Source organism: Variovorax sp. PBS-H4, assembly GCF_901827205.1.
Lineage (GTDB): Bacteria > Pseudomonadota > Gammaproteobacteria > Burkholderiales > Burkholderiaceae_C > Variovorax.
In genome coordinates, this window is record NZ_LR594675.1 from 945,879 (window position 1) to 1,057,803 (window position 111,925).

The window sequence follows — 111,925 nt, forward strand, 5'->3', positions numbered from 1 at the left end:
AGAAGATCCCGCAGGGACCAAAGCCCACGACGACGGGTCGCGGCGCGTCCTGGGGCGCCTGCACGGGCGGGCGGTAGGCCATGTCGGGCGCGGGCTGCACATGCGAGCGTCCGGCGTGCCTGGCCAGCACCGCGGCTTCGGCCTGCGCATCGGGCAACGCGACGTCGACGATGTACACGGTGAGCAGCTCGGCCTTGCGCGCATCGAAGCTGCGCTTGTAGACCGTGTGCGAAGCGATGTCGCCGGGCGCGATGCCCAGCGTGGATGCGACCAGCGCGGGCAGTGCCTCGGGCGCATGGTCGAGGGGGAGCTTGAGTTCGGAGACGCGGATCATGGCGGGCGGCCCGTGGTGATCGGGCAGGTGGCGCTGTGGGGGATTGCCATTGTCGCAGCGGGCGCTCACCTGTTGCGTTGGCAGGGTGACCGCGCGAGCGGCCATTCCGAGCTGCCAGCGGGGCAGCCGTGCCTGCAGGCGACATAATTGCGGCCGTGAAGCGCGCCGGACCGCCGCTGGTGCAAGTCCCGAAAGGGCGCACTGGAGGAAAGTCCGGACTGCACAGGACAGCGCAGGAGTTAACGACTCTCCACCGCGAGGTGAGGATCAGAGCAACAGAGACGAGTCGGCCGGGGCAACCCGGCCGGGTGAAACGGGCAATCTCTGCGCGCAGCAACACCAAGTAGGCCAGCCGGGAGTGGCGCGGTTCGCCGCGACTCTCCACCTTGTGGTTCCGCAGGGAGAGCTGGCGGGTAGGTGGCACCGAGCCGTCTGGCGACAGACGGCCCAGAGTAATGGCGGTTACGTCGGGGGAAACCTCGACGCACAGAATCCGGCTTACAGGCGCGCTTCACACTTTTTTTTGCCGCTCGGCGGCCGCAGTTCCGGCTTCATGGTCCCCACGCGCAGCCGATGGGCGTTCACTGCGATCGCGCGCTTGCCGTGGGGGCCGGAAGTCAGAAGCGCTCGTTCGGCAGCAGGTAGCGCCACTGGCCGGCCAGCAGCCCCGACAGTGCCACGCGGCCGATGCGCAGGCGCCGCATGCCCAGGATCTGAAGGCCGACGGCCTGGCACTCGTGCGCGATCTGGCCCGGCCGAAGGCCCTTCACGGCAAAGCGCAGCCCGGTGTGCCCTTCGGCCTGCTGGCTGACGCTGACGCGTGCCGGCGCCTGGTTCAGCCGCGCCAGCTGCTCGGGCCCCACCGGGCCGGCCACGTCGACGATGACCTCGTGCTCCAGCACTGCCGCGTCTTCCTGCAGCTTGCGCTCGATGCGCCATTCCTGGGTGAAGACGACCAGCCCGTTGGCCCCGGTTTCCAGCGGCGTCATGCAACGCTGCGCCGCCACGTGGCGCGGCAGAAAGCGCAGGCCCGCGCGCTCGGGCGCTTGATGGTTCGCGGGCACGAGCAAGCGGTGCGCCTGCTCCGTCGCGGTGCCGGCGGGCTTGTGCAGCAGCAGCGTGACCGGCACCACCGGCGCCGGCCGCGCGCCGGCCTCGATCTCGACCTGCTGACTCGGCTGCACGCGCGATTGCGGCAGCAGCGCCGGCGCGCCGTCGACGCGCACCGCGCCGTTCTCGATCAAGAGCTCGGCCTCCCGCCGCGAGCAGCCGGCCATCGCGGCCACCCGCTTGGCCAGGCGGATGCCTTCGTCGGTGTCAGTCATCGTGGCGCGCGCTGCCGGATGCGCTCCACGTGGGCGGCCAGCGAGCGCGCGGCGACCGGCCACAGGCGCTGCGGCACGTCGTCGTAGGCGAGCGGCAGCCAGTCCTCGGGCGAGCCTTGCGGCAGGCGCTCCATGGCGGCGGCGATCCTGGCCTCGCGCTTCAGGCGATGCGCCTTCAGGTGGGCGATGGCGGCACGCGCCTCGCCCAGCACGTGGCCGTGCGCCGGCACGATGAAGCGGATGTCGCCCTCCGCACAGAGGGCGTCGAGCCGATCGAGCGAATCGAGGTAGGCATTCATGTCGCCGTCGGGCGGGTCGACCACTGTGGTGCTGCCGTTGAGCACATGGTCCCCGGAGAAGAGCAGGCCGTCTTCCTCCAGCACCAGGCACAGGTGGTTGGCCGCGTGGCCGGGCGTGTGCACGGCGCGCAGCGTGTGCGTCGTGCCCTGGCCGTCCTGCAGCACCAGCCGCTCGCCGTCCTGCAGCACCCGCTCGGGCACGAAGTGCGAGGCCGGGCGCGCGGTCGGCGCCGAAGGCAGGCCGAGGATGGGCGGCTTCGCCGGCGTGCACAGTGCCTGCAGCGGCGCCGCGCCCGGGGCGTGGTCGGCATGCGAATGGGTGCAGACGATCAGGCGGATGTCGCCGCCGGTGGCGCGCCGCAGCCGCCCGAGATGCGCCGGGTCGTTCGGGCCGGGGTCGATCACGATGTAGCCCGTGGCCGCGTCGCCCACGATGTAGCTGTTGGTGCCGGGGCCGGTCATGGCGCCGGGGTTGGGTGCGGTCAGGCGCTGCAGGTTCTTCAGCAGCGCCACCGGCGTCTCGTTCTGCCAGCCGAGCTCATGCACGATCTGGCCGTCAGGACAGACCAGCGCCAGCTCCCCGTAGGGCGACTCGTGCTCCATGTAGCGCGCTTCCTTGCCGCGCAGCAGGCCGGCGCGCGGGCAGCTGGTCCACAGCGGGCCCTCGCCGCCCGGCCGGTTCGCGCAGGCGTCGAGCACCGCGTCGACCGTCGGATAGGACGCAAGCCGCTCCAGCGTGCGCAGCGTCGGAAAGATCATCAAGAAGCCGCCCGCCTGGTGCCGCGCCAGCGCGTCGGCCGGGCGCACCCAGCAGGGCTCGAACTGCTCGGCCTCGTCGGCGACCGGCGTTTGGCCCTCGGGCATGCGCGCGACCAGGAAGGGCACGTCGAAGCGCTTGGGCAGGTCGCGGTCGGTGATCCAGTGGGCCAGCGTATAGACCTGGTCGGTGGCAAGCAGCAGGCCGCGCGCCGCGCATTGTTCCGCCAGCGCCACGGCGGAGGTGGTGCTGCGGTCCATGGCCGTGACAACGCCGGGATCCACGGGGCGGCCATCCGGATGCCGGGCGAGCAGCACGCCGAGCTCCTCGAAGCATTCGCGCACTGCGGCGACGGATTGGGTGAGCTGCAGATCGACCTGTGCACGCCGGCGCGTCGCTATGGCGCCGGCCGCGGCATCGGCTGCCTCGATGCGGCCGCCGGGAAACACATAGGCCCCGGGCGCGAAGCTGGCGCTGGCGGAGCGCCGCGTCATCAGCACCTCGACGCCTTCGGGCGTGTCGCGCAGGAGCAGGACGGTGGCGGCGGGCAGCACGGCGGCCGGCTCGCGCGCGGAATGGAGTTGTTGGGTGGGGCGTGCCATGGGCCGTCATTATCGAGAGGCTGGCCGGGGGCTGCATCGGCATGGTTGCTGCATAAGCTTCGATGCCATCGTGAATGAGTGCCGCCCAGCCGCCCGGCCGCCCGAAGGCGCTCGCACCGCAGTGCGCAGCAGGAAAGTGCTCCGATGATCTGCACGCCACAATGCTCGGTCGCTCCATTCCTGTCTACGAGGACCGCCATGCCCGCTTTCCGCTCCCGTCGCCCGTTCCTTGCCCTTGCCGGCCTCGCGCTGGCGGCGCCCCTTGCCTTTGCCCAGGCCGATTGGCCGCAACAGCCGGTCACGCTGATCATGGGCTTCCCCGCCGGCTCGGGCGTGGACGTGGTGGCGCGCACCATCCAGGAACCGCTGTCGCAGAAGCTCGGCCAGCCCGTGGTGATCGACTACAAGTCCGGCGCCGCCGGCAACATCGCCAGCGAGTACGTGGCGCGCGCGAAGCCCGACGGCTACACGCTGGCCTTCGGCACCGCCGCCACCCACGGCAGCAACGCTGCGCTCTACAAGAAGCTGTCCTTCGATGTCGAGGCCGACTTCGTGCCCGTGGCGCCGGTGCTCGATGTGTCGAACGTGCTCACCATCAATCCCGAGGTGATCGACGTCAAGACGCTCAAGGAGTTCGTCGAGCGGGTCAAGGCCAACCCCGGGAAGTACAACTACGCCTCGACCGGGAACGGGGCGGGCACCCACATGGCCTTTGCCGAGTTCAACGCGCGCCTGGGCCTGGAGATGATTCACGTCCCCTACAAGGGCGGGCCGGAGGCCATCACCTCGGTCGTGCGCGGCGAAACCTGCTGCATCATGAACCAGGTGCAGACCGTGCTGCCGCAGTACAAGGCGGGCAAGGTGCGGCTGCTGGGCGTGACCACCGCCAAGCCGGTCGCGGCAGTCAAGGAGGTGCCGACCATCGCGTCCAGCGGCCTTCCGGGCACCCAGGGTTTCGACAGCTCGATCTGGTTCGGCGTGTTCGCACCCAAGGGCACCGACGCCCGCATCGTCGACAAGCTCAACGCCGCGATCAGCGCCGTGCTGGAGCAGCCGGAGATCCGCGAGAAGTTCGAGGCGCAGGGCAATACGGTGCGCATCGAGACGCCGGCCCAGTTCAAGCAGACGGTTCATGCCAATCGCGTGAAGTGGGCCGAGGTCGCGAAAGCGGCGAGGATCAGTATCGATTGAGCGCGCCACCGCCGGTGGCTGCCAGGGAAAGACGTCGCGACGTTGACCGGCTGCGCCGGCGCCGAAAATTCGCTAGGCTTTGGTTCACGACAACGCGGAGACAACGCGATGAGCCAGGGCGCATCCCCTCTTCGTCTGCACGTGCCCGAGCCGACCGGCCGGCCGGGCCACGAGACCGACTTCTCCTACCTGCATCTCTCGCGTGCCGGCGAAGTGCGGCGGCCGCCGGTGGAGGCCACGCCGGCCGACACCAGCGACCTGGCCTACACATTGGTGCGCGTGCTCGACGACGAAGGCCGCGCCATCGGGCCATGGGCGCCCGATGCGGACCCGGCGTTGCTGCGGCGCGGCCTGCTCGCGATGATGAAGACGCGCACCTTCGACGCGCGCATGCTGATCGCGCAGCGGCAGAAGAAGATCTCCTTCTACATGCAGTGCCTGGGCGAAGAGGCCATCGCCACCGGCCATGCGCTGGTGCTCCAGCAGGGCGACATGTGCTTTCCCACCTACCGCCAACAGGGACTCCTGCTCGCGCGCGACGATGTGCCGATGGTGGACCTGATCTGCGAGCTGATGTCCAACGAGCGCGACCCGCTCAAGGGCCGGCAGTTGCCGGTGTGCTATTCGATGAAGCGTGCCGGCTTCTTCTCGATCTCGGGCAACCTGGCCACGCAGTTCATCCAGGCGGTGGGCTGGGGCATGGCCTCGGCGATCAAGGGCGACACGCGCATCGCCTCGGCCTGGATCGGCGACGGCGCGACGGCCGAGTCCGACTTCCACACTGCGCTGACCTTTGCGCACGTGTACCGCGCGCCGGTGATCCTCAACGTGGTCAACAACCAGTGGGCGATTTCCACCTTCCAGGCCATCGCGGGCGGCGAGGCCACCACTTTTGCAGCGCGCGGCGTCGGCTGCGGCATCGCCTCGCTGCGCGTGGACGGCAACGATTTTCTCGCGGTGATCGCGGCTTCTCGCTGGGCGGCGCAGCGGGCGCGCAGCAATCTCGGGCCGACGCTGATCGAGTGGGTCACCTACCGGGCAGGGGCTCATTCCACCTCGGACGATCCTTCGCGCTACCGGCCTTCCGATGACTGGCAGCACTTCCCGCTGGGGGACCCGATCGCGCGGCTTGCCCAGCATCTGCGCTTGATCGGGGCATGGTCCGAGGAGGAGCACCGGAAGGCGCAGTCGGAACTCGAAAGCGAGGTGAGCGCGGCGGTGAAGGAGGCGGAGCGCTACGGGTCGCTGGTCGACGGACATATGTTCGGGGCGGCGGCGATGTTCGAGGACGTCTACCAGACCATGCCGCCGCATCTGCAGGAACAGCGGAGGCAACTTGCGCGGTTCCAGAAAGGATGATGTCGGTGAGCACGTCTTTGCTTTCTCTTCCTCTCTTGCTACCTCTCCCGCTTGCGGGAGAGGGTTGGGGTGGGGGCACTGGGCGCTTGTTTTGGCGGTGTGGTTGTTGTGAGGCTGGAGCCGGGGCGTCGTCCCGGCAGCCGAGTCACTTTCTTTTGTCTCGCCAAAAGAAAGTAACCAAAGAAAAGGCGACCCCACTGCGCGTGACCCTTCGCTTCGCTACGGGCAACCTGCGGTGCTCGCTTCAGGCGGGGTCCGCGCAAACTCGCTTCGCTCAAACACGCGCGGCCCTTTTCCCGCCTGAAGCTGCGCTCCTCGGCACGCGCAGAGGGGATTGGGACGGGCCATTGCTTCGCTCGGCCGCCAACGGCCTCGCTGCGCGAGGCCTGGGACAGGTGCTTGCGTACATGGACGAGCATGGACATCGTCACGAACACGAACACGAACACGAACACGAACACGAACACGAACACGAGCACGAGCACGAGCACGAGTATGTGCATGTGCATCTGCGTTCGAGCGAGAGTCGGCGTAAGTTGGGGCCCAGGGCTGACGCTCATCTGCAAACCACACAAGGACGCGCCATGGCGCGTTGGATTCCAAGTCCCCTCTGGCCGCGCCGAGGAGCGGAGCTTTTCGCGGATCAGGGCCGCGCGTGTTTGAGCGAAGCGAGTTTGCGCGGACCCCGCGAAAAGCGAGCACCGCAGGTTGCCCGTAGCGAAGCGGAGGGTCGCGGCCAGCGGGGTCGCCTTTTCTTTGGTTACTTTCTTTTGGCGAAGCAAAAGAAAGTGACTCGGCTGCCGGGACGACGCCCCGGCTCCGGCCTCGAACAAAGCGCGCCGTATCGACTCGCCCCGACGCTACCCCTGAAGAACAAAGCCCGGAACAAAGACCAGACCACAGCCCAGAACAAAGCCCAGAACCCGGACACCCCCCCATGCCCACCATGACCATGATCCAGGCCCTGCGCTCCGCCATGGACCTGATGCTCGAACGCGACGACAACGTCGTGATCTACGGCCAGGACGTGGGCTACTTCGGCGGCGTCTTCCGCGTCACCGAGGGCCTGCAAGCCAAATACGGCCGCTCGCGGGTTTTCGATGCGCCGATCTCCGAAGGCGGCATCGTCGGCTCGGCCATCGGCATGGGCGCTTATGGTCTGCGGCCGGTGGTGGAGGTGCAGTTCGCCGACTACTTCTATCCCGCCTACGACCAGATCGTGTCCGAGGCCGCGCGGCTGCGCTATCGCTCGGCGGGCGACTTCTTCGCGCCCATCACCATCCGCATGCCCTGCGGCGGCGGCATCTACGGCGGGCAGACGCACAGCCAGAGCCCCGAGGTACTGTTCACGCACGTGTGCGGGCTGCGCACGGTGATGCCCTCCAACCCGCGGGACGCCAAGGGCCTGCTGATCGCCTCGATCGAGAACGACGACCCGGTCATCTTCCTGGAGCCCAAGCGCCTCTACAACGGCCCCTTCGACGGCCATCACGACCGGCCGCTGGTGCCCTGGTCGCAGCACCCCCTGGGCGAAGTGCCCGAGGGCTACTACACGGTTCCGCTGGAATCGGCCGCGGTGTTCCGGCCCGGCAGTGCGCTCACGGCGCTCACCTACGGCACGATGGTCTTCGTCTGCGAGGCCGCTGCGCGCGAGACCGGCATCGACGCCGAGATCATCGACTTGCGCAGCCTGTGGCCGCTCGACCTGCCCACGCTCGTCGCGTCGGTGAAGAAGACCGGCCGCTGCGTGATCGTGCACGAGGCCACGCGCACCAGCGGCTTCGGCGCCGAGCTCGCGGCACTGGTGCAGGAGCACTGCTTCTACCACCTCGAGGCGCCGATCGAGCGCGTGGCCGGCTGGGACACGCCCTACCCGCACGCGCAGGAATGGGCCTACTTCCCCGGCCCGGCGCGCGTCGGCGCCGCCTTCCAGCGCGTGATGGAGGACTGATCGAATGGGCGAGCTCGCGATCAAGGTACCGGACATCGGCGAAGGCATCGCCGAAGTCGAGCTGGTCGCCTGGTGGGTCCAGCCGGGCGAGACCGTGGCCGAAGACCAGGTGGTGGCCGATGTGATGACCGACAAGGCCACGGTCGAGATTCCGTCGCCCGTGGCAGGCAAGGTGATCGCGCTGGGCGGCACGGTGGGCCAGCTGATCGCGGTGGGTGCGGAGCTGATACGCATCGAGGTGGAGGGCCGAGGCCACGCCGAGGTGGCCGCCACGCAGACGGAAGGCCCCACGCTGGGTCCCCCACCGGTGCCGGCGCCTCCACCTGCCCCCGCGCCTGCGCCTGCACCCGCACCTGCACCTGCACCTGCACCTGCACCTGCACCTGCAGCTACGCGCTCGCCCTCGCCCTCGCCGCCGAAAACACAGGCGCACGCGCCGGCAGGCGAGCGGCCCATTGCCTCGCCCGCAGTGCGCCGCCGGGCCTGGGAACTCGGCGTCGACCTGCGGCAGATCACGGCCAGCGGCACGGCCGGGCGCATCGTGCAGGCCGACCTCGACGCCTGGCGGGCCCGGCACCCCGGTGCGCCGCACGCGCCGCCGCAGCCCGCCGGCGCGCCGCGCGGCGTCGAGCGCCACGACGAGGAAGCCGTGCCCATCACCGGCGTGCGCCGCCGCATCGCGCAGCGCACCCAGGACTCGGCACGACGCATCCCGCACTTCACTTACGTGGAGGAGATCGACGTGGGCGAGATCGAGCGCCTGCGTGCCGCGCTGAACGAAAAGTGGGCCGGCGAGCGCCCGCACCTGACGCTGCTGCCGCTGCTGGTGCGTGCCGTGGTGCTCGCGGTGCAGCGCCACGCGCAGGTCAATGCCCGTTTCGACGACGAGGCCGGCGTGCTCACGCGCCATGGTGCAGTGCATGTGGGCATCGCCACCCAGACCGAGGCCGGCCTGATGGTGCCGGTGCTGCGCCACGCGGAGGCACGCGATCCGTGGTCGAGCGCGGCCGAGATTGCACGCCTTGCGGCCGCCGCGCGCGCCGGCCATGCCACGCGCGACGAACTGACCGGCTCCACCATCACCATCACCAGCCTGGGCGCGCTCGGCGGCATCGCCTCGACGCCGATCATCAACCAGCCCGAGGTGGCGATCGTGGGCGTCAACCGCATCGTGCAGCGGCCCGTCGTGCGCGATGGCACGATGCAGCCGCGCAGCATGATGAACCTGTCCTGCTCCTTCGACCACCGGGTCATCGACGGCCTGCTCGCGGCCGAATTCGTGCAGGCGGTGCGGGCCGCGCTCGAGTCTCCCGCCCTGCTTTTCATCGACGGCTGAGCAGGAGCGCGAGGGTTTGCGAGCGTATGCCACCGCAGCAGCCCCCTCCTAGAATCCGCCGCATGGGGTCCGCCAGAACATGGTTGATGGGACTGGTCCTCCTGGCGCACGGGGCAGCGGCCAGCGCTGAAGCCGTGTCTCCCGCCGTCACGACGCCGCGGCTCGTGGTCCTCATGCAGCTCGAAGGCGCGATCGGGCCTGCCGCCGCCGACTACGTGCACCGTGGTCTCGCGCTTGCAGCCGCCAAGGATGCGAAGCTCGCGGTGCTCCAGATCGACACTCCCGGCGGGCTCGACACCTCGATGCGCAGCATCGTGAAGGACATCCTCGCCTCCCGCGTCCCGGTCGCGACCTTCGTCGCACCCAATGGTGCGCGGGCCGCCAGTGCCGGCACTTACATCCTCTATGCCAGCCACATCGCCGCGATGGCGCCGGCCTCCAATCTCGGCGCCGCGACGCCCGTGGCCATCGGCATGCCGGGGCGCCCGGATACCAAGCCTGCAAACAAGGACGACAAGGACGACAAGGGCGAAAAGGGCGAAAAGGGCGAGAAGGGCGACCAGGGCGCCGGCAGCGAGAAGGCGGCCGATGCCATGACCGCCAAGCGCCTGTCCGACGCCTCGGCCTACATCCGCAGCCTCGCGCAATTGCGCCATCGCAACGCCGAGTGGGCCGAGCAGGCGGTGCGCGCATCGGTCAGCCTGTCCGCACAGGAGGCCCGGGCAAAGCGGGTGGTCGACTACGTCGCGCAGGATGTGGCCGACCTGCTGATGCAGGTCAACGGGCGCGACGTGGAGATGGAGCGCGGCACCGTGCGGCTCGCCACGCAGCGCGCGCAGCTGCTGGTGTTCGAGGCCGACTGGCGCAGCCGCCTGCTGTCGGTGATCACCGAACCCAGCCTGGCGCTGATCCTCCTGATGATCGGCGTGTACGGCCTGCTGTTCGAGTTCTCCAGCCCCGGCTTCGTGCTGCCCGGGGTGGTGGGTGCGATCAGCCTGATGCTGGCGCTCTTCGGCCTGCAGATGCTGCCCGTCAACTACGCCGGGCTCGCACTGATCCTGCTGGGCGTGGCCTTCCTGATCGCGGAGGCCTTCCTGCCCAGCTTCGGCGCGCTCGGGCTGGGCGGTATTGCAGCCTTCGCTTTCGGCGCAGTGCTGCTGATCGACAACGACGTGCCGGGCTTCGGCGTGCCGCTCTGGGTGATCGCGCTGAGCAGCGCCGTCTCGGCGCTCTTCATCATCCTGGTCGCAGGAATGGCGGCGAGGGCGAACCGGCGCCCGGTGGTCAGCGGCGTGACGACGCTGGTGGGCACGACAGGCGAGCTCGTCGAGTTCGCCGACGGCGAGGGCTGGGCGCAGATCCAGGGCGACTACTGGCGCGTCACCGGCGCGGGCGACCTGTACGCGGGCCGGCGGGTGCGGGTCAGCGGCGTGCAGGGCGGCGCGCTGCAGGTGGCGCCGGAGGGCCAGGAGTCCGCCCGGAAGGTCTGAACATGTTCTTCAATCTCGGCGTTGCGCTCGCTCTTCTCGTCGTGGTGTTGGCGGTGCTGCTCGCCGCCGCCTCGCTGCGCATCCTGCGCGAGTACGAGCGCGGGGTGGTGTTCCAGCTCGGCCGCTTCTGGAAGGTCAAGGGACCCGGTCTGGTGATCCTGATCCCCGGCATCCAGCAGATGGTCCGCGTGGGCCTGCGGGTGATGGTGCTGGACATCCCGAGCCAGGACGTGATCACGCGCGACAACGTCTCGGTGAAGGTCAACGCGGTGCTTTACTTCCGGGTGGTCGATGCGGAGAAGGCCATCATCCAGGTCGAGAAGTTTTTCGAGGCGACCAGCCAGTTGGCGCAGACCACGCTGCGGGCGGTGCTGGGCAAGCACGAGCTCGACGACCTGCTGGCCGAGCGCGAGCGCCTCAACCTCGACATCCAGAAGACGCTGGAATCGCAGACCGACGCCTGGGGCATCAAGGTGACCAATGTCGAGATCAAGCACGTGGACCTCAACGAGAACATGGTGCGCGCCATCGCGCGCCAGGCCGAAGCCGAGCGCGAGCGCCGGGCCAAGGTGATCCATGCCGAAGGCGAACTGCAGGCTTCAGTCAAGCTGGCCGAAGCGGCGGAGATCCTGGCGCGGGAGCCGCAGGCGCTGCAGCTGCGCTACCTGGAAACCTTGACGGTGATCGCGGCGGACAAGAACTCGACCATCATCTTTCCGCTGCCGCTGGACATCGTCGGGCCGCTGTTGCAGTCGCTGCGCAAATAGCCAACTCGAGGGGCGTTCCGGGGGCGCCGGGCGTGGCCAGGGCCGGCAGTCCCGTCGCGTGGCAAGATGCCGCGTCCTTCTTTCTCTCTCTCTGCCTGGCCCTCGCATGCTCATCAACTGCGTCGTCTACGAGAACGGCACCAAGCTGGCCGACATTCCCGTTTCCCAGATCAGCGAATATGCCTCGCTGCCCAGCTGCTTCGTCTGGGTCGCGCTGCGCGACGCATCCGCGCAGGAGCTGGCGGAGGTGCAGGAGGAGTTCGGCCTGCATCCGCTGGCGGTCGAGGATGCGCAGCACGGCCACCAGCGGCCCAAGGTCGAGGAGTACGCGGATTCGCTGTTCGTCGTGATGCACCTGCTGGAGTCCGGCGCGGCGGCCGGCACCTCCGAGCTGTCCGTGGGCGAGCTCGATGTCTTCGTCGGCCGCAACTACGTGGTCTCGGTGCGCAACCGCAGCGACCATGGCTTCGTCGAGGTGCGCGAGCGCTGCGAGCGCGAGCCCGAGCTGCTGAAGAACGGGCCGGGCTTCGTGCTCTATGCGCTGATGGATGCCGTGGTCGACCGGTACTTCCCCGTCATCGATGCCTTCGAGGTCGAGCTCGAGGACATCGAGCAGCGCATCTTCACCAAGGGTTCGTCCCGCGAGAACATCAAGCAGCTCTACGAGCTCAAGCAGCGCCTGACGCTGCTCAAGCACGCCGTTGCGCCACTGCTCGAGGGCACCAGCAAGCTGCATGGCGGGCGCGTCCCGCAGATCTGCGCCGGCACTCAGGAGTACTTTCGCGACGTGGTGGACCACCTCGGCCGCATCAACAGCTCCATCGATGCGATTCGAGAGACGATCGGCACCGCGATCCACGTCAACCTTTCGATGGTCACCATCGAGGACAACGAGGTCACCAAGCGCTTTGCCGCGTGGGCGGCGATCTTTGCCGTCTGCACGGCCTTCGCGGGCATCTGGGGCATGAACTTCGAATACATGCCCGAGCTGAAGTGGCGCTATGGCTACTGGGCTGCGCTGGGTCTCATCGCGAGCCTCTGCGGCATCCTCTATTACCGGTTCCGGCGAGCAGGCTGGGTCTAGTCATGCCCCGGGCATTTCCCCCGCTGCTGCTGCGCAATGTTCGTCCGCTCGGCGGCGCCGCCGTCGACGTGCTGGTGCAGGAGGGCCGTGTCGCGGCCCTGCGCCCCGCGCTCGAGGCCGCGCCGGGCTGCGTGGTGGAGGAGGGCGGCGGCGCACTGCTGCTGCCCGGCCTCGTCGAGGGCCATACCCACCTCGACAAGACGATGTGGGGCCTGGACTGGTACCGCAACGAGGTCGGCCCGCGGCTCATCGACCGCATCGACAACGAACGTACCTTTCGCCAAGCCAGCGGCCATGACGCGGCGGCACAGTCGCTGGCCCTGGCCAAGGCTTTCCTGGCGCTGGGCACGACGCGGCTGCGCACTCATGTGGACGTCGACACCGAGGCCGGATTGCGCCATCTCGATGGCGTGCTGCGCACCCGCGACGCGATGAAGGACGTGCAGCAGATCCAGATCGTGGCCTTCCCTCAGTCCGGCCTGCTGGGGCGCCCGGGCACTGCGCAGCTGCTGGACGAGGCGCTGGCGCAGGGCGCCGACGTGCTCGGCGGCCTGGACCCCTGCGCGATCGACGGCGACCCGGTGCGTTCGCTGGACACGCTGTTCGAGTTGGCGCAGCGCCACGGCCGCCCGCTCGACATCCACCTGCACGAGCCTGGCGCAATGGGCGCTTTTTCCCTGGCGCTGATCCTGGACCGCACGGCTGCGCTGGGTCTGCAGGGCCGGGTCGCCATCAGCCACGGCTTCTGCCTGGGGGATCTGCCCGAACGCGAGTGCGAGGCGCTGCTGGCGCGCATGGCGCATCTGGGCGTGGTGCTGATCACCAGCGCGCCGGCCGCGCGCGCCGTGCCGCCGCTGCTGGCCTGCCGGCGCGCCGGCGTGACGGTGCTGGGCGGCAACGACGGCATTCGCGACACCTGGACGCCCTACGGCAGCCCCGACATGCTGGAGCGGGCGATGCTGCTCGGCCTGCGCTACAACCTGCGGCGCGACGAGGAACTGGCGATTGCGCTCGACTGCGTCACCGAGGCGGGCGCGCGCGGCTGCGGGTTCGATGCCTACGGCCTGGCGCCCGGCTGCCGTGCCGACCTGGTGCTGGTCGAGGCGCAGACCGTCGCGCAAGCCGTGGTGGCGCGGCCGCCGCGGCGGCTCGTGGTCTCGGGCGGGCGCGTCGTGGCGCGTGGCGGGGCGCTCCTGGCCGACGCGGTCAGTGCGTGAGGGCTGACGCGCGCCGCGTATCGACAAGCCCTCGCCGCGCTTGCCGAGAGCTCCAAGTGGAAGCACTCGCCGGAGCAAAAGCTCTCCTCCTACATGGCTCAGCTCGGGAGCACGCCCATACTTCGGAGCCCTCAATTCGCGGAAACCATCGATTGAAAGTGAAAGCCTCGCCTGGAGCCAGCAGCTGGATCGTCGCCGGTGTGCGCCACGAATTGCTCACGCGCGCCCTGCCGGCCCTGCGCCACGACATGGCGGCGCCGCTGTCGGTGATACGCATGAGCCTGCTGCTCCTTCGTCATCGGGCCGCCGCCGCGACGGCCGACGACGGCGCTTGGGAGCAGCAGTTCCAATCGATTTCCGAGCAGGTCGACGCGCTGGCCAACGGCGTTCGCTCGCTGCGCGACTGGGAGCTGGCGGCGAGCGACGAGGGCATCACGCGCAGCGCGCTGGTGCAGCGCTGCACGTCGCTCATGCGCGCGGCCTACGAGCTGCATGGCATCCGATTGAACGTGAACGAAGCGCTGGCGTCGGGTAACCCCGACGAGCCACGCTTTCCGGAAGGCGCGGCATTGCGCTACATGGTGCTGGGCGCGCTCGGTTACCTGCATGACAACACGCAGCGGCTCGGCGCGATCAGCGTCGAGCCCGACGGGCCCGAAGGCCTGCGCTTCGTCGCCAGCCCTGGCGATTCCGTCTCGGCCGATCCTGGGCCCATGGCGGGTGAGCTGCGCGCGCCGCGCAAGCTGGCGATCGACGCCGTGGCATTCCAGGCACTGGCCGACGGCCTGGGCTATGAGGTGACGGTCGACGGCGCGACGGTGCGGCTCTCGCTGCGGCCGCGTTAAATACCGGTTCGACCTGGCAGGGAAGGCCGGCAACAGGGCCGGTGAAGCATTTGGTTGTCTTGCGCTGCTGCAAGCGCTCGCGTAACTTCCAGTTACCGACATTTGCAACACTTCCAGGGCTTTCCATGATCAGCAAACGCCGCCTGCTCCAAGGCGTGGCCGCCTCCTTGTGCGTTACCCCCGCCTGGGCCCAGCAGACTCTTTCACCGCCCCGTGCTGCCCGGGCCGGCGCAATGCCAGGCGCCTGGCCGACCCAGCCGGTCCGCGTCCTGGTCGGCTTTCCCGCCGGTGCATCCCCCGACCTGGCGGCACGGGCCATCGCCGAGCCGCTGGCCAGGCAGCTGGGCCAGCCCGTCATCGTCGAGAACAAGCCCGGCGCCAGCGGCAACGTGGCCGCCAGCCTGGTGGCGAAGGCGCAGGACGACCACACCATCGGCGCCCTGATCAATGGCAACCTCACGATCGCCAAGCTGCTCAACCCGGCCACGCCTTTCGACCCCGAGAAAGACTTCGCGCCAGTCGGGCTGATCGGCACCGCCCCGCTGGTGCTGGCGACCTCCGGCGAGGCGGTGGGCAAGACGCCCGCCGAGCTGCTGCTGTGGGCACGCAACCTGGGCGACAGGGGCAGGTACGGCACCCCGGGGATCGGCACCGTGGGCCATCTGGGCATGGAGCTCCTGAAGACCCGCACCAGCATCGCGCCGCAACACGTCCCCTTCAACGGCAACCCGCAGGTGATCGAGGCCATGCTCGCCGGCAGGATCCAATTGGCGCTGTTGCCGCCCGGACTCGCCAGGCCGCATGTGGCCTCGGGCAAGTTCAAGGCCATCGGCGTGACTTCGCCACTGCGCAGCCCGCTCTTCGCGGAGTTGCCCACCCTGCGCGAGGCCGAGGTGCGTGGCGCCGACCTCGAGATCTGGACCGCGCTCGCGGCGCCGGCCGGCATGGCGAAGCCGGCGGTGGCGCGCCTGAATGCCGCTTTGGGCGAGGTCCTGCACGCCCCCGAAATCCAGGGGCAGTTGCTGAAGGCCGGCTGGCAGAGCGAGGCCGGGACGCCGCAGGCGTTGGCCTATCGCATGCGGACCGACACGTCCCAGCTGGGTGGCGTGATCTTGATGCGGGGCATCCGGTCGGAGGGGTAGTCCTGGCGAAGGCCGGGGCGGGCCATAACCGTCGCTTATGCAAAAGCAACGGCGGGGGGCATTCTGCTTGGGCCGGCGTTTGCCCATACTTCCAGGCATACCCACACCCCTGGAGACCCGTCATGCATCCCTCCCGTCGCCAGGCCCTTCTGGCCGGCCTTGCCGCTCTTCTCGCCGCTAGCGGCGCCTCCGCGCAGGGGTGGCCTGCCAAGCCGATCCGCCTGGTCGTGCCCTTCTCGGCCGGCGGAGCCAACGACCTGATGGCGCGAGCCGCGGCCGACGGTGCCTCCAAGGCGCTGGGCCAGCCCATCGTCGTCGACAACAAGCCCGGCGCCGGCGCCACGCTGGGCGCCGATATCGTTGCCAAGAGTCCGCCCGACGGCTACACCTTCCTGGTGAGCGCCGCGGGCGTGATCTCGAACAGCATGATCAAGAAGAACATGCCCTACAAGGACACCGACCTGGTGCCCGTCAGCATGATCGGCCTCGCGCCCTCGGTGATCCTGGTGCCGGCCGATGCGCCCTACAACAACCTGAAGGAGTTCATCGCCGCCTCCAAGGCGGGGCCTGGCTTCCACTGGGCCACGGCGGGAACCGGCAGCACACCGCATTTCGTCGAGGGCATGCTGGAGACGAAGTACGGCGCCAAGCTCGACCTGGTCCCCTACAAGAGCGGATCGGAATCGATCACGGCGGTGCTCGGCAAGCAGGTCGAGGCCACCTCGGAGGCCAGCATCGTCGCGCTGCCCTACCTCAAGAGCGGCAAGCTGAAGGCGCTGGCCAATACCTGGACCACGCGCATCTCGGCCTACCCGCAGCTGAGCACTGCCGCGGAGCAGGGCTTCCCCGACGTTCGCATCGCCCACTGGGCCGGCGTGCATGCGCCTCACGGGACACCCGACGCAGTGCTCGACAAGATGAGCGCAGCCATCGACGCCGCCATGAAGACGCCGGCCATCGCCGAGAAGCTCAAAGGCATGGGCATCGAGCCCGTCGGCGGCACGCGCGCCTCCTTCGTGCAGTTCGTCGATGCCGAGCGTGCCCGCCTCGGCGCGGTGGTCAAGGCCACCGGCATGAAGGACGAATGAGTATGAGCCGCACGGCCGCTCCGAGGGCGAATAGCACCGCAGCCGAAGGCGAGGTACTCCGATGACCGACAACACCATCCACCCGGGCACCCTGCTGCGCCGGAAGGTCGCGGCGAAGCGCGGCCTCGTCGTGCCGGGCGCGGCCAACGCACTGGCCGCGCGCGTGATCGAGGAACTGGGCTTCGAAGCCGTCTACCTCAGCGGCGCAGGGCTCACCAACACCTTCTACGGCATCCCGGACCTGGGCTTCGTCCACTTGGGCGACCTGGCACAGCACACGGCCGCGCTGCGCGACGCGGTGAAGCTGCCGATCGTCGTCGACGCAGACACCGGCTTCGGCAACGCGCTCAACGTGCAGCACACGGTGCGCACGCTGGAGCGCGCGGGCGCCAACGCGATTCAGCTGGAAGACCAGGTCAGTCCCAAGAAGTGCGGACACTTCGAGGGCAAGGCGGTGATCGCGCGCGACGAGATGCTGGGCAAGGTGAAGGCGGCGGTCGACGCACGAGCGCATGCCGATTTCCTGGTGATCGCGCGCACCGACGCCGCTGCGGTCGAGGGGATCGATGCCGCCATCGCGCGCGCCGCCGCCTATGCCGAAGCCGGCGCCGACATCACCTTCGTCGAGGCGCCCGAGTCGCTGGACGCGCTGCGCCGCATCCCGCGCGAATTGGCCTGCCCCCAGGTGGTCAACGTGGTGATCGGCGGCAAGACGCCCACGCTGGACGCGGCGGAGTTCGGTGCCATGGGCTTCGGCCTGGTGCTGTATGCCAACGCCGCGCTGCAGGGCGCCGTGCGCGGCATGACGCAGGCGCTGCAGGCCCTGCGCGACGGCGGCCGGCTCGACGAGGCGAGCGGCCTGGTCGCCACCTTCGCCGAGCGCCAGGCGCTGGTGCGCAAGAACGAGTACGACGCCCTCGACCGGCGCTATGCCTGAGCCGGCCAGCGCACCCCTCGCGATCAGCGCGATCGACAGCCACGCCCACGTGTTCCGGCGCGGCCTGCCGCTGGCCCCGGTGCACCGCCATGCGCCGGACTACGACGCCCTCTTGCCCGACTACCTGGCGTTGCTCGATGCGCATGCGGTCTCGCACGGCGTATTGGTCCAGCCGAGCTTCCTGGGCACCGACAACGGCTTTCTGCTCGATGCGCTGCGTGCGTGCCCGCAGCGGCTGCGCGGCGTCGTGATCATCGAGCCCACGCTGGGCGACGAGGCGCTGGCGGACCTGGACCGGCAGGGCGTCCGCGGCATCCGGCTCAACCTCGTGGGATTGCCCATTCCGGATTTCGCGAGCGCTGAGTGGCGCCGCCTGTTCGAGCGCGTGCGCGCACTCGACTGGCATGTGGAGCTGCATCGCGAATCGCACGACCTTCGGCGGGCCGGCCAGCCGATCGTCGATGCCGGCTGCAAGCTGGTGGTCGACCATTTCGGCCGCCCCGGCAAGGTGCTCGCCGACGACGAAGGTTTTGCATGGTTGCTGGACAGCGCCGCCACGCAGCGCGTGTGGGTCAAGCTGGCCGCGGCCTACCGCAGCTGGCCCGACCCGCGCGGAAGCGCCGCCCGGGCCGCGGCGCAATCGCTGCTGCAGGCGTTCGGCGCCGGGCGCCTGCTCTGGGGCAGCGATTGGCCGCATACACAACACCAGGCACTGGCGGACTTCGGGACCACCTGGCGGGCACTGGCCGACTGGGTGCAGGATGAACACGCGCGCCGTCGCATCCTGGTCGACACGCCCGCGGCGCTGTTCCGCTTCGCCTGATCACACGACGAGAGGCGCCCTGCAGGGCGCGAAGGAGACAAAGATGCCCCATCGGCCACGCTTCACGCGAGTCGTCCCCCGCGCCCTTGCCGGCGCAGTCCTTCTGCTGGCGGCACTCGCCGCACAGGCGCAGTCCTGGCCCGCCAAGCCGATCCGCATGGTCGTGACCTACCCGCCCGGCGGCACTGTCGATGCGGTGGCCCGCATCCTCGCCCCCAAGCTCTCGGCCCGGCTCGGCCAGCCGGTCGTGGTCGACAACCGCGGCGGCGCCGGCGGTGCGATCGGAGGTGAACTGGTGGCCAAGAGCCCGGCCGATGGCTACACCGTGATGCTCGACGCGTCCAACCATGCGCAGAACCCGGCGCTGCGCAGCAAGATGCCCTTCGACACGCTGCGCGACTTCGCGCCCGTGTCGCTCCTGGTCAAGGTCCCGAACATCCTGGTGGTGCATCCCGCGGCGCCGATCCGGAGCGTCAAGGACCTGATCGCGCAGGCCAGGGCGCGTCCGGGCGAGGTCAACTACGCGTCTTCGGGCAACGGCTCGTCGCCGCACCTGGCCGCCGAGCTCTTCGACTCGATGGCGAAAACGCGCATGACGCACGTGGCCTACAAGGGCGGTGGCCCGGCGCTCACGGACGTGATGGCAGGGCAGGTGCCGGTGTTCTTTGCCAGCCTGGGCTCGGGCATGCCCTACATCCAGGCCGGCAAGCTGCGGCCCATTGCCATCGGGGGCAAGACGCGCTCGCCCGCGCTGCCCGAGGTGCCGACCATCGCCGAGTCGGGCCTGCCGGGCTACGAGATGTACGAGTGGAACGCCGTGTTCGTGCCCGCGGGCACGCCGGCGCCGGTGATCGAACGGCTCTCCAGCGAGATCGCCGCGACGCTCAAGGAGGCAGACGTGCGCCAGCGCCTGGAGGCCCTGGGCGCCGAAGTGATCGGCGCCGGCCCGGCCGAGCTCGATGCCTTCCGTCGCGCCGAGCTCGCCAAATGGAGCCGGCTCGCCAAAGAGAACAAGCTTCAGCTCGACTGAACCGGCCCCAGTTTCTGGGCGAACGCGTCGGCGAACGTCGGTCGCGAGCGCGCAAGCCACATCGCCGACAGCTCGAAGGCGGGAAGGCCCGCGCCGTCGCGCACCTCGGCGTAGCGCACGCCCTCGTGGCGCAGCGCGCGGGCCGAGCGCGGCAGCAGCGACCAGCCGAGGCCGGCTGCCACGCAGGCCAGCACCGTCAGCGTGCGGTTCGCGTCCTGCACCACTTGCACCGGGAATCCGGCGCGGCGAATGGCGCCCAGCATCTGGCCGCGCAGGGCGGGGATCTGCTGCTCTGGAAACCAGACGAGACCATGCTCCGCGACCTCGGCCAAGGACACGCAGCCGTCATCCGCCACCTTGAAGTCGGCCGGCAGCGCGGCAATCATCGGGTCCTCGCCCAGGCGCAGTTCGTTCACGCGCGCCTCGATGGAGACCGGCGGGTGCAGCAGCGCGATGTCGATGCGCCCGCCTGCCAGCGCATCGACCTGCTCGGCGTTGCTCATCTCGCGCAGCACCACCTCGAGCCGCGGATGCTCGGCGCGCACCAGGCGCAGGGCACGCGGCAGCACTTCGTAGATGGCGTGGGTCACGAAGCCGACCGTGAGCCGGCCTGCGCGGCCGGAGGCGATCGCGCGTGCGCGCTCGGCCGCCGCGTCGGAATGGGCGAGGCTGGCGCGCACGTCATCCAGCACTGCAAGGCCGGCTTCGGTGAGCGTCGCGCCGCGCCGCGTGCGCGTGAAGAGCGGGGTGCCGATCTCGCGCTCGAGGCGGTTCAGTGTCTGGGTGAGCGCCGGCTGGGCGATGCCCAGCTGCTCGGCCGCGCGCGTGAGGCTGCCCGCCTCGCTGATCGCGAGGATGCAGCGCATCTGGCGGGTGTCCATCAGCGGGTCCTGCGGCGCCTCATTCGGCGCTTCCGCCGGGCACATACCAGCGGGTGGCGATCAGCTCCGGCTCGTCATGCGCCTGCAGCCGCGCCCAGTGGCGGTCGGCGTCTTCCACGAACAGGTCGCGCGCGATCGCCTGGGCCAGCCGGGTGGCGCCGATGGCGAGGCCGGGAATATCGCCGGCGAGTGCGCCGTGGCTCATGGTGGCGCCCCAGTTGAACAGGCGCATGCGCGACAGTGCCGCAGCCGAGTCCGACGAGCCGGGGGCGTGGGCACGCAGCTCGAAGCCCGCGCCGAGATATGGGAAGCGCGCGGGCTCGGGGTGGCGCCGCGCCTCTTCGGGCGGAACGTGGCGCGCCCACGTGTCTATCAGGGGGGTGTAGCGGGCGATCTCGGGCCGGTCGAGCAGGTCGACGTCGAAGCCCGTGCCGAAGATCACCGCATCGAAGCGCTCGCTGCTGCCATCGGGCAGGCCGACGGTCACGCCGTCGATGCCTGGCACCACGTCCAGCCAGGGCGTGCCCAGGCGCAGCGTGAAGCCCGCATGCGCGTCGCAACGGCGAACGCTTTCCCAGGGCGGCGGCACCTGCTCGTCGAAGATGTAGGTGTAGACCCGCCATTTGCGCGCGTCGTCCAGCCCCTCGAAGCCGCGCAGGAAGCCGTGGCTGGAGGCCGCCTTGCTCTTGTTGATCTGCGGCAGCTGCGGCCGGCGTGCGAACAGCTGGACCTCGGCGGCGCCGGCCTCCAGCGCGCTGCCTGCGTTGTCGAAGGCCGACGCGCCGGCGCCCAGCACGGCGATGCGCTGGCCCGCGAGGCTGGGGAAGTCGATCGCATCGGCCGAGTGGAACACCCGGCCGGCAGCCAGCGGATCGTCGCGCCGCAGCGCCGGGAAGTCCGGCCAGCGCGGCGCGCCGCTGCCGTCGCGGCCCAGCGCCAGCACGAGCTGGCGGGCGCGCACGGTCTCGCGCCGGCCGCCGGGGCCTTCCAGCTCGATCGAGAGCACGCGGCCCCCGTCGCCGTGCGAGACCGAGCGCAGGGTGATGCCGTTGTCCACCGGCAGGCCGACGGTGTCGCGTACCCACAGCAGGTAGTCGCGCCAGTCGATGCGGCCGATCTTGTGCAGCGCCTGCCAGCCCTCGCTGCCGTGCTGCGCCTCGTACCAGGCGCGAAAGGAGAGCGAAGGTACGCCCAGCTCCGGCCCTCCCACCTGCTTGGGGCTGCGCAGCGTCAGCATCCGCGCATAGGTGCCCCACGGGCCTTCCTCGCCGCGTGCGGCGCGGTCGATCACGCGGATGTTCGTCAGGCCCTCGCGGCGCAGCGCAAAGGCGGCGGTCTGGCCGCACATGCCGGCGCCGGCGACCAGCACGTCGAGCACCGGCTGCGCATCGCTCGCGGCTTCGGCCGGGAGCATCCAGGCGGCCGGCGGGACGTTGATGCGTTCGAGGTCGGCACGCGCCCGGAGCGCCAGGGCTTCGAGTGCCGCGGCGTCGCGCGGACTCGTGGTGAACTGTGGCGGCACCGGCGGCAGCGTGGGGTGGGAGGCGTCGTGGGGCATGCCGTGAAGATAATCCAGAAGATGATCGCCCTCGACTGCTACTACAGCCTCTCCTCGCCCTGGGCCTACCTCGGCGGCCCGCAACTGCAGGACATCGTGCGCCGCCACCACGTGCGCCTCGTGCTCAAGCCCTACGACTTCCAGGCGGTCGTGCCACAGACCGGCGGCATCCCGCTCAAGACGCGGCCGGAGGCGCGCCGTACCTATCACGCGCTCGAACTCGCCCGCTGGCGCGACTTCCTGGGCATGCCCCTGGTGCTGGAGCCCGCTCACTATCCCAAGGGGAAGCCTGCCGATCCGGACTGGAACAAGTACGCCGGCTGGATGGTGATCGCCGCCCAGCTGCAGGGGCTGGACGCCCAGCCGCTGTCGCATGCGCTGCTGCGCGCGCTGTGGGCCGAGGAGCGCGACACCTCGAAGGCCGAGGTTCGCATTTCGGTGGCCGACGAGAACGGCTACGACGGCGCGGCGCTGCAGGCGCTCGAGCACGCCGCCGAGACGCAGGCCGCCTACCGCGCGTACAGCGCCGAGGCGGTCGAAAAGGGCGTGTTCGGCTCGCCGACCTACGTCCTCGACGGCGAGCGCTTCTGGGGGCAGGACAGGCTGGGCTTTCTGGACCGGGCGCTGGACCGGCTGCGCGGCTGACCGCAGGCACTGCGCGGCGCGGCAGATAATCCGGTGATGCGAATCCGCTTCACCAAGATGCAGGGCGCCGGCAACGACTTCGTCGTGCTGGACGAGACCCGCGGCGCGCTCGGCCTGGATGCGGCGCAGTACCGCTTCCTGGCCGACCGCCACTTCGGCGTGGGTGCCGACCAGATCCTCAGCGTGCGGCCCGCGCCGGCCGAGGGCGTCGACTTCCAGTACGTCATCCACAACGCCGACGGCGGCGAGGTCGAGCAGTGCGGCAACGGGGCGCGCTGCTTCATGCGCTTCGTGCGCGAGCAAGGCCTGACCGACAAGGACCAGGTGCGGGTGCAGACGCTCTCCGGCGTGATCGAGCCGAGGATGGGCGACGACGGCCGCGTGACGGTCGACATGGGCGCCCCCATCTTCGAGCCGCAGCGCGTGCCCTTCGACACCGCCGGCCTCGACCCGCAGCACGACAACGGCTGGCACACCTGGCATCTGACCCTGGGCACGCACGCCGACAGCGCGAAGGTCTCGGTCGCAGTGCTCTCGATGGGCAATCCGCATGCCGTGCAGATCGTGCCCGATGTCGACACCGCGCCGGTGGCAAGGCAGGGCCCTGCGATCGAGCACCATCCGCGCTTTCCCCAGCGCGTGAACGCCGGCTTCATGCAGATCGTCGATCGCAGCCATGTGCGGCTGCGGGTGTTCGAGCGCGGCGCCGGCGAGACCCTGGCCTGCGGCACCGGTGCCTGCGCCGCGGTGGTGGCCGGCATCCGCCTCGGGCGGCTTGACTCCCGCGTTGACGTGCAGACCCACGGCGGCCTACTGACCATCGAGTGGGCCGGCGACGGCGCGCCGGTGCTGATGACGGGCCCCGCCGTCACCGTGTTCGAGGGCGACATCGAGGTCCCCGACGCCCCATGAACCCCATTCACCCAGACGCCATGAATCCCATCACCGAAGACGACATCGCCAACTACCTCTCGAACACGCCCGACTTCTTCGAACGCCATGCGCAACTGCTGGCCCAGGTGCAGCTCACCAGCCCGCATGGCAACCGCGCCGTCAGCCTGCAGGAGCGCCAGGCCGAGATGCTGCGCGAGAAGATCAAGGCCCTGGAGCATCGTGTGATGGACATGGTGCGCCACGGCACCGAGAACGTCGTCACGGCCGACCGCCTGCAGCGCTGGACCCGCGGCCTGCTGACCACGCGCGATCCGCGGGCGCTGCCCACGCGGATCGCGAGCGACCTGGAGACGCTGTTCGTGGTGCCGCAGGTCACGATCAAGATCTGGGATTGCGACAGCAGCTACCTCCACGAGCCCTACGCGCAGCAGGTGAGCGAAGACATGAAGGCGCTGGCCACTTCGTTGACCGCGCCCTACTGCGGCCTCAACGCCGGCTTCGAGGTCGCCGGCTGGCTGGCCGAGCCGCAGGCGGCGGTGTCGATCGCGCTGATTCCGCTGCGGCCCGAGCCCGAGGCGCCGGCCTTCGGCCTGCTGGTGCTCGCATCGCCCGATGCGCATCGCTTCAATGCCGAGATGGGCACCGACTTCCTGGAGCGCATCGCCGAGCTGGCCTCGGCGGCGCTCTCGCGGCTGCGTTCCTGATGGTGCGGCGCGCGCTGGCGGGCGCGCTCGTCGTGTTGCTGCTGGGCTATGCCGCGGTCCACGCCACCGTGTGGATGCATGCGCGCGAGCGGCTTGCGCGTCCGCCGGCGCGTGTGGCCGACGCCGCGCTGGTGCTCGGCAACCGCGCGTACCGCGACGGCCGGCCCAACCCGTGCCTCACCGGGCGTGTCGATGCCGCCGTTGCGCTCGCGCGGGCGGGCCTGGTGCGCCAGCTGGTGTTTTCGGGCGGGGTCGACAAGGAAGACGGCCGCATCGAGGCTGAGGTGATGCAGCAGCATGCGCGCGCCGCAGGCTACGCAGGTGCGCTGCTGCTGGAGCCGGTGTCGCAATCCACGCGGGAGAACCTCTCGTTGTCGCGGCCGCTGCTCGAGTCGGCGGGCGTGAAGCGCGTGATCGTCGTGTCCGAGCCCTACCACCTGTGGCGTGTCGAGCGGCTCGCGCGCGCGGGCGGCTTCGATCAACGCTTCGAGGTGCAGTACGCCGCCGCGTCGACTTCCTGCTGGCAGCGCTGGGGCATGGCCTTCCGGGGTGCGTTGCGCGAGCCGCTGGCCATCGTGAACAATGCCGCCAATGGATACCTCCACTGAATCGCCGCTCGTCGAGCGCTACCTCGAACACGTGCGGGTCGAGCGTCGATTGGCGGACCGCACCGTCGAGCTCTATGCGATCCACCTCGAGACACTGATCGCGAATGCCGCAGCCGCCGGGCTGGCTCTGGAGCAGGTGCAGACCGCGCATGTGCGGCGCTGGATGGCGCAGCTGCACAGCGCGGGCCGGGAGTCGCGCGGCATCGCGCTGGTGCTGTCCTGCTGGCGCGGCTTCTACCGCTGGCTCGGCCACGAGGGGCGGGTCGGCTCGAACCCGGTGCAGGACGTGCATGCGCCCAAGGCGGGGCGGCCGCTGCCGAAGGCGCTCGCGGTCGACGAGGCCGTGCAACTTGCGCAGCTGCATGACGAGGAAGCCGATCCCTGGACCGAGGCGCGCGACCGCGCCATCGTGGAGCTGCTCTACGGCTGCGGCCTGCGGGTGGGCGAGCTCACCGGCCTCGACCTGCGCGCGAGCAGCACCGCGCGCGGCTGGGTCGATCTCGATTCGCAGGAGGCCAGCGTGCTCGGCAAGGGCAGCAAGAGGCGCACCGTGCCGGTGGGCGCCAAGGCCGCCGAGGCGCTGGCGGCCTGGCTGGCGCGGCGCGAAGACTGTACGGCGCTGCCGGCCGCGCGGCTGCGCGACCCAGAGGGCGCCGCGGCGCTCTTCATCGGCCGCACGGGCACGCGCCTCTCGCCGCATGCCATCTGGCGCCAGCTGCGCCAGCGCAGCCTCAAGGCCGGCCTGGCCGCGCCTGTGCATCCGCACATGCTGCGCCACTCCTTCGCGAGCCATGTGCTGCAGTCCAGCAGCGATCTGCGCGCCGTGCAGGAACTGCTGGGGCACGCCAGCATCTCGACCACGCAGGTCTATACACGCCTGGATTTCCAGCACCTCGCCAAGGCCTACGATGCGGCGCATCCGCGGGCCCGGGCGAAAGAAGACGGCGGCAAGAAATGAAAACACTCCGCCTGCGCCCCGGCAAGGAACGCTCGCTGCTGCGCCGCCATCCCTGGATTTTCGAGTCGGCCATCGCCAAGGGCGGCGGCGATGCCGGCGAGACGGTGCGCATCGAAGCCGACGACGGCAGGTTCCTGGCATGGGCGGCCTTCAGCCCGCATTCCAAGATCCGCGCGCGAGCCTGGGGCTTCGACGAGCAGCAGCGCATCGATGCCGCCTTCATGGGCTCGCGGGTGACCCGTGCAGTGGCGGCGCGGGAGCGCTTCGAGCTGCCGAGCGACGGTGTGCGCGTGGTGCACGGCGAAGCCGATGGGCTGCCGGGGTTGATCGTCGACCGCTACGGCGACACGCTGGTGGCGCAGTTCCTGTCGGCCGGGGCCGAGCGGTGGAAGAGCGTGCTGGCCGATGCGCTGCTGGCGGTCACCGGCCTCGAGAAGCTCTACGAGCGTTCCGACGCGAGCGGGCGCGAGCGAGAGGGCTTGGCGCCTGCGGCCGGTTGGTTGCGCGGCAGCGGCCCCACCGAGCGCGTCATCCGCGAACACGCCTGGCAGCTCACGCTGGACATCGCCACCGGCCACAAGACCGGCTTCTACCTCGACCAGCGCGACAGCCGGGGGCGCTTCGCCGAGATGGCGCGGCACCGGCGCTTCCGGCGGGTGCTCAATTGCTTCTGCTACACGGGCGGGTTCACGGTGGCGGCGATGTCCGGGCTCCAGGCTGCGGGCGCGCTCGACCAGGCCGAGCTGCTGTCGATCGACTCGTCGCTGCCGGCCCTGCAGCGTGCGCGTGCGCACGTGGCGCTGAATGGGTTCGAAGGGACCCGCGCCGAGTTCCTGGATGCCGACGTCAATGCCTCCTTGCGCCGCTTTCTCGACGAGGGCCGCAGCTTCGATGCCATCGTGCTGGACCCGCCCAAGTTCGCTCCGACGGTTGCCCATGCCGAACGTGCGGCCAGGGCCTACAAGGACCTCAACCGCCTCGCCCTGAAGCTGCTGGAGCCCGGCGGCGTGCTGCTGACCTTCTCCTGCTCGGGCGGCATCGGTGCCGACCTGTTCCACAAGATCGTGGCCTCGGCCGGCATCGATGCGGGCGTGGACGGCTACATCAGCGAACGCCTGGGCGCGGCGCCGGACCACCCGATGACCATCGAGTTCCCCGAAGGGGAGTACCTGAAAGGCCTGGTCGTGGTGCGCAAATAAGGCATCCGGTCCCTCATGGCCTTAGCCCCTGCCGGGACGCGGCTTGGGGCACGTGGCTAAACTTCCCGCCTTCCTCTTCGTCCCCATTCCGGAGCATCCATGGCCCTGATCCCCGCGACCATCCTCACCGGCTTTCTCGGCTCCGGCAAGACCACGCTGCTCAAGCGCATCCTGACCGAGGCGCACGGCCAGAAGATCGCCGTGATCGAGAACGAGTTCGGCGAGGAAAACATCGACAACGACATCCTGGTCACCGAGTCCAAGGAGCAGATCGTGCAGATGAGCAACGGCTGCATCTGCTGCACCATCCGCGAAGATCTGCGCGAGGCCCTGCAGCTGTTGGCCGCCAAGAAGCGCAAGGGGCTGCTGGACTTCGACCGCGTGGTGATCGAGACCACCGGCCTGGCCGACCCGGGCCCGGTGGCGCAGACCTTCTTCATGGACGACGAGATCGCCGAAAGCTATCTGCTGGACTCGATCCTCACGCTGGTGGACGCCAAGCATGCGCCGCAGCAGCTCGACGATCGCCAGGAAGCGCGCCGGCAGGTAGGCTTTGCCGATCAGATCTTCATCAGCAAGACCGACCTGGTGGCGGCCGAGGAGACCGATGCGCTGATCCACCGCCTCAAGCACATGAACCCGCGCGCTCCGCAGCAGAAGGTGCATTTCGGCGACGTGCCGCTGAAGGACGTGTTCGACCTGCGCGGCTTCAACCTCAACGCCAAGCTGGACATCGACCCGGACTTCCTGAAGGAGGAAGACGAGCACGACCACCACGATCACGAGCACGGCGAGCATTGCGACCATCCCTCGCACAAGCACGAGGGCCACGGCCACCACCATCGCCATGACGACGACGTGAAGAGCTTCGTCTTCCGCGCCGACCGGCCCTTCGACCCGGCCCGGCTGGAAGACTTTCTGGGCGCGATCGTCAACATCTACGGCCCGCGCATGCTGCGCTACAAGGGCGTGCTGAACATGCAGGGCACCGAACGCAAGGTGATCTTCCAGGGCGTGCACCAGCTGATGGGCAGCGATCTCGGCCCGGCCTGGGCACCGGACGAGAAGCGCAACAGCCGCATGGTGTTCATCGGCATCGACCTGCCGCGCGAGATTCTGGAGCAGGGCCTGGAGCAGTGTCTGGTCTGACCGCGATCGGCTGACCTTCTATACAATCGCGCGCCTGTTCCGGAGCTCAGGCACCGTCCTTGCCGGGACGATGTGTGACTTTTGGCATAGAGCGGCACACGTTTTCGGCATGCTTTCGGGGGTATAACCCCTGGGTTCGCCGCTGGCGCCCATGGGCAGCAGTGGCGCCCATGGGATCGATCCCTCCCTTTGAAAGCGCGTACCAGTTCGTCGAAGGAGCCAGTCACCGTGAAGAAACCAGTCGCCCAGGCAAAGCCCGTTTCCAAGCCGGCCGTCAAGAAGACGGCGGTTGCCAAGCAGGCTGTGTCCGTCGCGAAGAAGGTTTCCGCGCCCAAGACCGTCGCGCCTGTCGCGCCGCCGAAGCCTTCTGCCACGAGCAAGGCCAAGGCGGGTGCAGGCGCTTCCTCATCAACCCAGGCGGCCGGTCCACGCGCCGCCGCACCTTCATCGATTCCCGCTAAAAAGGCGGTTGCGGCCGCTGCCGCAGCGACACCTGCTATGACCACTCCGACCACCCCCACCGACACTCCTTCCTCCAACGCACCGGCACCCGCTCGCGGTGGGCGCGTCTCGCGGCTGTCGCAGCTGACGGTGCCCTCGATGCCGCAATCGGTGGCGTCCACTGCGGCCAAGTCCAGCTTCGTCCAGGACTTGAAGACCGCGCTGGTGCCGCCGCCGCCGGTCGCCATCAAGAAAGATCCCAAGCTCGCGAACAACTGGAAGACCAAGTCGGTCGAGGAACTCACCGATGCCGAGGTGATCGCCATGCCGGACTCGGAGTACATGAACGAAAAGCAGATGGCCTTTTTCCGGCTCAAGCTGCAAGCGCTCAAGCGCGGCATTCTCGAGAACGCCGGCGAGACCACCGAGCACCTGCGGGAGGACACCGTGGTGGTGCCCGACCCGGCCGACCGTGCCACCATCGAGGAAGAGCACGCGCTCGAGTTGCGTACCCGCGACCGCGAGCGCAAGCTGCTGAAGAAGATCGAGCAGTCGATCCAGCGCATCGACGCCGGCGACTACGGCTACTGCGACGAGACCGGCGAGCCGATCGGCGTCGGCCGCCTGCTGGCCCGCCCGACCGCCACGCTGTCGCTCGAGGCGCAGCAGCGCCGGGAGCTCAAGCAGAAGATGTTCGGCGACTGAGTCGCCGAGGCATCGAAGGGAGTCGTTGCGCATGGCCAAAGAAGACACCGGCCGGCTGCTGTCAAAGGTGGCCAAGTTCGTTCGCAATCCACTCAAGGATTGGTCCGAACTCGACGCCGAGGAGTCCTCGCAGCTCGAAAACGGCTACAGCCGCGAGATGCTCAAGGAAATGATCGAGCGGCGGCAGCGCAATGACTTCGTGCGCCGCCGCGAGTTCGACATGCTGCGCAAATTGCGCCAGCGGGAGGCTGCCGGCGGGCGCGACCCGGGCGCCACGCCGTCCTCCTTCAACATCAGCAGCACCACCGGCAAGACGGAGGGCCGTGCGCTCACGCTCAAGAAGATCGCCGAGATCGAAGAGCAGATGTCGCAGCAATGGTGGAAGAACCGCGGCCCGGGCGGCGAGCAGGGCTCGGGAGAAGGCAAGGCCAGCGGCGACATGGCTGCCCAGCACGCGCGGGCGTACGCCGACACCGTGCCTGGCGTGTCGCAGCCGCAGGGCGCCGCGGGCTCGTCCGCCGTGCCCTCGGTCTCCGACGGCTGCATCGAGGAGGCGGCGATCCGCTTCGCCCACGGCGACGACGCCGGCACGGAAGCCATTCTTCTGCAAGCGCTGGCGCCCGAGGCGTCTGGCGCCGATCATGACGACACGTGGCGGGCGCTGTTCGACTTCTATCGTGCCGTGGGCGATGCCGAGAAGTTTTCGGCGGCGGCTGCGCGCTACATGCAGCGCACCAGGCGGAATGCGCCCGAATGGATCTCGTTGCGTGCAGTGGGGCGCCATGCCCAGGTCGCGGCGGCATCGGCCATCACCGCACCCCCGCCGGCACCGGCAGGCGGCGCCGACTGGGCCAGCCCGGCGGTGCTCAGGCGCGAAGACCTGCTCGGCCTGACGCGAGCGCTCGGTGCGGCCGGCCCCACCTGGAAGCTGGACTGGAGCGCGCTCGACGCCATCGAGCCCGACGCCGCCGGTCCGCTGCGTGCGCTTTTCAACCATTGGGCCGACTCGGCCGTGCAGTTGCGCTTTGCGGGCGCCGATCGGCTGCAGATCGTGCTCACCGGGGCCACTCCGGTCAACGAACGCCGGGTCGACGCCATCTGGTGGCAACTGCACATGGCTGCGCTGCGTGTCATGCATCGCCCCGACGAGTTCGAGTTGCTGGCCCTCAACTACTGCATCACCTACGAAGTGTCGCCCCCGCCTTGGGAAGACCCGAAAGGCGATTTCGGGGAGCTCGAGGTCTCGTCGATCGCGGAAAGGACCTCCATGCCTTCCCCCGCAACGCCTTCCGTGTCCTCGGGATTCTCGATCTCGGGACACGATGACGAGCTGATCGGGGCCGACGCCGTGCCGACCCACGCCGCTGCCGGCCACGGCTCTCTGGTGGGAGAGATCGCCGGCGAATCGCTCTCGACCTGGGAGCGCCTCGACCAGGAATTGGCCGGTGCGCAGGGCTTGTCCATTTCGTGCTCAGGGCTGGTGCGCCTGGATTTCGTGGCTGCCGGTTCGCTGCTGAACTGGGTCACCGCCCGCGATGCGCGCGGCGAGCGGGTGGCCTTCGTCGACGCGCATCGCCTGATCGCTGCGTTCTTCGGCGTGATCGGGATTGCGGACCACGCCGAAGTCGCGATCAGGGCGAACTGACACCGAGCTTCCACGACGCCAGTGCAGCGGGCGTTGGCCTCTTCACCGAAGAGGTCGCCGCAACGCGTTATTCTGTTTCTCGCCCGCTCCCCCGTCCCAGCTTGCATTCGTGCAGCCCAACGCCATATCTTCTCGATGGAACAATTTCACGGAACCACGATCATCAGCGTGCGCCGCAAGACCCCGAACGGCGACCAGGTCGCGATCGGTGGTGATGGCCAGGTCACACTGGGCAACATCGTCATCAAGGGCAGCGCGCGCAAGGTGCGTCGGCTCTACCAGGGCAAGGTGCTCGCCGGTTTCGCCGGCGCCACGGCCGACGCCTTTACGCTCTTCGAGCGCTTCGAGGGCAAGCTCGAGAAGCACCAGGGCCACCTGGCGCGTGCTGCCATCGAACTGACCAAAGACTGGCGCACCGACCGTGTGCTGCGCCGCCTCGAAGCGATGCTCGCTGTCGCCGACGCCCACAGTTCGCTGATCATCACTGGCAACGGCGACGTGCTGGAGCCCGAAAACGGCATCATCGCGATCGGCTCCGGCGGCGCCTATGCCCAGGCCGCGGCCAAGGCGCTGCTCGACCACACCGAGCTGAGCGCTGCCGACATCGTCAAGAGGTCGCTCGAGATTGCGGGCGAGCTCTGCATCTACACCAACATGCACCACACCATCGAGACCCTGTGAGCCCAGCGAGCGACCCCATGCCCATGACCCCACAGGAAATCGTCTCCGAGCTCGACAACCACATCGTCGGGCAGCCCGATGCCAAGCGAGCCGTCGCCATCGCGCTGCGCAACCGCTGGCGCCGCCAGCAGGTCGATGAAAAGCTGCGCGCCGAGATCACGCCCAAGAACATCCTCATGATCGGCCCCACCGGGGTGGGCAAGACCGAGATCGCGCGCCGGCTTGCGCGCCTGGCCGACGCACCCTTCATCAAGGTCGAGGCCACCAAGTTCACCGAGGTGGGCTACGTAGGCAAGGACGTCGACTCGATCGTGCGCGATCTGGCCGAAATGGCCGTCAAGCAGACGCGCGAGAGCGAGAGCGCCAAGGTGCGCATGCGCGCCGAGGATGGTGCCGAGGAGCGCATCCTCGACGTCTTGCTGCCGCCGGCGCGCACGGCGGACGGCTCCAACGCCGAGAGCAGCAACGCCACCCGCCAGGCTTTCCGCAAGAAGCTGCGCGAGCATCAGCTGGACGACAAGGAGATCGAGATCGAGCTGGCCGAGCAACGCGCCCCGCTCGAGATCATGGGGCCCGCCGGCATGGAAGACATGACGGAGCAGCTGCGCGGCATGTTCGGCCAGCTCGCCCAGGGCCGGCGCAAGACGCGCAAGCTCAAGATCGGCGAGGCCATGCGCCTGCTGATCGACGAGGAGGCGGCCAAGCTGGTCAATGAGGAAGAAATCCGCGCCCAGGCGATTCACAACGCCGAGCAGAACGGCATCGTCTTCATCGACGAGATCGACAAGGTGGCCACCCGCAGCGAGGCGCAGGGCGCCGACGTGTCGCGCCAGGGCGTGCAACGCGACCTGCTGCCGCTGGTCGAGGGCACCGCGGTGAGCACCAAGTACGGCGTGGTGCGCACCGACCACATCCTCTTCATCGCCAGCGGCGCCTTCCACCTGAGCAAGCCCAGCGACCTGATTCCGGAGCTGCAAGGCCGCTTTCCGATTCGCGTTGAACTCCAATCGCTCTCGGTGGCGGATTTCGAGAGCATCCTGACCCAGACGCGCGCCTCGCTGGTCAAGCAGTACCAGGCGCTGCTGGCGACCGAAGGCGTGACGCTGGAGTTCACGGCCGACGGCATTACCCGGCTCGCCAGCATCGCCTACGAAGTCAACGAGCGCACCGAGAACATCGGTGCCCGGCGGCTCTCGACCGTCATGGAACGCCTGCTCGACGAGGTGAGCTTCGACGCGGCCAAGCTCGAAGGCGAGACGGTTCGCATCGACGCCGCCTACGTGGACGCGCGTCTTTCGGCACTAAGTCACGACGAAGACCTCTCCAGATTCATCCTCTGATCGTCCTTTTGCACTCGTACGGTTCGCGCAACACATTCATTGCGCGAGCTAAGTACTTCATCTGCAACGGAAATTCGGTGTTTTCGAGGCTTCAGAAACACCGCTAAGTTGTTGATTCCATTACAAAAAATAGCCGCGACGCCCCGTTGCATGGTAGGTGTTTCCTGCTACAGTGCAAAAAAGTGCAGTTAAGTGGGAAAAAGTGTCCGTTCGTGCCTCGCCGAGGTGCACGGCGCCTTTCCAAGACAGGGGTTCGCGGTCGTGTTTCAAGGGGCTTCATCGCTCAGTCTCGATGCCAAGGGGCGGCTCTCCGTGCCGACCCGGCATCGTGACGTCCTGAGTGCGACGGCCGGCAGCCAGCTCACGATCACCAAGCACCCGCACGGCTGCCTGATGGTGTTCCCGCGTCCGGAGTGGGAGAAATTTCGCGAGCGCATCGCGGCGCTCCCCATGTCGGCACAGTGGTGGAAACGCGTCTTCCTGGGCAACGCAATGGACGTGGACATGGATGGCACCGGCCGCGTGCTGATCTCCCCCGAGCTGCGCGCGGCTGCCGGCATCACGCGCGACGCGCTGCTGCTCGGCATGGGCAACCACTTCGAGCTCTGGGACAAGGCCACCTACGACGCCAAGGAGGCCGAGGCCACCCAGGGAGAGATGCCCGATGTGTTCCAGGACTTCTCTTTCTGAGGCCGGCAGTGCAAACGCCATGGAGCCATACGACCGTGCTGTTGAAGGAGGCGGTGGAAGCACTCCTCCCCGGCACCGCGCCCGGCTCCGGCACCTATGTGGATGCCACCTTCGGTCGAGGCGGCCATTCCCGGGCGATCCTGGAGAGGCTGTCGGAGGCCGGCCGGTTGATCGCGTTCGACAAGGACGCGGAAGCGGTGGCCGAGGCGGCGCGCATCGAGGATGCGCGTTTTTCCATCCGGCACCAGAGCTTCGGCCACCTGGGGGAGCTGCCGCCGCGCAGCCTTGCTGGCGTGCTGATGGACCTCGGCGTGAGCTCCCCCCAGATCGACAACCCCGTTCGGGGTTTTTCTTTTCGTTTCGACGGCCCGCTCGACATGCGCATGGACACCACGCGCGGCCAGAGCGTGGCCGAATGGCTGGCGACGGCCGAAGTGCAGCAGATGGCGGAGGTGATTCGTGACTATGGCGAAGAACGGTTTGCTGTTCAGATTGCAAAGGCGATTGCAGCTCGCCGACAAGAACGGGGCCCAATTTCAACCACCGCCGAGCTGGCCGAGCTCGTGGCTGGCACGGTCAAAACCCGCGAGCCGGGCCAGAACCCTGCAACGCGCACATTTCAGGCTTTTCGGATTTTCATCAACGCCGAGCTTGAAGAGCTGCAACAGGCGCTAGAGGCGAGTCTTTCCGTGCTGCAACCCCAGGGCCGGCTCGCGGTGATCAGCTTCCATTCGCTGGAAGACCGCATCGTGAAGCAGTTCATCGCCAGGCATTCGCGCGAGGTCTACGACCGCCGCGCGCCCTTTGCCGCGCCTCGCGCGATGAAGCTGCGCGCACTCGGCCGCATCAAGGCGACCGAGGCCGAGGTGGACGCCAACCCCCGCGCCCGCAGCGCCATCCTGCGCGTCGCCGAACGCACCGGGGAGCCTTGAGCGTGGTGCGCTTGAACCTCCTCCTGCTCACGGCGGTGATCGCCTCCGCGATCTACCTGGTGCACACGCAGTACCTGTCACGCCAGCTGTTCACCGAGCTGCACCGGGTGCAGAGCGAGGCGCGCCGGCTGGAACTCGAGCGCGACCGGCTGGAAGTCGACAAGCGCGCCCAGGCCACGCCCCTGCGCGTGGAGCGGCTGGCCAAGGAACAGCTGAAGATGCGCACCACCACGCCTGCGATCACGCAGTACGTGCGCGCTGACGGCACGGTGATTCCGGCGGTCGCGGCGCCCGCCATTCCGCCCACGGCGCCTGCAGTGCGCCCGGGAGCCGCCGCCGCGCCGGCCCGCAGGAGCACGCCATGAGCCGCACGGCCGCTCCGAAGGCGAATAGCACCGCAGCCGAAGGCGAAGGTACTCCAGCGAGCCGCACGGCCGCTCCGCAGGCGAATGGCATCCTGGCCCGCAGGTTGGAGGTGATCCAATGAGCCGGCGCAGCGTCCAATACACCACCAGCCCGCTGCTGGCGAGCAAGACGCCGGTCTGGCGCAGCAAGTTCATCGTTGCCACCATCGCCTTCGGCTTCCTGGTACTGGCCGGCCGTGCGGCCTATGTGCAGGTGGTCGGCAATGCCTTTTTCCAGCGCCAGGGCGAGGTGCGTTTTGCCCGCACGCTGGAGCTGCCGGCCAACCGCGGCCGCATCCTCGATCGCAACGGCCTGCTCCTCGCCTCCAGCGTGGTGGCGCCCAGCATCTGGGCCATTCCAGAGGACATCGAGCGCGACGACCCGGAGGTCAAGGCCAAGCTGCGCCAGGTTGCCAAGCTGCTCGGCATGGCGCAGAAGGACTTCGACAAGAAGCTGGAGGACGAGGACAAGACCTTCGTCTGGATCCAGCGCCAGGTCGACGAGCCCATCGCCAAGCAGATCGCCGCGCTCAACATCAAGGGTCTGTACCAGCGCAAGGAATACAAGCGCCAGTACCCCGAGGGCGAAGCCGCGGCGCACGTGGTGGGCTTCACCAACGTCGAGGACCACGGCCAGGAAGGCATCGAGCTGGCCTTCAACAAGGAGCTGGCCGGCCGGCCCGGCTCCCGGCGCGTCATCAAGGACCGGCTCGGCCGCGTGGTCGAGGGCATCGGCGAGCAGGTGCCTCCGCTGGACGGCAAGGACATCCAGCTCTCCGTCGACAGCAAAGTGCAGTTCTTCGCCTACCAGAAGCTGCGCGACGCGGTCACCGCCAACAAGGCCAAGGCCGGCAGCGTGGTGGTGCTGGACGCCAGCACCGGCGAAGTGCTGGCAATGGCCAACTACCCGAGCTACGTTCCGGACAAGCGGCAGAACCTGACCGGCGAGCAGTTGCGCAACCGCGCGCTCACCGACACCTTCGAGCCCGGCTCGACCATGAAGCCCATCACCGTCGCGATGGCGCTGGAGGCCGGGCGCATCAAGCCGCAGACGCCGGTCGATACCTCTCCGGGCCGCTTCAGCATCGGCGGCTTCACCATCAGCGATACCCACAACTACGGCCTGCTGACCGTCGAGGGTGTGATCCAGAAATCCAGCAACGTGGGGGCACTCAAGATCGCCCAGAAGATGACTCCACATGAGATGTGGGACACCTACACCGCCCTCGGCTATGGCCAGAAGCCGCAGCTGCAGTTCCCCGGCGCGGTGACGGGTCGCCTGCGCCCGTGGAAGAGCTGGAAGCCGGTCGAGCAGGCGACCATGGCCTATGGCTACGGCCTCTCGGCGTCGCTCTTCCAGATGGCGCATTCGTACACCGCCTTCGCGCACGATGGCGCCATCATTCCGGCGACCATTCTCAAGAGTCCCGATCCCGCAGTAGGCGTGCAGGTGTTTTCAGCGCAGAACGCGTTGGCGGTGCGCAAGATGCTGCAGATGGCCGCCGGCCCGGGCGGCACCGGCCAGCGCGCCCAGACCATCGGCTACTCGGTGGGGGGCAAGTCGGGCACCGCGCACAAGCAGGTCGGAAAGGGCTACGCCAGCAACAAGTACCGTTCCTGGTTCACCGGCATGGCGCCGATCGAGAAGCCGCGCATCATCGTGGCGGTGATGATCGACGAGCCCAGCGCCGGCCAGTACTTCGGTGGCATGGTGGCGGCGCCCGTGTTCAGCGAGGTCGTGCAGCAGACGCTGCGCATGATGAACGTACCGCCGGACCTTGCAGTCAAACCGTTGGTCGTGACCAATGGCGTGGAGGAGAGCTTCTGATGCTGGCGCTCCACAATCCTCTCGATGCCGCGGGCTGGTTGAAGTCCCGCGTGCGCGGCGCGCTGCACGCCGACAGCCGCCAGGTGGGCCAGGGCGACGGCTTCGTCGCCTGGCCGGGCGCCGCGACCGACGGCCGCCGCCACGTCGTGGCGGCCCTGGTTCAGGGCGCGGTGGCCTGCCTGGTGGAGGCCGAAGGCGTCGAGTCGTTCAACTTCGACGAGCGCGACGAGCGCATCGTGCGCTTTGCCGGCCTGAAGGCCGCGACCGGCCCGATCGCCGCCGCCTTTTACGGCGATCCGTCGTCGCGCCTGGACCTGCTGGCCGTCACCGGCACCAACGGCAAGACCTCGACGGCATGGTGGCTGGCGCAGGCGCTTGCCGCGCACGATGCCACGCGGCCTTGCGCCGTGGTCGGCACGCTCGGCATCGGCGTCCCGCCCGACCTCAGCTACACCGGCCTCACCACGCCAGATCCGGTCATGCTGCAGCGCGAGCTGCGCTCCTTTGCCGATCGCGGTTTCGGCGCCTGCGCGATCGAGGCCTCCTCGATCGGCATCGCCGAGCGCAGGCTCGACGGCACACGCATCGCGGTGGCGGTGTTCACCAATTTCACCCAGGACCACCTGGACTACCACGGCAGCATGGACGCGTACTGGCAGGCCAAGGCCGAGCTGTTCCGCTGGCCGGGCCTGCGCGCCGCGGTGGTCAACATCGACGACGTTCACGGTGCGAGCCTCGTGGCCAACCTCGTCGAGCGCGGCGAAGGTGCACCCGAGGTCTGGACGGTGTCGGCCGCCGGCGCGCCGGCCCGGCTCACGGCGACGAACATCGGCCACGGCGCCCAGGGCCTGCAGTTCACCGTGGTGGAGCAGGGCGCAGCGCCCCAGCGCATGGAAACGCATCTGATCGGCCAGTACAACGTGGCCAACCTGCTGGGCGTGCTCGGCACCCTTCGCGCCCTCGGCCTCACGCTCGCGCAGGCCGTGGCCGCCTGCGCGCGGCTCGACAGCGTGCCGGGCCGCATGGAGCGCGTGAGCGTCCCCGGCCAGGCGCTGGTGGTCGTCGACTACGCCCATACGCCCGATGCACTCGACAAGGCGTTGGCCGGCCTGCGGCCACTGGCGCGCCAGCGCGGCGGGCAGCTCTGGTGCATGTTCGGCTGCGGCGGCGACCGCGACACCGCCAAGCGCCCGATGATGGCCGCAGTGGCCGAGAAGCAGGCCGACCATGTCGTGCTGACCAGCGACAACCCGCGCAGCGAGAAGCCGAGCGCGATCATCAGCCAGATCCTGCTGGGGCTGGCGCGCCCGGAGGCGGCCCAGGTCGAACCCGACCGCGCCGAGGCCATCCGCCAGACCGTGGCCCAGGCTGCGCCGGAAGACGTGGTGCTGCTCGCCGGCCGCGGCCACGAAGCCTGGCAGGAGATCGCGGGCGAGCGCATCGCGTTCTCCGACCGGGCGCACGCCATCGATGCGATGACGCGGGCAAGGAGCGCAAGATGAGCGCGCCGCAGGAAGACGCACCGATGATGACGCTTGCGAAGGCACTTGCCTGGCTCCCCGGCGCGCGCCTGGTCGGCGACGCGGATGTGGCGGTCTCGCGTGTGCACACCGATACCCGCACGCTCGCGGCCGGCGACCTGTTCGTCGCCCTGAAGGGCGAGCGCTTCGATGCCAATGAATTCCTGGCCGATGCGCGCGCGCGCGGCGCGGCTGCGGCCATCGCCCACCACGGGCTGGAGGCGGCCGGGCTGCCCGGGCTGGAAGTGCCCGATACGCTCGCCGCGCTCGGCGCTCTGGCCGCGGGCTGGCGAGCCCAGTTCGATCTGCCGCTGGTCGCGGTCACCGGCAGCAACGGCAAAACGACCGTCACGCAGATGATCGCGTCCGTCCTGCGGGCCGCGGGCGTGGACCGGGCGCTGGCCACCATCGGCAACCTCAACAACGAGATCGGCCTCCCGCTGACGTTGCTGCGCCTGCGCGAGCGGCACCAGCTGGCAGTGGTCGAGCTGGGCATGAACCATCCGGGCGAGATTGCCCGGCTGGCAGCGATCGCGCGTCCCACCATCGGCCTGGTCAACAACGCACAGCGCGAGCACCAGGAGTTCATGGCCACGGTCGAGGCCGTCGCGCGCGAAAACGGCGCGGTGTTCGCCGCGCTGCCGGACAACGGCACCGCCGTGTTCCCCTACGGCGACGCCTTCACGTCGTTGTGGAACGAAATGGCGCACGAGGGCGCCCCGCGGCGCTGCCTGAGCTTCGGCGAGCAGGCCGACGCGGACATCGCGCTCGGACGCGCCGAGTGGAAGCATGGTGCCTGGCAGTTCGAGGCGCGAACGCCGCTCGGCGAGATATCCACCACCCTGGCAATCGCCGGGCGGCACAACGTGGTGAACGCGCTAGCGGCCATTGCTTGCTCGCTGGCCTGCGGGGTATCGATCGACAAGATCGCCGAAGGCCTTGCCGCATTCGAGCCGGTCAAGGGGCGCTCGCGGGCGAGCGAACTGCTGCTGGCGGACGGGCGGGCGATCACCGTGGTCGACGACAGCTATAACGCCAACCCCGATTCCGTGCGCGCAGCGGTCGACGTGCTCAGCGGCCTGCCCGGCCCGCGACTGCTGGTGCTGGGCGACATGGGCGAGGTCGGCGACCGCGGCCCGCAGTTCCATGCCGAGGTCGGCGCCTGGGCGGCCGAGCGCGGCATCGAGTCGCTGTTCGCGCTCGGTGACGCATCGATCCACGCCACCGCGGCGTACACCCGCGGCGGGGGCAGCGAGGCGCGCCACTTCGACGACATCGGCACCCTCAACGCCGCCGTGCTGGCGCAGTTGCCGCGCGTCGCGAGCGTGCTGGTCAAGGGCTCGCGCTTCATGCAGATGGAGCGCGTGGTCCAGGCCCTCGCGCGCGCTACCGGGCAACAAGACAACAACAAGGAGGGCCGGCCGTGATCCATGCGCCGCGCACGTTCGCATCATGCTGATGAGTCTCGCCCAATGGCTGCAGACGATCTCCCCGGATCTCGGCTTCCTGCGCGTCTTCCAATACCTGACCTTCCGCGCGTTGATGGCGGCGCTGAGCGCGCTGCTGCTCGGCCTGGGTGCCGGGCCGTACGTGATCCGCCGGCTGGCCGCGCTCAAGATCGGGCAGCCGGTGCGCGGCTACGCCATGGAAACTCACCTGAGCAAGAGCGGCACGCCCACGATGGGCGGCGTGCTGGTGCTGTTCTCGATCGCCTTCGCCACCTTGCTGTGGTTCGACCTCTCCAACCGCTTCGTCTGGATCGTGCTGTGGGTCACGCTGGGCTTCGGTGCCATCGGCTGGGTCGACGATTGGCGCAAGGTGGTGCGCAAGGACCCGGAAGGCATGCGCTCGCGCGAGAAGTACTTCTGGCAATCGGCAGTCGGCCTGACCGCCGCCTTCTACCTGCTCTTCAGCATTTCGGAGAGCTCCAACTGGCGCGTGCTCGAGCTGTTCTACGCCTGGGTGGGCTCCGGCTTCGACCTGGACTTCCCGCCCAAGATCAACCTGCTGGTGCCTTTCTTCAAGGAAGTGAGTTATCCGCTCGGCGGGATCGGCTTCGTGATCCTCACCTACCTGGTGATCGTGGGCGCCAGCAATGCCGTCAACCTGACCGACGGCCTTGACGGCCTGGCGATCATGCCGGTGGTGATGGTCGGCTCCGCGCTGGGCGTCTTCGCCTACGTGACGGGCAGCGCGGTCTATTCGCGCTACCTGCTGTTCCCGCACATCCCGGGTTCGGGCGAACTGCTGGTGTTCTGCTCCGCAATGGCCGGGGCCGGCCTCGCCTTCCTCTGGTTCAACACCCATCCGGCGCAGGTCTTCATGGGTGACGTCGGGGCGCTCGCGCTGGGCGGCGCGTTGGGCACCATCGCGATCATCGTGCGCCAGGAGATCGTCTTCTTCGTCATGGGTGGCATCTTCGTGGTCGAGGCGATCTCGGTGATGGCGCAGGTGGCCTACTTCAAGTACACCAAGAAGCGCTTCGGCGAAGGGCGCCGCGTGCTCAAGATGGCGCCGCTGCACCACCACTTCGAGAAGAGCGGCTGGCGCGAGACGCAGGTCGTGGTGCGCTTCTGGATCATCACCATGCTGCTGTGCCTGGTGGGCCTGTCGACCTTGAAGCTGAGGTGAGCTCGATGCGCCATCTTCAAGACCAACACGTGCTGATCCTGGGCCTGGGCATCTCGGGCCTGGCCATGGCGCGCTGGTGCGCACGCCACGGAGCAAAGGTCACCGTGGCGGACACCCGCGAGTCGCCGCCGCAGCTCGACGCGCTGCGTGCCGGCGTGCCTGACGCGGTCTTCGTCGGTGGGCCTTTGTCCGCCGCGCTGATCGAAGGCACCGCAGTGCGCGCCGTGTACCGCTCGCCAGGCTTGTCGCCGGCCTCGATTGCGGTGGTGGTCGATGCAGCCAGGGCCGTCGGCTTGCCGGTGGGTGGCGAACTGGACCTGTTCGCGGCCGCACTGGCGGACCTGCGGGTGGCAGAGCAAACGCAGGAGGCGGCGCCGCCGGCCGAGCCGCCGCCGGATGCGGCTCACGAACCGTTGCAGCCCGGCGATGCGCCGGAAACACCTGAGGCGGCGCGGGCGGAGCAAGCTGCGGGCGACGATCCGCAGCTTGGCACCGAACCCGGATCGGAGCCCATGCCCACGCCCGTCGAAGACGACGACGATGCGGAGGCCCCGACGCCCGTGCCCGTGCCCGTCCCGCCGGCGCCCAAAGGCTACGAACCCGCGGTACTGGCCGTGACGGGCACCAATGGCAAGACCACCGTCACGGCGTTGACCGGCCAGCTGGTCGCGCGCGCCGGCAAGACGGTGGCCGTGGCCGGCAACATCGGCCCCACGCTGCTGGACACGCTCGCTGCACACATCGATGCCGGCACGCTGCCCGAGGTGTGGGTGCTCGAGCTCTCCAGCTTCCAGCTCGACGGCGTGCAGGGCTTCGAGCCGACCGCCGCGACCGTGCTCAATGTCACGCAGGATCACCTCGACTGGCATGGCGACATGGCGGCCTATGCCGCCGCCAAGGCGCGCATCTTCGGCAGCAAGAGCATCGTGGTGCTCAACCGCGAGGACGATGCGGTGATGGCCATGAAACCAGCACCCGTCAAGCTGGCGAAGGGCCAGGCGCCTCGTCCGGTCGTGACCTTCGGCGCCGGCATGCCGTTGCGCCCCGGCGACTACGGCATCGAGCGCGTCCACGGCATGGCCTGGCTGGTGCGCGCCCTGGAAGCCGATGAGACGCAGAAGCGCAAACGCGGCGCGGCAGTCGAGGAGGAAGAGATCCACATCCAGCGCCTCATGCCGGCCGATGCACTGCGCATCCGCGGCCGTCACAACGCGCTCAATGCGCTGGCGGCGCTCGCGCTCGCCACCGCGGCCGGTTGCCAGCTCGGGCCCATGCTCTACGGGCTGCGCGAGTACCGTGGCGAGCCGCACCGGGTGGAGCCGGTCACCATCGTGGACGAGGTCGAATTCTTCGACGACAGCAAGGGCACGAATGTCGGTGCGACCGTTGCAGCCCTGAACGGCCTCGGCGAGGAGCGCCGCGTGGTCGTGATCCTCGGCGGCGACGGCAAGGGCCAGGACTTCGCGCCGCTGGCTGCGCCGGTGCGCCAGTATGCTCGCGCGGTGGTGCTGATCGGCCGCGACGCGCCGCTGATCGAGGCAGCGCTCGCCTCCACCGGCGTGCCGTTGCTGCACGCTGCCTCGATGGAAGAAGCAGTGAAGGCAGCGGCCGGCCGCGCTCATCCCGGCGATGCCGTGTTGCTGTCGCCGGCCTGCGCCAGCTTCGACATGTTCAAGGACTATGCGCACCGCGCCGCCGTGTTCTGCGACGCCGTGCAGGACTGGGCCGAGTCGCCGCGCGACGTCGGGTTCGATGCAGGTCTGCCGCAGGGAGAGGGCGCATGAGACGCACCGCCGCTGTGAAGGCGTATGGCACCGCAGCCCGTGGGGCGGAGGTCATCCAATGACGACGACGGCCGCCGCCACCCCCAACAAGAGCCCCCGCTTCTGGGAAGGCTGGTTCAGCCGTGCCAAGGGCAGCGTGGACGCCTTGCCCATGCACCTGCCGGTGCGCCTGGGCAACGCCGGCATGACGCAGACCAAGGCCGCGCCGGTGCGCGTGCTGGGCTTCGACCAGGCGCTGGCCTGGGTCACTGTTGCCCTGCTGGCCTGGGGCCTGGTGATGGTCTATTCGGCCTCGATCGCGCTCCCTGACAACCCGCGCTTTGCGCGTGCCGGCTACAGCCCGGCCTTCTTCCTCACGCGGCATATCGCCTCGATCGTGATCGCCTTCGTGGCGGCGCTGCTGGCCTTCCAGGTGCCGATGCGGACCTGGGAACGCGCCGCGCCTTGGCTCTTCGTGGCCTCGCTGCTGCTGCTGGTCGCGGTGCTGATCCCGCACATCGGCATCAACGTCAACGGCGCGCGCCGTTGGCTGCCGATGGGTTTCATGCGTTTCCAGCCTTCAGAGCTGGCGAAGCTCGCGATGATCCTCTACGCCGCCAGCTACATGGTGCGCAAGATGGAGATCAAGGAACGCTTCTTCCGCGCCGTGCTGCCCATGGGTGTGGCGGTGGTGGTGGTCGGCATGCTGGTCATGGCCGAGCCCGACATGGGCGCCTTCATGGTGATCGCCGTGATCGCCATGGGCATCTTGTTCCTGGGCGGCGTCAACGCGCGCATGTTCTTCCTGATCGCCGCACTGGTGGTGGTGGCGTTCTCGACCATCGTGGCCTCCAGCCCGTGGCGGCGCGAGCGCATCTTCGCCTACCTCGACCCGTGGAGCGAAGAGCATGCGCTGGGCAAGGGCTACCAGCTTTCGCATTCGCTGATCGCCATCGGGCGCGGCGAGATCTTCGGCGTCGGCCTGGGCGGCAGCGTGGAGAAGCTGCATTGGCTGCCCGAGGCGCATACCGACTTCCTGATGGCGGTGATCGGCGAGGAATTCGGGCTGGTCGGCGTGCTGCTGGCCATCGCCCTGTTCCTCTGGCTCACCCGCCGCATCATGCACATCGGCCGGCAGGCCATCGCGCTCGACCGCGTGTTCGCCGGCCTGGTGGCGCAGGGCGTCGGCATCTGGATCGGCTTCCAGACCTTCATCAACATGGGCGTGAACCTGGGCGCGCTGCCGACCAAGGGCCTGACCCTGCCCTTGATGAGCTTCGGCGGCTCGGCCATCCTGATGAACGTGGTGGCGCTGGCGATCGTGCTGCGCATCGACTACGAGAACCGGGTTCTCATGCGCGGAGGCCGCATATGAGCGCTCGACCTGTGAGCAGGACGGCGCTCGTGATGGCCGGAGGCACCGGCGGCCACATCTTTCCCGGCCTGGCCGTCGCCGAGGCCCTGCGCGACCGCGGCTGGCGCGTGCACTGGCTGGGCGTGCCCGGCAGCATGGAAGAAAAGCTGGTGCCTCCGCGCGGCTTCGCTTTCGAGCCGGTGCAGTTCGGCGGTGTGCGCGGCAAGGGCCCCGTCACCCTGGCCCTGCTGCCGATGCGCCTGCTGCGCGCCTTCTGGCAGAGCCTGGCGGTGGTGCGCCGCGTGCGGCCCGACGTCGTGCTGGGCCTGGGCGGCTACATCACTTTTCCCGGCGGCATGATGAGCGTGCTGCTCAACAAGCCGCTCGTGCTGCACGAGCAGAACTCGGTGGCCGGGCTCGCCAACAAGATCCTGGCCGGCGTGGCCGACCGCGTCTTCACTGCCTTCCCGAACGTGATGAAGAAGGCGCAATGGATCGGCAATCCGCTGCGCGCAGCCTTTCTGTCGCAGCCCGAGCCGGCCACGCGCTTCGCGGGCCGCAGCGGCCCGCTCAGGCTGCTGGTGGTGGGTGGCAGCCTGGGCGCCAAGGCGCTCAACGCCGTGGTGCCCAAGGCGCTGGCCCGCATCGCCCCCGAGCAGCGTCCGACCGTCACGCACCAGAGCGGCGCCAAGCAGATCGACGAGCTGCGCGCCAACTACGCCGCTGCCGGCGTCGCGGGCGAGCTCACCCCCTTCATCGAAGACACCGCACGCGCCTACGCCGATGCCGATCTGATCGTCGCGCGCGCCGGGGCGAGCACCGTCACCGAGATCGCGGCCGTCGGCGCAGCTGCGCTGTTCGTGCCTTTCCCTTCCGCCGTGGACGACCACCAGACCACCAACGCCCGCTTCCTGGTCGACGCGGGCGGGGGCTGGCTCGTCCAACAGACCGAACTGACTCCCGAATTGCTGGCCGACCTGCTACAGAAGACCGGGCGCCCCGCGCTCATGGAACGCGCCATCAAGGCCAAGACGATGCAGAAGACCGAGGCCGTCGAGGTCATGGTGCGCGCTTGCGAGGAGTTGGCCAAATGAAGCACGCCATCCATCACATCCACTTTGTAGGCGTGGGCGGCTCCGGCATGAGCGGCATCGCGGAGGTGCTGTTCAACCTGGGCTACAAGATCACGGGTTCGGACCTCGCCGACAGCGCCACGCTCAAGCGGCTCGGGGGCCTGGGCATCGGCACCTTCGTGGGCCACGATGCGGCGAACATCGCGGGCGCCGACGCGGTGGTCACCTCCACCGCCGTGCAAGCCGGCAACCCCGAGGTGGTAGCGGCACGCGAGAAGCGAATCCCGGTGGTGCCGCGCGCGCTGATGCTGGCCGAGCTGATGCGCCTCAAGCAGGGCATTGCCATCGCCGGCACGCATGGCAAGACCACCACCACCAGCCTGGTGGCCAGCGTGCTCGCCGCCGCCGGTCTGGACCCGACCTTCGTCATCGGCGGCCGGCTCAACAGCGCCGGGGCCAATGCGCAGCTGGGCAGCGGCGACTACATCGTGGTGGAGGCCGACGAGTCGGACGCGTCCTTCCTCAACCTGCTTCCGGTCATGGCCGTGGTGACGAACATCGACGCCGACCACATGGAGACCTACGGTCACGACTTCGCGAAGCTGAAGAAGGCCTTTGTCGACTTCCTGCACCGCATGCCCTTCTACGGCGTGGCGATCCTGTGCACCGACGACGCGGCAGTGCGCGAGATCGTGACCGAGGTCTCCTGCCCGGTCACCAGCTACGGCTTCGGCGAAGAGGCTCAGGTGCGCGCCATCGACGTGCGCGCGGTGGGCCAGCAGATGCATTTCACCGCGCAGCGCCGCAACGGCGTCACGCTGCCCGACCTGGACATCGTGCTCAACCTGCCGGGCGAGCACAACGTGCGCAACGCGCTGGCTGTGATCGCGGTGGCGGTCGAGCTCGGCGTTCCGGACGAGGCGGTGCAGCGCGGCCTGGCCGATTTCAAGGGCGTGGGCCGGCGGTTCCAGCGCTATGGGGATGTCAGCGTGCCCGGCATCCAGGGCCTGGGCAGCTTCACGCTGATCGACGACTACGGCCATCATCCCGTCGAGATGGCGGCCACCATCGCCGCCGCGCGGGGCGCTTTCCCGGGCCGCCGCCTGGTGCTGGCCTTCCAGCCGCACCGCTACACCCGCACCCGCGACTGCTTCGAGGATTTCGTCAAGGTCATCGGTGCTGCCGATGCGGTGCTGCTGGGCGAGGTCTATGCCGCCGGCGAGCCGCCCATCGTGGCAGCCGATGGCCGCTCGCTGGCGCGTGCCTTGCGCGTGGCGGGCAAGGTCGAGCCGGTGTTCGTCGACGACATCTCGGCCATGCCGCAAGCCATCCTGGACAACGCACGCGACGGCGATGTCGTCATCTGCATGGGCGCAGGCTCCATCGGCGCCGTGCCCGCCAGGGTGGTCGAGCAGGGCGGCGCAGCGCCGTCTTCCATCACATCCGAGCGCAGGCCCGAGCAGGACACGCGCGAAGGGAGGTCCCTGTGAACCCGCAAGACTTCGGCAAGGTCGCGGTGCTGTTCGGCGGCACTTCGGCGGAGCGTGAGATTTCCATCATGTCGGGCACCGGCGTGCTCGAGGCCCTGCGCGCGCGCGGCGTCGATGCGCACGCCTTCGATCCCGCCGCGCGCGAGCTGGTCGAACTCAAGCACGAGGCCTTCGCCCGCTGCTTCGTGGTGCTGCACGGCCGGCATGGCGAAGACGGCACGGTGCAAGGCGCCCTGGAGCTGCTGGGCATTCCCTACACCGGCTCCGGCGTCATGGCCTCGGCCGTGGCCATGGACAAGGTCATGACCAAGCGCATCTGGCAGGCCGACGGGCTGCCCACGCCCCGGTATGCGCGCCTGGCCTTCGACCAGCAAAGCCGCGAGCAGGTCTTGGCAATCCCCGGCGTGCTGGGCCTGCCGCTGATCGTGAAGCCGCCGCGCGAGGGCTCCTCCATCGGCGTGACGAAGGTGCAGGGCCCGAATGATGTGGACAGGCAGATGCAGGACGCCGTCGCCCTGGCGGTGCGCTACGACTCCGACGTGCTGTGCGAAGAGTTCATCGAGGGCGAGGAGGTCACGTGTGCCGTGCTGGGCAGCGGCCTCGACGCGCAAGCGCTGCCAGTGGTGCGCATCGCCGCGCCCGAGGGCGCCTACGACTACCAGAACAAGTACTTCACCGACGACGTCAAGTACCACTGCCCGAGCGGCCTGCCGGAGGCCGAGGAGCAGGAGATCCGCCGCATCTCGCTGGCTGCCTACCACCAGCTCGGCTGCCGGGGCTGGGGCCGCGCCGACCTGATGATCCGCGCCAGCGACCGCAAGCCCTTCCTGCTGGAGATGAACACGTCCCCGGGCATGACCAGCCATTCGCTGGTGCCGATGTCGGCACGCGCGGCGGGCATCTCGTACGAGGACCTGTGCCTGCGGGTGCTCGCCTCTGCCACGCTGGACTCGAAGGCGGAGGTCTGATGGCCGACAGCATCCCCGTGCCCTTCGACGTCAAGCTCATGAACGTGACCGCGACCCTGGTGTACGCGTTGTTCGCGCTCGTGCTGCTGGCGGCGGGTGCGTGGTGGGTGCTGCGCCAGCCCTTCTTTCCCCTCGCCGCCATCAAGGTCGACGGCGATGTCACGCACAACAACGCGGTCACGCTGCGCGCCAATGTGACGCCGCAGCTGGCCGGCAACTTCTTCACCGTGGACCTGGCGAAGGCCCGCGCCGCCTTCGAGACCGTCCCCTGGGTGCGCAAGGCGGTGGTGAGGCGCGAGTTCCCCGACAAGCTGCGCGCGACGCTGACCGAGCATGTGCCGGTGGCGCACTGGGGCGACGAGGCGGATTCGCGCCTCATCAACGGCTTCGGCGAAGTCTTCGACGCCAATGTCGCCGAGGTCGACGACCAGCTCCCGCGCCTTGACGGTCCACCCGAGCAGGCCAGCCAGGTCCTGGGCATGTACCGCGTGCTCCAACCGCTGTTCGCGCCCCACGAGCTGGTGATCGATGAATTGAAGCTGTCGCGCCGCGGCAGCTGGAGCGTGGTGCTGGACAGTGGCGCGGTGCTCGAACTCGGGCGCGGTCGCGCCGAGGAAGTGGCCGCGCGCACGCAGCGCTTCCTGACCACGGTGACGCCGGTCGCCCGGCAGTACGGGCGCACCTTCGCCTCTGTCGAGGGCGCCGACCTGCGGCACAACGAGGGCTATGCGCTCCGGCTGCGCGGCGTCACCACGGTCACGACAGAGCCGCCCACCCCCAGGAAGAAATAGAGAGCAGAGGAATTCATGTCCAAGGAATACAAAGACCTGGTTGTCGGACTCGACATCGGCACCGCCAAGGTGATGGCGGTGGTGGCCGAGGTGCTGCCGACCGGCGAGCTCAAGCTGGCCGGGCTGGGTATCGCGCCCAGCAACGGGCTCAAGCGCGGCGTGGTGGTGAACATCGATGCCACGGTGCAGAGCATCCAGCAGGCGCTCAAGGAAGCGGAGCTGATGGCCGACTGCAAGATCAGCCGCGTCTACACCGGCATCACCGGCAGCCACATCCGCGGCATCAATTCGAGCGGCATGGTGGCGGTCAAGGACAAGGAGGTCACGCAGGCCGACGTGGCGCGCGTGGTCGAGACTGCGCGTGCGATCAACATCTCCAGCGACCAGCGCCTGCTGCTGGTGGAGCCGCAGGAATTCGTCATCGACGGCCAGGACGTGAAGGAGCCGATCGGCATGAGCGGCATGCGCCTCGAAGCCAAGGTCCACATCGTCACCGGCGCGCAGAGTGCGGCCGAGAACATCATCAAGTGCGTGCGCCGCTGCGGCCTGGAGGTCGACCAGCTGATGCTCAACCCGCTGGCCTCCAGCCAGGCGGTGCTGACCGAGGACGAGCGCGAGCTCGGCGTGGTGCTGGTGGACATCGGCGCGGGTACTACCGACGTGGCCATCTTCACCAACGGCGCGATCCGCCACACCGCGGTGATCCCGATCGCCGGCGACCTCATCACCAGCGACATCGCGATGGCGCTGCGCACGCCCACCAAGGACGCCGAGGACATCAAGGTCGAGAACGGTTATGCCAAGCAGCTGCTGGCCGACCCGGAGACGCAGGTCGAGGTGCCCGGGCTCGGCGACCGCGGGCCGCGGATGCTCAGCAAGCAGGCGCTGGCGGGCGTGATCGAGCCGCGGGTGGAAGAGATCTTCTCCCTGGTGCAGCAGGTCGTGCGCGAGTCGGGCTACGAGGAGGTGCTGTCTTCCGGCGTGGTGCTGACCGGCGGCAGCGCGGTGATGCCCGGCATGGTCGAGCTCGGCGAGGACATCTTCCTGAAGCCGGTGCGGCGCGGCATTCCGAAGTATTCGAGCGCGTTGTCGGACATGGTCGCGCAGCCGCGCGCCGCGACCGTGATGGGCCTGCTCGAGGAGGCCCGCTATGCGCGGCTGCGCGGCTTCAAGGTCGCGCAGAAGAACGGCTCCGTGAAGACTGCATTCGGCCGGTTCAAGGACTTCATCGTGGGGAACTTCTGACGATGAACAGCACACCACTTTGGCTCGCACGGGGCAGTCCCCCTCGGCATTTCAACGAACGATGGCGGCGCACCGGACCGCCCAAGGAGCGCAGACGGTGACCCTCAAAACAACCCATTCGTACAAACAAGGCAACTGCAATATCAAGGAGTCAGAAATGGCCATCGAAATGATCGAGATCGAAGAGTTCAACCAAGGCACGCAGATCAAGGTGATCGGCGTGGGAGGCGGCGGCGGCAATGCGGTCGCCCACATGATCGAGCGCCGCGTGCAGGGCGTCGAGTTCATCTGCGCCAACACCGACGCGCAGGCGCTCCAGCGCAGCAACGCGCACAAGACCATCCAGCTCGGCACCAATGGACTGGGCGCGGGCAGCAAGCCCGAGAAGGGGCGCGACGCGGCCGAGGCGGCGGTGGACGACATCCGTGGCGCGATCAACGGCGCGCACATGCTGTTCATCACCGCCGGCATGGGCGGCGGCACCGGCACCGGCGCCGCGCCGGTGATCGCGCGCGTGGCCAAGGAGATGGGCATCCTCACCGTCGGCGTCGTGACCAAGCCCTTCGACTGGGAAGGCGGGCGCCGCATGACCAATGCCGACAGCGGCCTGACCGAGCTGGAGGCAAACGTCGACTCGCTGATCGTGGTGCTCAACGAGAAGCTGCTCGACGTGCTCGGCGAGGACGTCACGCAGGACGAGGCCTTCGCGCACGCGAACGACGTGCTGAAGAACGCCGTCGGCGGCATCTCGGAAATCATCAACGAGTACGGCGGCGTGAACGTCGACTTCGAAGACGTGCGCACCGTGATGGGCGAGCCCGGCAAGGCCATGATGGGCACGGCCGCGGCTTCGGGACCGGACCGCGCGCGTATCGCGGCCGAGCAGGCCGTGGCCTGCCCGCTGCTCGAGGGCATCGACCTGTCGGGTGCCAAGGGCGTGCTGGTGCTGGTGACGGCATCGAAGAACTCGCTCAAGCTGAGCGAATCGAAGCTGGCGATGACCACCATCCGCGCCTTCGCTGCGGAAGACGCGCACGTGATCTATGGCGCCGCTTACGACGAGAGCCTGGGTGACGAGATGCGCGTCACCGTGGTTGCCACCGGCCTGTCGCGCCAGGACGCGCGCCGCCAGGCGCCGACGCTGGAAGTGATCCGCACCGGCACGGACAACATCCCTTTCGGGGTGCCGACGCTCGGCGGCACGATGCAGGGGCAGCCCGGCCAGCCCAACTACGACGGCATGGCCGTGCCCAGCGTGTGGCGCACCAACCGCACGATGGCTGCGGCCAAGGTGGATGCGCTGTCGACGGGTGGCATGGATGACATCGAGATCCCCGCGTTCCTGCGTCGCCAGGCAGACTGAGCGAAATGGCAGCTATCGTGGACATAGCGAGGCGCACGGCGCGCCGGATGCCTCGCGCTCCTAAAATTGCTGCCGTGCTCCAGCAACGAACCCTCAAATCGATCACCCGCGCCGTTGGCATGGGCCTGCACAGCGGCCAGCGGGTCGAGCTGACGCTCAGGCCGGCGCCGGCCGATGCCGGCATCGTGTTCCGCCGCGTCGACCTGCCCGAACCGGTCGAGATCCCGATGCGGGCCGAGTCCGTGACCGATACGCGGCTGGCGTCGACCGTGTCCGCCAAGGGTGCCAAGGTGCAGACGGTCGAACACCTGATGTCGGCTTGCGCGGGACTGGGCATCGACAACCTGCTGATCGACATCACGGCCGACGAGGTGCCGATCCTCGACGGTTCCGCCTCGTCTTTCGTCTTCCTGCTGCAGAGCGCCGGCATCGAGCTGCAGAACGCGCCGCGCCGCTTCATTCGCGTGACCCGGCCTGTCGAGGTGCGCGAGGGCGAGGGGCATGAGCTCAAGTGGGCGCGCCTCGTTCCCTACCACGGCTACAAGCTGAGCTTCGAGATCGACTTCGACCACCGCGTCGTCAACGCGAGCGGGCAGCGCTTCGAGTTCGACCTGGGGTCGGGCTCCTACAGCCGCGACATCGCGCGCGCCCGCACCTTCGGCTTCACGAAGGAGGTCGAATACATGCGCTCCAGGGGCTTGGCGCTGGGCGGCGGGCTCGACAACGCGATCGTGATGGACGACACCAAGGTGCTCAATTCCGGCGGGCTGCGCTACGACGACGAGTTCGTCAAGCACAAGATCCTGGACGCCATGGGCGACCTCTACGTCATCGGCCGCCCACTGCTGGCCGCCTACAGCGCGTTCCGCTCCGGCCATGCGCTCAACAACAGGCTGTTGCGCGAACTGCTTGCCCAGCCGGACGCCTACGAAATCGTCAGCTTCGACGACCAGCGGCAGGCGCCAGCCGGCTTCGCCGAAGTGGCGCGGGCCTGGTAGGCCCCCGCCAGACACGATGCTGCTGTTCCGCTGGGCCATCCTGCTGCTGCTGCTGGTGGCCGGCGCTTCCTTCGCCTTCTATGCCGGCACCGGCCAACCCAAGTACAGGCGGTTCGGCTGGATCGTGCTCAAGTGGACGCTGCTGGCGGCCCTGGGCTTCTTCGCGGTCCTGATCGCCGAGCGCGTGGCCTAGCCGCCGGCCCGGAAGCTCAGCCTGTAGAGCCCGACGTCGACCCGTCCCGCGCGGAATCCGGCTTCGCAGTAGCAGAGGTAGTACTCCCAGAGCCTGCGAAAGGACGCGTCGAAACCCAGCTTCTCGATGGCAGGCCAGGCACGCAGGAAGCGCTCCCGCCAGTCGACCAGCGTGGCCGCGTAGCTCTCGCCGAAGGACAGCGCCTTTTCGATCACCATGCCCGCGCGCCGTGCATGCGCGTGCAGCGCAGCCTCCGGCGGCAGCATTCCGCCAGGAAAAATGAAGCGCTGGATGAAGTCCGCAGCTTCTCGGTAGCGATCGAAGTGCGCGTCCGCGATGGTGATGACCTGCAGCACCGCAACGCCGCCGGGCTTCAACCGGCGGCGGAGGGTGTCGAAGTACAGCGGCCAATAGCCTTCGCCGACGGCTTCGAGCATCTCGATGGAGACGATGCGGTCGAACTGCCCGCCGACGTCGCGGTAGTCCTGCAGGCGCAGATCCAGGCGGCTCGACAGGCCCTCCTCGACAGCGCGTTGACGCGCGTGCGCCAGCTGCTGCGAGGACAGCGTCAAACCCGTCACGCGCGCGCGATGGCGCTTTGCCATCGCCACGGCCAGCGCGCCCCAGCCGCAGCCGATCTCCAGCACGGTGGCATCGGCTTCGAGCGCGAGCAGATCCAGGATGCGGTCGAGCTTGGCCGCCTGTGCGGCTTCGAGCGACTCGTCCCCGCGGGCATAGAGGCCGCTCGAGTAAACCAGTTCCGGGTCGAGCCACTGCGCGTAGAAGTCGTTGCCGAGGTCGTAGTGAAAGGCGATGTTCTCGCGGCTGCCCCGGCGCGTGTTGCGCCTTGCGAGATGACGCAACCGGTGCAGCCGGCGTGCCGGCAGGGCCGCCTCGAACGAACCTGCCCAACTCGGCTCGTTGCACAGGCCCGAAGCCAGCAGCGCGGCCAGGTCCGGGCTCGACCAGTCGCCATCCCGGTAGGAGCACGCCAGGCCGATGTCGCCCTGCAGCAGCAGGCGCAGCAGCGGGCGCCAGCGGTGCAGCACGACCGAGGCGTGCGGGCCGGCCTCGGCACCGCGGCCCTCGAGGCGTTCGCCGTCGGGCAGCTCGATGGAAAGCGTGCCGTATTGCAGGCCGCCCAGCAGGCGGGCCACCAGGTGGCGCAATGGACGGGTGGCCAGGGCTGACAGGGGCGCGACGCAGGGCTTGGCCGCCGCCATCGCGTCGAGCAGGCCAGAAGGGTCTTGCGGCGTGGGAGATGAAGTGCTCATGGATGCTTGTCGTTGACGACGGTCACCGCCCGTTCGGGCGCGGCTGGACGTCGGTGCAGCCGAAGGCCCTTGGTCCAGAGGCGCAAGGCCTCCCAATGGATGGCTGTGATCACCTTCAGCGTGAGCAGCGGACAGGCGACGAAGGCGCGCAGCAATTGCCGGTCGTCGAGCGTGCGCCGCCGTGCGTCGAAGCAAGCCGTGAGCACCGGCCCCTCGCCGTCGCTGGCGGTGATGGCGATGCGCAGCCGTTCGTCGTCCTCCTGCGGCGCCGCGATGCCGAAGCGGTAGTGCATGTCCAGCGCGAGGAAGGGCGAGACGTGGAAGCGCTTCGCGCAGTGCTGGGTGAGCTCGCCTGCCGGGCGCTGCGCCTCGTCGACCGCGATGAGATAGCTGTGCCGTTCGCCGAAGGTGCTGTTGACCTCGTAGAGGATGGCCTGAAGGCCGCCGTCCGGGTGGTGGCAAAAGTAGACGCTCAAGGGGTTGAAGGCGTAGCCCAGGATGCGAGGCATGGCCAGCAGGCGGATGGCGCCGCCGGCAACGAGTCCCGCGGCCTGGAGCTGATGTTCGACGTAGGGGCGCAAGCCCTGATCGCCGCCGGCGCCGTGGTCGCGCTGGTGGAGGCTGAAGAGGTTGAAGCGGTCGAGAGAAAAGAACCGCAGCCGGTGCGCCAGCTGAGGCAGCTCGTCGAGATCCAGCAGCAGCGAGAACACCCGATAGCGCAGGCGATGCACCACCGGCCGCAGCCGCCGGTGCACGACGCTGCCGCTGTAGAGGGCGGAGTGCTCGCTCATGAAGCACGGGCCAGCGCGGCATGCCGGTGGATGCGGCCCGACTCGTCGGCGACCCTCCAGGGCCGGCGCACGTCGCCCAGTGCCTCGGCGACGGCGAGTCCGGCCTGCAGCCCGTCTTCGTGGAAGCCCGCGCCGAAGTAGGCACCGCAGAACCACACGCCGCGCCGGCCCTGGAGCGACCAGAGCTCGCGCTGGGCCCGAATCGCGGCGGCGTCGAAGAGAGGGTGCTCGTAGACCTCGGTGTGGAAGACCTGTTCCGGCTCGTCCCTGGGATTCAGCGTGAGGAACAAGGCAGAGGCGCCTGGCAGCTGCTGCAGGCGGTTCATCCAGTAGCTCACGCGAGGTGCTTCCTCGACCCCTCGCGCACCGGTGTAGTTCCAGCTCGACCAGAGCTTCCGTCGCAGCGGCATGACCGAGGAGTCGCCATGGAGCACGGCGTGATTGCGCGTGTACCTGAAGGCGCCGAGCAGCCTGCGCTCCTTGGCGTCGGCGTCGGCGAGCAGGCGCAGGGCCTGGTCGGCATGGGTCGCGATCACGACCTGGTCGAAGCGCTCGGGCGTCGGCCGGTCCGCCGTGTGCACGAGCACGCCGCCCGCGCCGGCCTGCACCTGGACCGCCGCGCTGCCCAGCCGCAAGCGCCGCCCCAGCCCCTTGGTCAAGCGCTCGACATAGCGCCGGCTGCCGCCGCGCACGGTGCGCCACGCGGGGCGCTGGCCCAGCGCCAGCAGTTGGTGGTTTTCGCAGAAGCGCACGAAGGCCTCGGTGGGGTACTCGCCGATGCGCGCTGGCGAGGTGGACCAGATGGCGGCCGCCATCGGATAGAGATGGTCCTCGCGAAAGGCGCGCCCGTAACCGTGCAGGTCGAGGTAGGCGTCCAGGGGCATCAGGCCGACCGACCCTGCATCCGCCGGCGCTTGCCGATAGAAGCGCACCACCTCGCGCAGCATCGACCAGAAGCGCGGGCTGAGCAGGTTCCGGCGTTGTGCGAACAGGCTGCGCAAGTTCGTGCCGGCGTATTCCAGGGCGCCGCCATCCAGGCTCACCGCGAACGACATGTCGGTGGGATCGGTCTCCACGCCGAGATGCGCGAACAGCGCGCTCAAGTTCGGGTAGGCCGGCTCGTTGTAGACGATGAAGCCGGTATCGACCGCGACGGCGCCTTGGCCGGGAAGCTCGACCGTGTTGCTGTGGCCGCCCGGCCGCCCATCGGCCTCGAACACCGTCACCTGGTGCCGCTTCCCCAGCAGCCACGCGGCCGAAAGGCCGGAGATGCCGCTGCCGATGACGGCGATGTCGAGCACGGGGCCGTCCGGCCCCATGGGCGGTGGCGCATGCCGTTCGGTGCCGTTCGCGGGGCGCATGGCGTGGGGGGTCGGGGGGTGGTTTCGGTTTTTCACGCTCAGGTTGTACGTGCCCACGGCGCTTTTGGATCTGATTGGCACGAAACGCTGTGATCTAATGCCGCGCGCAACGCGTAAGACCCGCATGCGCATCGCCCCACAGCCAGAGACAACCGCTTCCGGACCCGCCGGGCTGCGAGCACCCTGGCTGTCGATCGTGACCAAGGAAGAGCGGCGAGGATCCGTGCCGACCCCCGAGGAACTCAACGCACTGTTCAGAGCTGTGGCGCTCGCCGGCGACCGGCAGGCGTTCGCGGCCCTGTTCAAGCACTTCGCGCCGCGCGTCAAGGCCTACCTGATGCTGTGCGGCACCGGCGAAGCCGTGGCCGAAGAGTTGACGCAGGAGACCATGGTCAGCCTTTGGCGCAAGGCAGCCCTGTTCGACCCGGACAGGGCGGGGCTGTCTACCTGGATCTTCGCCATCGCCCGCAACCTGCGGGTGGACCACCTCCGCCGCGCGGGGAACCGCACGGTCGCTGATGAGGACGACCAGGCCAGCCAGATTCCCGATCCCTTGCCAGCGCTCGACGAGCAGGTGCTCGCCAGGCAGCGCGAGTCGCGCGTTCGCGCGGCGATGTCCCGCCTGTCGCAAGACCAGGCCCACATCCTGCGGTTGTCCTTCTTCGAGGAGCATCCCCATGCCCGTATCGCGGAGGAACTCGGGCTCCCGCTGGGCACGGTCAAGTCGCGCGTGCGCCTTGCGGTGAGCCACCTGCGCCGTCTGCTCGAGGGGCTCGAACCATGATCCGCCATCATCTGCCCGACGATCTGCTGCTGTCGATGGCGGCCGGCACCTTGTCCGCGGGCCCCGCCCTGGTCGTGGCCAGCCACCTCGAGACGTGCGCCGAATGCCGCGGCCGGCTGCACTCGCTCGAGATCGCCGGCGGCGTGATGCTGGAGGCGTTGGTGCCCGAGACGCTTTCTTCCCAGGCGCTGGCGAAGACCCTGGCGGCCATCGACGCCCCGCCGCGTCCTGTGCGCGCGCGGGTCATTGCGCCGCGCCCGCGACCTCCGCTGCCGGCCGGCATGGCCTGGCCGCGCGCGTTGGAAACCTGCAGCGCGACGCCCTGGCGCTGGCTCGGCCCGGGCATGCGCTGGAGCCGGTTGATGCTGCCGGCCGATCCGAAGGCCAAGCTGTTCCTGCTGCGCATCGGCGCGGGCATGAGCCTGGCACCGCACACGCACAGCGATTGCGAGCTCACGCAAGTGCTGCATGGCGCTTTCCATGATGGCCGCGACCTGTTCGGTGCGGGGGACTTCGATGCTGCCGACGACACCGTGCACCATCAGCCGATGGTGCAGAGCGACGGCGACTGCATCTGCCTGGCCTCGGTCGAGGGTCGCATGCGCTTCGACAGCCGGCTGGCGCGAACGCTGGCCGCGCTGATCGGCATGTAGAGGCCTCCTGGCTCAGCGGCCCGGGCCGCCGAAAGCCAGCACCGCCCGGCATCCCGCCGCTGCAGCCGCTGCCGTGACGAAGGCACCCCAAGCCAGATCGATCAAGGTGAGTCGCCAAGGCCAGTCCTTCAGCGTGGCCTGGTTGGTGAAGTCGTAGGTGGCATAGGCGAACAGGCCGAGCAGGGCGCCTCGGCCGAGCGCCGATGTCCACGATCGGGCCTCCACCGCCGGTACGATGGCAAAGATCACGATGCCGGCGACATACAGCGCGTAGAAGGTCACGGCTGCCTTGATGTCCATGTCCGCCCGCATGAGATGGCCGATCGCAGGCCGGTACAGGCGGTTGGCCATGGTGGCCAGCCAGGAGGCGTCGATCGCCAGGAACACGAGGGCCGAGGCGGCATAGGCGGTGAGGAACTGGCGAATGGACATGAAGACTCCTGGACCGAGGGGCCGACGCGGCCCCACGGCTTTCTACGCGCGGGAGGCGGCCGCAGATCACGCAGGGCGCCGACTCGGTCGTGCGCGTGCGGGTTTCACGGACGCCTCCTGCGGGGCGGCGCCGGTATGAAGGCACTCGTGCGCGCCATGTAGTCGCGGTAGGCGGGCCTGCGTTCCCCAATGTCCTTTTCGAGCAGGCGCACGCCGGAGACCTTGAGCAGCAGCCCTGTCATCAACAGCGGCGAGACCGCGCTCCACAGGCCTTGGAGTCCCGAGGCGCCAAGGGCCACCAGCCAGAGACCCCACCACACGCAGGCTTCGCCGAAGTAGTTGGGATGCCGGGTGTAGCGCCACAGCCCCCGGTCCATGACTTCGCCGCGGTGTGCGGGATCAGCCTTGAAGCGCGCGAGCTGTGCGTCGCCGATGGCTTCGAACGCAATGCCGAAAGCGGCCAGGGAAGCGCCCACGGCGTCGATCCAGCCGAGCGGGCGCGTGGAGCCGGCTGCGGCCAGGAAAGGGGCCGACACGACCCAGGCGAGAAGGGCCTGCAGTCCGAACACCAGGTACAGGCTCTTCCAGCCGAAGCCCGGCTCGTTGCGATGCCGCATTTCGCGGTAGCGCCGGTCTTCTCCCTGCCCCCAGTTGCGCCAGCCAAGGTAGATGCCGAGCCGCAGGGCCCATGCCAACCCGAGGGTCGCCATGAGCCACGCCCGCGGGTCTCTGTCTGGAGCGACTCCGAGGTAGAGCAGCGCCGGGCCCACGATCAGGAAGGGCCAGGCCCGGTCGGCCAGGCTCGCATCGCAACGCACGAGGCTGGCGAGCCATGTGAGGAGGGACAGGCCCGATGCGAGCGCCAAGCCGGCGAGTGCGAGCAGCAGCGGCGCAGTCATTGCAGGGATATACGCCGTGGCGCGCAGTTCGGATTGCTCGTCGAACGTTGCTGCAAGGAGCGCCGTGGCCTCAGCGCGTTCGGCCTCCCCGGTACGCGCTGAGGGTGCCGCGCGTCAGCACGGCGGCGTGGCCGATACGTGCCATCGAGCTGCCGACGTGCGCATGGGTGATCGCGATGCCCAGTGCGTCGGCGGCATCGCTGCCCGGCACGCCAGGCAGTTGCAGCAGCCGCCGCACCATCTCCTGCACCTGCGGCTTGGCGGCGCGCCCATGGCCGGCAACCGCCTGCTTCATCTGCAGCGCCGTGTACTCCGCGACGGGCAGGGCGTTCGTCACCAGTGCGGTGATGCAGGCGCCCCGCGCCTGGCCGAGCAGCAGGGTCGATTGCGGATTGACGTTGACGAACACGATCTCCACCGCTGCCGCATCGGGCCGGTAGGTCGCCACGATCTCGCCGATGCCGTCGTACAGGATCTTGAGCCGCGCCGGCAGTTCGCCCTTGAGCACGCTGCGGGTGCTGATGGTGCCGCTGGCCACGTAGCGCAGCGCATGGCCGTCCATGTCCACCACGCCGAAGCCGGTGGTCTGCAGTCCGGGGTCGATGCCGAGAATGCGCATGCCAGCCCTAGGCGTCGAAGTACCAGCGCACCGAATGGAAGAACACCGGCGCTGCGAAGCACAGCGCATCGACGCGGTCCAGCAGGCCATTGGCGCCGGTCACGCCGATGCCGCGCCCGCCCCAGCTGGGAATGCCGCGGTCGCGCTTGAGTGCCTTCATCACCAGGTGGCCCATCGACCCGGCCACGCAGGCGAGCAGCGACACGGCGAGCGCCTGGCCGAAGCGGAAGGGCGTGATGAAGGAGAACATCGCGCCGACCAGGCTCGCGATCGCCATGCCGATGGCCCAGCTGCGCCAGTTGAAACTGCTGCTCACGTGCGGCGCGACCGGCGCGTCCCTGAAAAGCCAGTCGCTGGCCCGCCTCAGGATGCCTCGGGGCGCCTCGTCGACGTCCGTGCTGCCCGGCACGCTGCTGCGACGCGCGATCAGGTGCTGCACAACCACGCAGGTCTGCACCACGAAGACCAGGAAGAAAACCAGGAAGGCGCTCTTGCCCTCGTAGCCCGGGAAGGAGAGCAGCAGCAGCGCCGGCACGTGGCTCATGCCGTAGACGCACACCATGATGCCCCACTGCAGCTTCGCGTTGCGCTCGAGGAATTGATTCGGATCGTCCGCCAGCGCGCTGACCACGGGGATGGCGAGGAAGACGTAGACCGGGATGAACACGGTGAACAGGTCGAAGCGCGCAGTCGCGACCAGCCAGAACTGGATCGGCAGCACCACGAAGAAGGCGAGGATCAGGCTGCGGTGGTCGCCGCGCCGCGTAGGCGACAGCGTGATGAACTCGCGCAGCGCCAGGAAGGAGATCAGGGCGAACAGCACCGTGGCCACCGTTTCGCCCAGCGCCCAGCCGATCCAGAAGATCACCGCCATGAACCAGGTGGTTCCCAGCAGCCGTCGGAAGTGCGCCAGCTCGCGCTGCCAGCGCTCGTCGCGCCTGGGATTGCGCCGCTCGCGGAAGGTCAGCAGGAAGGCGGCGATGCTCACGACGACGAGCAGGCCGAAGACGATGAAGAACAGCGCCGCGACCTGGTGGGTGGGCGAGAGCTGGCGGAGGTATTCGTTCATGCGGTCGGCTGGCCTACACGTACCGCAATGCAATCACGGCTTCGCGCGCACGGTCGAGAAAGGGGCGGCGCTCTTCGCTCTGCTCGAGGCGGATCGGCTCGCCGAAGGTGACCGAGCAGAGGATCGGCACCGGCACCACCTCGCCCTTGGGCATCACGCGCTGCACGTTGTCGATCCAGGCCGGGATGAGCACCGCATCGGGAAACATCTGCGCCAGCGTGTAGAGGCCCGATTTGAACTTCTGCGGCTCGCCGGTGTGGCCGCGGGTGCCCTCGGGAAAGATGATGATCGAGTCGCCGCTTCGCAGTGCGTCGATCAGCGGCTGCAGCGGCACCAGGGCTTCGGCGCTGTCCGGCTGCGGCGTGGGCGCCAGTTCAGCTGGCGCCGATTCCAGCGGCAGTTGTCGCTGCATTCCTTCGGCCGGCCCGGCGGCGATCGGCATCGCCTCTTCGAACACGGGCTCGATGCGCTCGCGGGGCACCGCGACAGGCGCGGGCGGCGGCACCGGCGCGCTGCCGCCGCGTTCCACGTAGATGGCGTTGAACACCTCCGTGGTGATCCAGCGCTTGAAGGGTGTCGTGGCCCAGTAGTCGCGCGCCGCGATCGGCCGCGTGATGCTGCGCAGCTCCTCAGGCAGCGCGGCCCAGATCATCACCAGGTCGAGATGGCTCTGGTGATTGGCGAAGTAGATGCGCTGCTCGGCCTTGGGCGGACAGCCCCACCAGCGCGCCTGGGCACCGGTGAGGAGCCGGATCAAGACCAGCAGCACCCACCCCGTGAACTTTGCAAGCATGGCGGCGATGATACGGGCGGCGGATGCACGTTTTTCTCCGCTATGATTCGCATCCTTCAAACGCGGGAATAGCTCAGTTGGTAGAGCGCAACCTTGCCAAGGTTGAGGTCGAGAGTTCGAGACTCTTTTCCCGCTCCAAAATTCGATCCATGGGATTCCAGAGAATTCCATGACTCGTTGAAAGCAGGGCCTTATGGCCCTGTTTTGCCGCACTGGCCAGCTGCGGCGAGCGCGGTGCCAGCGGGCGCATAGCGCTGTCACCCCGAAGGTGAGCGTGACCGAAGCTGCCAGGCGCAGTGCTCATGCGGCTGTCCCGAAGGCCGCAAGCGTCAACTGCCGAATCTAGGTTCAATCAACCGTCGCACCAGCTGATCGCACAACCACGGCGAGCTTGTCGATCTCGCTGCGGATGAAAGCCTCGAATTCCTTGGGCGAACTGCCCACAGGCAGCATCACGTTGTCCAGCAGCTTCTGGCGAAGGTCGGGGTCGGCGAGCGCCTTTGCGGCCTCTCGGTGCAGTTTGTCGATGATGGGCTGCGGCGTTCCCGCGGGCGCGAGCAATCCCAGCCATCCCTCGAACCCGTAGCCCGGGACCGTTTCAGCCACTGTGGGAACGTCGGGCATGACCGGCGATCGCTTGTTGCTGGTGACGGCGATCGCTCGGAGCTTGCCGGCCTTCACCTGGGGGAGTGCGACAGGGATGCTTTCGAAGCTGACATCGATGTCGCCTCCGACGAGCGCTGCCACGGCCGGTGCGCTGCCCTTGTACGGGACATGCACGGTCTTGATCGCGGCGGCGGTGTCGAACAGCTCGCCTGCGAGGTGCATGGACGTTCCATTACCCGCGGAACCGCGGCTCAGGCCCTTGCCGGGCTTCTTGGCGTACGCCACCAGCTCCGGGACGTTTCGGACCGGAACCGCCGGGTTGACCACGACCACCATCGGATAGGACACCACCTCGGAGATCGGCGTGAAGTCCTTGATGGCGTCGTAGTTCAGCTTCTTGTAGAGAGACGGGTTGATGCCGTGGGTGCTGATCGAGCCCATCAGGATCGTGTAGCCGTCGGCGGGCGCGCGGGCGACCGTCTCCGACGCGATCACGCCGCCGCCGCCGCCGCGGTTCTCGACGACGAAAGTCGTGCCCATGCTCTTGCCCATGCGCTCGCCCAGCAGCCGAGCGACGATGTCCGTGGGACCACCGGCGGCCGCTCCGACGACAAGGCGCACGGGTTTGTTGGGGTAGGCGTCCTGCGCCGGGGCGGGCAGCGTTGCGGCACATGACGCCAGAGCGGCGACCTTGAGGATGTTGCGGATGGCTTGCAAGATGGGTCTCCTTCGATATTTGAGATCACTCGACTGCGGTGGCCGAGCCATCGGGGCGCTTCAGGCGGCGATGCCTTCAGGTCTCGGGCTGCACTGCGCCATGCAGGATGTGCCGGTTGAAGATCCAGGCGTCGTACTGCTTGCGGGTCTCGCCCAATTTGGAGTGCTTCAGATGCCAGTCGAGCGCGGCCTGGTCCTTCCATTCCTCGAAGAGGAAGACACGATCGTCCATGGGTGCGGACGGCGTGATGATCTTGAACTGCAGGCAGCCCTCTTCCTTGCGCGACTCGCGCGCGTGGTTCTGCATCACCGCGAGGAAGTCTTCGCGGTGGTGGGTCTTGATCGAGAACTCGACGATGAGGGAGATGGTCATGTGGTAGCTCCTGGGTTTCAATGCGCAAGCGCGGCGGATGCCGTCACTTGCCGGTAGCGGTCGATGCATGTCGCGACGACCTGCGCGGGATCGACGGCCCACCAGTCTTCCGAGAAGATCTCGATCTCGTAGGGGCCCGTGTACCCGTTCGCTTCGAACTGCCGCACCATCGCGGCGATATCGGCGACCCCGTCGCCGACCATGGCGCGGTCGGTCACCGGATGGCGCGTGGGAACGCGCCAGTCGCACAGCTGGACGGTCGCCGTTTCCTGCGTGTACGGCGCCGCGGTGTACGTCATCACGTCGGGGTCCCACCAGCAGTGGAAGACGTCGAACACGACCTTGGCCGAGGGTCCGACCTGCTGGCGCAGCGCATGCGCCTGCCGCAGGGTGTTGATGCAGCCGCGTTCCGCCGCGTGCATGGGATGGAACGGCTCGATCCCCAGCGTCACCCCCGCCTTCGCCGCGTATTCGGCAGCTTGCAGAAGAAGTTCTGCAACCTGCGTTCGTGCGTCAGCCAGGGAGGACGCACCGCCGATGCCACCGCAGACGAAGACGACGGTCGGAGCACCGATCTCGGCCGCCTCGTCGCAGGCGCGTCGGCAGTCGTCCAGGGCCGCCGATGCGCCATGCGCCCGCATCGCGGCGAGGTCGCCAGCCTTGCAGAGCGAAGGTACCCAGGCCTGCGCATCGCGCAGCAGCGACCGTGCGCGGCCGATGCCGCATTGCTGCAGCTTGTCGCGCCAGACGCCGATCCCATGCACGCCCGCCCGGGCATATCCGACGATGGCTTGCTCCAGCGACCACGACTTGGTGGTGATCTGGTTGATCGCGAGACGTGAGGGCGTCATGTCAGCGCGGGCGCAGCGCGTCGATGTTGCGGACTTCCGCAACGCGCTGCACGTATTCTTCGGCGGGCGCCTGGTAGAGCAGCTTTCGGCTGACATGGATGCCCGTCATCTGCTTCATGGCCACCGCCAACTCGGCGGCCTTGACGAGCAGTCGGTAGCAATCGAGCAGCGGCACGCCGTCGACCTCGAAGATCCCGCGCTGCGCGAGCAGGGTGGAAGTGGGCCCGGCCGGGATCACGACTTCGGCGCCCTTGTCGATGGAGCGGCGTGCGGCGGCAAAGATCTGCGCGACGCAATCGTCGCCCAACTTCTCGTCCGTGAACACCTGGTCGAAGCCGCGGATGTTGGAGAACTCGACCGCCTCGACCGAAGCGAGCCGGTCGCGCAGGCCGTAGCCGATCGGGATCTCACGATAGCGCGGCATCATCTTTTCATTGGGCACCACCAGGCCGAACTTCTCCCCCATGGTGCAGGCGTGGAAGCAGCACACCTCCATGTGCGACACGACAGGAATGTCCATGACCTCGCGCAGTTCGACCAGCGCGGGGTCGAGCGAGTTGGCGAGAACGAAGGCGTCGTAGCCGCCCTCCTTGCGGATCTCGAGGGCGTTGTCGATGATCTCGCGCACGTCGTAGTTCCAGAACAGGCGGAACTGGTCGCCCAGCGCACCCTGCTGCGTGCCGCGCACTTCGACAACCGTGCCGGGTGCTGCGGCTCCGTCGCAAAGGTCCTGCGTGGCCTTGAGGAAGTTCTTCATCCCCGAGTTCGAGGAGACGAGTTGGTACCAGAGTTTCATGGTTGGAGTCCTAGGGTTGTGTTGAGGTGTTTCGAAGGACGAAGCGGGTGCTGTCGAGAGCGAGCGCGGCGCCCAGTTCCGTGCTGAGCCGCTGGATTTTTCGAAGCAGTGCGATCCCGTCTTCGTTGTGCGCGAGACGCGGCAAGCCATCGGGCTCGGCGGCGTCGGCATTCCACAGCACGATGGGGGAGACCTCGAACTGGGGCGCGGCATCGCGTGTGAATTCGAGCTGCACGAGCATGGCTTCCCAGTAGTGCCGCTTGGCGAAGAAGCCCGCGCGCTCCTTGCGTACGCGGTAGGCTTCGCGCAGCGAGGCGTCCCCCATCGCATAAGCCTCGTAGAAGTCCGAAGGCTGCGAAGGAAAGAGGTAAGGCTGGAAGACGAAGGCGCCGACGCCGTAGAAGATGGGCCGGCCTCGGTGGATCTGGATGCCGCGCACGCCGTGGGCGCCGTGGCCGATGACCGCGTCGGCGCCGGCCTCGATCGCCTGCGTGCATGCCTGCACTGCGAACGCGGCCGGCCGGTCGGGGCGCTCGTCGTACTCGTGTGAATGCAGGCTTGCCACCACCCAGTCGGCTTCCCGCTTGGCAGCGCGTACGCTCTCCACCAGATCGGACAAGTCGTCCGGTGCCGCCCACGACTCGACGCCGAAGGTTTCGCCGCACGAGAATTCGCTGCCGAAGAATTCAAGCCCCTGGCCGCGTTCGGCGTCGTAACGCCGTGCCAGCGGCCGTTCCCGGTGGCCGGCAAGATGCTCGAGCGGCAACTGTTCGGTGATGCGTTGCAGCGCTGCATACGACTCGGCGTCGATCCGGTACCGCGTGCCGAAGCGCAGCGGCGCCAGGCCCCGGCGGCCGGGCGCTTCGCCCCTGGCCTTGCCCGCCCGGGCGTGCGCGACGTAGCTGGACGACACGGCCACGAATGCAACCCGCCCTTTGGGGGTGTCGACGAATGCGGGAGCCTGCGCGGCAGCCAGGTCGGGCCCCGTCCCGCACCAGGCGATCCGGCGCACCTGCAGTGCTTCCTCGGTGCTGGCCTGCCCGGCCTCGCCATAGTCCCCGGCGTGGTTGTTCGCCGTGCTGACCGCGTCCAGACCCAGCCAGACGACCTGATCGGCCGCAGCCTGCGGCGCGCCGGCCCAGGCGCCCGGTGCTGCATGTGCGCCCGCCATTCCTTGCCGCAGCAGCTGGAATTCCAGGTTGCCGAAACGCGCGTCCGCCGATCGGAGCGTGTTCACCGCAGCCAGGAACGCAGTGTCCGCCTCGCTTTCAAGCGGCTTGCCGATGTAGAGGTCCCCGACCGCGCGCAGCGTGAGCGTGTCTGCCAAGGCTTCACTCCGCCTTGATGTTGGCCACGCTCACCAGCCGCTCGATCCGTGCCCGTTCCGACGCGATGAAGCGCGTGAACTCGTCCGCCGAGCCACCCGCGGGCACTGCGCCCAAGTCGGTGAGCCGCTGCTTCGTCACCGGATCCTTCAGTGCCTGGTTCACCGCCGCGTTCATGCGATCGACGATCTCCACGGGAGTGCCGGCAGGATAGGCGAAGCCGAACCAGACGGACTCGACGTAGCCCGGGAGCCCGGCCTCGGCGGAGGTCGGCACATCAGGCAACTGCGGAAAGCGCTGCGCTGCGGCGATCGCGAGCACACGGACGCGCTTGCCCCTGATGTGGCCCATCGCCTCGGCAGTGTTCATGGGCATGTAGCTGATCCGGCCGCCGATCATGTCGGTGAGCGCGGGTGCCGCTCCCTTGTACGGTATGTGGCGCACGTCGATGCCCGCAAGCTGCCGGAGCGCCTCGCCCGCGAGGTGGGCTGAACTGCCGGACCCGGGGCTGCCGTACGTGAGTTCACCTGGGGCAGCTTTCGCCTTGCCCAGCAAGGCCGTCAACGAAGCGATGGGGGAATCGGCTGCGACGGCGACGAGCTGAGGTGCGGACGCGATGAGGACGATCGGCGCGAAGTCCTTCCGGCCGTCGAACGGCAAACCCGCGAAGAGCGCGTTGTTGGTGGCCAGGGAGTTGGCGACCAGGCCCAGCGTGTAGCCGTCGGGCTCGGCCCTGGCCACGTGCTGCATCCCGATATTGGAGTTGCCGCCTGGCCGGTTGTCGACGATCACGCTCTGGCCGAGGATGTCGCCCAGGCGCTGCCCCACGAGCCGTGCGACCGCATCGGTTGCGCCGCCGGGCGAGTACGGCACGACGATGCGCAGCGGCTGCTTGGCCGGCCATGTCTGGGCCCATGCGGCCATGGGAGCCACTGCCAGGCAGGCCAAGGAAAGAAGAGAGCGGCGAGTGATGGACATAATCATTTATTCAATCCAACGTTTGAATAAATGTAGGTCACTTTGGCCGCGCTGATATTGGCGTTTCTACGGATGCTTGGCGAACGCGGCGCGGAGGAGGGACGCGCCTACCCCGCGGCTGCGGCGAAGCCGCTTTGCATGAAGCGGACGATGCGGCGGATGCCTGCTTCCACGTCAGGCTCCTCCTCGGGGGTCATGGACGCGTAGGCGGCCGGCAGCCGCTGCATGCGCTCGATGCCGCCCATGGCGTAGATGATTCCGCCCACCATGAGGTTGTAGCGCCACACGATCTCGAGCAGGGGAATGCCAGGCAACTGGTGCTGCAGCGCCAGGATGAAGCGGCTTCGGACCGGCTCGTAGTAGCGGCCGAGGAATTCGGTCTCGCCAGGCATCGAGAACACGCGCGACAGGAACTGCATCACCACCAGGCCGGAATTCCCCTTTGCACTGGTGCCGGTCAGCCGCATCGGCGGCTCGACGAAGGCGCGCACGACGTGCTCCAGCGTCACAGGTGGCTGGGCCAGGGCGGCATCGAGCAACGCCAGCCGCTGTTCGTTCAAGGGGACGACACGCCGTTTGAACATCTCCTCGAAAAGCTGGGCCTTGCCGCCGAAGTGGTAGGTGATGGCCGCGATGTTGACTTGCGCCGCATCGCTGATCGCGCGGATCGAAAGGCTTTCGAACCCTCCTTCGGCACAGAGGCGTTCTGCCACGTCCAGGATCTGTATGCGCGTCTGCTCACCAGATGTATTGGGGCCGCGCTTAGTGGGTGCCGGGGTGGGCTGGGGTGTTGGCATGGGTCGCGTTCCGAGGGTTGGGACATTCTAGGCACCCCCATTGCACGCCTCCGCTTGATCAGCTATATTAAAACGATCGTTTGGATAAAACAGGATGAAAAAACCTACCATCATCACGTGCGCCGTCACGGGCGGCGACGACACGGCTGGGCGCTTCGCGGCGATTCCCGTGACGCCGGGGCAGATCGCGGATTCCGCCGTCCAGGCCTGCAACGCAGGCGCAGCCATCGTCCACATCCACGTGCGCGACCCTGAGACTGGCAAGCCATCGCTCGATGTGGCGCTCTACCGCGAAGTCGTCGAACGCATCCGCGACAGTGGTTCGCAGGTCATCGTGAACCTGACGACCGGGGCGGGCGCCCGGTTGCTGCCGGACAACCACAAGCCGAACACCGCTGCGGCGGGATCGAACCTGCGCACGCCCGAGGAGCGCTGCGCGCACATCCTGGCCCTCAAACCCGAGGTCTGCACGCTCGACATGGGTTCGCTCAACTTCGGCAAGGGAGTCCTGGTCAATGTGCCGGCGCACATCGAAACGATCGCGGCCGTCATCCGGGAGGCGGGCTCCAAGCCGGAGCTCGAGGTCTTCGACACGGGCCATGTGGAGCTCGCAAAGCACATGATCGACCGTGGCCTCATCCCGCAGGATCCGCTGTGGCAGGTGGTGCTCGGGGTTCCCTGGGGCGCGCCGGCGAATCCCGAAACCATGATGCATTTCAGGAGCCAGTTGCCGTCCGGTGCGAAGTGGGCAGCGTTCGGTATCGGCAGGCACGAGTTTCCGATGGTGGCGCAGGCTGCATTGCTCGGCGGCCATGTGCGGGTCGGCCTCGAAGACAACCTGTACCTGTCGCGCGGCGTGGAAGCCACCAGCAATGCGCAGCTCGTCGAGAAGGCGGTCCGCGTGCTGGAATCGCTCGACATCGAGGTCGCCACGCCATCGCAGGCCCGCGCGCAGCTGGGGCTGCGCCCTGCCTCCTGAGACGCGATATGGCGCGCGTGGCCCTGGCCCAGCTCGAACCGGGCCCCGATCTCGATGCGAATCTTGCGGAGGTGGCCAGGCTGGCTCGCAAGGCTGCGGACCAGGGCGCCAGCTGGATTCTGCTTCCGGAATATGCGACGTTCCTGCATGGCTCGCGTACGGAGATGCGGCACGCAGCAGAGCGCGCAGAGTCCGTGCTGGACGCGATCCGCGCGCTTGCCGCGAGGCATTCCATCTGGGTGCTGCTCGGATCGATGGTCGTGCCCAACGGCGACAAGATGTCGAACCGGTCGCTGCTGCTGGACAGCAACGGAGACATTGCCGCGAGTTACGACAAGCTGCATATGTTCGATGTCGAACTGGCCGGAGGTCGCAGGATTCTCGAGTCCTCCGCCTATGCGCCCGGCAACGAAGCAGTCGTCGTGGCAACGCCTTTTGGCAAGGTGGGCCTCTCGATCTGCTACGACCTTCGGTTCCCGGGCCTGTACCGCCGCCTGGCGCAGGCCGGCGCTGAAGTCATCGTGGTGCCTTCGGCATTTGCGACGGCAACGGGCCCTGCCCATTGGCGTCCTCTGCTGACCGCCAGGGCGATCGAGAACACGGCCTTCGTTCTGGCGCCCGCGACATGCGGCAGCAGCCCGGGCGGCCGCAGTACGCACGGCCGCACACTTGCACTCGATCCGTGGGGCAACGCGATGGGCGAACTCGAAACGGAACCCTCCGCGCTGCTGTTCGTGGACCTGGACCTCGGTCTCGTGGAAGAAGTGCGCCGGCAAATTCCCAGTCTCCGCGCCGACCGCGCATTCAACGTCCGCGAGATTTCTCCCTCATCCCAGACAACGAAGGCTCCGCCCATGTCCTCCAGTTCCGAAGTACCGATGCCAGACGTCGCCGAGCAAGCACCTGCGCTGCGGTCGCACTATCTCGACGTCCCGCAGATGCCATGGCAGCCGACGCAGTTCGACGGCATCGAGATGAAGATGCTCTACTCGGACAAGGTCACCGGTATGTCGACGATCCTGTTCAAGATGGCGCCGGGGGCCGTTGTGCCGCTGCACGAGCACACGGCGATCGAGCAGACGTACGTGCTCGAGGGGCAACTCGTCGATGCCGAAGGCAGTGCCGGCCCCGGGGAGTTCGTGTGGCGTCCGGGTGGGAACATCCACGTGGCACATGCGCCGGAAGGTGCCGTTTTCCTGTCCGTGTTCATGAAGCCTAACCGGTTTGCGGCTGGGACAAAGTTCTTCACGGAGTAGGCATGTTTCCCCTTCCACAGGCTTTCAGGGAGACCGAGATGTCAAGGGCCGACGGACATCGACTTGGACGACCTCTTGCCCTCGCGCCCCAGGGACACGCCACCGGCGCGCCATGGCTTTGACCGGTGGACCCAGGTACGGGCCCACGATGTCGCGCCTTGTCGATGAACATCGGGTCGGTGGACAGTTTGAAAGTCTCTTGCCGGTGCGGTGCAGACCGAAGGCATGCCAGATGCGCAGCGCAGTGTTCCGCCTCATGACACTCGCCAGCGCTGCCCTGCAGATCAGGGCAACTCGGCCGACGGCATGCGCGCCGCAATGGTGGCTGCGCGGCCGGCAAGATAGGCCGATTGGGACCGCCGCTCGAAGAACTTCGGGCTCGGCAGCATCACCGCCAGTCGCGCGGCCTCCTGCGCGCCGAGCCGCGACGCCGGTTTCCTGAAGTAGTGCTGCGCAGCAGCTTCGGCGCCGAAGATGCCCTCTCCCCACTCCACGTTATTGAGGTAGATCTCGAGGATGCGCTGCTTGTCCAGCAGCAGTTCCAGTGCGATGGCGAGCAGCAGTTCCTGGCCTTTGCGCAGCAGCGTGCGCTCGCCCGACAGCAGCAGGTTCTTCGCGAGCTGCTGCGTGATGGTCGAACCGCCACGCAACTGCACAGGGCGCGGCTCCTTGCCGCGCGCGCGCATCTGTGCGGCGCGCCGGGCGGCGATCTGCTCGGCCTTGGCGTTGCGCTGGCGCGCACGCTCGATCGCCTCCCACTCGACGCCGTTGTGATAGATGAACTCGCTGTCCTCGCTCGCGATGACGGCGCGCTTCAGGTTGTCCGCGATCTGGGCATACGGCACCCATTGCTGTCTCCAGTCCCGTCTGCCATTGCTGCGCCCCTCGGTCGCGAGCTGCCAGGCCTCGGAACGCTGGAAGGCGGTGGACTGTGGATCGATCATCGCCATCACGGCGATGCGCCCGATGAAGAAGACCTCGAGTGCCAGCGCCGCGAACAGCAGGCACAGCACCCAGCGCAGCAGGGCCTTCACTTGCCGTCGACCACCGCGCGCAGTTCGGCGAGCACCTGCGCCGAGGGAGGGCGCACGCCACGCCAGAAGGCGAAGGACTCGGCCGCCTGTTCGACCAGCATGCCCAGCCCATCGCGCGCCACGGCGCCATGTTCGCGGGCCCAATCCAGGAAGGCGGCGGCCGCGGGCCCGTACATCATGTCGACGGCCAGGGCGCCGCTGCGCAGCACGCGGACCGCCACCGGCACTTCGCCCCCAGCGAGACTGGAGGCAGTGCCGTTCACCATGATGTCGAACTCGCCGGGCACGGACTGCAGTTCGTGGGCCTCGAGCGTGATGCCATGCTGCAGCGCAAGCGCCGCATGGTGCCGCACCAGCGCGATCGCCTTGGCCAGCGTGCGATTGGCCACCACCACGCGGCGCGGACCGGCTTCCAGCAGCGGCCCCAGCACCCCGGCGGCGGCCCCGCCGGCGCCCAGCAGCAGCAGCTCGCGGCCCGCCACTGCGACGCCTGCGTGCTGCGTGATGTCGGCCACGAGCCCGGCGCCGTCGGTGTTGTCGCCGTGGATGCCGTCTTCGTCGAAGCGCAGCGTGTTGACGGCGCGGGCCAGCATGGCGCGCGGGCTCAGGTGCTGGGCGAGCGCTGCCGCCTCGAACTTGAAAGGCACGGTGATGTTGCAGCCGCGCGCCCGGCCGGCCGTCTCGGCACGAAAGGCCGCAACAGCCGCCTCGAAGCCGTCGAGCGGCACCAGTCGCCGGCCATAGTCCAGCGCCTGCCCGGTCAGCTCGGCGAAGCGCGCGTGAATCCATGGCGAGCGGCTGTGCTCGACCGGGTTGCCCATCACGCAGTAGAGATCCATGGTGCCTCGCTCGCTCACTGCTTGGACGACGAGGAGACCTGCGCTTCGAGCGTCTCGTCGCGCGTGAACTTGAAGCGCGAGGGCAGCACGATCTGGTCGGTCTGCCGCCGCATCGCATCCGTGAACTTGCCGAAGCTGCCGATGCTGCGCACGATGGCCTGTGCGCGCCGGTCGAGCGTGGCATTGCCCGAGCCTTCGATGACCTCGGTGCCGAGGATCGCGCCGTCGAAGTTGACGGTCACCATCATCGTGAGCTCGCCGTAGAGCTTCTTGCCTGCCAGCTCCGGGAAGTTCGCGGTGCCGCGCGCCTCGATCTTGCGGCGCAGTGCGTCGACGTACACGGCATAAGTGGCTTCGCGCGTGGCAGGGCTGAGGTAGCGCTTCTTGGGGCGTGCGTTCTCCTCGTTCACCCGGCGCTCGATCTCGGCCAGGATCTTGACCAGCTGGCGCCGCTTTTCCTCGCGCGCCGCGTTTTCGCTGGGATTGCCCTGGTGGCGCGGGTCGGGCAGCGGCATTGCGGCGAGCTGCTCCTTGATCTGCGCCAGCAGCAGCATTTGCTGGGCCTGCATGGCCTCGACCTGGCGCTGCGCGTCTTCCATCGAATCGCCGATGGTGGTGAAGGTGGAGGGCGGCAGCGGGCTGGTGGCGCGGCCGCGATCGAGGTCGCCGCCGCCGGCCAGCGAGCTCTGGGCAATGGCCATGGCTTTCTCGGGACGCTCGTTGGTCTTGGCGTTGACCAGTATCACCTCCAGCGGCGTCTCGGTGAAGACGCGGTTGAAGGACTCGGGATCGGCGAAGCGAAACGCGAGCAGCAGGGCGTGCGCGGCAACCGAGATGCCGAGCGCAAGTTGCAGGCTGCTCAGGTCGCGCAGGTTCATGCAGGCGCCTTCTCGGGCGAAGGCGCCTCGTCGCTGTCGGCGAGGTCCACCGCAATGGCGATCGGCCCGGCGACTTCTTCTTCGTCGCCTTCTTCTTCGGCTACTGCTTCGGCCGGTGCGGTATCGAGGCGTTCGATGACGGTGCCGTGCACGTCGAGCGCGATCTCGTCGACTTCGCCGAGTTTCACGCGCACCCGGGCGCCGCGCGCGAGCCCCTGGGTGCCGGTGACCTGGAACACCAGTGGCAGTGCGTCGGCACGGGCCAGGGCGCCGTTGGGAACGTCCTTGATCAGCGTGGCGTCGAGCTCTGCGATGCCCTCCTGCTCCAGGTACTTGAGCGTCCAGAAGCGTTCCATGGCCCCCTGGTGTGCGTTGTAGGCGGCATAGGCGGCATCGAAGCCCGAGAGGATTGAGAACAGATCGGCATCCTTGGGCTTGAAGGGCGCTGCCAGCGCGGCGGTCTTGCCGTGGCGCGCGGCCGCGATGATCTGCCATTGGTTCACCAGGTCGGTGTAGCGGCGCAGCGGAGAGGTGCTCCAGGCGTAGCTCTTCACGCCCAGCCCGGCATGCGGAAGCGCCTTGGTGCCCATGCGCACCTTGATGCCGGGTGCCAGGCTGGCCTGGCTGCGGTAGAGCGCCGGCACACCGAGTTCGCCGAGCCAGCTGCCCCAGCTGCTGTTGGCCAGGATCATGGCCTCGGACACGATCAGGTCCAGCGGCGCGCCGCGCTGCCGCGTCGTGATCTGTACCTGCTCGTCACCGGCGGGCTCGCCCTGCACCTCGGGCAAGCGGAAGTTGTAATCCGGCCGGTTGAAGCTCTCGGGCTTGCCGCGCACGACCTCGCGCTGCGCCTTCAGCTGCCTGGCAAGCCGGAAAAGAAAGGACAGCGGCTCGCGCAGCCGGGTGGCCACCTCGGGTGTGCCCGCGGTCGTGACCGAAGCGTCTTCGAGCCACGCCTGGGTGATGAAGCCGTCGAGCTGGTCGTGCCGCAGGTTGGCCACGACGGGCACGCGCTCGAGGCGGGTCTCAGTGGTCTTGAGCGCCAGCGTGGCTTCGTCGAACTCGGCATAGAGCGAGACGGCCGGGCAGTCGCGGCCCTCCTGCAGGGTGTAGGTTTCGACCACATCGTCGGGCAGCATGGTGATCTTGTGGCCCGGCATGTAGACGGTGGACATGCGCGCGCGTGCCACCTGGTCGATCGGGCTGCCCGGTGCCAGCGCGAGGGCCGGCGCCGCGATGTGGATGCCGACCCGGACCGTGCCGCTGCCGAGGCCGGTGACCGAAAGCGCATCGTCGATCTCGGTGGTGTGCGAATCGTCGACCGAGAAGGCCTGCACTTCGGCGCGCTGCAGCTCGTCGGCAATGGCGGGTGCCTTGAGCGCGGGAAAGCCGGTGCCCTTGGGAAAGTTCTCGAATAGAAAGCGGCGCCAGTGGAACTGGTAAGGCGAGTCGATGGCACCGGCGCGCTGCAGCAGTTCGAGGGGCGGGCGCTGCGTGGCGCGCGAGGCCTCCACCACGGCCTTGTACTCGGGCGCGTTCTTGTCGGGCTTGAAGAGGATCTTGTAGAGCTGCTCGCGTACCGGCGGCGGGCACTCGCCAGCGCCGAGTTGCGCGGCCCACTCGGCGATCTGGGCCTGTACCTGCTTCTTCTTCTCGATGGCGGCGAGTGCCTGCTGCACGATTTCGGCCGGCGCTTTCTTGAAGCGGCCCTTGCCGGCGCGGCGGAAGTAGTGCGGCGCCTCGAACAGCGCCAGGAGCGAAGCGGCCTGCTGCGCCAGAGCGGGGGGGTCCTGAAAATAGTCGCAGGCCAGCTCGGCAAAGCTGAATTCCCCTTCGGGCGCGAATTCCCAGGCCAGGTCGAGGTCCATGCCGGCGGCGAGCTCGCGGGCTTCATCCAGCAGTTGGGTCGGCGCCGGCTTTTCGAAGCGCAGCACGACGTTGGCAGCCTTCACCTTGACGCGCTTGCCGGAATCGAGCTCCACCTGCGCGGAGGACTCCGCCTCCGACAGGACACGGCCGCCCAGGTATTTGCCGGCTTCCTCGAACAATACAAACATGGGGCGGATTGTCCCATGCGTGGGAGGGCGTTGGGCCTCGCTGGAGTGCCTTCGCCTTGGGCGGGCGAATGGCCGCGGGCGGCCGGGCGGCGCTCAGGCCGGGTCGACGAAGTCGATGACGTCGTCCAGGTGGCAACGCTCGAAATCGGAAAGGGCGTGGTCCCCGCCCTCCAGCAGCTTGATGCGGCTGCCTGGATAACGGGCCGACATCTCCCGCCAGTCCAGCAGCTCGTCGCCTTTGGCGATGACGGCGAAGACCTGTTCCGGCCGGGGCAGCGGGCCGACGTCCAGCACACGCAGCTCGTCGATGTACTCGGGGCGGAAATAGAAATGCTCGGCCGGATCGTGCCACGCCGTCTGATCGCCGATGTAGTTCGCCAGGTTGCGCGCCGGGTCGACGGCCGGGTTCAGCAGCACCGCGCGGCAGCGCGTCTTGCCGGTCACGTAGGTGGCGTAGTAACCACCCAGCGAGGAGCCGACCACCGCCATGCTGTCGCGTGGCCATTGCGCGATGCCCCGCATGATCAGGTCGATGGCCTGGCGCGGCGAAGGTGGCAGCTGCGGGCACCACCAGTGCATCTGCGGGTGCCGCTCGCGGACGCGCTGCGCCATCTGGCGCGCCTTGGTCGACTGGGGCGAGGAGCGGAAGCCGTGGAGGTACAGCAAGTGGGTGGTGCGCGCGGAGTTCATGCCTTTGTCGCAATTGAGCACAGTCGGTGCGCCGGCGATTGTCCGTCAAGCTCGCGCAGGGCAGCACTGCGCGGATAATCCGCGCCCATGTCCGCCGTGTTCCACCAGCCGTCCCTCGCGCGACGCATCGCGCCCGTGTTCCAGGGCTTCGACGGCTTTCTCGCCTTCGCGGTGCTGCTGCTGGCCTGTGCCGGACTGCTGACCATGTACTCGTCCGGCTACGACCACGGCACGCGCTTCATGGATCATGGCCGCAACATGCTGCTGGCCGGCTTCATCATGTTCGTGGTCGCACAGGTGCCGCCGCAGCGGCTGATGTTCTTCGCCGTGCCGATCTACGTGGTGGGTGTTGGGCTGCTGGTTGCGGTGGCGCTGTTCGGCATCACGAAAAAGGGAGCGACCCGCTGGATCAATGTCGGGATGGTGATCCAGCCCAGCGAAATCCTGAAGATCGCCATGCCGCTGATGCTGGCCTGGTGGTTCCAGCGCCGCGAGGGGCAGCTTCGGCCGCTGGACTTCGTGGTGGCGACGGTGCTGCTGGCGGTGCCGGTAGGCCTCATCATGAAGCAGCCCGACCTGGGCACCGCGTTGCTGGTGCTGGCAGCCGGCCTGTCGGTGATCTTCTTTGCCGGCCTTCCATGGAAGCTGATCGTTCCGCCGGTGATCCTCGGAGCGATCGCGGTGTCCTTGATCGTGGGCTTTGAATCGCAGCTGTGCGCCGACGGCGTGGACTGGCGCGTCCTGCACGACTACCAGAAGCAGCGCATCTGCACGCTGCTCGATCCGACCAAGGACCCGCTGGGCAAGGGCTTCCACATCATCCAGGGCATGATCGCCATCGGCTCCGGCGGGGTGGGTGGCAAGGGCTTCATGCAGGGCACGCAGACGCACCTGGAGTTCATTCCGGAGCGCACCACCGACTTCATCTTCGCGGCCTACTCCGAGGAGTTCGGCCTTGCAGGCAACCTGGCGCTGATCGCGGCGTTCATCTTCCTGATCTTTCGCGGGCTGGCCATCGCGATGGACGCGCCCACGCTGTTCTCGCGCCTCCTGGCCGGAGCGGTGACAATGATCTTCTTCACCTATGCGTTCGTGAACATGGGCATGGTGAGCGGCATTCTCCCGGTGGTGGGCGTGCCCTTGCCCTTCATCAGCTATGGCGGCACTGCGATGGTCACGCTGGGGTCGGGGCTGGGCATCCTGATGGCCATCGCGCGGGCCAAGCGGCTGATGCAGAGCTGAGAAGCGCATTCAGGTCTTCCGAGCATCATCAGGGGTGCGAGCCTAGAATCCCTCGATGATCTCCCGCGAACCCACCCTCGAGCGCCTCGCCACGGCGCAGCAGCTCCTGCTCACGCCCTTCGGCCTGGACGAATCGCACCTGCTGCGCGCCCTGTCCGAGATCACCGCCCACAAGGTGGACGACGCCGACCTCTATTTCCAGTACACCCGCAGCGAAGGCTGGAGCCTGGAAGAGGGAATCGTGAAGACCGGCAGCTTCAGCATCGACCAGGGCGTGGGCGTGCGCGCCGTGAGCGGCGAGAAGACGGCCTTCGCCTACTCCGACGACATTTCCGAGGCCTCGCTGCTCGATGCGGCACGTACCGTGCGCACCATTTCCGCCGCCGGGCGCAACGGGCGCGTGAAGGCGCCGACACGCAAGATCGCGACCAGCCGCTCGCTGTATCACGGCGTGGATCCGATCTCCACACTCGACAGCGCCGCCAAGGTCGAGCTGCTGGGCAAGGTCGAGAAGCTCGCGCGCTCGCGGGATCCGCGCGTGGCACAGGTGATGGCAGGCCTGGCGAGCGAGTACGACGTGGTGCTCGTGGCGCGGGCCGACGGAACCCTGGCTGCCGACGTGCGGCCGCTGGTGCGCCTCTCTGTCACGGTGATCGCCGAGCAGAACGGCCGCCGCGAGGTGGGTTCGGGCGGCGGGGGCGGACGCTTTGGCCTCGCCTACTTCGACGAGGCGCACATTGCCGAGTACGTCGACCAGGCGGTCCAGCAGGCGCTGACCAACCTGGATTCGCGTCCGGCGCCGGCAGGCGAGATGACCGTGGTGCTCGGCCCGGGCTGGCCCGGCATCCTGCTGCACGAGGCGATCGGCCATGGGCTGGAGGGCGACTTCAACCGCAAGGGGTCGAGTGCCTTCTCCGGCCGCATCGGCGAACGCGTGGCCGCCAAGGGCGTGACCGTGCTGGACGACGGCACCATCGCCGACCGCCGCGGCTCGCTCAACGTGGACGACGAGGGCAACGCCACGCAACGCAACGTGCTGATCGAGGACGGCATCCTCAAGGGCTACATCCAGGACTCTCTCAACGCGCGCCTGATGAAGGTCAAACCCACCGGCAACGGCCGCCGCGAGAGCTATGCCCATGTGCCGATGCCGCGCATGACCAACACCTACATGCTCGGCGGCGACAAGGTGCCCGAGGAGATCGTCGCCAGCATCAAGAAGGGACTCTACGCCACCAACTTCGGCGGCGGGCAGGTCGACATCACCAGCGGCAAGTTCGTGTTCTCGGCCAGCGAAGCCTACTGGGTGGAAAATGGCAAGATCCAATACCCCGTGAAAGGCGCGACCCTGGTCGGCAATGGTCCGGACGCACTGACGCGCGTCACGATGATCGGCAACGACATGGCGCTCGACTCCGGCGTGGGCACCTGCGGCAAGGAAGGCCAGAGCGTGCCGGTCGGGGTGGGACAGCCCACCCTGCGCATCGACGGCCTGACCGTGGGCGGCACCGCCTGAGGCCTTTGCGCAACAGGTCTTTTCATCTTCCTGTGCTACATTGCGCCCCTATGTCTTCGCGCGTTGCGTTCTTCTTTTCGTACTTTTGGTTCCCGGACTCCGGCGGACGAGAGGCGAGCGCGTAAAGCACACTGAACACCCCTCCCAGAACCGCCGGCGCCTCGAGCCCCGGCGGTTTTTTTATGCCCCGATGATTTTCATCTTTCGAAGGAACGAACCATGAGCACGAGCAACGTCCCCGCCACCGAGAACTGGTATGCGAGCGTCGAGAAAACCAGCCGAACCGACGACGAACGCATCAAGGACATCACCGTGCTACCCCCTCCCGAACACCTGATCCGCTTCTTCCCGATCCGCGGCACGCCGGTGGAGACGCTGATCACCGGCACCCGCCGTGCCATCCACAACATCATGAGCGGCAAGGACGACCGGCTGCTGGTGGTGATGGGGCCGTGTTCGATCCACGACCCGGACGCCGCGCTCGAATACGCCCGGCGCCTGAAGGCCGAGCGCGAGAAGTACGCCGGCACGCTGGAGATCGTGATGCGGGTCTACTTCGAGAAGCCGCGCACGACGTTGGGCTGGAAGGGGCTGATCAACGACCCCTACCTCGACGAAAGCTTCCGCATCGACGAAGGGCTTCGCATCGCGCGCCAACTGCTGATAGAAATCAACCGGCTCGGCCTGCCGGCCGGCAGCGAGTTCCTCGACGTGATCTCGCCGCAGTACATCGGCGACCTGATTTCCTGGGGCGCGATCGGCGCGCGGACCACCGAGAGCCAGGTGCACCGCGAGTTGGCCTCGGGACTGTCGGCCCCCATCGGCTTCAAGAACGGCACCGACGGCAACATCCGAATCGCCACGGACGCGATCCAGGCAGCGGCGCGCGGACATCACTTTCTGTCGGTGCACAAGAACGGCCAGGTCGCGATCGTGCAGACCAACGGCAACAAGGACTGCCACGTCATCCTGCGCGGCGGGAAGGCGCCCAACTACGATGCGGCCAGTGTGGCTGCCGCCTGCAAGGACCTGGAGGCCGCCAGGCTTGCGCCGATCCTGATGGTGGACTGCAGTCACGCCAACAGCAGCAAGCAACACCAGAAGCAGATCGAGGTGGCCCAGGACATCGCGGGGCAGATTGCCCACGGGGGGCGCAGCATCTTCGGCCTGATGGTCGAGAGCCATCTGAGCGCCGGTGCCCAGAAATTCAGCGCCGGCAAGGACAGTGTCGCGAACCTCGAATACGGCAAGAGCATCACCGATGCCTGCCTGGGCTGGGACGACTCGGCGCAGGTGCTGGCGCTCCTGTCGGAGGCTGTCAAGGCACGCCGCGGCTGAAAGCGCCTGCCGGGCGCTTCAGATCAGCTCGGCCAATGCGGGCCAGTGGTGGCGCAGCAGCGCCGCCTCGTCGCCGTCGGGCTGCATGAAAGAAAAGTCGTTGAAGTCGAAGCCAGGGCCCACGGTGCAATTGACCAGCGTGTAGTCGGCGCTTGCCGGCGTCACCAGCGGCTTTGCCGCCTGCCAGCGGCCGGCCGTCACCGTGTGTTGCGGATGGGTTCCGTGCACGTCGACCGGACCGAGCCGGACATGCGCCGGCGGCGTTCGCAAGGCCGCATCGGTGGTCCACAACGCCAGCGGCGCACCCTCGAGGTGGACCCAGACCTCGTCGGAGAGCACGCGGTGCCAGCGTGAATGCTGCTGTGCCTCGAGCAGGAAGTAGATGGTGGTGAGCGCCTGGCGCGGCGTGCGCCCGTCGGCCGGCGAGACCTGCGTGGCAGAGCGAAACACCTCGCGGTACCAGCCGCCTTCGGGATGCGGTGCCAGCTTCAGCGTGTCGATCAGTTCGTGTGCGCGCATCCGCTCATTCTGCCGCGCGCAGGGCCGAAAGGAGCTTTTCGTGCACGCCACCGAAGCCGCCGTTGCTCATGCAGACGATATGGTCGCCAGGTTGTGCAGCAGCCACGATCTGTGCGACCAGAGGCTCGATGGAGCCTGCCACGCGAGCGCGTGCGCCCATTGGCAGCAGCGCGGCCACTGCGTCCCATTCGAGACCGCCGCTGTGGCAAAAGGCCAGGTCGGCCTGCTCCAGGCTCCACGGCAATTGAGCGGCCATGGTGCCCAGCTTCATGGTGTTGCTGCGCGGCTCGAACGCAGCCAGGATGCGCTCGCCGCGATGACCGCCGGCGTCGAGCTTGTTGCGAAGGCCTTCCAGCGTGGTGCGGATGGCCGTCGGGTGGTGGGCAAAATCGTCGTACACCGTGATCGGGCCACCCGGCCGATCGACCGTTCCGCACACTTCCATGCGTCGGCGCACGTTGCGAAAGCTCGCCAGCGCAGCAGCTGCTTCGGCCGGCGCCACGCCCACATGTTCCGCGGCGGCAATGGCGCCTAGGGCGTTCATCTGGTTATGCAACCCCGAGAGCGCCCACTCGACGCGGCCGACCCGTTCGCCTCGCCGAAGGATGTCGAAGGCGTCGTGCGTTCCGCGCGCTTGCCATTCGCCGCCGCCGCCGAAGCGTGCCAGCTCGCTCCAGCAGCCTTGGGCGAGCACGCGCTGCAGGCTGTCCTCTGTCGCGTTGACCACCACGCGGCCGCTGGCCGGTACCGTGCGCACCAGGTGGTGGAACTGCCGCTCGATCGCAGGCAGGTCGTCGAAGATGTCGGCGTGGTCGAACTCCAGGTTGTTCAGGATCGCCGTGCGCGGCCGGTAGTGGACGAACTTGCTGCGCTTGTCGAAGAATGCGGTGTCGTATTCGTCGGCCTCGATCACGAATGTGGCGCCCGCGTTTGCCCATCCGTGTGCCGCATTGCCGACCTTGGAAGCGCTTGTTGGCTCGAGGCGGCGCGGCGCTGCGCTCGTGCTTCGGATGCTGCCTCCCAGCCGGGCGGAGACGCCGAAATCCAGCGGCACTCCGCCCACCAGGAAGCCCGGCGAGTGGCCTGCACGCTCGAGGATCCATGCCAGCATGGAGGTCGTCGTGGTCTTGCCATGCGTGCCGGCCACGGCCAGCACATGCCGGCCCTGCAGCACTTCTTCGGCCAACCACTGCGGTCCGCTGGTGTAGCGCGCGCCGGCGTCGAGGATCGCTTCCATCAGCGGGAACTTGGGCGTCCCGTCAGCAAGTCGGATGCGCGACACCACGTTGCCGATCACGAAGACATCCGGCGCCAGCGCCATCTGGTCGGCGCCATAGCCTTCGATCAGCTCGATGCCGAGGGCGCGCAACTGGTCGCTCATCGGCGGATAGACGCCGGCGTCGCAGCCGGTCACCCGATGGCCGGCCTCGCGCGCCAGCGCTGCCAGACCCCCCATGAAGGTGCCGCAGATGCCGAGGATGTGAATGTGCATCGGCCGATTCTAGGGATCACCCGAAGGCGGCTCTTCTGCACGCGCCCGCCTTTGTGCAAAATGGGTCGATGGACGTGCCCAAGCAGGAAATCGCCGCCGCCGCAGCCCGCCTCATCGTCGAGGAGGGGCTGGAGTACGGCCCGGCCAAGCGCCGCGCGCTGCGCGACCTGGGCCTTCCTGCGCGCACCCCGCTGCCTCACAACGACGAGGTCGAGAGCGAGGTGCGCGACTACATCCGGCTCTATTGCGCCGACACGCAGCCCAAGGAGCTGCATGCCCTTCGCATGCTCGCGCTCGAATGGATGGAGCACATGGCGCAGTACAGGCCCCACATCGGCGGCGCCGTTTGGCACGGCACGGCAACGCGGCTGTCAGACATCTATATCCAGCTCTTCTGCGACGACTCGAAGTCGGCGGAAATCACGCTGATCGACCACCATGTCGACTACGAGCCGCGCATGGTGACGGGCTTCCACGGCGAGCAGGTCGAGGCGCTGAGCATCCATGTGGCGAGCCGCGCCTTGGGCGAAGAGATCGGCGTTCATCTGCTGATCTACGACCTCGACGATCTGCGAGGCGCCCTCAAACCCGATGCCCAGGGGCGTGTGCCCAGGGGCAACATGGCTGCGCTGCGGCGGCTGATCGAAAAGGAAAACGGATGAATCCGAGGCCTACGCGCCGCAGCTGGCTCTACGGAGGCGTTGCCGCCGCGGCGGCCATCGCCGGCATCGGAGGTGCGGTGTGGCACCGGCGCGCCGATGGTGGCGCGGAGCGGCTGGACGGCGCTTTCTGGAGTCAGCGTTTCGAACGGCCCGAAGGTGGAGAGCTTGTCTTCGAGACAATGAAAGGCAGGCCCCTTCTCATCAATTTCTGGGCCACCTGGTGTCCGCCTTGCATCGAAGAAATGCCGATGATTGACGCCTTCTTTCGCGAAAATGCGTCGAATGGGTGGCAAGTCGTGGGATTGGCAATCGACCAGCCGAGCGCGGTGCGCAAGTTTCTTGGCAAAACTCCGGTGAGCTACCCCATCGGATTGGCCGGCCTGCAAGGGACCGAACTCGTCAAGGGCCTAGGGAATACGGCAGGCGGCTTGCCCTTTAGCGTGGTGGCGGACGCCGCAGGTACTATTGCGGCTCGTAAAATGGGCAAGATCGAGCCTGCCGACCTCCAGACGTGGCGGCGGGCATAGTTCACAGCTAGAATCGGTCTCCCCAATCGGCCACTTGGCGACTGAACGCCGAAGTAGGCCGATTTTCTCGTGAGTTAAGTCCTCATGGCCGGCAATGCCGGCGCTGGAGTTCCATGGATCTGCGCAAGCTCAAGACACTGATCGACCTGGTGTCCGAATCGAATATTTCCGAGCTGGAAATCACTGAAGCCGAAGGCAAGGTCCGGATTGTGAAGGCTGGGGCAGCGGCACCCATCCAGTACGTGCAAACCGTCCCTGCTCCTGCGGCAGGGCCTGTCACCGGCGCCGCTCCGGCGGGTGCTGTTGCTGCGCCCCCTGCTGCAGCCCCTGCGGCGGAGGCAGGGCCGACCGGTCATGTGGTCAAGTCACCCATGGTCGGTACCTTCTATCGCTCCTCGAGCCCGGGCGCACCGGCCTTCGTCGAAGTCGGCAGCCAGGTGAAGGAAGGCGACACCGTCTGCATCATCGAGGCGATGAAGATCCTCAACGAAATCGAAGCCGACAAATCCGGCACCGTCACACAGATCCTCGGCGAAAACGGTCAGGCGGTCGAATATGGCCAGCCGCTGTTCGTCATCGAGTGACCATGTTCAAGAAGATTCTGGTCGCTAACCGCGGAGAGATTGCCCTGCGCGTTCAGCGCGCTTGCAGTGAATTGGGCATCAAGGCGGTCATGGTCTATTCCGAGGCCGACCGCGAAGCCAAGTATGTAAAGCTGGCGGAAGAAGCGGTCTGCATCGGCCCGGCGCCGTCCTCCCAGAGCTACCTGAACATGCCCGCCATCATCTCGGCTGCCGAGGTGACGGATTCCGAAGCCATCCACCCCGGCTACGGCTTCCTGAGCGAGAACGCCAACTTCGCCGAGCGCGTCGAGCAGAGCGGCTTCCAGTTCATAGGTCCCACGCCCGAGTCGATCCGCATCATGGGCGACAAGGTATCGGCCAAGCAGACCATGCTCAAGGCCGGCGTGCCGTGCGTGCCGGGCTCGGAGGGCGAGCTGTCCGATGACGCCGCGATCAACAAGCGGATTGCGCGCGCCATCGGCTATCCCGTCATCATCAAGGCGGCGGGTGGCGGGGGCGGTCGCGGCATGCGTGTGGTTCACACCGAGGCAGCGCTGGTCAACGCGATCCAGATGACCAAGGCGGAGGCCGCTGCGGCCTTCAACAATCCCTCGGTCTACATGGAGAAGTTCCTCCAGAACCCGCGCCACATCGAGATCCAGGTGCTGGCCGACAAGCACAAGAATGCGGTCTACCTGGGCGAGCGCGACTGCTCGATGCAGCGGCGCCACCAGAAGGTCATCGAAGAATCGCCCGCGCCCGGCATTCCGCGCAAGCTGCTCGAGAAAATTGGCGAGCGCTGCGCCCTGGCCTGCAAGAAGATCGGCTACCGGGGCGCCGGCACCTTCGAATTCCTTTACGAGAACGGCGAGTTCTATTTCATCGAGATGAACACGCGCGTGCAGGTCGAGCACCCGGTCACCGAGTTCACCACCGGCATCGACATCGTGAAGACGCAGATCATGGTCGCGGCCGGCGAGCGGCTGCCGTTCACGCAGCGGCAGATCGAGATGCGCGGCCACGCCATCGAGTGCCGCATCAACGCCGAGGACCCCTACAAGTTCACGCCGTCGCCCGGCCGCATCACGATGTGGCATCCACCGGGCGGCCCGGGGGTGCGGGTGGATTCCCACGTCTACACCAACTACTTTGTACCGCCCAACTATGACTCGATGATCGGCAAGATCATCGTGCACGGCGACACCCGCGAACAGGCGCTCGCGCGCATGCGCACGGCGCTGAACGAGACCGTGGTGGAAGGCATCCAAACCAACATTCCGCTGCACCGCGAGCTGATGGTGGATGCCAAGTTCATGAGCGGCGGCACCAACATCCACTACCTCGAAGAGTGGCTCGCAGCCCACAAGCGCTGAGCGGGGCCGTCCCATGTTCGAACTTCGCCTGCTCGTTCCGGAGGACCGTGTCGAGACGCTGAGCGAAGCTCTCGAGGCGCTCGACGCGCTGAGCGTCTCGGTCGAGGACGCGGACGCCCAGACCGATGCCGAGCAGGCGCTGTTCGGCGAACCGGGCATGCCGCCGCCGAAGGAGGGCTGGCAGCGTTCCCGGGTGATCGCTCTCTTCGCTGACGAGGCGCAGGCGCGCGAGGCGGCCGCCGTGCTGGCCGCGCAGGATTTCTTCGACGGTTGCCAGCTGCTGGGCCTGGCCGACGTGCCCGAGCAGGACTGGGTGCGGCTCACGCAATCGCAGTTCGCTCCGGTCGAGATCACGCCCGAGTTCTGGATCGTGCCCACCTGGCACGAGCCGCCGGCGGGGGCGCGGCAGGTGATCCGGTTGGACCCGGGCCTGGCCTTCGGCACCGGCACGCATCCGACCACGCGCATGTGCCTGCGCTGGATCGCGTCCGGCGCAGCCATGGGCGGCAAGCGCGTGCTGGACTACGGCTGCGGTTCCGGCATTCTCGCGATCGGCGCGGCAAAGTTCGGCGCTGCCGAGATCGATGCGGTGGACATCGACGAGGCCGCGGTCGAAGCGACCCGCCTCAATGCCGAGGCCAACGGCGTGCAATTGAAGGCCGGCCTGAGCGAACTCGCCCGTGGTCGCTACGACGTCGTGCTCGCGAACATCCTCGCCACGCCGCTCAAGGTGCTGGCGCCTCTCCTGTGCGAGCATGTGGCGGCGGGCGGCGCGCTGGTGCTGGCCGGCATCCTCGAGCGCCAGGCCGACGAGCTCAAGCTGGCTTATGCGCCCTATGCCGCGCTCGAGGTGAGCGACACCGAGGACGGCTGGATCCTCATGACCGCAACGCTCTGAGTCCGCCCGCCGCCTTCGGACCCAGCGCCAATACAATCGGCGCCTCATGAGCCTGGTCACCCGCTGCCCTGCCTGCGGCACCACCTTCAAGGTGGTGAGGGACCAGCTTCGCATCTCAGAGGGCTGGGTCCGCTGCGGCCGCTGCAGCGAAGTCTTCGATGCGACGCTCGACCTGCATGAGTCCCCGACCGTTGCACCCAAGGTGGTCGCGCCGCTCGAAGCAGCGGCAGGCACGCCCACTCCAGCAGTGCCCCCGGTCCAGGCCTTGCCCGCGCAGGAGCAGGCCGAGGCGCCCGCGGAGCCGCCGGCATCTCAAGCGCCGTGGGAGCCCGAGGGGCCGGTGCGTAAATTCGATCTTCCTTCCTTCACCGGTGTCGCCGCGGACGAATCTTGGCCCGAGAGCGCGGCGCCAATCGCCGAAGCAGCTGCCGATAAGGTGCCGCCATACCCTTCCCTTTCGCCATTTCCGAGCATCGACTTGAACTTGGCGGCCGCGCCGCGCATCAGCAGCGAGGTGCGTCCAGAGAAGCCGGCGCCGCTCGAGGCGACGCCGGTACCTGCAAGAACCGCGGAGGAGGACGCAGCGAACGTGCAACTGCAGAAAGCCCTGCGCCGCGCGCGCGCCAAGTCCGCCAAGATCGCTCGCGCGAAGGCGCGGGGAGAAGAGCGGGCCGCGCGCGAATCGGCGCCGGTGGTACTGGCAGCTAGCGAGCCGGACTCCGTGCTCGACTCCCCGCGTGGGCTGCCCCGCTTCGCAGCGGCCGCGGCCGGGGGCGCAGCCTTCTGGCAACGCACGGGTGTGCGCCGCGCCTCGGTGGGCATGGCTGTGTTCGCCGCGGTCCTCCTTGTCGTTCAGGTGCTGCATCAGGAGCGCGACGCGATTGCTGCGCGGCAGCCTTCGCTGCGCCCGGCGCTCGCGGCCTTGTGCGGACTGACGGGCTGCGAGCTTTCGGCGCCGAAGCAGATTGCCGACATCACGATCGATGGCGCCTCCTTCGCGCGCGAGAAGGGCGGCGACGCCTACAGGCTGAACTTCACCTTGCGCAATGGCGCGCCGCTCCCGCTCGCGATGCCCGCCATCGAGCTGTCCCTGCTCGACACCCAGGAGCGTGCGGTGGTGCGGCGCGTCCTCATGCCCGCGGAATTCGGCGCGCCCTCCGTGCTACCGGCGCGCGCCGAGCGGACGGCCTCGCTGCCGCTCGCGCTCACCGGCTCCGAGGCGGCGGCCCTGCCGCCGGTGGCAGGCTTTCATCTGCTGGCCTTCTATCCCTGAAGCGGCGCTTTTATCTTTTTTCTTCTCTCAATTCAACCGGCGGTTCATCCATGGCAGCAGTGATTTGCGGTTCTCTCGCGTTCGACACGATCATGACCTTCGAGGGCCGGTTCGCCGATCAGATCCTTCCTGATCAGTTGCACATCCTCAACGTGTCCTTCCTGGTTCCCGGCTTGCGGCGCGACTTCGGCGGCTGCGCCGGCAATATCGCCTACAGCCTCAACGCGCTGGGCGGCAGGGCATTGCCGATGGCGACCGTCGGAAGCGATGGCGGCGACTATCTGGAGCGGCTGCGCTCGCTCGGCATCAGCACGGAGTTCGTGCGGCAGGTGGACGACAGTTTCACCGCTCAGGCCATGATCATGAACGACCGGGACAACAACCAGATCACCGCCTTTCATCCCGGGGCCATGCAGCAGGCGCACATCACGACGGTGACAGCGCGCGACGATATCCGGCTGGGCATCGTGGCGCCCGACGGACGCGAGGCGATGCTGCAACACGCGGAGCAGTTCAAGTCGGCCAACATTCCCTTCGTTTTCGATCCGGGCCAAGGCCTCCCGATGTTCGACGGCGAAGCGCTGCGGCATTTCGTGGAGTTGGCGAACTGGGTGGTGGTCAACGACTACGAGGGAAAGATGCTCTCGCAGCGCACCGGCTGGAGCATTGCCGAGATCTCCGAGCGCGTGCAGGGCCTGGTCGTCACTCTGGCGGCCGAGGGCTGCGAGGTGTGGACCCGAGGCGAGCGCGAGCACGTGCTGGCCGTCAAGCCGACCGCAGTGGTCGAGCCCACGGGCTGCGGCGATGCCTGGCGCGGCGCGCTGCTGTACGGGCTGGAGCAGGGTTGGCCGCTCTCGCGCTGTGCCGCTCTCGGCAATCGTCTTGGCGCACTCAAGATCGCGCAGCGCGGGCCGCAGAACTATCAGGTGGATCGCCAGTCGCTCGGACTCTGAGCCTTGATCTGAAATAAAAAAAGCCCGGCACCGAAGTGCCGGGCTTTTGCCTTCAAGGCTGCTGAGCGACTCAGGGCTTGCTGGCCGTGGGGAACGGCCAGGCTGCCTGGGGGTTCAGCGTCGTTTGCGCTGCAGGTGCAGGCGTTACGGCGGCCTTGGCGGGCGCTTTCGCGGCCTTCTTGGCAGCAGGCTTTTTCGCTGCTTTCTTGGCGGCGGGCTTCTTGGCTGCGGCCTTTTTCGCGGGGGCCTTCTTGGCAGGAGCCTTCTTCGCTGCGGCCTTTTTCGCCGGCGCCTTCTTGGCTGCCGCCTTCTTGGCAGGAGCCTTCTTCGCTGCGGCCTTCTTTGCCGGTGCCTTCTTGGCCGCTACCTTCTTGGCAGGAGCCTTCTTCGCTGCGGCCTTCTTCGCCGGTGCCTTCTTGGCCGCTACCTTCTTGGCAGGAGCCTTCTTCGCTGCGACCTTCTTGGCCGGTGCCTTCTTGGCAGCAGCGACCTTCTTGGCCGGAGCCTTCTTTGCAGCGGCTTTCTTAGCCGGCGCTTTCTTTGCAGTTGCCATTTCTCTTTTCTCCTTGATCAAGTTGAAAAAATCAACCTTTGAAGCACTCCACGCATGTTGGTCATCGCGAAGCGATTCATGGCGTTGGATCGAGCTCCAGCGCCATGAACACCTGTGCCATCACCGCCGCCGCACTCTCCGGTGCATGTCGACGGTGATGGCTATTCTTGAATCCATTTTTCTTGTCGGAACTATTCAATCCCAGGAAAGCGCACCACCCGATTGATACTCGATCACCCGGGTCTCGAAGAAGTTGCGCTCCTTCTTCAGGTCAATCATTTCGCTCATCCAGGGGAAAGGGTTTTCCTCATTCGGGAAGAGCGTTTCCAGGCCAATCTGCTGTGCCCGCCGGTTGGCGATGTAGCGCAGGTAGCCCTTGAACATGGAGGCATTCATGCCGAGGACGCCGCGGGGCATGGTGTCTTCGGCGTAGCGGTACTCGAGTTCAACGGCCTTCAGGAAGAGGGCCTTGATCTCCGCCTTGAACTCCGCGGTCCAGAGGTGGGGGTTCTCGAGCTTGAGCTGGTTGATCAGGTCGATGCCGAAATTGCAGTGCATCGACTCGTCGCGCAGGATGTACTGGTACTGCTCGGCGGCACCGGTCATCTTGTTCTGGCGGCCCAGCGCGAGGATCTGCGTGAAGCCGACGTAGAAGAACAAGCCTTCCATCAGGCAGGCGAAGACGATCAGCGACTTGAGCAGCGTCTGGTCGTTCTCGTGCGTGCCGGTGTGGAAGTTCGGGTCGCTGATGGCGTCGATGAAGGGGATGAGGAACTGGTCCTTCTCGCGGATCGACGGCACCTCGTTGTAGGCGTTGAAGATTTCGCTCTCGTCCAGGCCCAGCGACTCGACGATGTACTGGTAAGCGTGCGTGTGAATCGCCTCCTCGAAGGCCTGGCGCAGCAGGAACTGGCGGCATTCGGGGGCCGTGATGTGGCGGTAGGTGCCCAGCACGATGTTGTTGGCAGCCAGCGAGTCGGCCGTCACGAAGAAGCCGAGGTTGCGCTTGACGATTCGGCGCTCGTCCTCGCTCAGGCCGTTCGGGTCTTTCCAGAGCGCGATGTCGCGCGTCATGTTCACTTCCTGCGGCATCCAGTGGTTGGCACAGGTGGCGAGGTACTTCTCCCATGCCCACTTGTACTTGAACGGCACCAACTGGTTGACGTCCGTCTGGCCATTGATGATGCGCTTGTCGGCCGCCTTGACGCGGCGTGCGGCAGGCATGGCGGGCGCCGGCTGCTGCGTGCGGGCGACAGCGCCATCATCGAGCTTGCGCGGAAGGGAAGCGAGGGCGGGCGCTGTTTGCGAAGTCGGATGCTCCATCGAGCGGCTGGCTTGCGCGTCGCTGCTCGATGGTTGCCGCATGCCTTGTTGCAGATCCTTTGGCAAGGAGGGCTTGACTTCTTCGTCCCAGGTCAACATAGAAAAATCCAATGCTCAAATTATGTGAGCAACGATGTGAGTTGCAAAGTGCTCTTCACATCGCGCTCTATTTATGTTGCCGTTATGTTGTTCGCTTGCATCGTCATTTGTCGGGCGATGCCGCGAATCGCTGCGTCTTCACGCCGACATCACTGGCATGCTTCGCACGTCGGATCGTCGACGCCGCAGAAGGCGATGTCGGTGGCCGGCATCGCACTGAGCTGTGCCTGCGCAGCCGCCGCAGCCGCTTCGAGCGCGCTCATGCTCGATGAAGGCGCATCCATCGAGCCGCCCGAGGACACCGCGTTGAGCCGGCCCGATTGAACTGTCGACTTCTCGGCGTGCGTGGCGCTCTGCGTACGCAGGTAGTAGGTGGTCTTCAGGCCACGCAGCCACGCGAGCTTGTAGGTGTCGTCGAGCTTCTTGCCCGAGGCGCCGGCCATGTAGATGTTCAGCGACTGCGCCTGGTCGATCCACTTCTGGCGGCGCGCGGCCGCCTCGACCAGCCAGGTGGTCTCGATCTCGAACGCAGTTGCATAGAGCGCCTTCACGTCTTGCGGCACGCGATCGATCGGGCGCAACGAGCCGTCGAAGTGCTTGAGGTCCATCACCATCACGTCGTCCCACAGGCCCAGGCGCTTCAGATCGCGCACCAGGTAGTGGTTGATCACGGTGAACTCGCCGGAGAGGTTGGACTTCACCGAGAGATTGCCGAAGCAGGGCTCGATCGAGGCGTCCACGCCGATGATGTTGGAGATAGTGGCAGTCGGCGCGATGGCGACGCAGTTGGAATTGCGCATGCCGTCGGCCTTGATCTTCTGGCGCAGCGCGTCCCAGTCGAGCGTGGACGAGCGGTCGACCTCGACGTAGCCGCCGCGCGCCTTTTCGAGCAGGTCCAGCGTGTCGGGCGGGAGCACGCCCTTGTCCCACAGCGAGCCCTTGTAGCTGGAATAGCGGCCGCGCTCGCGGGCCAGTTCGGTCGACGCCCAATAGGCGTGGTAGCAGATCGCTTCCATCGACTCGTCGGCGAACTGCACTGCTTCCTGCGAAGCGTAGGGGATGCGCAGCTCGTACAGCGCGTCCTGGAAGCCCATCAGGCCCAGGCCGACCGGACGATGGCGCAGGTTGGAATCGCGCGCCTTCTTCACCGCGTAGTAGTTGATGTCGATCACGTTGTCGAGCATGCGCATCGCCGTCGCGACCGTGCGTTGCAGCTTTTCCTGGTCGACCTTGCCATCCTTCAGGTGCTGCAGCAGGTTGACCGAGCCCAGGTTGCAGACGGCCGTTTCGGTGTCGCTGGTGTTGAGCGTGATCTCGGTGCAGAGATTGGACGAGTGGACCACGCCGGCGTGCTGCTGAGGCGAACGCACGTTGCAGGCGTCCTTGAAGGTGATCCAGGGATGGCCGGTCTCGAACAGCATCGTGAGCATCTTGCGCCAGAGGTCGGTGGCCTGCACTGTGCGGCTGGGCTTGATCTCGCCGCGCGCGGCCTTGTCTTCATACGCCACGTAGGCGGCCTCGAAGTCGGCGCCGAACTTGTCGTGCAGGTCGGGCACGCTGGACGGTGAAAACAGCGTCCAGTTGCCCTTTTCCATGACGCGGCGCATGAACAGGTCGGGAATCCAGTTCGCCGTGTTCATGTCGTGCGTGCGGCGGCGGTCGTCGCCTGTGTTCTTGCGCAGCTCCAGGAACTCCTCGATGTCGAGGTGCCACGTTTCGAGGTAGGTGCAGACCGCGCCCTTGCGCTTGCCGCCCTGGTTGACCGCGACCGCCGTGTCGTTCACGACCTTGAGGAAGGGAACCACGCCTTGCGATTCGCCGTTGGTGCCCTTGATGTGGCTGCCGAGCGCGCGCACGCGGGTCCAGTCATTGCCCAGGCCGCCCGCGAACTTGGAGAGCAGGGCGTTTTCCTTGATGGACTCGTAGATGCCGTCGAGGTCGTCGGGCACCGTGGTCAGGTAGCAGCTGGAGAGCTGCGAGCGCAGCGTGCCGCTGTTGAACAGCGTGGGCGTGCTGGACATGAAGTCGAAGGAGGACAGCACTTCGTAGAACTCGATCGCGCGTGCCTCGCGGTCGATCTCGTTCAGCGCCAGCCCCATGGCCACGCGCATGAAGAAGGCCTGCGGCAGCTCGATGCGGGTCTTGCGCACGTGCAGGAAGTAGCGGTCGTACAGCGTCTGCAGGCCGAGATAGTCGAACTGCAGGTCGCGTTCGGGCTTGAGCGCAGCGCCCAGGCGGGCCAGGTCGTACTGCTGCAGCTTTTCGTCGAGCAGCTCGTTGTCCACGCCCTTCTTGATGAACAGCGGGAAGTTGTCTGCGTAGGCCTGGGCGCGCTCGGCGGGGGGCACTTCGCGGCCGACCACTTCCTTGAAGATCGTGTGCAGCAGCAGGCGCGCGGTGGCGAAGGTGTAGTCGGGGTCCTTCTCGATCAGGGTGCGGGCAGCGAGGATGGAGGCCTTGTACACCTCGTCGAGCGGCACGCCGTCGTAGAGGTTGCGCATGGTCTCGGCCACGATCGGTCCATCGGTGATGCTCTCGCCCAGGCCGGCGCAGGCGGACGCGATCAGCCCCTTGAGCTCGTTGAGGTCGAGCGCCACGCGCTCGCCGCGGTCGAGCACGTGCAGCGTGGAGACCGCGATCGGCGCATCCTGCTCGCCCTGCTTGGAACGCTCCTGGGCGCGGCGCTCGCGGTACAGCACATAGGCGCGGGCGATCTCGTGATGGCCACCGCGCATCAGGCCCAGCTCGACCTGGTCTTGCACATCCTCGATATGGAAGGTACCGCCGCCGGGGCGCGAGCGCAGCATGGCGCGCACCACGCCCTGGGTCAGCGTATCGACTGTTTCGCGCACGCTGGCGGAGGCGGCACCCTGCGTGCCGTGCACCGCAAGAAACGCCTTCATCATCGCGATCGCGATCTTGTTCGGCTCGAAAGGAACGACCGCGCCATTGCGGCGAATGATCTGGTAGTTGGCGAGCGCATTGCCGGCGGGTGAGCCGGCCTTGTCACGGGCTTGTTGCGGCGTCGAGGGAACGGCGCGGAGCGTGGCGGGATGGTTCTGGGCAGTTTGCATTCGGTCCTCTGTTGGGGAATTCTTGTTGGGGCTGCCGTGCCGGTTTGACCGGGGGTCGGTGCGGAGCACGGGGCAGGGCACACTATATCTGGGGTCTGTGAGGGCCACAACCCACTAGATGTAGTGTTTTCCTTGTAGTTCAATGGCATGCATCCGGCTGGGAAATGGCCCGGATGACGAGTTATGCCGCATCGTTGCTGAAAGACCTTAGCGCGCGCCGCTCTCCATGCGCCTTGCGCACGCATTTGGGCCTGGAAGGCGCATGGTTGCTGAGGGGCTGCAAGCGACGGCCGCGGACCGCGACGTGGCGCCGCCGCATCGGGCCTGAGGTGAAGATTGAAAAAATTCAGCGTGCCCTGACCGCGTCGGGGAACATGGTGCGCTGCCAGCCCAGATGCTGTTGCAGAAGCAGCCAGTCGAAGCCGCTGCCCGGGTCCGCCTTCCGGCCTGGCGCGATGTGCTCGTGACCCGCGACGAAGGCGATGGCGTAGCGCTGCGCGATGGCGGGACAGAGACTGGTCAGGGTTTCGTATTGCGCCGACTCGAAGCCCTCGCCCTCCAGGCCCTCGAGCTCGATGCCGATCGAATCGTCGTTGCAGTTGGGGCGGCCACGCCAGAACGAAGGCCCGGCATGCCAGGCGCGGTCGTCGCAGCTCACGAACTGCCAGAGCTCGCCATTGCGGCGCACATAGAAATGGGCCGAGACCTCGAGGCCGCGAATGCGGTCGAAGTAGGGGTGCGCATCCCAGTCCAACATGTTCGTGAAGAGCCGCTGCACCTCGTCGCCGCCATAGCGCCCGGGCGGGAGGCTGATGGAGTGCAGCACGATCAGGTCGATCTGCGCGCCCGCCGGACGCGGTCCGAAGTTGGGCGAGCGCAGCGATCGCGCGAATCGGTACCAGCCGTCTTGCCAGAGCTCCGCGCTGCGGGCATCAGTCGTCGGCGCCGCTGCCATTGTTCTCTTCGCCGCCGGGGGTCGCAATGCCCAGGCGCGCAATGCGGTAGCGGATCTGCCGAAGGCTCAGGCCCAGGCGCGCCGCGGCCGCGGTGCGGTTGAAGCCGCTTTCCTGCAGCGCGCGCACGAGGATCTCGCGTTCCTGCTGATCCAGATAACTTTGCAGGTCGTTCGGGACCGCAGCGGGTTTCGCCGCACTCGGTGCCGCCTGCGGTTGTTCGGCCGGTGCCTGCACCGCACTGACGGGCGACGGGCTCGCCGGGTCCGGCGGCGCCGCGGCGCTCGAGACATCGATGTGCAGCACATCGCCGTCGCTCAGGGCAACGGCGCGGTGCAGCAGGTTCTCCAGCTCGCGCACGTTGCCGTTGAGCGGATGCTGCGACAGCCGCTGCAGCACCTCGGGAGACAGCGCCGGAATCGGCATCCCGGCGTCGCGCGCAATCCGGGCGAGCAGCGCCTCACAGAGCGCCGGCAGGTCCTCACGGCGCTCGCGCAGCGCGGGCACCGCAATCTCGATCACGTTGAGCCGGTAGAACAGATCCTGGCGGAAGCGGCCGGCTTGCACCTCGGCCTGAAGGTCCTTGTGGGTGGCGCTCACGATGCGCACGTCGACGGTGTCTTCCTGGGTCGACCCGATCGGCCGCACGCTGCGTTCCTGGATGGCGCGCAGCAGCTTGGACTGCATGGCCAGCGGCAGGTCGCCGATCTCATCGAGGAAGAGCGTGCCGCCGCGAGCGGCCTGGAAATAGCCGTCGCGGTCCTGGGAGGAACCGGTGTAGGAGCCTTTCCTGGCGCCGAAGAATTCAGCCTCGAGCAGGTTCTCGGGAATGGCGCCGCAGTTGACCGCAACGAAGGGGCCATCGCTGCGCTGGCTGCACGCATGCACCGCCCGCGCTGCCAACTCCTTGCCGGTGCCGGACTCGCCGCGCACCAGCACCGGCGCCATGCCACGCGCGACCTTCGCGATGCGCGACTTGACCTGGCGCATCGGCTCCGAGGTGCCCACCAGCCTTTCGAGCGCCGCTGTGCCAGCGTTGCCGACAGCCGCTGCCAGCTTGGTGCCGTGACCCTCCGCGGTGCGCACCGGCCGCGCGGGCGCACGCTGCGCCTGCACCGCCGAAGCCACGACCGTACGGAACTGCTTCAGGTCGACCGGCTTGGTCAGGTAATCGAAAGCGCCCGCCTTCAGGGCCTCTACCGCGTTCTCGGCCGAACCGTAAGCCGTCATCACGACGCAGCGCTCGCTGCGCTGCTCCTGCTGGATGCGCTGCAGGATCTCCATGCCGAGCCCGTCGGGCAGGCGCATGTCGGTAATGACGGCATCGAAGCGGCCCGCGTCCAGATGTTCACGTGCCTCCGCCACGCTGCCGGCCGCCTCGACGCGGTAGCCTTCGCGCAGCAGCGTGAGCTCGTAGAGCGTGCGCAGGTCGGGCTCGTCGTCGACGACCAGGATCTGTGCGGGGCGCGGTCCGGGCGGGTTGAGGCTGCTCACGGCGCTATTGTGTCAGCCCTGCTTCCCCCGGCATGAAGACGACAGCGAATTCGTTGCCCTCCGGCCCGCCTGCCGGCAGGGCGCGGCGCTCGTAGCCGATGGTGGCGCCGTGGCGCTCGCACAGCTCGCGGCACAGGTAGAGGCCGAGGCCGCTGGAGCGGCTCTCGGACGAAAAGAAGGGCTCGAACAGATGGCGCTGCACCGCGGGCTCCAGCGGCGCGCCGTCGCTCCACACCTGGAGGCTGGCACGGCCGGCCGCGTTCAGCCGCGTCGTCACCTGGATCGAGCCGTCGCGCGCGCCCGCGTAGCGCGCCGCGTTGTCGAGCAGGTTGACAAGGATGCGCCGCAAGTGCTCGATGTCGAAGCGCACCACGCTGCCGGGCGCCTCCAGCACCAGCAGCACGCCCTGGCGCTGCGTTTGCTGCACCCACTCCTCGGCCAGCGTGCGTACCGTCGGATCGAGCACCAGCTGCTCGCCGAGCGGCAGCACCCGCTGTTGGCGGGCCCGCGCGACGTCGAGCACGTCGTCGACGATGCGCGACAGCCGCTGTGCATTCTGCTGGACCATGGTCGTCAGCTGCCGGTGGCCCGGATCGACCAGGTCCTCGCCCAGCAGCGCGCTGGCTTGCGTGATCGCGGCAAGCGGGTTGCGGATCTCGTGCGCGACCGCTGCCGACATGCGCCCCATGGCCGCGAGCTTCTCCGTGCGAATGCGCGCCTCGAGTTCGCGCAGATCCTGCAGGAACATGACGCACAGGCTCTCGATGCCACGCTCTGCCGCGCGGGTGAGCCGCGTGCGCACCCGCACCTCGCGCGGTGCGCCCTGGGCCTGCGCGATCGGGATCTCGCGCGACTGCGACGTGCGCCGCGAGAAGGTATTGCGCGCGATCGCGGCCAGCGGCATCCAGGCCGGGTGCGCGCCCAGCACGAAAGGCAGTTCGAGCTGGGCCAGTCCCTGTCCGAGGATCGCGTCGGCGGCGGGGTTGGCTGCGTGCACCTGGCCTTTGGCGTCGATCACGAGCACGCCTTCGCTAAGCGTTTCGATCACCAGGTCGTTCACCAGGGCATGCATCTGGGCCGTCCCCTGGTTGCGTTGCGCCAATGCCTCCTCGCGCATCAGGCGCCGCGCCAGCTCGTGCGCGAGCAGCGCCACCACGAACAGGCCTGTGCCGGTCAGCGCGGCCTGCACGAAGCGCGCCGAAGGTTCTGCTTGCTGTTGCAGCCAATACCAGCCGGCATGCGCCAGCAGCAACAGCGTGACCATCGCCGTGGTGCCGAGGCCGACGGCTCCGTTGCCCAAAACGGCGCCCATCAGCACCGGCAGGGCGAACAGCGGCGTGTAGTTGATGCTGCCCACCTGCAGCAACTGCAGCGCGCTGAAGACCACCAGGTCGACGCCGATGGTCGACAGCCAGGCCGTGCCGAAGCGCCGCACCGGCGGCTGGAAGTGCGCATAGCGCGCGACCAGGAGAGTGGCGACCAGGTAGCCACCCGTGAGCGCGACGACCATCGGCTGCACGGCCTGCCCGAGCGCGATGACCACGGCCTGGAGCAACAACAGCACGACGGCGACGAAGCTGCGCGCAGTCATGAAGCCGCGCCACAGGCGCAGCAGGGCCGAGCTATTGCGGCTGGCCGCGTGGTCGAGCGGTGTCCAGTCGGTCCCGGGCTCTGCGCGCGACCAGAGGAAGGTGCTCATCGGGCCCCTTCCGTGCTGCGGCCTGCAGTGCTGTTCGCCTTGGAAACGGCCCGGCGACGCATCGATCGGCCTTGGTCAGTGCGTTGCGGCCCGGCGGTGCGCCGCGCTGCAGTAAGCCGTACCGTTCGCATCGCGCAGCGCGTCAGCGGCCGGCAGGTGCAGCCCGCAGTGCGCGCAGCGCAGCATGGCTTGCGGCGGCGCAATGCTGCCTGGTGCGGGTGCAGGCGGGGGCGGTCGCGTGCGCGATTGCAGCTCTTCGCGCCGGCCCTTGCGCCAAAGCCATATCGCCACCAGGACGACCGCGAGGACAAGCAGGTATTTCATGCCGCTGCGCGCCCCAGCACTATCTCAAGGACGAAGCGCGAGCCCACATAGGCCAGCAGCAGCAGGGCCGCGCCGGCATAGAGCACACGCCGCGCGGTGCGGCCGCGCCAGCCGAAGCGTGCCCGGCCGACCAGCAGCACCGCGAAGCTGATCCAGGCGAGCACCGAGAACACCGTCTTGTGGTCCCATTTCCAGCCCCGCGCATTGGCGCCGTACAGCTGCTCGCTGAACAGCAGGCCGGCGAGCAGGGTGGCCGACAGCAGCACGAAGCCGGCGGTTACGAAGCGAAAGGTCAGCCGCTCCATGGTGAGCAGGGGCACGCCGGCCTTCGGTTCGGTCGCCAACCGCATCTGCTTCTCGGCCCGCGTCATGAGCCAGGCGTGGATGACTGCCGCGCCGAACAGGCCGTAGGACGCGATGCCCAGCGCCAGGTGCAGCGGCAGCCAGGGCGAGGCCGAGACGTGCAGCGGCGTGCCCGGAAATACCAGCGCGAGCAGCACGGCGGCCGCACCTAACACCGCGAGCAAACGCCGCACCTTGAGCTGCGGATAGAGGCGGCTCTCGATGCCGTAGACGGTCATCACCAGCCAGGCAGTGACCGAGAGTGCCGGCGCGAAGCCGAAGCGCGGATCGCCGCCGGCCAGCGACCAGGCGAGCACGCAGGCGTGCAGCGCCCAGGCCAGGCCCAGCATCCATTGCGTGGACGGCCGACCGAGCCATGAAGAGGCTGCGGCGGTCGCGCCGTAGGCAGCGGCGGTGGCGATGCCCAGCGCCACGCCGAGTGGGGAGGGGATCGCTAAAATCATCGGCCGGAGTTTAGCGTCTCGCCTCTGCGCGATTTCCGAGAAGACGCCCCCGCTCCCCACCTACCGAACCCGCCCGCGGGGAAACACCATGGCCAGCGCCCTCACCGAAAAATTCACACGCCTCGTCAAGCAGGTCAGCGGGCAGGCCCGCATCACCGAAAGCAATGTGCAGGACATGTTGCGCGAAGTGCGCATGGCGCTGCTGGAGGCCGACGTCGCGCTGCCGGTGGTGCGCGACTTCGTGGCGCGCGTCAAGGACAAGGCCATGGGCCAGGAAGTGCTGGGCTCGCTCAAGCCAGGCCAGGCGCTCGTGGGTATCGTCAACCGCGAGCTCGCCGCGACCATGGGCGAGGGGGTGGCTGACATCAACCTGGTGGCGCAGCCGCCTGCCGTGATCCTGATGGCCGGCTTGCAGGGCTCCGGCAAGACCACCACCACCGCCAAGCTGGCCAAGCATCTGATCGAGAAGCGCAAGAAGAAAGTGCTGACCGTGTCGGGCGACGTGTATCGGCCGGCCGCCATCGAGCAGCTCAAGACCGTCACGAAGCAGGCGGGTGCCGAGTGGTTCCCGAGCACGCCGGAGCAGAAGCCGCTCGACATCGCCCGCGCCGCTCTCGATCACGCCAAGCGCCACTTCTTCGATGTGCTGCTGGTCGACACGGCCGGCCGTCTTGCGATCGACGAGGTGCTGATGAACGAGATCCAGCAACTGCACGCGGCACTGAACCCGGTCGAGACGCTGTTCGTGGTCGATGCCATGCAGGGGCAGGACGCGATCAACACCGCCAAGGCCTTCAAGGAAGCGCTGCCGCTGACGGGCATCGTCCTCACCAAGACCGACGGCGACTCGCGTGGCGGCGCCGCGCTGTCGGTGCGGCAGGTGACAGGGGTACCGATCAAGTTCGCCGGTGTCAGCGAGAAGATCGACGGCCTGGAGGTATTCGATGCCGAGCGCCATGCGGGCCGCATCCTCGGCATGGGCGACATCGTGGCGCTGGTCGAACAGGTCACTGCCGGCGTCGACGTGGCGGCGGCACAGAAGCTGGCGGCCAAGGTCAAGAGCGGCGCGGGCTTCGACCTGAACGACTTCCTCGGCCAGCTGCAGCAGATGAAGCAGATGGGTGGACTGTCCAGCATCATGGACAAGCTGCCGCAGCAGCTCGCCGCCAAGGCCACCGATGCCGACATGACCCGCGCGGAACGCGACATCCGGCGCAAGGAAGGCATCATCAACAGCATGACGCCGCTGGAGCGGCGCAAGCCGGAGCTGCTCAAGGCGACGCGCAAGCGCCGCATCGCGGCCGGGGCTGGGGTGCAGGTTCAGGAGGTGAACCGGCTGCTCAACGAGTTCGAGCAAATGCAGCAGATGATGAAGAAGATGAAGGGCGGCGGTTTGATGAAGATGATGAAGCGCATGGGCGGCATGAAGGGCCTGCCCGGCATGGGCGGAGGCGGGGGCGGCATGCCGCGCTTCTGATTTCGCTACCAGCGCTTTCGCGCGAGGCGCAAAGAAAAAGCCCGCTCTTGAGCGGGCTTTTTCGTGGGTGGCGAACCCTCAGGCGCGCGCCAGCCGAACAGCGTGCATCCAAGCCCTGCGCAGCACCGCCGGCGAACGCGATTCTTCCGGAATCACCAGGAAGCCCCGGTCGCGCATGGCGTTGCCGAGCGCGATCTGGCTCGTCAGCACCGTCAGCGGGACGGCGAGCAGCAGCGGCAGGCCCACGGGCATCAGCCAGACCAGCGCACTGGCGTCGATCAGCGCAATGCCTACCGCCAGCGCAGCGATGACCAGCGACATCGGCGCGAGCTGGCTGAAAGCGATGCGCCACGGCACGGCGGCGGCTTCCCGCGGCGGCGACTTCCAGTCGAGCTTGATGCCGGTCAGCGCCACCACCACGAACAGCGAATGCGCCAGCATCCGCACCGGCGCCTGCACGATGGCCAGCGCGCTTTCCAGGGCCGCGCTCTTGAGCAGGCCGCCGACGCCGCCGTACTGGCGTTGCTCGCGGCGCATCACTACCGCTGCAATGCCCAGCATGCGCGGCAGGAACAGCAGGCACAAGGTCCACAGCCAAAGGCCGGCCAGTTCCATCGGCATTGCAAGCCAATGCGTGACCACGCTCGAGCCGGTCAGCCACAAGGCGGTGCCCAGCGTGAGGAATGCGAGCCACATCGGCGCCGAGGCATAAGCCATGGTGCCGGTCACGAACATCGCACGGTGCACCGGGTGCAGCCCGGGCTCCGCCATCAGGCGGGCGTTCTGCAGGTTGCCCTGGCACCAGCGGCGGTCACGCTGCAGCTCTGCCAGCAAGTCCGGCGGCTGCTGCTCGTAACTGCCGACCAGGTCGGCGACCAGCCACACGTGGTAGCCGGCGCGGCGCATCAGCGCGGCCTCGACGAAGTCGTGCGACATGATGCCGCCCGCCATGCCGCCGGTGCCCTTGATCGGCGCCAGCGCGCAATGCTGCATGAAGGGCTCGACGCGGATGATGGCGTTGTGGCCCCAGTAATGCGACTCGCCGAGCTGCCAGAACTGCATGCCCAGTGTGAACAGGCGACCCGTCACGCGGGAGGCGAATTGCTGGGCGCGGGCATGCAGGGTGACGTGGCCGATGGCCTGCGTCGCGGTCTGGATGATGCCGGCGGACGGATTGGCCTCCATCAGCTTGACCATTGAAGTCAGGCAGTCGCCACTCATCACGCTGTCGGCATCGAGCACCACCATGTAGCGGTAGTCCTTGCCCCAGCGGCGGCAAAAGTCGGCCACGTTGCCGGCCTTGCGGTGGGTGCGGCGCTTGCGCAGGCGGTAATACACCTCGACTTGTGGCTGGTTCGGGTTGTCGGCCAGCGCGGCGCGCAGATCTTCCCAGGCGGCGCGCTCGGCGGCTGCGACCTCGGGCGTGTAGCTGTCGGACAGCACGAAGACGTCGAACTGCGGCGCATGACCCGTTGCCGCCACGGATTCGCAGGTGGCGCGCAGGCCGGCGAAGACCGTGGCCACGTCCTCGTTGCAGATCGGCATGATGATCGCGGTACGCGCTTCCGGGTTCATCGGATGGTCGGCCACCTGGCTGGCTGACAGCGCATGCTTGTCTCCGCGCACCGAGACATAGAAGCCCATGAGCGCAGTCACGAAACCGGTCACCACCCATCCCGAGAGCAGGCCGTAGAGGGCGATCTGGCTGTACTCGAGCCAGAGATTGCCGTAGTCCGGCTGCACGCGGGCGAACAGCGTCGACGCGACGACCGTACTGAACACGGTCAACGCCATGAAGGCCATGCGGCGCTGCTGGGCCGCGCGTTGCCATGCCTGGGAACGTTGCGGCGCGCGCGATGCGACGGCTGCGGCCTTGCCACCGGCGCCGAGCTTGACCAGCAGCGCCGTGCCGATGCTGTTCCAGAAGCCGCGCCAGGGACGGGGGGTCATCGAGCCGCGGTTGATCGGGGGCGCTGTCACCGAGTTGGGATGGCGTTCTTCGCGCAGCAGGCTGCGGGGGGAGAAATCCGCCTCGGTGAGAACATTGAGCTGGGAGAAATCGTTGGGCTTCATGTGCAACTCATCAACGTTGTTTGCCGACGGAAGGCGTGTCGCCGATTGCCGGAAGACGCTTGAAGACACAGTCCGGTGCCGCACCGCCGCCGTTGGCCAGGCCGGCCGGCGAATGACCCGCGGCGCGGGGCCGGGGGAGGGAAAACTGCTTTTGACGCAGGCCGTCGCGCTGCGGACGCAGTGCGAAAGATGGGCTGGTGAGTGCTGTCATGCCCTTCTAAGGGCAAACCCCGTGCCAGCGTCGAAAAACCTAATCAGATCAACGGGTTGGGTCGGGCGGGCGCTGTCTCAGGCCGTTTTTGAAACCAAAAGGCCACCAAAAACCCCTAATCTGTCGCCGGATCCCGACAGCCTTGGTAAACCGTCGGTTAATCTCCAACGAAATCAACGACTTAGGGCCGTCGCTCGTCAGCGACAGCATCGCCGCCGGGCGACGCGGCATCGGATTTGAAGTGCCCGGGGGTGAGTCCGTGCTTCTGGAGGAGCCGGTAGAACTCCGTGCGGTTGCGGTCGGCCAGACGGGCCGCGTCCGCCACGTTGCCGTCGGTCAATTTGAGCAGGCCCACAAGGTACTCGCGCTCGAAGCGCTGCTTGGCTTCGGCATAGGTCTGGACTTCGACGCTGGGCGAGCGCAGCGCCCGCTGCACCAGGGCCAGCGGAATCAGCGGCGAACTCGACAGTGCACACACCTGCTCGACCACGTTGAACAACTGGCGCACGTTGCCCGGCCACGGCGCCATGGTCAGTGCCTTGAGCGCTTCCGGCGCAAAACCTGAAAGGCGTTTGCCGTACTTGGTCGAGAGCCGGTTCAGAAAATGGTTGGCCAGCAGCGGGATGTCCTCGCGCCGCGCCGACAGCGGCGGCAGGTGGAGCGTCACCACGTTGAGGCGGTAGTACAGGTCTTCCCTGAACTGCCCGGCCTCCATGGCGGCATCGAGGTCGCGATGGGTGGCGGAGATGATCCGCACATCGACTTCGATGGACTGGGTCGAGCCCACCGGCCGCACCGCGTGCTCCTGCAGCACGCGCAGCAGCTTGACCTGCAGCGCCGGCGGCATGTCGCCGATCTCGTCGAGCAGCAGGGTGCCGCCGTCTGCCTGCTGGAACAGCCCCTTGTGATTGGCGACCGCGTCGGTGAAGGCGCCTTTCACATGGCCAAAGAGCTCCGATTCCAGCAGCGCCTCCGGAATGGCGCCGCAGTTGACCGCCACGAAGGGCTTTTCGGCGCGCGCACTGGCCCGGTGGATGGCGCGGGCCAGCAACTCCTTGCCGGCGCCGCTATCGCCGCGCAGCAGCACGCTGGCGTCGGACTTGGCCACCATCCGGGCCTCGGCCAGCAGCTCGGCCATGCGGTTGCTGCGGCTCACGATCTCCGAACGCCAGCCTTCGTCGACGCCCTTCCCGCCACTGGGGGCGGGCGCGCCGAGCGCCAGCGCCTGCGCAATCTTGTCGAGCAGCTCGCGAGCGTCGTAGGGTTTGGTCAGGTAGGTGAAGACGCCGCGGGCCGTGGCTTCGACCGCATCGGGAATGGTGCCGTGGGCCGTCAGCAGGATCACCGGCAGCGTGGGGTGGCGCTTGCGAATTTCATCGAAAAGCTGCAGGCCGTCGCGGCCCGGCAGCCGCACGTCGCTCAGCACCAGCTGGGGATGCTCGATCTCGAGCTGCGTCAATGCCGATTCGGCCGAGGTCACCGCAGTCACCTGGTAGCCGGCGCCCATCAGCCGCATCGACAGCAGGCGCAGCATGTCCGCGTCGTCGTCCACGACCAGCAGGCGCGCGCCGGGCGGGCTGGAGGATGCCTTGGTAGAACCGGTGTTGTTCATGGTGCGGGCTTGGGAGCCGCCGGCGCGACCGGGGGCGGGCTGTTGGGGCGCGAGAAGCTGCGCTCGATGGCACGCAGCGCCTCGATGCGATCGCTCAGCTGGTCGATGCGGCGCTGGCTGTCGCGCACCTGCTGGGCCTGGCGGTCGCGCTCGTCCTCGACGCGGCGCTGCTCCTGGTAGCGCGCGGCCAGCAGCCGGGCGAGCGAGTGCAGCGGCTGGGCCTCGGTTGCCGAATTGGCGATCACGCGCTGCACCAGCCCGAGCGCCCGCGCGAGATCGGCCGGAACGCGCGTCTGTGCGAGCAGCAGCGCCAGCTGCATCTGGACCAGGGGCTGCTCGCCGGGCTCGCCCAGGCGTGAGATCTCGTTGGCGAGCTCGTTGCCTGCTAGCGGACGCACCTTGTCGGCGTAGCCGAGCAGGGCCGCCACGGGGCCTTGCGTGAGCTGCGCGAAGACCAGCGCTGGCTGCGTGGCCGGCGCCATCGGCTCGGCCTCGACGGGCTGCACGGGCGGCGGCGGGGGAGGGGGTGGCGGCGGCTGCACGGCGACCGGTTCGGGCGGCGGTGCGGGCGGCGCCGCGCATGCAGCGAACAGCAACGGCATGACCAGCACGGTCATGGCAAATGCGGATCTGCGAGCGATCGGACTGAAGGGCATGGGTCGGAGAAAACGCTTGAGGCGGGGGCGGTGGTCAGGTGGAGCGCGGCAGCTCGATGCGGAAGCGCGCCCCGGGTCCCTCCGGCAGCAGCGCGATGCGACCGCCATGAGCTGCAATGTACTCCTGCACGATCGACAGCCCGATGCCAGTGCCCTTGACGGCATGCTGGGGTTGGCGCTCGCCGCGGTAGAAAGGCTCGAAGATGCGGTCGCGATCGCCCTCGGCGATGCCGGGGCCGGCGTCCTGGATCTCGATGGAGACGATGTCGGGCGTGCTCGATACGGTGATTGCAATGGTGCCGCCGCGCGCCGAGTAGCGGATGGCATTCGACAGCAGGTTGGCCACCGCGGTGCCCAGCTTGGCCGGGTCGACCACCACCGAGATCGGCTCGCCCTCGGCCCTTACCGTCAGCCCGTTCGCCTGCCATTGGAGGCGCTGGGCCTCGATCTGCTCCTCGATCAGCGGCAGCAGCGGCGTGCGCTGGCGACGCAGCTCGCGCGCCTCGAAGGCCGCCGCGTTGAAGCGCAGCAGGGCCTCGATCTGCCCCTGTAGCGCGACGGTGTTCTGCTGCAGGATCTGCGCCACCTCGCGCTGTGCAGGATTCAGCGCGCCCGTCACGCCATCCTCCAGCAGCGAGACGCCTTCGCGCAGTGCAGCCAGCGGGGTCTTGAGCTCATGCGATACGTGGCGCAGGAAGCGTGCCTTGTCGGCGTCCAGCTCGGTCAACCGCAGCCGCAGCCATTCGAGCTGTTGCGCAATGCGCCGCACGTCGGCGGGGCCGCGGATGTCGATCGGCTCATCGAGCCGGTTCTCGCCGAGTCCGACGATCGCGCGCTGCAGCCGCTTCAAAGGCCTCGCCAGCCACACGCCGAAGGCCAGCGCGAGCGCCACGGCCAACGTACTGGCGGCGAGCACCTCGCGCATCAGGCGCTGGCGCGCGTTCTCGATGCGCTGCGCCAGCGCGTTGTTCTGCGCCTCGATCAGGATCTGGGCCTGCTGGGCGATGTTGGTGTTGAGCGCATCGAGGTCGCGGAACTGCATCGCCATCGAGCTCTCGCGCGCGAGCGCGGTCTCGGGTGCGCCTTTCATCAATCCCTCGATCACGGCCAGCTGGGCGCGCCAGAGATCGAGACCGGTGGCGGGCAGGCCGTTCGCGCCCAGCCGATCGAGCGCGTGTTGGGCATCGCGCGCCGCGTCGTCGAAGCGGCGGCGCAGCACCGCATCGTTGAGCACCAGCGACTGGCGCCCGGCGCGCTCCATTGCGGCACTGCGCTCGGCCAGGGACTGCGCCGCGCCCGAGAGCGTGAGCGCGCGGCCCGCGGCGTTGCGGCTTTGGATCATCAGCGCGTCGTACTGGAACACCGAGCGCAAGGCCACGCCCACCAGCAGCGCGGTGATCAGCAGAAACGCGAACAGCAGCAACTGCTGGAACGAGCCGCGTGCCGACTTCAGGCTCGCCATCAGGCGGTCGGCGCGGCAACAGCTGCGGATGACGCTGCCGACGACGCGGTCGATTCCGCCGTGGGAACCTCGCCGCGGAGCGTATAGGCCAGCGAGCGGGTGATGCGCACGTCGATCATGCAGCCGGCGAGCCGCGGGTCGCCCTGGAAGTTGACCACCCGATTGCATTCGGTGCGGCCCATCAGCTCCTGCGCATCCTTGCGCGAGCGGCCTTCGACCAGCACGCGCTGGACCGTGCCCACGCGGGCCTGGCCAAACCGCTTGACGTTGCCGTCGATCACCGCCTGCAGCCGCTGCAGCCGTGCCAGCTTGATGTCGTGCGGGGTGTCGTCATGCAGCTGCGCCGCGGGCGTGCCAGGGCGCGGGCTGAAGATGAAGCTGAAGCTGTTGTCGAACTCGAGTTCGTCGATCAGCTTCATCATTTTTTCGAAATCGGCGTCGGTCTCACCGGGAAAACCGACGATGAAGTCGCTGCTCAGCGAAAGGTCGGGGCGGATGGCGCGCAGCTTGCGCACCGTGCTCTTGTATTCCATCGCCGTGTAGCCGCGCTTCATCGCCATCAGGATGCGGTCGCTGCCGTGCTGCACCGGCAGGTGCAGGTGGCTCACCAGCTTGGGCACGCGGGCATAGGCCTCGATCAGGCGCGGCGTGAACTCGTTGGGGTGGCTGGTGGTGTAGCGGATGCGCTCGATGCCGGGGATCTCGGCGATGTACTCGATCAGCAGCGCGAAGTCGGCGATCTCGCTTGTGCTGCCCATGCTGCCGCGGTACGCATTGACGTTCTGGCCCAGCAGCGTGACTTCGCGCACTCCCTGGTCGGCCAGGCCGGCGACCTCCACCAGGACGTCGTCCAGCGGCCGGTTCACCTCCTCGCCGCGCGTATAGGGCACCACGCAGTAGCTGCAGTACTTGGAGCAGCCTTCCATGATCGAGACGAAGGCAGTCGCGCCCTCGACCCTTGCCGGCGGCAGGTGGTCGAACTTCTCGATTTCCGGAAAGCTGATGTCCACCTGCGGCTGGCCGGCGCGATCGCGCTGCTGCAGCAGCTCCGGCAGGCGGTGCAGCGTCTGCGGGCCGAAGACCACGTCGACGTAGGGCGCGCGGGCAATGATGTCCGCGCCTTCCTGGCTGGCCACGCAGCCGCCGACGCCGATCTTCACGCCGCGCGCCTTCAGGTGCTTGACGCGCCCGAGGTCGGAGAACACCTTCTCCTGCGCCTTTTCGCGCACCGAGCAGGTGTTGAAGAGGATGAGGTCGGCCTCTTCGACGTTCGTGGTGGGTTCGTAGCCTTCGGCAGCGCGCAGCACGTCGGCCATCTTGTCCGAGTCGTACTCGTTCATCTGGCAGCCGAAGGTCTTGATGAAAACTTTGGGGGTCATGGGAAGGCTCCGTGAAGGTGCCGTCGGGAAGCGGTGTCCGGAAGGATCCGCGAAGGACGCATGGAGAGAGCAGAAAAAGGCTTTCGGATGTCCTCGCGCGTTCTCGCGTCCGGCACCCGGATTCGACGGCTACTGGCCGTAGCGGGGCAACTGGTCGAACGGCGTCTTGCCGTCGTCGCGCGGGCCGGTATCGGCCACGAACGGCCAGAAGTTCAGCAGCGGCTTGTCGGCGGTTTCGCGCTTGGCCTGGGCCTCCTCGGGCGTGAGGATCCAGACTTCGCTCACCATCCCGGCAGCATCGCGCCTGTAGTTGACCAGCACGTTCTGCCCGGTGAGGGCCGCGGGCATGACCAGCATCTGCTGCCCGCTGCGGATGCGTGCGCCCGGCGCCAGCCGCTCGGCCTGGCCGTCCAGCTGGATCTCGGGCGCATTCACGACCATGAAGCGGCCACGCAGCGTGCCGATGGGAAAGTTGCGGCCGCCGAGCGCGGCCTCGTTCTGGGTCTGGACCGGCTCCTGTGCGGCAGCAGGTACCGTCAGAGCGCACAGAGCTACCAAAATGAGAGCGATCGAGGGGGTGTTGCAGCGGTTCATGGTGTTCATCCAGAGGCTGTGGGGCAGCGGCGATTCTAGCGGCCGCCTCCCCAGCGGCCCGGCGCACGGAGCTGTCTTCGTGCGGTGCTTCATGGTCGCTTTACTTATCTTTACGGCACCGATGGACGGCAGTCCCCGACCCCTGCTCCAATAGTGTCAGGCAAAAGTGCGCGCCGAATACGCGGCCGGCTTTCTACCCAATACAGAAGTGCTCATGAACAAGAAACTCGTCCTCGCCCTGGCGGGCGTGCTGATCCTGACCGCAGCCGGCGCATGGCGCTGGGCAGGAAACAGGGCCCAGGACGTGGCGCAGACCGGCGCGCCGCCTGCCGGAAGCGCGGCGCCCGGCAAGGTCGCCGGACAGGGCGCCGCGGCGCCGGCCCTGGTCACGCTGGCGGCAGCGCAGAAGCAGGATGTGCCGGTCACCGTGCAGGTCAACGGCAGCGTGGTCTCGCTCAACAGCGTCGACCTGCGGCCGCAGGTCACGAACACGGTGCGCGAAGTGCATGTGAAGGAGGGCCAGTTCGTCAAGCAAGGGCAACTGCTCTTCACGCTCGACGACCGCCCCGACCAGGCCAACCTCGCCAAGGCCCGCGCCCAGCAGCAGAAGGACGAGGCCACGCTGGCCGACCTGCAGCGCCAGTACCAGCGCAGCCAGGAACTGGTGGCGCAGAACTTCATCGCCAAGGCCGCCGCCGATGCCACGCTCTCGCAGCTCGAGGCGCAGCGCGCCGCGGTCGCGGCCGACAAGGCGGCCGTGCAGTCGGCGCAGGTGGCGCTGAGCTACGCCACGCTGCGCGCCCCCATCGCCGGGCGTATCGGCGCGGTCAACATCTATCCGGGCACGCTGGTGCAGCCCAGCCTGTCGCTGGTGACCATCACCCAGCTCGACCCGATCGCGGTCAGCTTCCCGGTGCCCGAAGGCAGGCTGCAGGACCTGCTGGCCGCGGCGCGGTCTCACACGCCGGTCGAGGCGCTGGTGAGCGGGCGCAAGACGCCGATGAAGGGCACCCTGAACTTCGTCGACAACACGGTCGACCCGCTGATCGGCACCGTGCGCGCCAAGGCGGTCTTCGACAACGCCGACCAGGGCCTGTGGCCGGGCCAGTTCGTGGAGACCCGCGTGACGGTCCGCACGCTCGAGGGTGCCACGGTGATCCCCTCGGCCGCCATCATGATGCTGGCCGAGGGCAGCTCGGTCTATGTGGTCGACGCCGAGCGCACGGCCACGCGCCGCAAGGTCCAGGCGCTGTACACCTTCGGCACGCAGGTCGCGGTGCGCGGCGTCGAGCCCGGCGACCAGGTGGTGATCGAGGGCAAGCAGAACGTGCGCCCGGGCGGCAAGGTGCGGCTCGACAGCGCCGCCAAGCCGCAGCAGCGCCCCAACGGCAATGCGCCCGAGGCGACGCCCGGCAGCGCGGCCGCTGCCACGCCCGGCAACGCCAGCGTGGTCGCGGAGCGGGAGCGCTCATGAACATTTCGGAGCTCTGCATCCGTCGTCCCGCGATGACGGTGCTGCTCTCGGCCGCCGCGGTGGTGGCCGGCATCTTCGCGTACTTCCAGATCCCGGTCGCGGCCCTGCCCAGCTACAACACGCCGGTCATCAACGTCAATGCACAGTTGCCGGGCGCCAGCCCGGACACCATGGCGTCCTCGGTGGCGCTGCCGCTGGAGAAGCAGTTCTCGACCATCCCCGGCCTTTCGACGATCAGCTCGGTCAACACGCAGGGCGTGAGCTCGATCACGCTGGAATTCGTCAGCAGCCGCGACATCGATGCCGCGGCCGTCGACGTTCAGGCGGCGCTGTTGCGCGCCCAGCGGCAACTGCCCGTCGAGCTGACGCAGATGCCTTCGTACCGCAAGGTCAACCCCGCCGACGCCCCGGTGTTGTTCATCTCGCTGGTCTCGCCTTCGATGAATCCGGCGGAACTGAACGACTATGCCGAGAACCTGATCTCGCCCACGCTGTCGACCATCGACGGCGTGGCCCAGGTCGCGGTGTACGGGCGCAAGGCTTTCGCCGTGCGCATCAAGGCCGATGCCGACCTGCTGAATGCCCGCAGCATCACGCTCGACGAGCTGGCCAACGCGGTGCGCCTGGCCAATGCCAATACGCCCGTGGGCGTGCTCGACGGTCCGCGACAGACCCTCACCATCCAGGCCAACGAGCAGATGCTCAAGGCCGCCGACTTCGCCAAGGTGATCGTCGGCCAGCGCAACGGCGCGCCGGTGCGGCTGGACGAGGTGGCCACCATCGAGGACAGCTTCGAGTCGGTCAAGACCGCCAGCAGCTTCAACGGCGAGAGCTCGATCTCGCTCGCCGTGCTGCGCCAGCCGAATGCCAACACGGTGCAGGTGGTCGACGCCGTGCGCGCGCTGATGCCGCGCTTCCGCGACGAGCTGCCGCAATCGGTCGAGATCAACATGGTCAACGACCGCTCGATCTCCATCCGCGAGGCGGTGCACGACGTGCAGCTCACCCTGCTGGGCACCGTGCTGCTGGTGGTGCTGGTGATCTTCCTGTTCCTGCACCGCGTGGTCGCCACGCTCATTCCCGCGGCCACCATCCCGATCTCGCTGATCGGCGCCGTGGCGCTGCTCTACGCCTTCGGGTACAGCCTGGACAACGTGTCGCTGCTCGGCATCACGCTGGCGGTCGGGCTGGTGGTCGACGACGCCATCGTGGTGCTGGAAAACATCATGCGCTACGTCGAAAAGGGCATGGAGCCGATGGCCGCCGCACTGCGCGGCTCGCGCGAGGTGGGCTTCACCATCATCTCGATCTCCATTTCGCTCGTGGCGGTGTTCATCCCCGTCTTCTTCATGCCGGGCGTGATCGGCCTGCTCTTCCACGAATTCGCGGTGGTGGTGGGACTCGCGGTGATGGTCTCGGCCATCGTCTCACTGACGCTGGTGCCGATGCTCGCGAGCCGGCTCTTGCGCCACCATCCGCGCGAGGGAGGGGTGGCGGAGGATCACGAGGAAACGCATCCCGAACCCGGCACCGCCATCGGCCGCGCATTCGAGCGCGGCTACCGCTGGGTGCACGGCAGCTATATGCGCACGCTCGACTGGACGCTGCACCGCCGCCCTCTCATGCTGGCCCTGGCGGCTGCGACCTTCGCGCTGACGGCGTGGATGTTCATCACCATTCCCAAGGGCTTCTTCCCCGAGGAAGACATCGGCCAGATCCAGATCACGACCGAGGCCGCCGAAGACATCTCCTTTCCGGCGATGAAAGCCCTGCAAGACCGGGTGGCCGACGCGCTGATGGCCGACCCGAGCGTGGCCTACGTCAACTCCTTCATCGGCGTCGGTGGACCGACCGCCACGCAGAATGCCGGCCGGCTGTTTGCGGTCCTCAAGCCGCGCAGCGAGCGGCCGCGGATGCCCCAGGTGCTCGAGCAGCTGCGCAAGCGCTTCCGCGAGATCCCGGGCGTCGCGGTCTACATGCAGCCGGTGCAGAACCTGCGCCTGGGCGGCCGCGCGAGCAAGGCGCGCTTCCAGTACACGCTGCAGAGCGTGAACGCCGGCGCGATCGTCGGCTGGGCCGACAAGCTGATGGAGCGCATGCGCGCCGACCCGGACTTCCGCGACGTGACCAGCGATTCGCAGAACCGCGGCCTGCAGGCCACCCTCCAGATCGACCGCGACAAGGCCGGCGTGCTGGGTGTGGCCGTGGGCGACCTGCGCACCGCGCTCTACAACGCCTACGGCGACCGCCAGATCGGCAGCATCTATGCGCCCAGCAACACCTATCAGGTGATCCTCTCGGCGGCCGACGACGACCGCCAGTTCGAGGAAGACATGTCTCGCCTGTCGGTGCGCAACAAGGCCGGGCAGCTGGTGCCGCTGTCGGCCTTCTCGACCGTCAAGCGCACCGTCGGGCCGACCTCCATCAACCACCAGGGCCAGCTGCAGGCGGTGACGGTGTCCTTCAACCTTGCACCCGACGTGCCGCTGGGCAACGCGACGGCCAAGATCGACCGGCTCAAGGCCGAGCTCAAGATCCCGCCGTCGATCATCACCAGCTACGGCGGCGACGCCGCCGTGTTCCAGAGCTCGCAGTCCAGCCAGGCGGTGCTGCTGGTGCTGGCCGTGCTGGTCATCTACGTGCTGCTGGGCGTGCTCTACGAAAGCTACATCCACCCGCTCACCATCCTCGCCGGGCTGCCCTCGGCGGCGGTCGGGGCGCTGCTGTCGCTCAAGCTCTTCGGCTTCGACCTGACGCTGATCGCGACCATCGGCATCCTGCTGCTTATCGGCATCGTCAAGAAGAACGCGATCATGATGATCGACTTCGCGCTCGACGCGCAGCGCACCCAGGGCATGCGGCCGGTCGATGCCATTCGCGAGGCCTGCCGGCTGCGCTTCCGCCCGATCCTGATGACGACCCTGGCCGCGCTGATGGGCGCGCTGCCGCTCGCGCTGGGCCTGGGTGCCGGCGCCGAGCTGCGTCAGCCGCTGGGCGTGGCGGTGGTCGGCGGCCTGCTGTTTTCGCAGGTGATCACGCTCTACATCACGCCGGCCATTTACCTGGCGCTGGACCGCTACAGCGGCAGCGGGCCGATGCAGGAGCTGCCGGGGGAGAAGATCGCGCACGCGGCGCACAGGTTGACCGGCTGACGGGTCGCCAAGGCGCGCCTTCCTACCAGTTAAGACTTTTGATCTTCTGCAGCACTTGCCGTTGATCCGGAGTTA

Annotated in this window: 103 protein-coding genes, 1 tRNA gene and 1 other RNA gene (2 of these 105 only partly in view); 62 read left to right on the plus strand and 43 right to left on the minus strand. The window is 68.0% G+C overall.

Annotated features, from left to right (window positions below; genetic code table 11):
- Nucleotides 1-334: the start of an NAD(P)/FAD-dependent oxidoreductase gene (locus E5CHR_RS04510; RefSeq protein WP_162583565.1), read on the minus strand. It extends 1,301 nt beyond the left edge of the window; the window shows 334 of its 1,635 coding nt (coding positions 1-334); its start codon is at nt 332-334; the stop codon falls past the left edge of the window.
- Nucleotides 335-491: 157 nt separating this feature from the next.
- On the opposite strand from E5CHR_RS04510, the gene rnpB reads away from it, so the two are divergent.
- Nucleotides 492-851: RNase P RNA component class A (gene rnpB / locus E5CHR_RS04515), an RNA gene on the plus strand.
- 100 nt (nt 852-951) lie between these two features.
- On the opposite strand, the gene E5CHR_RS04520 is transcribed toward rnpB, so the two are convergent.
- Entirely contained in the window at nt 952-1,659 is a 708-nt protein-coding gene (locus E5CHR_RS04520; RefSeq protein WP_162578572.1) for an RNA pseudouridine synthase, read from the minus strand.
- The gene (locus E5CHR_RS04525) at nt 1,656-3,317 is read right to left on the minus strand and encodes an MBL fold metallo-hydrolase (protein WP_162578573.1); all 1,662 of its coding nucleotides are present in this window, start codon (nt 3,315-3,317) and stop codon (nt 1,656-1,658) included. Before E5CHR_RS04525 ends, E5CHR_RS04520 begins: the two co-directional genes overlap by 4 nt.
- Nucleotides 3,318-3,515: 198 nt before the next feature.
- Between E5CHR_RS04525 and E5CHR_RS04530 the strand changes: the two genes are divergently transcribed.
- Together E5CHR_RS04530 and E5CHR_RS04535 are read left to right on the plus strand one after the other, a co-directional pair.
- On the plus strand, nt 3,516-4,508 hold the full coding sequence (locus E5CHR_RS04530; RefSeq protein ID WP_162578574.1) for a Bug family tripartite tricarboxylate transporter substrate binding protein: 993 nt from the start codon (nt 3,516-3,518) through the stop codon (nt 4,506-4,508).
- A gap of 108 nt (nt 4,509-4,616) precedes the next feature.
- The gene (locus tag E5CHR_RS04535) at nt 4,617-5,867 is read left to right on the plus strand and encodes a 3-methyl-2-oxobutanoate dehydrogenase (2-methylpropanoyl-transferring) subunit alpha (protein WP_162578575.1); all 1,251 of its coding nucleotides are present in this window, start codon (nt 4,617-4,619) and stop codon (nt 5,865-5,867) included.
- Nucleotides 5,868-5,905: 38 nt separating this feature from the next.
- Here the strand turns inward: E5CHR_RS04535 and E5CHR_RS04540 are convergent, their stop codons facing one another.
- The gene (locus E5CHR_RS04540; protein WP_162578576.1) at nt 5,906-6,370 is read right to left on the minus strand and encodes a hypothetical protein; all 465 of its coding nucleotides are present in this window, start codon (nt 6,368-6,370) and stop codon (nt 5,906-5,908) included.
- A gap of 434 nt (nt 6,371-6,804) precedes the next feature.
- Between E5CHR_RS04540 and E5CHR_RS04545 the strand changes: the two genes are divergently transcribed.
- From E5CHR_RS04545 to E5CHR_RS04600, 12 genes are all read left to right on the plus strand, one after another.
- A complete protein-coding gene (locus E5CHR_RS04545; RefSeq protein WP_162578577.1) occupies nt 6,805-7,818 on the plus strand; it encodes an alpha-ketoacid dehydrogenase subunit beta in 1,014 nt (337 codons plus the stop codon).
- A gap of 4 nt (nt 7,819-7,822) precedes the next feature.
- Nucleotides 7,823-9,154 (plus strand): dihydrolipoamide acetyltransferase family protein, encoded by a 1,332-nt coding sequence (locus tag E5CHR_RS04550; RefSeq protein ID WP_162578578.1) that lies wholly within the window; start codon nt 7,823-7,825, stop codon nt 9,152-9,154.
- Nucleotides 9,155-9,180: 26 nt separating this feature from the next.
- Nucleotides 9,181-10,644, plus strand: coding sequence for an NfeD family protein (locus tag E5CHR_RS04555; protein WP_162578579.1), 1,464 nt, complete (start codon nt 9,181-9,183; stop codon nt 10,642-10,644).
- A gap of 2 nt (nt 10,645-10,646) precedes the next feature.
- Nucleotides 10,647-11,411: a slipin family protein gene (locus E5CHR_RS04560; protein WP_162578580.1), complete on the plus strand. Its 765-nt coding sequence runs from the start codon at nt 10,647-10,649 to the stop codon at nt 11,409-11,411.
- Nucleotides 11,412-11,517: 106 nt separating this feature from the next.
- Nucleotides 11,518-12,495: a magnesium/cobalt transporter CorA gene (gene corA, locus E5CHR_RS04565; RefSeq protein WP_162578581.1), complete on the plus strand. Its 978-nt coding sequence runs from the start codon at nt 11,518-11,520 to the stop codon at nt 12,493-12,495.
- 2 nt (nt 12,496-12,497) lie between these two features.
- Nucleotides 12,498-13,712, plus strand: a complete 1,215-nt coding sequence (locus E5CHR_RS04570) for an amidohydrolase family protein (protein ID WP_162578582.1) — start codon at nt 12,498-12,500, stop codon at nt 13,710-13,712.
- Between the two features lie 158 nt (nt 13,713-13,870).
- Nucleotides 13,871-14,557 (plus strand): hypothetical protein, encoded by a 687-nt coding sequence (locus E5CHR_RS04575; RefSeq protein ID WP_162583566.1) that lies wholly within the window; start codon nt 13,871-13,873, stop codon nt 14,555-14,557.
- Between the two features lie 125 nt (nt 14,558-14,682).
- The gene (locus tag E5CHR_RS04580; RefSeq protein ID WP_162578583.1) at nt 14,683-15,699 is read left to right on the plus strand and encodes a Bug family tripartite tricarboxylate transporter substrate binding protein; all 1,017 of its coding nucleotides are present in this window, start codon (nt 14,683-14,685) and stop codon (nt 15,697-15,699) included.
- Nucleotides 15,700-15,821: 122 nt separating this feature from the next.
- On the plus strand, nt 15,822-16,787 hold the full coding sequence (locus tag E5CHR_RS04585; protein WP_162578584.1) for a tripartite tricarboxylate transporter substrate binding protein: 966 nt from the start codon (nt 15,822-15,824) through the stop codon (nt 16,785-16,787).
- A gap of 61 nt (nt 16,788-16,848) precedes the next feature.
- A complete protein-coding gene (locus E5CHR_RS04590; RefSeq protein ID WP_162578585.1) occupies nt 16,849-17,724 on the plus strand; it encodes an isocitrate lyase/PEP mutase family protein in 876 nt (291 codons plus the stop codon).
- Complete coding sequence (locus E5CHR_RS04595; protein ID WP_162578586.1) at nt 17,717-18,547, plus strand: amidohydrolase family protein; 831 nt, start codon at nt 17,717-17,719, stop codon at nt 18,545-18,547. Before E5CHR_RS04590 ends, E5CHR_RS04595 begins: the two co-directional genes overlap by 8 nt.
- 43 nt (nt 18,548-18,590) lie before the next feature.
- Entirely contained in the window at nt 18,591-19,577 is a 987-nt protein-coding gene (locus tag E5CHR_RS04600) for a tripartite tricarboxylate transporter substrate binding protein (RefSeq protein ID WP_162578587.1), read from the plus strand.
- Here the strand turns inward: E5CHR_RS04600 and E5CHR_RS04605 are convergent.
- Complete coding sequence (locus E5CHR_RS04605) at nt 19,565-20,458, minus strand: LysR family transcriptional regulator (protein WP_162578588.1); 894 nt, start codon at nt 20,456-20,458, stop codon at nt 19,565-19,567. The two genes, E5CHR_RS04600 and E5CHR_RS04605, sit on opposite strands and share 13 nt — an antisense overlap.
- A 19-nt stretch (nt 20,459-20,477) precedes the next feature.
- The gene (locus tag E5CHR_RS04610) at nt 20,478-22,016 is read right to left on the minus strand and encodes an FAD-dependent oxidoreductase (protein WP_162578589.1); all 1,539 of its coding nucleotides are present in this window, start codon (nt 22,014-22,016) and stop codon (nt 20,478-20,480) included.
- Nucleotides 22,017-22,019: 3 nt separating this feature from the next.
- Here E5CHR_RS04610 and E5CHR_RS04615 point away from each other — a divergent pair, with 3 nt between their 5' ends.
- From E5CHR_RS04615 to E5CHR_RS04750, 29 genes are all read left to right on the plus strand, one after another.
- Nucleotides 22,020-22,661 carry a 2-hydroxychromene-2-carboxylate isomerase gene (locus E5CHR_RS04615; RefSeq protein ID WP_232061953.1) on the plus strand — a complete coding sequence of 214 codons (642 nt, stop codon included), beginning with the start codon at nt 22,020-22,022 and terminating at the stop codon, nt 22,659-22,661.
- Between the two features lie 36 nt (nt 22,662-22,697).
- Nucleotides 22,698-23,573, plus strand: a complete 876-nt coding sequence (gene dapF / locus E5CHR_RS04620; protein WP_162578590.1) for a diaminopimelate epimerase — start codon at nt 22,698-22,700, stop codon at nt 23,571-23,573.
- A 20-nt stretch (nt 23,574-23,593) separates the two neighbouring features.
- Nucleotides 23,594-24,259: a DUF484 family protein gene (locus tag E5CHR_RS04625; protein ID WP_232061954.1), complete on the plus strand. Its 666-nt coding sequence runs from the start codon at nt 23,594-23,596 to the stop codon at nt 24,257-24,259.
- The gene (locus E5CHR_RS04630) at nt 24,259-24,867 is read left to right on the plus strand and encodes a YdcF family protein (protein ID WP_162578592.1); all 609 of its coding nucleotides are present in this window, start codon (nt 24,259-24,261) and stop codon (nt 24,865-24,867) included. The genes E5CHR_RS04625 and E5CHR_RS04630 overlap by 1 nt, the downstream gene beginning before the upstream one ends.
- On the plus strand, nt 24,851-25,825 hold the full coding sequence (locus E5CHR_RS04635; protein WP_162578593.1) for a tyrosine recombinase XerC: 975 nt from the start codon (nt 24,851-24,853) through the stop codon (nt 25,823-25,825). Before E5CHR_RS04630 ends, E5CHR_RS04635 begins: the two co-directional genes overlap by 17 nt.
- Nucleotides 25,822-27,024, plus strand: a complete 1,203-nt coding sequence (locus E5CHR_RS04640; RefSeq protein ID WP_162578594.1) for a class I SAM-dependent rRNA methyltransferase — start codon at nt 25,822-25,824, stop codon at nt 27,022-27,024. Before E5CHR_RS04635 ends, E5CHR_RS04640 begins: the two co-directional genes overlap by 4 nt.
- Nucleotides 27,025-27,123: 99 nt before the next feature.
- Nucleotides 27,124-28,173: a CobW family GTP-binding protein gene (locus E5CHR_RS04645; protein WP_162578595.1), complete on the plus strand. Its 1,050-nt coding sequence runs from the start codon at nt 27,124-27,126 to the stop codon at nt 28,171-28,173.
- A gap of 228 nt (nt 28,174-28,401) precedes the next feature.
- Nucleotides 28,402-29,319 (plus strand): RNA polymerase-binding protein DksA, encoded by a 918-nt coding sequence (dksA, locus tag E5CHR_RS04650; protein WP_232061955.1) that lies wholly within the window; start codon nt 28,402-28,404, stop codon nt 29,317-29,319.
- A gap of 31 nt (nt 29,320-29,350) precedes the next feature.
- Nucleotides 29,351-30,964, plus strand: a complete 1,614-nt coding sequence (locus E5CHR_RS04655) for an STAS domain-containing protein (RefSeq protein WP_162578596.1) — start codon at nt 29,351-29,353, stop codon at nt 30,962-30,964.
- 135 nt (nt 30,965-31,099) lie between these two features.
- Nucleotides 31,100-31,645, plus strand: a complete 546-nt coding sequence (gene hslV, locus E5CHR_RS04660) for an ATP-dependent protease subunit HslV (RefSeq protein WP_162578597.1) — start codon at nt 31,100-31,102, stop codon at nt 31,643-31,645.
- Nucleotides 31,646-31,662: 17 nt separating this feature from the next.
- Entirely contained in the window at nt 31,663-32,985 is a 1,323-nt protein-coding gene (hslU, locus tag E5CHR_RS04665) for an ATP-dependent protease ATPase subunit HslU (protein ID WP_162578598.1), read from the plus strand.
- Nucleotides 32,986-33,246: 261 nt separating this feature from the next.
- Nucleotides 33,247-33,675, plus strand: coding sequence for a division/cell wall cluster transcriptional repressor MraZ (mraZ, locus tag E5CHR_RS04670; RefSeq protein WP_162578599.1), 429 nt, complete (start codon nt 33,247-33,249; stop codon nt 33,673-33,675).
- Nucleotides 33,676-33,683: 8 nt separating this feature from the next.
- On the plus strand, nt 33,684-34,607 hold the full coding sequence (gene rsmH, locus E5CHR_RS04675) for a 16S rRNA (cytosine(1402)-N(4))-methyltransferase RsmH (protein ID WP_162578600.1): 924 nt from the start codon (nt 33,684-33,686) through the stop codon (nt 34,605-34,607).
- A 2-nt stretch (nt 34,608-34,609) separates the two neighbouring features.
- Complete coding sequence (gene ftsL / locus E5CHR_RS04680; protein ID WP_162578601.1) at nt 34,610-34,972, plus strand: cell division protein FtsL; 363 nt, start codon at nt 34,610-34,612, stop codon at nt 34,970-34,972.
- A complete protein-coding gene (locus tag E5CHR_RS31955) occupies nt 34,969-35,094 on the plus strand; it encodes a hypothetical protein (RefSeq protein ID WP_269474041.1) in 126 nt (41 codons plus the stop codon). The genes ftsL and E5CHR_RS31955 overlap by 4 nt, the downstream gene beginning before the upstream one ends.
- Nucleotides 35,091-36,839: a peptidoglycan D,D-transpeptidase FtsI family protein gene (locus E5CHR_RS04685; protein ID WP_162578602.1), complete on the plus strand. Its 1,749-nt coding sequence runs from the start codon at nt 35,091-35,093 to the stop codon at nt 36,837-36,839. The genes E5CHR_RS31955 and E5CHR_RS04685 overlap by 4 nt, the downstream gene beginning before the upstream one ends.
- Entirely contained in the window at nt 36,839-38,341 is a 1,503-nt protein-coding gene (locus tag E5CHR_RS04690) for a UDP-N-acetylmuramoyl-L-alanyl-D-glutamate--2,6-diaminopimelate ligase (RefSeq protein ID WP_162578603.1), read from the plus strand. Before E5CHR_RS04685 ends, E5CHR_RS04690 begins: the two co-directional genes overlap by 1 nt.
- Nucleotides 38,338-39,786, plus strand: coding sequence for a UDP-N-acetylmuramoyl-tripeptide--D-alanyl-D-alanine ligase (locus E5CHR_RS04695; protein WP_162578604.1), 1,449 nt, complete (start codon nt 38,338-38,340; stop codon nt 39,784-39,786). The genes E5CHR_RS04690 and E5CHR_RS04695 overlap by 4 nt, the downstream gene beginning before the upstream one ends.
- Nucleotides 39,787-39,811: 25 nt before the next feature.
- A complete protein-coding gene (mraY, locus tag E5CHR_RS04700; RefSeq protein ID WP_162578605.1) occupies nt 39,812-40,990 on the plus strand; it encodes a phospho-N-acetylmuramoyl-pentapeptide-transferase in 1,179 nt (392 codons plus the stop codon).
- A gap of 5 nt (nt 40,991-40,995) precedes the next feature.
- Nucleotides 40,996-42,774 carry a UDP-N-acetylmuramoyl-L-alanine--D-glutamate ligase gene (gene murD / locus E5CHR_RS04705; protein WP_162578606.1) on the plus strand — a complete coding sequence of 593 codons (1,779 nt, stop codon included), beginning with the start codon at nt 40,996-40,998 and terminating at the stop codon, nt 42,772-42,774.
- A 58-nt stretch (nt 42,775-42,832) separates the two neighbouring features.
- The gene (ftsW, locus tag E5CHR_RS04710) at nt 42,833-44,128 is read left to right on the plus strand and encodes a putative lipid II flippase FtsW (protein WP_162578607.1); all 1,296 of its coding nucleotides are present in this window, start codon (nt 42,833-42,835) and stop codon (nt 44,126-44,128) included.
- Nucleotides 44,125-45,201 (plus strand): undecaprenyldiphospho-muramoylpentapeptide beta-N-acetylglucosaminyltransferase, encoded by a 1,077-nt coding sequence (gene murG / locus E5CHR_RS04715; RefSeq protein WP_162578608.1) that lies wholly within the window; start codon nt 44,125-44,127, stop codon nt 45,199-45,201. The genes ftsW and murG overlap by 4 nt, the downstream gene beginning before the upstream one ends.
- Entirely contained in the window at nt 45,198-46,670 is a 1,473-nt protein-coding gene (murC, locus tag E5CHR_RS04720) for a UDP-N-acetylmuramate--L-alanine ligase (RefSeq protein WP_162578609.1), read from the plus strand. Before murG ends, murC begins: the two co-directional genes overlap by 4 nt.
- Entirely contained in the window at nt 46,667-47,638 is a 972-nt protein-coding gene (locus E5CHR_RS04725) for a D-alanine--D-alanine ligase (RefSeq protein WP_162578610.1), read from the plus strand. Before murC ends, E5CHR_RS04725 begins: the two co-directional genes overlap by 4 nt.
- On the plus strand, nt 47,638-48,429 hold the full coding sequence (locus E5CHR_RS04730; RefSeq protein ID WP_162578611.1) for a cell division protein FtsQ/DivIB: 792 nt from the start codon (nt 47,638-47,640) through the stop codon (nt 48,427-48,429). The genes E5CHR_RS04725 and E5CHR_RS04730 overlap by 1 nt, the downstream gene beginning before the upstream one ends.
- A 15-nt stretch (nt 48,430-48,444) precedes the next feature.
- Nucleotides 48,445-49,674: a cell division protein FtsA gene (gene ftsA, locus E5CHR_RS04735; protein WP_162578612.1), complete on the plus strand. Its 1,230-nt coding sequence runs from the start codon at nt 48,445-48,447 to the stop codon at nt 49,672-49,674.
- Nucleotides 49,675-49,831: 157 nt separating this feature from the next.
- Nucleotides 49,832-51,037, plus strand: a complete 1,206-nt coding sequence (gene ftsZ / locus E5CHR_RS04740) for a cell division protein FtsZ (RefSeq protein ID WP_068681329.1) — start codon at nt 49,832-49,834, stop codon at nt 51,035-51,037.
- A 74-nt stretch (nt 51,038-51,111) separates the two neighbouring features.
- Complete coding sequence (gene lpxC, locus E5CHR_RS04745; RefSeq protein ID WP_174255691.1) at nt 51,112-52,035, plus strand: UDP-3-O-acyl-N-acetylglucosamine deacetylase; 924 nt, start codon at nt 51,112-51,114, stop codon at nt 52,033-52,035.
- Nucleotides 52,036-52,051: 16 nt separating this feature from the next.
- A complete protein-coding gene (locus tag E5CHR_RS04750) occupies nt 52,052-52,228 on the plus strand; it encodes a hypothetical protein (protein WP_174255692.1) in 177 nt (58 codons plus the stop codon).
- Here E5CHR_RS04750 and E5CHR_RS04755 read toward each other — a convergent pair.
- From E5CHR_RS04755 to E5CHR_RS04765, 3 genes are read right to left on the minus strand one after another with little or no spacing between them, the layout of a single operon-like run.
- Nucleotides 52,225-53,502: an SAM-dependent methyltransferase gene (locus tag E5CHR_RS04755; protein ID WP_162578614.1), complete on the minus strand. Its 1,278-nt coding sequence runs from the start codon at nt 53,500-53,502 to the stop codon at nt 52,225-52,227. The two genes, E5CHR_RS04750 and E5CHR_RS04755, sit on opposite strands and share 4 nt — an antisense overlap.
- Nucleotides 53,499-54,293: a DUF1365 domain-containing protein gene (locus tag E5CHR_RS04760; RefSeq protein ID WP_162578615.1), complete on the minus strand. Its 795-nt coding sequence runs from the start codon at nt 54,291-54,293 to the stop codon at nt 53,499-53,501. The genes E5CHR_RS04755 and E5CHR_RS04760 overlap by 4 nt, the downstream gene beginning before the upstream one ends.
- Entirely contained in the window at nt 54,290-55,654 is a 1,365-nt protein-coding gene (locus E5CHR_RS04765) for an FAD-dependent oxidoreductase (protein WP_162578616.1), read from the minus strand. Before E5CHR_RS04765 ends, E5CHR_RS04760 begins: the two co-directional genes overlap by 4 nt.
- Nucleotides 55,655-55,778: 124 nt before the next feature.
- On the opposite strand from E5CHR_RS04765, the gene E5CHR_RS04770 reads away from it, so the two are divergent.
- Nucleotides 55,779-56,438, plus strand: a complete 660-nt coding sequence (locus E5CHR_RS04770) for a sigma-70 family RNA polymerase sigma factor (RefSeq protein WP_162578617.1) — start codon at nt 55,779-55,781, stop codon at nt 56,436-56,438.
- The gene (locus E5CHR_RS04775) at nt 56,435-57,091 is read left to right on the plus strand and encodes a ChrR family anti-sigma-E factor (protein WP_162578618.1); all 657 of its coding nucleotides are present in this window, start codon (nt 56,435-56,437) and stop codon (nt 57,089-57,091) included. The genes E5CHR_RS04770 and E5CHR_RS04775 overlap by 4 nt, the downstream gene beginning before the upstream one ends.
- 12 nt (nt 57,092-57,103) lie before the next feature.
- Here E5CHR_RS04775 and E5CHR_RS04780 read toward each other — a convergent pair whose 3' ends face one another.
- The 5 genes from E5CHR_RS04780 to E5CHR_RS04800 all read right to left on the minus strand — a co-directional run bounded on the left by E5CHR_RS04780 (nt 57,104) and on the right by E5CHR_RS04800 (nt 60,903).
- Complete coding sequence (locus E5CHR_RS04780) at nt 57,104-57,523, minus strand: DUF2177 family protein (protein WP_162578619.1); 420 nt, start codon at nt 57,521-57,523, stop codon at nt 57,104-57,106.
- A 104-nt stretch (nt 57,524-57,627) separates the two neighbouring features.
- Complete coding sequence (locus E5CHR_RS04785; RefSeq protein ID WP_162578620.1) at nt 57,628-58,422, minus strand: DUF1295 domain-containing protein; 795 nt, start codon at nt 58,420-58,422, stop codon at nt 57,628-57,630.
- A gap of 70 nt (nt 58,423-58,492) precedes the next feature.
- Nucleotides 58,493-59,041, minus strand: coding sequence for a crossover junction endodeoxyribonuclease RuvC (gene ruvC / locus E5CHR_RS04790; protein ID WP_162578621.1), 549 nt, complete (start codon nt 59,039-59,041; stop codon nt 58,493-58,495).
- Nucleotides 59,042-59,048: 7 nt separating this feature from the next.
- Nucleotides 59,049-60,110, minus strand: a complete 1,062-nt coding sequence (locus E5CHR_RS04795) for a phosphatidate cytidylyltransferase (RefSeq protein WP_162578622.1) — start codon at nt 60,108-60,110, stop codon at nt 59,049-59,051.
- Between the two features lie 13 nt (nt 60,111-60,123).
- Nucleotides 60,124-60,903, minus strand: coding sequence for a lysophospholipid acyltransferase family protein (locus tag E5CHR_RS04800; RefSeq protein ID WP_162578623.1), 780 nt, complete (start codon nt 60,901-60,903; stop codon nt 60,124-60,126).
- Nucleotides 60,904-60,965: 62 nt separating this feature from the next.
- On the opposite strand from E5CHR_RS04800, the gene E5CHR_RS04805 reads away from it, so the two are divergent.
- Nucleotides 60,966-61,041 (plus strand) — tRNA-Gly (locus tag E5CHR_RS04805).
- Between the two features lie 210 nt (nt 61,042-61,251).
- Here the strand turns inward: E5CHR_RS04805 and E5CHR_RS04810 are convergent.
- The 7 genes from E5CHR_RS04810 to E5CHR_RS04840 all read right to left on the minus strand — a co-directional run bounded on the left by E5CHR_RS04810 (nt 61,252) and on the right by E5CHR_RS04840 (nt 67,262).
- Nucleotides 61,252-62,226 (minus strand): Bug family tripartite tricarboxylate transporter substrate binding protein, encoded by a 975-nt coding sequence (locus E5CHR_RS04810; RefSeq protein WP_232061956.1) that lies wholly within the window; start codon nt 62,224-62,226, stop codon nt 61,252-61,254.
- A gap of 76 nt (nt 62,227-62,302) precedes the next feature.
- Nucleotides 62,303-62,599, minus strand: a complete 297-nt coding sequence (locus E5CHR_RS04815; protein WP_162578625.1) for a putative quinol monooxygenase — start codon at nt 62,597-62,599, stop codon at nt 62,303-62,305.
- A gap of 17 nt (nt 62,600-62,616) precedes the next feature.
- Complete coding sequence (locus E5CHR_RS04820; RefSeq protein WP_162578626.1) at nt 62,617-63,450, minus strand: sugar phosphate isomerase/epimerase family protein; 834 nt, start codon at nt 63,448-63,450, stop codon at nt 62,617-62,619.
- A gap of 1 nt (nt 63,451) precedes the next feature.
- The gene (locus tag E5CHR_RS04825) at nt 63,452-64,246 is read right to left on the minus strand and encodes an aspartate/glutamate racemase family protein (protein WP_162578627.1); all 795 of its coding nucleotides are present in this window, start codon (nt 64,244-64,246) and stop codon (nt 63,452-63,454) included.
- Between the two features lie 10 nt (nt 64,247-64,256).
- Nucleotides 64,257-65,573 (minus strand): CapA family protein, encoded by a 1,317-nt coding sequence (locus tag E5CHR_RS04830; protein ID WP_162578628.1) that lies wholly within the window; start codon nt 65,571-65,573, stop codon nt 64,257-64,259.
- 4 nt (nt 65,574-65,577) lie between these two features.
- Nucleotides 65,578-66,495, minus strand: coding sequence for a tripartite tricarboxylate transporter substrate binding protein (locus E5CHR_RS04835; RefSeq protein ID WP_232061957.1), 918 nt, complete (start codon nt 66,493-66,495; stop codon nt 65,578-65,580).
- Between the two features lie 161 nt (nt 66,496-66,656).
- Nucleotides 66,657-67,262, minus strand: a complete 606-nt coding sequence (locus tag E5CHR_RS04840; RefSeq protein ID WP_232061958.1) for a TetR/AcrR family transcriptional regulator — start codon at nt 67,260-67,262, stop codon at nt 66,657-66,659.
- 178 nt (nt 67,263-67,440) lie between these two features.
- Here E5CHR_RS04840 and E5CHR_RS04845 point away from each other — a divergent pair, with 178 nt between their 5' ends.
- Together E5CHR_RS04845 and E5CHR_RS04850 are read left to right on the plus strand one after the other, a co-directional pair.
- Nucleotides 67,441-68,325, plus strand: coding sequence for a 3-keto-5-aminohexanoate cleavage protein (locus E5CHR_RS04845; protein WP_162578630.1), 885 nt, complete (start codon nt 67,441-67,443; stop codon nt 68,323-68,325).
- A gap of 8 nt (nt 68,326-68,333) precedes the next feature.
- Nucleotides 68,334-69,581, plus strand: coding sequence for a nitrilase-related carbon-nitrogen hydrolase (locus E5CHR_RS04850; RefSeq protein ID WP_162578631.1), 1,248 nt, complete (start codon nt 68,334-68,336; stop codon nt 69,579-69,581).
- 284 nt (nt 69,582-69,865) lie between these two features.
- Here E5CHR_RS04850 and mtgA read toward each other — a convergent pair whose 3' ends face one another.
- From mtgA to E5CHR_RS04875, 5 genes are all read right to left on the minus strand, one after another.
- A complete protein-coding gene (gene mtgA, locus E5CHR_RS04855; RefSeq protein WP_162578632.1) occupies nt 69,866-70,615 on the minus strand; it encodes a monofunctional biosynthetic peptidoglycan transglycosylase in 750 nt (249 codons plus the stop codon).
- Nucleotides 70,612-71,454, minus strand: coding sequence for a shikimate dehydrogenase (aroE, locus tag E5CHR_RS04860; RefSeq protein WP_162578633.1), 843 nt, complete (start codon nt 71,452-71,454; stop codon nt 70,612-70,614). Before aroE ends, mtgA begins: the two co-directional genes overlap by 4 nt.
- A gap of 14 nt (nt 71,455-71,468) precedes the next feature.
- Nucleotides 71,469-72,332 (minus strand): energy transducer TonB, encoded by an 864-nt coding sequence (locus E5CHR_RS04865; protein WP_162578634.1) that lies wholly within the window; start codon nt 72,330-72,332, stop codon nt 71,469-71,471.
- A complete protein-coding gene (locus tag E5CHR_RS04870) occupies nt 72,329-74,389 on the minus strand; it encodes a ribonuclease catalytic domain-containing protein (RefSeq protein WP_162578635.1) in 2,061 nt (686 codons plus the stop codon). Before E5CHR_RS04870 ends, E5CHR_RS04865 begins: the two co-directional genes overlap by 4 nt.
- 93 nt (nt 74,390-74,482) lie before the next feature.
- Nucleotides 74,483-75,079: a YqiA/YcfP family alpha/beta fold hydrolase gene (locus E5CHR_RS04875; protein WP_162578636.1), complete on the minus strand. Its 597-nt coding sequence runs from the start codon at nt 75,077-75,079 to the stop codon at nt 74,483-74,485.
- 87 nt (nt 75,080-75,166) lie between these two features.
- Here E5CHR_RS04875 and rodA point away from each other — a divergent pair, with 87 nt between their 5' ends.
- The 3 genes from rodA (at nt 75,167) to E5CHR_RS04890 (ending at nt 79,175) form a co-directional block, all read left to right on the plus strand.
- Nucleotides 75,167-76,321, plus strand: a complete 1,155-nt coding sequence (gene rodA / locus E5CHR_RS04880; protein ID WP_162578637.1) for a rod shape-determining protein RodA — start codon at nt 75,167-75,169, stop codon at nt 76,319-76,321.
- A 55-nt stretch (nt 76,322-76,376) separates the two neighbouring features.
- Nucleotides 76,377-77,837 carry a metalloprotease TldD gene (tldD, locus tag E5CHR_RS04885; protein WP_162578638.1) on the plus strand — a complete coding sequence of 487 codons (1,461 nt, stop codon included), beginning with the start codon at nt 76,377-76,379 and terminating at the stop codon, nt 77,835-77,837.
- 219 nt (nt 77,838-78,056) lie between these two features.
- Entirely contained in the window at nt 78,057-79,175 is a 1,119-nt protein-coding gene (locus tag E5CHR_RS04890; protein WP_162578639.1) for a 3-deoxy-7-phosphoheptulonate synthase, read from the plus strand.
- 18 nt (nt 79,176-79,193) lie between these two features.
- On the opposite strand, the gene E5CHR_RS04895 is transcribed toward E5CHR_RS04890, so the two are convergent.
- Nucleotides 79,194-79,694: a cupin domain-containing protein gene (locus E5CHR_RS04895; RefSeq protein ID WP_162578640.1), complete on the minus strand. Its 501-nt coding sequence runs from the start codon at nt 79,692-79,694 to the stop codon at nt 79,194-79,196.
- A 4-nt stretch (nt 79,695-79,698) separates the two neighbouring features.
- A complete protein-coding gene (mpl, locus tag E5CHR_RS04900; RefSeq protein WP_162578641.1) occupies nt 79,699-81,186 on the minus strand; it encodes a UDP-N-acetylmuramate:L-alanyl-gamma-D-glutamyl-meso-diaminopimelate ligase in 1,488 nt (495 codons plus the stop codon).
- Nucleotides 81,187-81,254: 68 nt separating this feature from the next.
- Here mpl and E5CHR_RS04905 point away from each other — a divergent pair, with 68 nt between their 5' ends.
- From E5CHR_RS04905 to E5CHR_RS04935, 7 genes are all read left to right on the plus strand, one after another.
- Nucleotides 81,255-81,848 carry a hypothetical protein gene (locus E5CHR_RS04905; protein WP_162578642.1) on the plus strand — a complete coding sequence of 198 codons (594 nt, stop codon included), beginning with the start codon at nt 81,255-81,257 and terminating at the stop codon, nt 81,846-81,848.
- Nucleotides 81,845-82,375 carry a TlpA family protein disulfide reductase gene (locus tag E5CHR_RS04910; RefSeq protein ID WP_162578643.1) on the plus strand — a complete coding sequence of 177 codons (531 nt, stop codon included), beginning with the start codon at nt 81,845-81,847 and terminating at the stop codon, nt 82,373-82,375. Before E5CHR_RS04905 ends, E5CHR_RS04910 begins: the two co-directional genes overlap by 4 nt.
- Nucleotides 82,376-82,488: 113 nt before the next feature.
- Entirely contained in the window at nt 82,489-82,959 is a 471-nt protein-coding gene (gene accB / locus E5CHR_RS04915; protein ID WP_162578644.1) for an acetyl-CoA carboxylase biotin carboxyl carrier protein, read from the plus strand.
- A 2-nt stretch (nt 82,960-82,961) separates the two neighbouring features.
- Nucleotides 82,962-84,311, plus strand: coding sequence for an acetyl-CoA carboxylase biotin carboxylase subunit (accC, locus tag E5CHR_RS04920; RefSeq protein ID WP_162578645.1), 1,350 nt, complete (start codon nt 82,962-82,964; stop codon nt 84,309-84,311).
- A 13-nt stretch (nt 84,312-84,324) separates the two neighbouring features.
- The gene (prmA, locus tag E5CHR_RS04925) at nt 84,325-85,209 is read left to right on the plus strand and encodes a 50S ribosomal protein L11 methyltransferase (protein WP_162578646.1); all 885 of its coding nucleotides are present in this window, start codon (nt 84,325-84,327) and stop codon (nt 85,207-85,209) included.
- 46 nt (nt 85,210-85,255) lie between these two features.
- Nucleotides 85,256-86,482 (plus strand): DUF3426 domain-containing protein, encoded by a 1,227-nt coding sequence (locus E5CHR_RS04930; RefSeq protein ID WP_162578647.1) that lies wholly within the window; start codon nt 85,256-85,258, stop codon nt 86,480-86,482.
- 50 nt (nt 86,483-86,532) lie between these two features.
- Entirely contained in the window at nt 86,533-87,435 is a 903-nt protein-coding gene (locus tag E5CHR_RS04935) for a carbohydrate kinase family protein (RefSeq protein ID WP_162578648.1), read from the plus strand.
- Between the two features lie 70 nt (nt 87,436-87,505).
- Here E5CHR_RS04935 and E5CHR_RS04940 read toward each other — a convergent pair whose 3' ends face one another.
- The 8 genes from E5CHR_RS04940 to E5CHR_RS04975 form a co-directional block, all read right to left on the minus strand.
- Nucleotides 87,506-87,988: a histone H1-like DNA-binding protein gene (locus tag E5CHR_RS04940; RefSeq protein WP_162583570.1), complete on the minus strand. Its 483-nt coding sequence runs from the start codon at nt 87,986-87,988 to the stop codon at nt 87,506-87,508.
- Nucleotides 87,989-88,183: 195 nt separating this feature from the next.
- Complete coding sequence (locus E5CHR_RS04945; protein ID WP_162578649.1) at nt 88,184-89,410, minus strand: ribonucleotide-diphosphate reductase subunit beta; 1,227 nt, start codon at nt 89,408-89,410, stop codon at nt 88,184-88,186.
- 149 nt (nt 89,411-89,559) lie between these two features.
- Nucleotides 89,560-92,484 (minus strand): ribonucleoside-diphosphate reductase subunit alpha, encoded by a 2,925-nt coding sequence (locus E5CHR_RS04950; RefSeq protein ID WP_162578650.1) that lies wholly within the window; start codon nt 92,482-92,484, stop codon nt 89,560-89,562.
- 346 nt (nt 92,485-92,830) lie between these two features.
- Nucleotides 92,831-93,439: a 1,6-anhydro-N-acetylmuramyl-L-alanine amidase AmpD gene (gene ampD / locus E5CHR_RS04955; RefSeq protein WP_162578651.1), complete on the minus strand. Its 609-nt coding sequence runs from the start codon at nt 93,437-93,439 to the stop codon at nt 92,831-92,833.
- Entirely contained in the window at nt 93,417-94,931 is a 1,515-nt protein-coding gene (locus E5CHR_RS04960) for a sigma-54-dependent transcriptional regulator (RefSeq protein WP_162578652.1), read from the minus strand. Before E5CHR_RS04960 ends, ampD begins: the two co-directional genes overlap by 23 nt.
- Nucleotides 94,932-94,935: 4 nt before the next feature.
- Nucleotides 94,936-96,630 carry a sensor histidine kinase gene (locus E5CHR_RS04965; RefSeq protein ID WP_162578653.1) on the minus strand — a complete coding sequence of 565 codons (1,695 nt, stop codon included), beginning with the start codon at nt 96,628-96,630 and terminating at the stop codon, nt 94,936-94,938.
- Nucleotides 96,631-96,705: 75 nt separating this feature from the next.
- Nucleotides 96,706-96,954 (minus strand): PP0621 family protein, encoded by a 249-nt coding sequence (locus E5CHR_RS04970; RefSeq protein ID WP_162578654.1) that lies wholly within the window; start codon nt 96,952-96,954, stop codon nt 96,706-96,708.
- Nucleotides 96,951-97,760, minus strand: a complete 810-nt coding sequence (locus tag E5CHR_RS04975; RefSeq protein WP_162578655.1) for a cytochrome C assembly family protein — start codon at nt 97,758-97,760, stop codon at nt 96,951-96,953. The genes E5CHR_RS04970 and E5CHR_RS04975 overlap by 4 nt, the downstream gene beginning before the upstream one ends.
- 88 nt (nt 97,761-97,848) lie before the next feature.
- On the opposite strand from E5CHR_RS04975, the gene ffh reads away from it, so the two are divergent.
- The gene (ffh, locus tag E5CHR_RS04980; RefSeq protein ID WP_162578656.1) at nt 97,849-99,237 is read left to right on the plus strand and encodes a signal recognition particle protein; all 1,389 of its coding nucleotides are present in this window, start codon (nt 97,849-97,851) and stop codon (nt 99,235-99,237) included.
- Nucleotides 99,238-99,315: 78 nt separating this feature from the next.
- Here the strand turns inward: ffh and mdoH are convergent, their stop codons facing one another.
- The 6 genes from mdoH to E5CHR_RS05010 all read right to left on the minus strand — a co-directional run bounded on the left by mdoH (nt 99,316) and on the right by E5CHR_RS05010 (nt 107,224).
- On the minus strand, nt 99,316-101,310 hold the full coding sequence (mdoH, locus tag E5CHR_RS04985; protein WP_162578657.1) for a glucans biosynthesis glucosyltransferase MdoH: 1,995 nt from the start codon (nt 101,308-101,310) through the stop codon (nt 99,316-99,318).
- Between the two features lie 392 nt (nt 101,311-101,702).
- The gene (locus E5CHR_RS04990; RefSeq protein ID WP_162578659.1) at nt 101,703-103,133 is read right to left on the minus strand and encodes a sigma 54-interacting transcriptional regulator; all 1,431 of its coding nucleotides are present in this window, start codon (nt 103,131-103,133) and stop codon (nt 101,703-101,705) included.
- On the minus strand, nt 103,130-103,750 hold the full coding sequence (locus tag E5CHR_RS04995) for a hypothetical protein (protein ID WP_162578660.1): 621 nt from the start codon (nt 103,748-103,750) through the stop codon (nt 103,130-103,132). The genes E5CHR_RS04990 and E5CHR_RS04995 overlap by 4 nt, the downstream gene beginning before the upstream one ends.
- 73 nt (nt 103,751-103,823) lie before the next feature.
- On the minus strand, nt 103,824-105,251 hold the full coding sequence (locus tag E5CHR_RS05000; protein WP_162578661.1) for a HAMP domain-containing sensor histidine kinase: 1,428 nt from the start codon (nt 105,249-105,251) through the stop codon (nt 103,824-103,826).
- The gene (miaB, locus tag E5CHR_RS05005; RefSeq protein WP_162578662.1) at nt 105,251-106,630 is read right to left on the minus strand and encodes a tRNA (N6-isopentenyl adenosine(37)-C2)-methylthiotransferase MiaB; all 1,380 of its coding nucleotides are present in this window, start codon (nt 106,628-106,630) and stop codon (nt 105,251-105,253) included. The genes E5CHR_RS05000 and miaB overlap by 1 nt, the downstream gene beginning before the upstream one ends.
- Nucleotides 106,631-106,759: 129 nt before the next feature.
- Nucleotides 106,760-107,224: a hypothetical protein gene (locus tag E5CHR_RS05010; RefSeq protein WP_162578663.1), complete on the minus strand. Its 465-nt coding sequence runs from the start codon at nt 107,222-107,224 to the stop codon at nt 106,760-106,762.
- A gap of 214 nt (nt 107,225-107,438) precedes the next feature.
- Here E5CHR_RS05010 and E5CHR_RS05015 point away from each other — a divergent pair, with 214 nt between their 5' ends.
- Together E5CHR_RS05015 and E5CHR_RS05020 are read left to right on the plus strand one after the other, a co-directional pair.
- On the plus strand, nt 107,439-108,698 hold the full coding sequence (locus tag E5CHR_RS05015; protein WP_162578664.1) for an efflux RND transporter periplasmic adaptor subunit: 1,260 nt from the start codon (nt 107,439-107,441) through the stop codon (nt 108,696-108,698).
- Nucleotides 108,695-111,850, plus strand: a complete 3,156-nt coding sequence (locus E5CHR_RS05020; RefSeq protein ID WP_162578665.1) for an efflux RND transporter permease subunit — start codon at nt 108,695-108,697, stop codon at nt 111,848-111,850. The genes E5CHR_RS05015 and E5CHR_RS05020 overlap by 4 nt, the downstream gene beginning before the upstream one ends.
- A 22-nt stretch (nt 111,851-111,872) precedes the next feature.
- Here E5CHR_RS05020 and E5CHR_RS05025 read toward each other — a convergent pair whose 3' ends face one another.
- On the minus strand, nt 111,873-111,925 hold the 3' end of the coding sequence (locus E5CHR_RS05025; protein WP_162578666.1) for a hypothetical protein. Its footprint extends 2,020 nt past the window's final position; the window shows 53 of its 2,073 coding nt (coding positions 2,021-2,073); the start codon falls outside the window, past its right edge — the gene reads right to left on this strand; it ends in the stop codon at nt 111,873-111,875.

What these genes read in the sequence shown, in the direction of transcription:
- ampD (WP_162578651.1), bottom strand. Translation starts at nt 93,439, where the DNA reads ATGGCAGCGGCGCCGACGACTGATGCCCGCAGCGCGGAGCTCTGGCAA.
- E5CHR_RS04750 (WP_174255692.1), top strand. Translation starts at nt 52,052, where the DNA reads ATGCTGCTGTTCCGCTGGGCCATCCTGCTGCTGCTGCTGGTGGCCGGC.
- E5CHR_RS04555 (WP_162578579.1), top strand. Translation starts at nt 9,181, where the DNA reads ATGCCACCGCAGCAGCCCCCTCCTAGAATCCGCCGCATGGGGTCCGCC.
- E5CHR_RS04870 (WP_162578635.1), bottom strand. Translation starts at nt 74,389, where the DNA reads ATGTTTGTATTGTTCGAGGAAGCCGGCAAATACCTGGGCGGCCGTGTC.
- accC (WP_162578645.1), top strand. Translation starts at nt 82,962, where the DNA reads ATGTTCAAGAAGATTCTGGTCGCTAACCGCGGAGAGATTGCCCTGCGC.
- E5CHR_RS04800 (WP_162578623.1), bottom strand. Translation starts at nt 60,903, where the DNA reads ATGCTTGCAAAGTTCACGGGGTGGGTGCTGCTGGTCTTGATCCGGCTC.
- E5CHR_RS04645 (WP_162578595.1), top strand. Translation starts at nt 27,124, where the DNA reads ATGGCCCTGATCCCCGCGACCATCCTCACCGGCTTTCTCGGCTCCGGC.
- E5CHR_RS04995 (WP_162578660.1), bottom strand. Translation starts at nt 103,750, where the DNA reads ATGACCGTGCTGGTCATGCCGTTGCTGTTCGCTGCATGCGCGGCGCCG.
- E5CHR_RS04590 (WP_162578585.1), top strand. Translation starts at nt 16,849, where the DNA reads ATGACCGACAACACCATCCACCCGGGCACCCTGCTGCGCCGGAAGGTC.
- E5CHR_RS04945 (WP_162578649.1), bottom strand. Translation starts at nt 89,410, where the DNA reads ATGTTGACCTGGGACGAAGAAGTCAAGCCCTCCTTGCCAAAGGATCTG.
- E5CHR_RS04635 (WP_162578593.1), top strand. Translation starts at nt 24,851, where the DNA reads ATGGATACCTCCACTGAATCGCCGCTCGTCGAGCGCTACCTCGAACAC.
- E5CHR_RS04540 (WP_162578576.1), bottom strand. Translation starts at nt 6,370, where the DNA reads ATGCACATACTCGTGCTCGTGCTCGTGCTCGTGTTCGTGTTCGTGTTC.
- ftsW (WP_162578607.1), top strand. Translation starts at nt 42,833, where the DNA reads ATGACGACGACGGCCGCCGCCACCCCCAACAAGAGCCCCCGCTTCTGG.
- E5CHR_RS04570 (WP_162578582.1), top strand. Translation starts at nt 12,498, where the DNA reads ATGCCCCGGGCATTTCCCCCGCTGCTGCTGCGCAATGTTCGTCCGCTC.
- prmA (WP_162578646.1), top strand. Translation starts at nt 84,325, where the DNA reads ATGTTCGAACTTCGCCTGCTCGTTCCGGAGGACCGTGTCGAGACGCTG.
- E5CHR_RS04875 (WP_162578636.1), bottom strand. Translation starts at nt 75,079, where the DNA reads ATGAACTCCGCGCGCACCACCCACTTGCTGTACCTCCACGGCTTCCGC.
- mdoH (WP_162578657.1), bottom strand. Translation starts at nt 101,310, where the DNA reads ATGAAGCCCAACGATTTCTCCCAGCTCAATGTTCTCACCGAGGCGGAT.
- E5CHR_RS04865 (WP_162578634.1), bottom strand. Translation starts at nt 72,332, where the DNA reads ATGAACCTGCGCGACCTGAGCAGCCTGCAACTTGCGCTCGGCATCTCG.
- E5CHR_RS04930 (WP_162578647.1), top strand. Translation starts at nt 85,256, where the DNA reads ATGAGCCTGGTCACCCGCTGCCCTGCCTGCGGCACCACCTTCAAGGTG.
- E5CHR_RS04755 (WP_162578614.1), bottom strand. Translation starts at nt 53,502, where the DNA reads ATGAGCACTTCATCTCCCACGCCGCAAGACCCTTCTGGCCTGCTCGAC.
- tldD (WP_162578638.1), top strand. Translation starts at nt 76,377, where the DNA reads ATGATCTCCCGCGAACCCACCCTCGAGCGCCTCGCCACGGCGCAGCAG.
- E5CHR_RS04775 (WP_162578618.1), top strand. Translation starts at nt 56,435, where the DNA reads ATGATCCGCCATCATCTGCCCGACGATCTGCTGCTGTCGATGGCGGCC.
- E5CHR_RS04545 (WP_162578577.1), top strand. Translation starts at nt 6,805, where the DNA reads ATGCCCACCATGACCATGATCCAGGCCCTGCGCTCCGCCATGGACCTG.
- E5CHR_RS04815 (WP_162578625.1), bottom strand. Translation starts at nt 62,599, where the DNA reads ATGACCATCTCCCTCATCGTCGAGTTCTCGATCAAGACCCACCACCGC.
- E5CHR_RS04605 (WP_162578588.1), bottom strand. Translation starts at nt 20,458, where the DNA reads ATGGACACCCGCCAGATGCGCTGCATCCTCGCGATCAGCGAGGCGGGC.
- aroE (WP_162578633.1), bottom strand. Translation starts at nt 71,454, where the DNA reads ATGGATCTCTACTGCGTGATGGGCAACCCGGTCGAGCACAGCCGCTCG.
- E5CHR_RS04625 (WP_232061954.1), top strand. Translation starts at nt 23,594, where the DNA reads ATGAATCCCATCACCGAAGACGACATCGCCAACTACCTCTCGAACACG.
- E5CHR_RS04850 (WP_162578631.1), top strand. Translation starts at nt 68,334, where the DNA reads ATGGCGCGCGTGGCCCTGGCCCAGCTCGAACCGGGCCCCGATCTCGAT.
- ftsA (WP_162578612.1), top strand. Translation starts at nt 48,445, where the DNA reads ATGTCCAAGGAATACAAAGACCTGGTTGTCGGACTCGACATCGGCACC.
- E5CHR_RS04785 (WP_162578620.1), bottom strand. Translation starts at nt 58,422, where the DNA reads ATGACTGCGCCGCTGCTGCTCGCACTCGCCGGCTTGGCGCTCGCATCG.
- E5CHR_RS04690 (WP_162578603.1), top strand. Translation starts at nt 36,839, where the DNA reads ATGCTGGCGCTCCACAATCCTCTCGATGCCGCGGGCTGGTTGAAGTCC.
- E5CHR_RS04935 (WP_162578648.1), top strand. Translation starts at nt 86,533, where the DNA reads ATGGCAGCAGTGATTTGCGGTTCTCTCGCGTTCGACACGATCATGACC.
- E5CHR_RS04535 (WP_162578575.1), top strand. Translation starts at nt 4,617, where the DNA reads ATGAGCCAGGGCGCATCCCCTCTTCGTCTGCACGTGCCCGAGCCGACC.
- E5CHR_RS04560 (WP_162578580.1), top strand. Translation starts at nt 10,647, where the DNA reads ATGTTCTTCAATCTCGGCGTTGCGCTCGCTCTTCTCGTCGTGGTGTTG.
- E5CHR_RS04520 (WP_162578572.1), bottom strand. Translation starts at nt 1,659, where the DNA reads ATGACTGACACCGACGAAGGCATCCGCCTGGCCAAGCGGGTGGCCGCG.
- E5CHR_RS05000 (WP_162578661.1), bottom strand. Translation starts at nt 105,251, where the DNA reads ATGGCGAGCCTGAAGTCGGCACGCGGCTCGTTCCAGCAGTTGCTGCTG.
- E5CHR_RS04990 (WP_162578659.1), bottom strand. Translation starts at nt 103,133, where the DNA reads ATGAACAACACCGGTTCTACCAAGGCATCCTCCAGCCCGCCCGGCGCG.
- ftsZ (WP_068681329.1), top strand. Translation starts at nt 49,832, where the DNA reads ATGGCCATCGAAATGATCGAGATCGAAGAGTTCAACCAAGGCACGCAG.
- ffh (WP_162578656.1), top strand. Translation starts at nt 97,849, where the DNA reads ATGGCCAGCGCCCTCACCGAAAAATTCACACGCCTCGTCAAGCAGGTC.
- E5CHR_RS04905 (WP_162578642.1), top strand. Translation starts at nt 81,255, where the DNA reads ATGGACGTGCCCAAGCAGGAAATCGCCGCCGCCGCAGCCCGCCTCATC.
- E5CHR_RS04770 (WP_162578617.1), top strand. Translation starts at nt 55,779, where the DNA reads ATGCGCATCGCCCCACAGCCAGAGACAACCGCTTCCGGACCCGCCGGG.
- hslU (WP_162578598.1), top strand. Translation starts at nt 31,663, where the DNA reads ATGCCCATGACCCCACAGGAAATCGTCTCCGAGCTCGACAACCACATC.
- murC (WP_162578609.1), top strand. Translation starts at nt 45,198, where the DNA reads ATGAAGCACGCCATCCATCACATCCACTTTGTAGGCGTGGGCGGCTCC.
- E5CHR_RS04795 (WP_162578622.1), bottom strand. Translation starts at nt 60,110, where the DNA reads ATGAACGAATACCTCCGCCAGCTCTCGCCCACCCACCAGGTCGCGGCG.
- E5CHR_RS04845 (WP_162578630.1), top strand. Translation starts at nt 67,441, where the DNA reads ATGAAAAAACCTACCATCATCACGTGCGCCGTCACGGGCGGCGACGAC.
- E5CHR_RS04975 (WP_162578655.1), bottom strand. Translation starts at nt 97,760, where the DNA reads ATGATTTTAGCGATCCCCTCCCCACTCGGCGTGGCGCTGGGCATCGCC.
- E5CHR_RS04970 (WP_162578654.1), bottom strand. Translation starts at nt 96,954, where the DNA reads ATGAAATACCTGCTTGTCCTCGCGGTCGTCCTGGTGGCGATATGGCTT.
- E5CHR_RS04895 (WP_162578640.1), bottom strand. Translation starts at nt 79,694, where the DNA reads ATGCGCGCACACGAACTGATCGACACGCTGAAGCTGGCACCGCATCCC.
- murG (WP_162578608.1), top strand. Translation starts at nt 44,125, where the DNA reads ATGAGCGCTCGACCTGTGAGCAGGACGGCGCTCGTGATGGCCGGAGGC.
- hslV (WP_162578597.1), top strand. Translation starts at nt 31,100, where the DNA reads ATGGAACAATTTCACGGAACCACGATCATCAGCGTGCGCCGCAAGACC.
- ruvC (WP_162578621.1), bottom strand. Translation starts at nt 59,041, where the DNA reads ATGCGCATTCTCGGCATCGACCCCGGACTGCAGACCACCGGCTTCGGC.
- E5CHR_RS04825 (WP_162578627.1), bottom strand. Translation starts at nt 64,246, where the DNA reads ATGAAACTCTGGTACCAACTCGTCTCCTCGAACTCGGGGATGAAGAAC.
- E5CHR_RS04600 (WP_162578587.1), top strand. Translation starts at nt 18,591, where the DNA reads ATGCCCCATCGGCCACGCTTCACGCGAGTCGTCCCCCGCGCCCTTGCC.
- E5CHR_RS04585 (WP_162578584.1), top strand. Translation starts at nt 15,822, where the DNA reads ATGCATCCCTCCCGTCGCCAGGCCCTTCTGGCCGGCCTTGCCGCTCTT.
- E5CHR_RS04610 (WP_162578589.1), bottom strand. Translation starts at nt 22,016, where the DNA reads ATGCCCCACGACGCCTCCCACCCCACGCTGCCGCCGGTGCCGCCACAG.
- E5CHR_RS04525 (WP_162578573.1), bottom strand. Translation starts at nt 3,317, where the DNA reads ATGGCACGCCCCACCCAACAACTCCATTCCGCGCGCGAGCCGGCCGCC.
- E5CHR_RS04550 (WP_162578578.1), top strand. Translation starts at nt 7,823, where the DNA reads ATGGGCGAGCTCGCGATCAAGGTACCGGACATCGGCGAAGGCATCGCC.
- E5CHR_RS04890 (WP_162578639.1), top strand. Translation starts at nt 78,057, where the DNA reads ATGAGCACGAGCAACGTCCCCGCCACCGAGAACTGGTATGCGAGCGTC.
- E5CHR_RS04580 (WP_162578583.1), top strand. Translation starts at nt 14,683, where the DNA reads ATGATCAGCAAACGCCGCCTGCTCCAAGGCGTGGCCGCCTCCTTGTGC.
- E5CHR_RS04630 (WP_162578592.1), top strand. Translation starts at nt 24,259, where the DNA reads ATGGTGCGGCGCGCGCTGGCGGGCGCGCTCGTCGTGTTGCTGCTGGGC.
- E5CHR_RS04950 (WP_162578650.1), bottom strand. Translation starts at nt 92,484, where the DNA reads ATGCAAACTGCCCAGAACCATCCCGCCACGCTCCGCGCCGTTCCCTCG.
- corA (WP_162578581.1), top strand. Translation starts at nt 11,518, where the DNA reads ATGCTCATCAACTGCGTCGTCTACGAGAACGGCACCAAGCTGGCCGAC.
- E5CHR_RS04730 (WP_162578611.1), top strand. Translation starts at nt 47,638, where the DNA reads ATGGCCGACAGCATCCCCGTGCCCTTCGACGTCAAGCTCATGAACGTG.
- E5CHR_RS04940 (WP_162583570.1), bottom strand. Translation starts at nt 87,988, where the DNA reads ATGGCAACTGCAAAGAAAGCGCCGGCTAAGAAAGCCGCTGCAAAGAAG.
- E5CHR_RS04910 (WP_162578643.1), top strand. Translation starts at nt 81,845, where the DNA reads ATGAATCCGAGGCCTACGCGCCGCAGCTGGCTCTACGGAGGCGTTGCC.
- E5CHR_RS05015 (WP_162578664.1), top strand. Translation starts at nt 107,439, where the DNA reads ATGAACAAGAAACTCGTCCTCGCCCTGGCGGGCGTGCTGATCCTGACC.
- E5CHR_RS04835 (WP_232061957.1), bottom strand. Translation starts at nt 66,495, where the DNA reads ATGGCCGCATGGGCCCAGACATGGCCGGCCAAGCAGCCGCTGCGCATC.
- E5CHR_RS04640 (WP_162578594.1), top strand. Translation starts at nt 25,822, where the DNA reads ATGAAAACACTCCGCCTGCGCCCCGGCAAGGAACGCTCGCTGCTGCGC.
- E5CHR_RS31955 (WP_269474041.1), top strand. Translation starts at nt 34,969, where the DNA reads ATGAGCCGCACGGCCGCTCCGAAGGCGAATAGCACCGCAGCCGAAGGC.
- E5CHR_RS04530 (WP_162578574.1), top strand. Translation starts at nt 3,516, where the DNA reads ATGCCCGCTTTCCGCTCCCGTCGCCCGTTCCTTGCCCTTGCCGGCCTC.
- accB (WP_162578644.1), top strand. Translation starts at nt 82,489, where the DNA reads ATGGATCTGCGCAAGCTCAAGACACTGATCGACCTGGTGTCCGAATCG.
- mpl (WP_162578641.1), bottom strand. Translation starts at nt 81,186, where the DNA reads ATGCACATTCACATCCTCGGCATCTGCGGCACCTTCATGGGGGGTCTG.
- E5CHR_RS04655 (WP_162578596.1), top strand. Translation starts at nt 29,351, where the DNA reads ATGGCCAAAGAAGACACCGGCCGGCTGCTGTCAAAGGTGGCCAAGTTC.
- murD (WP_162578606.1), top strand. Translation starts at nt 40,996, where the DNA reads ATGCGCCATCTTCAAGACCAACACGTGCTGATCCTGGGCCTGGGCATC.
- E5CHR_RS04695 (WP_162578604.1), top strand. Translation starts at nt 38,338, where the DNA reads ATGAGCGCGCCGCAGGAAGACGCACCGATGATGACGCTTGCGAAGGCA.
- E5CHR_RS04965 (WP_162578653.1), bottom strand. Translation starts at nt 96,630, where the DNA reads ATGAGCACCTTCCTCTGGTCGCGCGCAGAGCCCGGGACCGACTGGACA.
- E5CHR_RS04685 (WP_162578602.1), top strand. Translation starts at nt 35,091, where the DNA reads ATGAGCCGGCGCAGCGTCCAATACACCACCAGCCCGCTGCTGGCGAGC.
- E5CHR_RS05020 (WP_162578665.1), top strand. Translation starts at nt 108,695, where the DNA reads ATGAACATTTCGGAGCTCTGCATCCGTCGTCCCGCGATGACGGTGCTG.
- dapF (WP_162578590.1), top strand. Translation starts at nt 22,698, where the DNA reads ATGCGAATCCGCTTCACCAAGATGCAGGGCGCCGGCAACGACTTCGTC.
- E5CHR_RS04595 (WP_162578586.1), top strand. Translation starts at nt 17,717, where the DNA reads ATGCCTGAGCCGGCCAGCGCACCCCTCGCGATCAGCGCGATCGACAGC.
- E5CHR_RS04765 (WP_162578616.1), bottom strand. Translation starts at nt 55,654, where the DNA reads ATGCGCCCCGCGAACGGCACCGAACGGCATGCGCCACCGCCCATGGGG.
- E5CHR_RS04780 (WP_162578619.1), bottom strand. Translation starts at nt 57,523, where the DNA reads ATGTCCATTCGCCAGTTCCTCACCGCCTATGCCGCCTCGGCCCTCGTG.
- rodA (WP_162578637.1), top strand. Translation starts at nt 75,167, where the DNA reads ATGTCCGCCGTGTTCCACCAGCCGTCCCTCGCGCGACGCATCGCGCCC.
- E5CHR_RS05010 (WP_162578663.1), bottom strand. Translation starts at nt 107,224, where the DNA reads ATGAACCGCTGCAACACCCCCTCGATCGCTCTCATTTTGGTAGCTCTG.
- E5CHR_RS04820 (WP_162578626.1), bottom strand. Translation starts at nt 63,450, where the DNA reads ATGACGCCCTCACGTCTCGCGATCAACCAGATCACCACCAAGTCGTGG.
- miaB (WP_162578662.1), bottom strand. Translation starts at nt 106,630, where the DNA reads ATGACCCCCAAAGTTTTCATCAAGACCTTCGGCTGCCAGATGAACGAG.
- mraY (WP_162578605.1), top strand. Translation starts at nt 39,812, where the DNA reads ATGCTGATGAGTCTCGCCCAATGGCTGCAGACGATCTCCCCGGATCTC.
- E5CHR_RS04760 (WP_162578615.1), bottom strand. Translation starts at nt 54,293, where the DNA reads ATGAGCGAGCACTCCGCCCTCTACAGCGGCAGCGTCGTGCACCGGCGG.